We start from the raw sequence: 112,301 nt of genomic DNA on the forward strand, positions 1-112,301 counted from the left end.
TTTTTCTTTTTTTGAGCGGTCTCGTGGTTATGTTGTGGGGGGGGGGGGGGGGGGGGGGGTGGTGTGGGGGGGGGGGGGGGGGGTGGGGGGGGGGGTGGGGGGGGGGGGGGGGGCCCCCCCCCCCCCCCCCACCACGGACTATACGGATGTCCTACACGTCTGTCTATGACGCTTGTATAGATCGAGGCTTGTGCGGATCGAGGCTTGTGCGGACCGAAGCGCCGCCGGTACGGAGGGTGTTCAGCCCCGGCCGAGGACCACCGTTCCCGAGGAGCAGAACCAGCCGCCCGTCCCCGAGGCCACCGCCAGCTCCGGAAGGCTTCCGTCCGCCCGTCGCACCTGCAGCCCCGGCGCCTCCCCGCGCAGTTGCCGCACCGCCTCCACCAGCAGGAACAGCCCGCGCATGCCCGGGTGGCAGGCCGAGAGGCCGCCGCCGTCGGTGTTCACGGGCAGCCTCCCCTTCTCCTCGACGAACGGGCCGCCCTCGCCCTTGGCGCAGAAGCCCAGGTCCTCGAGCGTCACCAGCGTCATGTACGTGAAGGCGTCGTAGATCTCGGCGAGGTCGACCTCCTCCGGCCGGACGCCGGCCCGTTCGAAGGCGAGCCAGCCGCTGACCGCGGCGGGGGAGACCGTGAAGTCCTCCCACTGCGACATCGTGGTGTGCGAGACGTACTCGCCCGTGCCGAGCACCCACACCGGAGCCTTCGCCGTGTCCGGGACGTACTCCTCGGCCGCGAGCAGCACCGCGCAGCCGCCGTCGCTGCGGACGCAGCAGTGCAGCTTCGTGAAGGGATCGGCGATCATCGGGCCGGCGAGCACCTCGTCGACCGTGATCGGCTCGCGGAACATCGCCTCCGGATTGAGCGCGGCGTTCGCCCGCGCCTGCACGGCGACCTCGGCGAGCTGTTCCAGGGTGGTGCCGTACTCGTGCATGTGGCGACGGGCGGCCATCGCGTACTTCGCGATCAGGGTGTGCCCGTAGGGGACCTCGAACTGCAGCGGGCCGCGTGCGCCGAAGGAGAGGTTCGAGGTGCGGCGGCGGGCCCTGATGTCGGCCCGGGCGGTCGATCCGTAGACCAGCAGGACGGCGTCGGCGTGCCCGGCTGCGATGGCGTCGGCCGCGTGTGCGGCCATCACCTCCCAGGTGGCGCCGCCGACGGCGGTGGAGTCCACCCAGCGGGGGCGCAGGCCCAGATACTCGGCGACCTCCACCGGCGCGAGCGTGCCGAGGCCCGCCGAGGCGAGGCCGTCGATCACCGAGCGGTCGAGTCCGCTGTCCGCGAGGGCGCGGCGCGCGGCCTGCGCGTGCAGGGCGTAGGGGGTGGCCTCGTCGACGCGACCGCAGTCGGAGAGGGATATGCCGACGACGGCGACGCGGCGCCCGGCGCGGTTCCGTGAAGTGGTGGGCATGAATCTGACGGTACATCAGATCTGTACGGAGGGGAGGGGGTGAGTCGACAGGCGCGGCTCGCGAGATCCGCCGATCCTGGCTCTGTGCTTCTGTCCCCCGCGCCCCTAGCATGACGGGCCGTCAGATACTGGAGGGGAGCTCCATGGACGCCGCCTTCACCGCGGAGCAGGACGAGATCCGCCGCACCCTGCGCGAACTGCTCGCCAAACGCTCCGGACCCGCCGAGGTCCGCGCCGCCGTCACGACCCCCGAGGGGTACGACACCGACCTGTGGCACCGGATGTCCGGCACCCTCGGACTCGCCGGACTCGCCCTGCCCGAGGAGTACGGAGGCGTGGGCTGCGGCCCCGCCGAGCTCGCCCTCGCCTGCGAGGAGACCGGCCGGGCCCTCGCCCCCTCCCCGCTCCTCGCCACCGCCGTCCTCGCCGCCCCGCTGATCGCCGCCCTCGGCAGCGAACGACAGCGCGCCGATCTCCTGCCCCGCATCGCCGACTCCTCGCTGACCTGCGCCCTCGCCGTCACCGGGGGCTCCCTCGCCCTCGCCCTCGGGCTGACCGGCGACAACACCGACGGCTCCTGGGCCGGTGGCGGCCGGGCGGGCGGCGTACAGGCGCGGTCCGCGGGGGAGAGGTGGCTGCTGTACGGGGAGGCGGCCCAGGTCCTCGACGGGCACAGCGCCGGGCTGCTCGTGGTCGCCGCGCACACCGGTGGCTTCGCGCGCAGTCGGACCCTGCTCTTCCTGGTGCGGGGCGAGGCCACCGGGCTCACCCGCGTACGGCAGCCCACCCTGGACGCCACCCGCTCCCAGGCGTGCGTACAACTGCGGAACACGGAGGCGGAGTTGCTGGGTGAGGAGCCGCTCGACGTGCCAGGCGCGCTCGCCGCGGTGGGGCGGACGGCGGCGGCGGCCCTCGCGGCCGAAGCGGTCGGCACCGCGCAGGCGGCCCTGGACCGCACCGTCGAGTACGTCGGGTCCCGCGAGCAGTTCGGCCGGCCCATCGGCTCCTTCCAGGCGGTCAAGCACCGCCTCGCCGACCTGTACGTCCAGGTGGAGGCGGCACGCTCCCTGGCCTACGGCGCCGCCCGCGAACCGGACACGGGGGCGCTCGCCCTCGCGGCGGCCCTGGAGGCGCTGCGGGCCGTGGCGGGCGAGACGATCCAGCTGCACGGCGGCATCGGCTTCACCTGGGAGCACGAGGCCCATCTGTACTTCAAGCGGGCGGCTGCCGACGAGCTGCTCTTCGGGCCGGCCCGGCGGCTGCGGGCGCGCGTGGCGGAGCGGACCGGACTCTTCGGGGAGGTGACGGCGTCGTGGCTGCCCTCGGAGTGCGCCTGATGCAGAAGGTGTCGTCCACGCGCGCGTTCGCGAAGGTCGCGCCCCACTTCATCCCGGCGATGGACCGGGCCGTGCACCGGCTGACGCGGGGAAAGGTGATGCTGAGCGCCCAGATGCTGCCGGGCCTCGTCCTCACGGTCCGGGGCGCCAAGTCGGGGCTGCCCCGGGTGACGCCCCTGGCCTGCATGCCCGAGCCCGGCGGGACCTGGCTGCTGATCGGCTCCAACTTCGGGCGGGAAGGGCATCCGGCGTGGACCGCGAACCTGCTCAAGCACCCGGACGCGGAGGTGAGTTGGCGCGGCGAGACGATCCCGGTGCGGGCCGAGCTGCTCGGCGGGCAGGAGCGCGCGGCCGCCTGGGAGGCGGCGCTGGGATTCTGGCCGCCGTACGCGACGTACCAGGCCAGGGTGGAGCGGGAGATCCGGCTCTTCCGTCTCACCCGGCGGCAGCCGGGCTCGGGAACCGGCTCCTGACACGGGAACGCCGACGGCAGTCTCTCGATCGGGACCGCCGTCGGCGCGACAGGACGGAAGGGGGGAAGGGGTGGGCTACTTCGTCGGCTTCTTGCCCGTGATCCCGAGGTGCACCAAGAGGGCCAGATTGGGCTTAAGTTCGGCTTGCTTGACGCCCCAGGCCTGGAAGCCTTTCTGGTGACCGGCCACCGAGGCCAGCATCGCCACCAGGGAGCCGGAGATCGCGGCCGGGCTGACGTCCTTGTCGACCTTGCCCTTGCCCTGGAGCTCCTTCACCGTGTCCGTGAGGGAGTTGGTGACGGAGTTCAGGATCTTCATGCGGATCTTGTAGAACCGTTTGTCGCCCTCCGCGGCCCCGAGATCCACGACCCGAAGGATCGCGTCGTGCCGGCGCCAGAAGTCCAGGAAGCCCTCGACCAGTTCCTCGGAGGTCTGCCAGCCGGCCTTGCCGACCCAGGAGCGGCCGGAGACCAGATCGGTCAACGCCGCGCCTTCTTTGGCCATTTCCTCCGCGATCTCGAGGACGGCTCCCTCGACGTCGGGGAAGTACTGATAGAACGTCGCGGGTGAAGTGCCCGCCTTCCGAGCCACGTCGATGACCTTGACGTCCCGGTACGGCGAGGAGCTGAGCATCTCGCTGAGGCAGTCGAGCAGCTTCTGCCGCGTCGCCTGACCGCGTCGTCCGGCCACGCGGCCGTCGACGGTGCGTACTTGTCCTGTCATGCCGTCAGCTTACCGAGGGGTGATCGGCGCGCGATTCGGCCGACTGCAAATGGGGTGCACCCCCTCCCGGGCGGTCGGTGCAGGTCCCCCGGTGGCACGGAAGGCGTCGGCGGGAAGACCCGGGGGGTGCCGGAAAAGGCGGGGGGCGGTGCCCCGACTCGAAAAAGCTTATTAACAGCCTGTGGATAACTTCGGTGGACAACTCAAGGAAATCGAGAAACGCAGGGTCCCTATATGGCGGTATGTTCGATTACGGGGCGTGCGGGGCGGGACGGGCGGACCTAGCGTGGTGCCATGGCCGCATTCACAGAGGGCACCCCGTGCTGGGTGGAAGCGCAGCTCCCCGACCTCGAGGCGGGGAAGCGGTTCTACGGCGAGCTCTTCGGCTGGACCTTCGACCCCGGCCGCGACGAGGCCCTCAGCGACGGCAAGCGCGTCGCCGGTCTCGTTCCGAAGCGGGACGGCCGCATGCCGACCACCTGGACCGTCTATCTCGCCGCCCAGGACGCGGGCACGCTCTCGGCCCGGATCAAGGCCGGCGGCGGCCAGATGATCATGGAGCCCTATCCCGTCGGCCCCTTCGGCGTGCTGGCGCTCGCCGCGGACCCCGGCGGAGCCGTCTTCGGCCTGCGCCAGGCCGGGGACGACGAGGGCTTCGAGAAGACGATGCTGCCCGGTTCCTTCTGCTGGATGGAGGTCTACACCCGGGAACGGGACGCGGTCGACACCTTCTACGCCTCCGTCTTCGGCTACCTCGGCCGCCAGGTGGAACCGGACGAGGAGGGCAGGGACGGCGACTTCGACTACCGGGTCTGGTCCCCGCCCGGCTCCCGTCCCGGCGACGACACGTCCTTCGGCGGCCGCGCGGTCCTCACCGACGCCTTCCCGGCCGAGATGCCGGGGCACATCCTCGTCTACTTCGCCGTGCGGGACTGCGACGCGGCATGTGCGACCACCGTCTCCCTCGGCGGCCGGGTCACGAACCCGCCCTTCGACACCCCGCACGGCCGCATCGCCGTCCTCCGCGACAACCAGGGGGCGCGCTTCGCCGTGCTCGCGGAGCCCGCGACGGAGAACGCGGCGGAGTCCGCGACGGAGAATGCGACGGAGGACGCGGCGGAGAGGTCGCGGACGCCTGGCGCCGCATCGGCCGACGCATCCGACGGGCCGGGCGAACGTGCCGGATCGGCCGGAACCGACGGGCCGGGCGAACGTGACGACCCGCCCCGGCCCGCGGAGCCGGGCGAGCGCGGCCGCACGGCCGGGAAGTCGTCCGCCTCGCCCGACGACGGGCGCTGAGACCCGCGCCACCCCACTCGTACAAACGCGCCGATATCGAACAGGCGCGGCGCTTTGAGTGATGCGTCACCTCCGCGTTCGGCCGCCCCGGTGTCCCGCCCGGGACCCGGCGGCCGAACGGGCGACACCCCGATCCGCCCCCGGGTTCGCAACCATCGCCTCGGACAGGAAGAATCAGGGCCACGGGGCCGTACCTTCATGGCCCGTACGGGGAGGTGGCAGGCAAGTGGAGCAGCTGACGCAGCACGACCCGAGACGGATCGGGCCCTTCGAGGTGCTGGGCCGGCTCGGTGCAGGTGGCATGGGTCTGGTCTATCTCGCGCGCTCGGCGTCCGGCCGGCGCGTGGCGATCAAGACCGTGCGGACCGAGCTCGCCGAGGACCAGCTGTTCCGAGTCCGTTTCACGCGTGAGGTCGAGGCCGCGCGGGCCGTCTCCGGCTTCTACACGGCCGCCGTCGTCGACGCCGATCCGCGGGCCGCCGTGCCCTGGCTGGCCACCGCGTACGTGCCCGCGCCCTCCCTCGAGGAGATAGTGAACGAGTGCGGACCGCTGCCGGCCCAGGCCGTGCGCTGGCTGGCCGCCGGTGTCGCCGAGGCCCTGCAGTCCATCCACGGCGCGGGCCTGGTCCACCGTGACCTCAAGCCGTCCAACGTCCTCGTCGTCGAGGACGGCCCCCGCGTGATCGACTTCGGCATCGCGTCCGGCGTCTCGAACACCCGCCTGACCATGACCAACGTCGCCGTCGGCACGCCCGCGTACATGTCGCCCGAGCAGGCCCGCGACTCGCGCAGCGTCACCGGCGCCAGCGATGTCTTCTCACTCGGCTCGATGCTGGTCTTCGCCGCCACCGGTCACGCCCCCTTCCACGGCGCCAACCCCGTCGAGACCGTCTTCATGCTGCTCAGGGAGGGCCCGGACCTGGAAGGGCTGCCGGACGAGCTGCGCCCGCTCATCGAGTCCTGTATGCAGATGGACGTCTCGCGCCGGCCGACCCCGGCCGATCTCCAGGCCCAGCTCGCCCCGCATCTCTTCGGCTCCGGCAGTGACGACAGCGGTACGGCCTCGGCCTGGCTGCCGCAGTCCGCCACGGCCATGATCGAGACGCGCCGTGGCGGCCGCCCGAGCGCCCCGCAGCCCCCGCCCGCCCCTCCCGTACCGCCGCGTCCGCCCCGGCCCGCGCCGGAGTGGAGCGGTGAACCGCACTCCGGCCAGGGCGGTGGCGGCCGGCACGCGGGACCGGCCGAGGCCGCGGGCCCCGTACGGCTCGCGGGCGTGGCCGTCCCGATCGGCCCCGGCCCCCGGGTCGCCGACGCCCGGGCCGCCGTCGGCGCGGTCGCCGACGCGGGCCCGGCCACCGGCTGGATCCGCCCGCCCGGCGGCGGCCCGAACGGCGCCGAGCCCGGCCCGCCGGCCGGCTCCCGACCGCTGCCGGCTCCCGCCCCCGCGCCGGAGGCCGCGCCGGAGCCGGCGCACTGGCGGCCCTGGCGCTTCCGGATGTCGAACGACGTCTGGGGCACCCCCGTCGTCGCCGGTGACCTCCTCTACGTCACCTCCTTCGAGGTGCACGCCCTCGACGTGGCCAGTGGCCGCCGCCAGTTCAAGACCCGGGACGTGGCCTGGTCCATGGCCGTGGCCCAGGGCCGTATCCACGCCTCCGACGGACCCACGCTGTACGCGCTCGACGCCTCCGACGGCAGCGAGCGGTGGCGGCTCCAGACGGACGCCTGGGTCTACTCCCTCAAGGTCGACCGGGGCACGGTCGTGACCGGCACCCGGGGTGGCGGGGTCCAGGGCTGGGAGGCGTCGAACGGCGCCAAGCTGTGGGAGATCTCCGGCGCGCAGACCGACTTCGAGACCCCGGAGGCGGGGCCCGCCGTCCACGGCGACACCGTGTACGTGTGGCGCGACGCCCGCCTCCAGGCCCTGGACGCCCGTACGGGCGTGGAGCGCTGGTCGTACCCGGTCGGCGACGCGGCCTCCTGCGGCAACGTCCCGGTGCGGGTGTCCCCGGCGGAGGACGGCTGTGTGTACGTCTCGGCCGGTACGCGCGTCCTGTCGATCGACATCGCCGGCGGGCACGTCCGCTGGCACTTCGAGGCGCCCGCGGTCTTCCTCTCCCCGCCGGCGTTCGCGCCCGGCCCCGCCGTCACGGGCGGCGGTGTCTACCTCGCCGACTACCTCGGCACGGTCTACGCCCTCGACGCGACGACCGGCCAGGACCGCTGGCGGATCGCCACCGAGTCCCGCCAGTCGGTCGAGCCGGTCCTCGTCGTCGACGGGAACGTCCATGTGGGCAGCGGCAGCGCGCTGTACACGCTCGACGCGGTGACCGGCACGCCCAAGTGGCGGTTCGCGGCCGGCGGCGAACTGATCGGCGCGCCGGTCGTCGCGGACGGCCGGGTGCACTTCGGTTCGGCGGACCACGTCCTCTACACGCTGGACGCGATGGGCGGCCAGCTGCGGTGGAAGCTCGCGACGGGTGGCGAGATCACCGGCTCGCCGGTGGCGCGGGGCGGGGTCGTGTACGCGTGCAGCAAGGACCGCTGCGTGTACGCGCTGGACGCGGTGAAGGGCACGGCGACGGGGCGCTCGGCACCTCGGGCGTAGGGATTCGCGGCTCGCCGGTCGCGGGCTCGCGGGCCGGGGCTGTCGGCTCCGTGTGCTCAGGCCCGGTGATGCTGGTCCGGATCCTGGTTCGGCGGGGGCTCGCGGCCCGGGTCCCAGGGCGGGACGTCCATGGTCTGTGTGGGCGGCCCGTAGGGGGAGGGCGGATAGGGGGACGGCGGGGTGTCGTCGGGCGCCGCGTGGTGGTCCGGACGGTACGGCTCCCCGTCGAGACGCACCTCGTGCGCGCGGCGGCGGCCGGCCATGACCACCGACGCCACCAGGAGCAGCACCCCGCCGCCGACGGCGTTCGCGACGCCGTCGCCGAGCCCCGCCCCGTCGCCGCCGACCGTCAGAGCGCCCTCGGCCTGGCCCACGCGGACCATCCAGAGCACGGTGAAGCCCAGCACGATCAGCCCGGCGAGGGCCACGAGCAGGCGCGAGCGGAGCACCACGCCGACAAGGGTGACGAGGGCCGCGAAGGCGAAGGGCAGCAGGATCGAGCCGATCACCTCCGCCCTGGCGTCGGTGATTCCGCCGAACAGGTCGTCGATGCGGTAATCGCTGCCGTGACGGCCGTCGTACCAGGCACGGAAGGGGCTCCAGACGGCGGCCGTCGCTCCGGCGAGGGCCAGGATCGAGCCGATGACGTTACGGACCATCGATCGGCCTCCTTACGGTCCGGCTCTCGCTGTCGACGCTACGCCGGGTGCGGGGGGCCCGCCATGCGACGTTAAGGTGGCGCGAACACGACAGAAAGGCCGAGATGGTGACGGGGACGGCCGGCCGGCGGGGCATCAGGCTCGCGGCCACGCTCACGGTGGTGGTGCTCGCCCTGACGGGTTTCCAGACGGGCAGCAGCGGTGGCAAGGGCGGCAGCGGCAAGAGCAAGAGCAAGAGCAGCTCCGGCGGTGGTTGCTCCAGCTCCAAGAAGAAGAACGACGACTACGACGGCGCCGGGTCCGGCGGCGGCAGTGACTACACGGCCGAGCCGACCGTGACGGCCGCGCCCAGTCCCTCGTCGGACTTCGATGTCGTCATCGTGGACTGCGTGAAGCCCGCCCAGAAGAAGCGGAAGGGCAAGCCCGCCCGCAAGGCGGACACCACGGCGACGCTGGAGATCACCTCGCGCGCGGCCGTCGAGGAGACGGTGAAGGTCACGCTGCGGTTCCGGTCCCGGGCGACGGTGGTGGACACGGTGGACAAAGTGGTCACCGTCCAGCCGGGCCAGACCAGGATCTTCGACATCGCCATGGCGAAGCCGAAGTCCGTGGACCAGGTGAAGGAGTGCGAGGTCTGGCGCGTGGGCACGCCCTGACCCCTCGGCCCCGCCCCTTCACCGCGTCCGGAAGCCCGGCGCCCTCCTCGTGAACAGCTCGGCCTGCCGCTCCGACGGAAGGTTCCCGAGCGTCACCAGGTGCGGGGCGTGGGCGAGCGCCTGGGCCCTGGCCGCCTCCTTGGCCGACCACAGCGCCCGGACGGTGCCCTGGACCGCCTCGGTGGGGTACGCGGCGATGACGGCAGCGGCCCGCCGAGCGGCGTCCAGGGCCCCGCCCGGCGCCGTCAGCTCGGAGACGAGCCCCGTCTCGTACGCCCGGCGGGCCGAGATCCGCTCGGCCGTCCCCATCAGGGCCATGCGCGCCACCTCCCCGAACGGCATCTTCTGCGCCATGTGGATCGTCTCGAAGGCGCTGACCATCCCGTAGGTGGTGTGCGGGTCGAAGAAGGACGCTCCCTCGCCGGCGACGAGGAACTCCGCCTCTCCGAGCAGATAGAACGCCCCGCCGCAGGCCATGCCCTCGACGGCGGCGACGACCGGTTTCCACAGGTCGTTGGCCTTGGGGCCGATGGCGATCAGCGGATCGTCGACCGTGTACGGGGACGAGGGCTGCGGGACCTCGGCCGCGCGGTCGATGCCGGTGCAGAAGGCCCGCCGCCCGGCGCCGGTGACGACGATCGCCCGTACGGTGTCGTCGTACCGGAACTCCCGCCAGGTCCTTGCGAGTGCGCGCGCCATGTCCAGAGTGAGGGCGTTGTGCTTCTCGGCCCGGTCCAGGGTGACGACCGCGACGCCCGTCTCCTCGTCGTGCGTGACGGCGATGCCGGGGGTGCTCATCCGCGCTCGAGGAGCCAGCGGGGCACCGTGACGCCGTCGATCTCGGCGAAGGCGACCTTCACGCCCGCCCCGATCCGCAGCCGCGCGGGGTCGACCGAGTCGAGCGGTGCGTCCGGGGCGGCGACGACGTTGCCGACGAGGCGGATGCGGGGCGCGTCGGCGAGTTCGACGACGACGGCGTTGTAGGGCGCCTGGGCCGCGTAGTCGGGCAGGAGCGGCGGGTGGGGGAGCACGTACGACCAGATCCGGCCGCGGCCGGACATCAGCCGCCACTCGGCGGCGAAGGACTGGCAGTGCGGGCAGCAGGGCCGGGGCGGGAAGCGCAGCTCGCCGCAGTCGGCGCACCCCTGGATCCGCAGTTCGCCCTGGGCGGCGTACTCCCAGAAGGGAGCGCCGTCCTCGTCGGGGACCGGTGTGAGCATCTCAACTCCTCAGAAGGATCGCCGATGTGGGGACGCCCTCCCCGGCGGTGACCAGGCAGGTGGCCGCGTCCGGGACCTGGGCGGTGGAGACGCCGCGGAGCTGCTTCACGCCCTCGTTGATGAGGTTGAAGCCGTGGACGTACGCCTCGGACAGACCACCGCCGCCCGTGTTGACCGGCAGGCGTCCGCCGATCTCCAGGGCGCCGCCCTCGGTGAACGCGGCGCCCTCTCCTCTGCCGCAGAATCCGTACCCCTCCAGGGAGAGCGGGATGAGCGGGGTGAACGCGTCGTAGATCTGGGCGACATCGACGTCCTGGGGGCCGAAGTCCGCCTGCTTCCAGAGGTGTCGGGCGGCCGTCCAGGCGGGCCCGGAGAGCGGGTCGTCGTTCCAGTAGTTGACCATGCCGTGGTGCTGGGCGGGCAGGCCCTGGGCGACGGAGTGGACGTAGACGGGCTTCTGCCGGCAGTCGCGGGCGCGTTCGGCGCTCACGACGACGCAGGCGAGCGCGCCGTCGGTCTCCAGGCAGTTGTCGAAGAGGCAGAGGGGTTCGCTGATCCAGCGGGCGGTCATGTACATCTCGCGGGTCAGCGGCCGCTCGTACATGATCGCGTCGGGGTTCTGGTTGGCGCGGTTGCGGCAGGCGAGGGCGACGTTGAAGAGGTGGTCGCGGGTGGCGCCGTACTCGTGCATGTAGCGGCGGGCGAGCATGCCGATCTCGTCGGTGGGGCGGAGGAGGCCGAAGGGGCGGGTCCACTGGCCGGGGGTGGGCAGCTGGACGGCGGTGTTCTTCCAGGGCCGGGGGCCGGAGCCGCGCTTCCTCGACCGCCAGGCGACGCCGACGCTCGCCTGTCCGGTGGCGACGGCCGCGGCGAGATGGCCGACGGTCGCGCACGAGCCTCCGCCGCCGTAGCCGACCTTGGAGAAGAAGGTGACGTCGCCGGCGCCGATGGCCTTGGCGACCTCGACCTCGTCGGTCTCCTCCATCGTGTACGAGGCGAAGGCGTCGACCTCCGAGGGGGCGATGCCGGCGTCGTCGAGGGCGGCCAGGACGGCCCGGCAGGCGAGCGTCTTCTCGGACTCGGGGAGCCGTTTGGCGAAGGGTGTCTGTCCTATCCCGACGATGGCCGTGACGTCCTTGAGCACTGCAACCTCCCCGATCGCGAGCTGCTGACAGCGCGTCAGGCTACAGCTAATCTGACGGATAGTCAGCTACGGGTGCGGTGGGAGGGACGACAATGCGCGGTGACCTGGAATGGGGCTCGATAGCGGGCCTCGTGCGCTCGGCGGCCGAGCGGTACGGGACGGCGGAGGCGGTGGTCGACGGCCGCACCCGGATCTCGTACGAGGAGCTGGGCGAGCGCGTCGAGCGCGCGGCGGCGGCCTGTCTGGCGGCGGGCGTGGAGCCCGGCGACCGGGTCGCGATCTGGGCGCCGAACACCCTGGACTGGATCGTCTCGGCGCTCGGTGCGGTCACGGCGGGAGCCGTGCTCGTCCCGCTGAACACCCGCTTCAAGGGCACGGAGGCGGCGTACGTGCTGGCCAGGTCCCGGGCGAAGCTGCTGTTCATCACGGGGACGTTCCTGGGGACCTCGTACGTCGCCTCCCTGCGTCGCGCGGAGGTCGAACTGCCCGACCTGGAACGGGTGGTGGTGCTCGCCGACGCCGCGCCCGAGGACTACACGACCTGGAAGGACTTCCTCGCGGAGGGCGAGTCCGTCTCCTCGGCGGAGGTCCGCGCACGGGCGGCCGGCCTCTGCCCGGGCGACCCCTCGGACATCATCTACACCTCGGGGACGACGGGCGCCCCGAAGGGAGCGGTGATCACGCACGGCCAGACGCTGCGCTGCTACGGGATCTGGGCGGACCTGGCCGGCCTGCGGGAGGGCGACCGCTATCTGATCGTGAACCCCTTCTTCCACACCTTCGGCTACAAGGCCGGGATCATCGCCTGTCTGATGCGCGGGGCGGTGATGGTCCCGCAGTCCGTCTTCAACGTGGACACCGTCCTCGCGAACATCGCCGCCGAACGCATCTCGGTCCTGCCGGGCCCGCCGACGCTGCACCAGTCGCTCCTCGACCACCCCGCCCGGTCCTCGTACGACCTCTCCGCGCTGCGCCTGGTGGTCACGGGCGCCGCGGTCGTTCCCCTGCGGCTGGTCGAGCGCCTGCGCGGCGAGCTGGGGGTCGGCACGGTCCTCACGGCGTACGGCCTCTCCGAGGCGAGCGGCATCGTCACCATGTGCCGCAGGGGCGACCCCGCCGACGTCGTCGCGACCACCTCGGGCCGTCCCATCCCGGACACGGAGGTCCGCCTCTCGGCCGCGGGCGAGATCCTGGTGCGCGGCCATCACGTGATGAGCGGCTACTTCGAGGACCCGAAGGAGACGGCCCGGGCGATCGACGCGGACGGCTGGCTCCGCACGGGCGACGTGGGCGTCCTGGACGAGGCCGGCAACCTGCGGATCACGGACCGCATCAAGGACATGTTCATCGTCGGCGGCTTCAACGCCTACCCGGCGGAGATCGAGCAACTGCTCGGCCTGCACCCGGACATCGCCGACGTCGCGGTCATCGGCATACCGGACCCGCGCCTCGGCGAGGTGGGCAAGGCCTTCGCGGTGCGGCGGGCGGGCGCCCGGGTGACGGGCGACGACCTCATCGCCTGGGCGCGGCGGGAGATGGCGAACTACAAGGTGCCGCGGGAGGTGGAGTTCGTGGCGGAACTGCCGCGGAACGCGAGCGGGAAGGTGGTGAAGGGAGTGCTGAGGTCACAACCTCGTCCCTGACCGGAGGAACATCGGCTTCCAGCCGGCTGCGCCCGCCACGACCCGCTGGGATCGTCCCCTCCTCCGCCTCCCTCTGGAGCTGCCGGTGTCGTCGCCCGAACTCTTCCTCACCCTGACTCCTCAACAGGCCGCGACGGGCGTGGTCGTCCCCGTCACCCGGGGCGGGGACGGCCGCGCCGGCGGCCATCGGTGCCGACACACGGAGGAGGGGCTGGGCAGAAGCCCAGCCCCTCCGTCGTGCGTCCGGTCGCGGCGCGCCGCGCCCTGTCCGCCGAGTTCCCCCCCCGGGCTCTGCGGACGTCCCCCGAGCGCCGTCGCTTCGGCCCCGGACATGTACGGCTTCGGCGGCTCCCCCGTCGGTGTCGCCGAAGCCGTCCCCCGTGGGGAAGGTTCAGCCCTGGGTCGGCTTGAACGGCTCCGACGTGGCGTGCTGGTCCAGCGTGCGGATGTCTCCGCCGGTCGCGTGCTGGTCGAGCGTGGTGATGCCGCCGCCCGTGGCGTGCTGGTCCTGGGTGGTGACGGGAGCTTCTTCCGTGCCCGTGGCGTGCTGGTCCTGAGGCTTCAGTACGGGCTCGGTCTTGAGCGGCTCGGTCATGATGAGTCCCTCCCTTGTCGTTGCGGAGCAGTTGGGTCTGTCGTGCCCGGCCGGCTGCTCCCCCGTGGGCGGCCGGCCGGGCCTGTCAGGGCCGTTCACCTTAGTGCCTGGGGGTGACGGCCTCACCGTGACCCGCCTGCCCCCCGACGCGACGGATCGATGAGATGAGCATGGCGCCCGGTGATAAACGTTCGATGAACGTGCAGACGGTGGCGCTCCTACGCGGCGGCGGAGGGTGCGAGCAGGGACCGGAGCGTCTCCGCCTCCGGGGAGTCCAAGCTCTCGTGGACGGCGAGCGCGTCACGCCAGCAGACCTGCGCGCGGCCGTTCTGGCCGAGACGGCTGAGCGCCTGACCGAGCACGGTGAGGACGTTCGCACGGCGCCATTCCCCGCCGATGCCGTTCAGCACGGCGAGTGCTTGCTCCGCCATGGCCGCGGCCTGCGCCGGGCGGTGAGCCGACAGTTCGAGCTCCGCGATCCGGTAGAGAGTCATGCCCTCCCAGAGGTGCTGACGACTGTCCTGGAAGACGGCCAGCGCCTCCCGCAGTGCCTCGGAGCCAAGCGCGTACTGCCGGGCTTCGGTCAGGGCGAGCCCCAGCGCGTAGCGCCCGTTCGCACCGCGCAGCGAGTGGCCCATCGAGTCGTAGATCGCGATTCCGCGTTCTGCCAGGGAGATGGCGCTGGTGATCCGCCCCATCGCGAGGTGGATGCGCGAGAGGTTGCACAGCGCGCTCGCTTCGCTCGGGCGATTACCGTCCGCCTGGAATTCGTTGATGGCCTCGGTCAGGTGCTGCTCGCCGTCGAAGTGCCGGTTCTGGTAGATGGCGATGATGCCGCGGGCGTTGGCCGCCCAGGCGACGGTGAGTCTGTCCCCGGTGCGGGCAGCCAGCCGGGCGGCGAGATCCGCGTCGCGGTCGGCGTCGTCGAAGCGTCCCGTGTGCGCGTGGACGTTGCTCAGCGCCATCAGGCCGCGGGCCTCCGCGTACTCGTCGCCGACCGTCCGGATGGCCTCCCACAGTGCGGTGGCCACTGACTCGTACTGCTTGGAATTGGCACCGGACTCACCCAGATCGATGGCCGCCCACAGCAGATCCACCGCCCGACGCAGCGTCCCCTCCGACCCCGCCGACTGCCGCACGCACGCCAGCAGACAGTTCGCCTCGCGGTACAGCCAGTCCTGTGCCGCGTGGCGGTCCGTGAACGTCAGTCCCTCGTACGCCGTGGGCTCCAGGTGGTCGACCAGGCGGTCGCCCGGGCGCTCGATCGCGTAGACCCTCGCCGCCGTCGCCAGGTAGAAGTCCAGCAGCCGCGACAGCGCCCGCTCCCGCTCCCCCGGCGGCTGCCCGTCGCTCCCCCGGCCTTCGTCATGGGTGACCCCCACGCATGCACGCGCGTAGAGGCGCACCAGATCGTGGTAGCGGTAGCGGCCCGGAGCCGCCGATTCGAGCAGGGAGGTGTCGACCAGGGCCTCCAGGAGGTCCTCGGTGTCCTGGACCGGCAGGTCCAGGACGGCCGCCGCCGCCGCGAGGGAGATGTCCGGGCCGTCGGGGAGACCCAGAAGCCGGAAGGCGCGGGCCTGGGCCGGCTCCAGCTGGCCGTAGCCCAGCTCGAAGGTGGCCTTGACCGCGAGGTCGCCCGCCTGGAGCTCGTCCAGGCGGCGGCGCTCGTCGGCGAGCTTCGCCGCCAGGACCGCCACCGTCCAGGTGCGCCGCGCGGCCAGCCGGGAGGCGGCGATACGGATCGCCAGCGGGAGGAAGCCGCACGCGGCGACCACGTCGAGGGCCGCCTCGCGTTCGGCGCAGACGCGTTCGGCGCCGACGATGCGGGTGAAGAGCTGGAGCGCCTCCTCCGGCGACATGACGTCCAGGTCCACCAGATGCGCCCCCGCCAGGTCCACCATGCGGATCCTGCTGGTCACCAGGGCCGCGCAGCCCGCCGTGCCCGGCAGCAGGGGGCGGATCTGGGCAGCGTCCCGGGCGTTGTCGAGCAGCACCAGGATGCGGCGGCCGTCGAGCGTCGAGCGGTACAGCGCCGCGCGCTCCTCCAGCGAGTCCGGGATGGCGGAATCCGGCGTTCCCAGGGCGCGCAGGAAGGCGCCCAGGACCGTCTCCGGCGCCGCCGCGCGGGCCCCCGTGCCCTGGAGGTCGACGTACAGCTGCCCGTCGGGGAAGTGCGGGCGCGCCTCGTGCGCCACGTGCACGGCGAGGGTCGTCTTGCCGACGCCGCCGATGCCCGCGAGCGCCGAGACGGCCATCACGGAACCCTCCGCCGTGGCCAGCCGGCCGCCCAGCTCCCGTACGAAGGAGTTGCGGCCGGTGAAGTCGGGGACCGTGGCCGGGAGCTGTGCGGGCCGGGCCACGACGGACGCCGGCGCGGACTCCTCGACCGGCCGGGCCAGTTCGGCGTCCGCCCGGAGGATCCGCTGCTGGAGCCGGGAGAGCTCGGGACAGGGGTCGACGCCCAGCTCGTCGGCGAGGAGCCGGCGGGTGTCCGCGTACACGGCCAGGGCCTCCGCCTGCCGGCCACCGCGGTAGAGGGCCAGCATCAGCAGTTCCCGCAGGCGCTCCCGCAGCGGGTGCGCGGCCGTCAGCGCGGTGAGCTCGGAGACGGCCTCCGCGTGGGCGCCAGCCTCCAGGTCCATGTCCAGACGCGCTTCCAGAAGCTGGAGGCGCCACTCCTCCAGCCGGGCGCGCTGGGTCTCGGCGTACGGCCCCGGGACGGACGCCAGGGGCTCGCCGTCCCACAGGGCGAGCGCCTGCGCCAGCCGGGCGCGCGCCTCACCGCGGTCCCCGGCCGCCCGCAGCTTCTCCGCCTCGGTGGCCAGTTCCTGGGCGACGTGCACGTCCACCACACCGGCCGGGACGCGGATCGCGTAGCCGCCGGCGTCGCTGACCAGAACCCCGGGGTCGAGGACCTTGCGCAGCCGCGAGGCGTACGTCCGTACCGCGGCCAGGGCCTGCGAGGGCGGGTCGTCGCCCCAGATGGCGTCGATCAGCTCCGAGGCCGTGGCCGTGCGCCCGTCGCGCAGCAGGAGCGCGGCGAGCAGCGCCCGCTGCTGCGGGGAGCCGGACGGCAGGGCCGCGCCGTCGCGCCAGGCGCGGACGGGTCCGAGCACGCCGAAGCGCAGGTCGTTGCCGACAAAGTCAGGACCTGTCAACGGAGCACGCTGCTCCGGAACTCGCGGGCCGTTCTCACGGTCCATAGCTCCCCCTGCCCACCGCTGGTTTCGCCCAAGACAGTCTGCCTTGTCCGGAGGGGACACGTCAGCATCGGGTGACTGTCTGCACAAGTCCTGCCACAGATTCGGCCGACCAGTGAGCTGACGGGTCGTCAGATCAGCGCTACCGTGACAGGCATGGAGACCTTCCCGAAGATCATCTCGGTGGACGACCACACCGTGGAGCCGCCTCACGTCTGGCGGGACCGGCTCCCGTCCAGGTACCGCGACACCGGACCCCGGGTCGTCCGGGCACCCCTGAAGGACATGACCTTCCTCGGCGGAAAGTTCGCCCCGGTGATGGGGGCGAAGGGCGACGACGGACCCATCGGCGACTGGTGGGTGTACGAGGACCTGCACCGGCCGCTCACCCGGCTCGACACCGCCGTCGGCTACGACAGGGACGAGATCAAGCTCGAGGTCATCACCTACGAGCAGATGCGCCCCGGCTCGTACAGCGTCCCCGACCGGCTCGCCGACATGGACGTCAATCACGTCCAGTCCGCCCTCTGCTTCCCCACCTTCCCCCGCTTCTGCGGGCAGACGTTCACGGAGGCGGCCGACCGTGAGCTGGGGCTCCTCGGCGTCCGCGCGTACAACGACTGGATGGTGGAGGAGTGGTGCGGACCGGAGGCGCGCGGACGTCTCATACCGCTCACGCTGATCCCCCTCTGGGACGCCGACCTCGCCGCCGCCGAGGTGCGGCGCAACGCCGCCCGCGGGGTCAGGGCCGTCGCCTTCTCCGAGATCCCGCCGCACCTCGGGCTCCCGTCGATCCACACCGACCACTGGGACCCGTTCCTGCGGGCCTGCGACGAGACGGGCACCGTGGTCGCGATGCACATCGGCTCCTCCAGCCGGATGCCGTCCACCTCCGCCGACGCCCCGCCGGCCGTCGGGTCCACCATCACCTTCGCCAACTGCTGCTTCTCGATGGTCGACTGGCTGATGAGCGGCAAGTTCGAGCGCTTCCCGAACCTGCGGATCATGTACGCGGAGGGCCAGATCGGCTGGATCCCCTACATCCTGGAGCGCGCCGACGTGGTCTGGGAGGAGAACCGCGGCTGGGGCGGGGTGGCGGAGAAGGTGCTGCGCCCGCCGTCGGAGCTGTTCACCGAGCACGTGTACGGCTGCTTCTTCGACGACGCCTTCGGGCTGCGGAACCTCGACGCGATCGGGGTCGGCAACGTCCTGTACGAGACGGACTACCCGCACTCCGACTCCACCTGGCCCAAGTCCCGCGAGGTCGGCGAGGCGCAGATGGGCCACCTGGCGCCGGAGGTCGTCGAGCGGATCGTGCGGGGCAACGCGATCGAGCGGCTGGGGCTGACCCCGGAGGGGCTGTGGCCGGGCCCGTAGCCGCCCGCACCCGCACACCCCTTGTCTGATGGCACGTCAGGTACGAGCATGAGGCCGTCCGCTTATACCTGACGGCTCGTCAGGTCGGTTCGACCGAGCAAAGGGGCCCCTCATGGCCGTCTACGGGATGCAGCTCCCGGTCCAGTCGCAGAGCACCCTCTACGCCGAGCCCTGGGAGGCCGCGGCCGGTCCCGCCGACCTGCTGGAGATCGCCCGCACCGCCGACCGGGCCGGCTTCGACTACATCGCGTGCTGCGACCACGTCGCCATCCCGCGCCGTCTCGCCGGGCCGATGGGCACCGTCTGGTACGACCCCGTCGCCACGCTCTCCTTCCTCGCGGCGGCGACCGAGCGCGTCCGGCTGCTCTCCCATGTCGCCGTCGTCGGTCTGCGGCACCCGCTGGTGACCGCCAAGGCGTACGCGACCCTCGATCACCTCTCCGGCGGCCGGCTGGTCCTCGGGGTCGGGGCAGGACACGTCCGGGAGGAGTTCGAGGCCGTCGGGGCCGACTTCGCGGGCCGGGGGGCGGTCCTCGACGAGACGATCGACGCGCTCAGGGCGGCGTTCGGTCCGGAGGAGTTCCCGGAGTTCAGCGGTGAGCGGTTCTCCTTCAAGGAGCTTGGGCAGCGGCCCCGGCCCGCCCAGGAAAGGGTGCCCGTCTGGGTCGGTGGATCCTCGCCCGCCGCCGTGCGCAGGGCGGCGCTCCGGGGCGACGGCTGGCTCCCGCAGGGCGATCCGCGCGAGAAGTTGCCCGCGCTGATCACCCGGCTGAAGGACCTGCGCGCCGGGGCGGGGATCGAGGAGCCGATCACCGTCGGGGCGATCGTCGAGCCCCTCTACGTCGGCCGGGCCGGCTGGGACGTCGGCCGGCGGACGCTGACCGGCGAGCCGGAGGCCCTCGCCGCGTCGCTGCGCGCGTACGCGGAGATGGGCGTGGACCAGGTCCAGGTGCGGTTCCGCTCCCGGAGCCGTACCGAACTCACCGATCAGATGGCCGCCTTCGCCGCCGGGGTGGCTCCGCACCTCCAGTGAAAGAGGAGTACGGACATGGGCAAGCTGGACGGGCGCGTCGTCGTGATCACGGGCGCGGCGCGCGGGCAGGGCGAGCAGGAGGCGCGGCTCTTCGCCGCCGAGGGGGCGCGGGTCGTCCTCGCCGACGTGCTCGACGATCCCGGCGAGGCGCTGGCCAAGGAGCTGGGGCAGGAGCGGGCCGCGTACGTCCACCTCGACGTGACGAGGGAGGAGGACTGGGCGCGCGCGGTCGCGGCCGCCCGGGACCGGTTCGGGCGGATCGACGGGCTCGTCAACAACGCCGGCATCCTGCGCTTCAACGAGCTGGTGTCCACGCCGCTGGCGGAGTTCCAGGCGATCGTGCAGGTCAACCAGGTCGGCTGCTTCCTGGGCATCCGCGCCGTCGCGCCGGAGATCGAGGCGGCGGGCGGCGGCACGATCGTCAACACCGCCTCGTACACGGGTGTGACGGGCATGGCGGGCGTCGGCGCGTACGCCGCCACCAAGCACGCGGTGCTCGGGCTCACCCGGGTCGCGGCCCTGGAGCTGGCGGCCAAGGGGGTCCGGGTCAACGCGGTCTGTCCGGGCGCGATCGACACCCCGATGAGCAACCCCGAGGGCGTGGACCCGTCGGCCACCGCCGAGCTGTACCGCACGCTCGTGCCGCTCGGGCGGATCGGGCGGCCGGAGGAGGTCGCGGCGCTCGCGCTCTTCCTGACCTCGGACGACTCGGCGTACATCACCGGCCAGCCGTTCGTCATCGACGGGGGCTGGCTGGCCGGGGTGAGCCTCTTCTGACTGATCCTGACGTGCCGTCAGGTATTGACGCCCCCGCCGGGCGGTGCGAAAGTCGGGCACATCGAAAATCTGACGGTACGTCAGAAACGACGAGGACGGTGAACCCCCTTGGAATTCGGGATCTTCGTACAGGGATACGTCGGCAAGCGCGCCGAGACCGATCCCGAGGCCGAGCACAAGGCGCTGATGGAGGAGACCGAGTACGTCATCCAGGCCGACAGGTCCGGGTTCAAGTACGCCTGGGCGTCCGAGCACCACTTCCTGGAGGAGTACTCGCACCTCTCGGCGAACGACGTCTACCTGGGCTACCTCGCCCACGCCACCGACCGGATCCACCTCGGCTCCGGCATCTTCAACCCCCTCGCGCCGGTGAACCACCCGGTCAAGGTCGCCGAGAAGGTCGCCATGCTCGACCATCTCTCCGAGGGCCGATTCGAGTTCGGTTCGGGGCGCGGCGCGGGCTCCCACGAGATCCTCGGGTTCATGCCGGGCATCACCGACATGAACCACACGAAGGAGATCTGGGAGGAGACGATCGCCGAGTTCCCCAAGATGTGGCTCCAGGACGAGTACCCCGGCTTCCAGGGGAAGCACTGGTCCCTGCCCCCGCGCAAGATCCTGCCCAAGCCGTACGGGAAGTCCCACCCGGCCATGTGGTACGCCGCCGGCTCCCCGTCCTCGTACGCCATGGCCGCGAAGAAGGGGCTCGGCGTCCTCGGCTTCAGCGTGCAGAAGGTCGCCGACATGGAGTGGGTCGTCGACTCCTACAAGACGGCGATCAAGGAGGCGGTCGCCGTCGGGGACTTCGTCAACGACAACGTGATGGTCACCTCGACCGCGATCTGCGCCGAGACGCACGACAAGGCCGTCGAGATCGCGGTGAACGGCGGGCTCAACTACCTGCAGTCCCTGCTCTTCCGCTACCACGACACCTTCCCGCGGCCCGAGGGCGTCCCGGAGTGGCCGGAGCTGCTGCCGGAGTACAGCGCCGAGATCATCGAACTCCTCATCGCGGAGGAGCTGATGATCTGCGGCGACCCGGATGAGGTCCTGCGCCAGTGCAAGCGCTGGGAGCAGGCCGGAGCGGACCAGCTCTCCTTCGGGCTGCCGATCGGGGTGTCGTACGAGGACACGATGAACACGATCAAGCTGATCGGTGAACACGTGGTCCCGAAGATCGACACGGACCCGGTCCACCGCACGACCCGCTTCCGGCGGCAGGCCGGGGAGTAGGGCCCCGTACCGAGGCGGTGTCTTCCCGGACCGCCGCCTCGTCCGGCCCCGGTCGGGGACGTCGTAGCCGCGGCCGGCTACCGCGTCCCCGGCCGGGGCATGTCCGGTCCGCTGCGGGCCGGCGCTCCGCCGGGGGCCACGGACGAAGTCCGCGGGGGAGGAGCGGGCCGGGCACCACCCGCAAGGCCGCGCAGCGCTCCGTGGGCCTGACCCCGGTCTCCGCGCTGAGCTCCCGTACGAAGGAAGGGAACCCATGCTCGACCACCTGATCAAGGGCGCCACCGTCGTCGACGGGACCGGCGCCCCCGCTCGCGTCGCCGACATCGGCATACGCGACGGGCGGATCGTCCTCGCCGAGCCCGGCGCGGCCGCCAGGATTACCGAGGACGCCACCGGTCTCGTCCTCACCCCCGGCTTCGTCGACCCCCACACCCACTACGACGCCCAGCTCTTCTGGGACCCCTTCGCCACCCCCTCCATGAACCACGGCGTCACCACCGTCGCCGGCGGGAACTGCGGCTTCACCCTCGCGCCCCTCCACCCGGACCGGCCCGAGGACGCCGACTACACCCGCCGCATGATGTCCAAGGTCGAGGGCATGGCCCTCACGGCCCTGGAGGAGGGCGTCGACTGGAGCTGGTCCTCCTTCGGCGAGTACCTCGACGCCCTCGAAGGACGCATCGCCGTCAACGCCGGCTTCATGGTCGGCCACTGCGCCCTGCGCCGGTACGTGATGGGGACCGACGCCGTCGGCGGGCAGCCCACCGAGAAGCAGCTGTCCCGCATGGTCGCGCTGCTCCACGACGCGATGGACGCGGGCGCCTGGGGCCTGTCCACCACCCAGTCCTCCACCCACTCCGACGGCGACGGCGCCTCCGTCGCCTCCCGGCACGCCACCCCCGCCGAGCTGATCGCCCTCTCCCGGGCCGTCGGCGAACATGAGGGCACCCAGCTCGAAGCGATCCTCGCCGGCTGCCTCGACCAGTTCTCCGACGAGGAGATCGACCTCTTCGTCGACATGACGGCGGTCGCCGGAAGGCCCCTGAACTGGAACGTCCTCACCATCGACGCCACCGTCCCCGAGCGCGTCCCGCGCCAGCTCCTCGCCTCCGAACGCGCCCGCAAGTCCGGCGGCCGGATCGTCGCCCTCACCATGCCGATCCTCACCCCCATGAACATGTCGCTCGGCACCTTCTGCGCCCTCAACCTCATCCCCGGCTGGGGCGAGATCCTGGGCCTTCCCGTCCCCGAGCGGATCGCGCGGCTGCGCGACCCCGCCACCCGCGCCGAGATGCTGCGCCGCGCCGACTCCAAGGAGGCCGGCGTCTTCCGCCGCCTGGCGGACTTCGGCCGGTACGTCATCGGCGACACGTACTCCGAGGAGAACCGGGGGCTCACCGGACGGGTGGTCCGCGACATCGCCGTCCAGCGCGGGCAGGACCCCTTCCAGTGCCTCGTCGAGATCTGCGCCAACGACGAGCTGCGGACCGTGCTGTGGCCCATGCCCACCGACAACGACCCGGCCTCCTGGGCGCTGCGCCGCGAGACCTGGGAGCACGAGGACGTGATGCTGGGCGGCTCGGACGCCGGCGCGCACCTGGACCGCATGTGCGGCGCCCCGTACACCACACGCTTCCTCGGCGACTGTCTGCGCGGCCGGAAGCTCCTCCCCCTCGAGCGGGCGGTACGGATGCTCACCGACGACCCGGCCCGGCTGTTCGGGCTCCGCGAGCGGGGGCGGATCGCGGAGGGCTTCCACGCCGATCTCGTCCTCTTCGACCCCGAGCGGATCGACGCGGGCCCGGCGACCCTGGTGCACGACCTGCCCGGCGACAGCCCCCGGCTCGACTCACGGGCGATCGGAGTCGTGTCGGTCCGCGTCAACGGCGTGGAGACCATCCGCGACGACGAGGTGACCGGGGCGATCCCCGGCCGGGTGCTGCGCTCGGGCCGCGACACGAGGACGGTGGCCACCCGGTGAGCCAGGACCTCTTCATCGGCGGCGAATGGGTCGCGCCCGAGGGCGGCCACTACGAGGTGGTCAATCCGGCCACCGAAGGGGTCGTCGGCCTCGCGCCCGAGGCTTCCCGCCGGCAGGTGTACGACGCGGCGGGCGCCGCCCGGGCGGCCTTCGCGACCTGGTCCCGTACGACACCAGAGGAGCGCGCCGCCGTCCTCGACCGGGCCGCGGACCTGATGGCCCGCGACGCCGACGCGAACACGGCCCTCGCCCAGGCGGAGACCGGGGCGACGACCGGCACCGCGCGCGGGATGCAGGTCGCCGTCGGCGCCGCCCGCTTCCGCCGGTACGCGCGCGGGGCCCTGGAGCCGGTCGAGCAGGCGCTGCCTCCACAGATCAACGAGGCCGGGCCGATGGGCAGGGCGGGGGTCTTCGGCGCGGTGGCGGTACGCCGCCCGGTCGGCGTGGTCACCTGCATCACCTCGTACAACAATCCCTGGGCCAACCCGGCCGGCAAGATCGCCCCGGCGCTGGCGATGGGCAACACGGTGGTGGTGAAGCCCGCGCCGCAGGACCCGCTCTCCGTGTACGCGATGGCCCGCGCCCTGGCGGAGGCGGGGGTGCCGCCGGGAGTCGTCAACGTCGTCACCGGCACGAGCACCGCCGTCGGCGAGGCGGCCGTCGATTCCCCGGACGTCGACATGGTCTCCTTCACCGGCTCGACGGCCGTCGGGCAGCGCATCGGCGAGGTCTGCGGGCGGGAGCTGAAGCGGCAGCTGATGGAGCTGGGCGGCAAGGGCGCCGCGCTGGTCTTCGACGACGCCGACCTGGACTCGGCGGTGGCGGGGATCGCCACCACCTTCGCCTTCTACAGCGGACAGATCTGTACGGCCCCGACCCGGGTGCTCGCCCAGCGCGGGATCTACGAGCGGCTGGTCGAGAAGCTGGCCGGCTGTCTGGCCTTCATGAAGGTGGGGGACCCGACGGCACGGGGCACGGTGGTCGGGCCGGTGATCTCGGCGGCCCACCGCGACCGGGTGGAGTCGTACATCGCCCTCGGGCGGAAGGAGGGCGCCCGGGTCGTCGCGGGCGGCGAGCGGCCGTACGTGGGCGACGGACGCGGCTTCTACGTGGCGCCGACCCTGCTCGCGGACTGCACCAACGACATGCGGGTGGTCCGGGAGGAGATCTTCGGCCCGGTCGTCGTGGTCGTCCCCTTCGACGAGGAGGAGGAGGGGGTCGCGCTGGCGAACGACAGCGACTACGGGCTCCTCGACTACGTCTGGTCCGGCGACGTGGCCCGCGCATTCCGTATCGCGTCCCGGCTGCGGGCCGGTGGCGTCGGGGTGAACACCGTCGGACGGAACATGGAGGCGCCGTTCGGCGGGTTCAAGAAGAGCGGTGTCGGGCGGGACGTGGGCTCCTACGCCCTGCATGCGTACAGCGAGACGCAGGCGGTGGTGTGGCCAGGCTGACCCCCCGCGCACGGCCCGGCGGGCCCCTGCCCGCACGGCTCCGAAAAATGGCACGGGAAAATTTGGAAACGGACATTCAGGGCAGTGCTGCGATTCCCGCATAGCGGACGGCTTCTGAGACGCCTACCAATCGGTCGGTTCCGACCGGTGGTCGATCTTTCAATCAATGCCGAGAGGGGCGTTACGGCCTCTCAATGCAAGGCGAAGATCGGTGAACGTCCCGGAGGCTGATCTTCCGGATGTGGAAACCGCAGCACTTAACGTCCTGTTCATGACTCAGGTGGAAGCACGGCCCCAGGCCGGAGACACGGTAAGGGGCGTCAACGCCCCGGACGGCACGCAGGGTGTACGCAGCAAGGGACTCGGCGGGAACTCCGTCGGGCTGATGGGCAGTGCCGTCATCGGCATCTCGACCGTCGCCCCCGTCTACTGTCTGACCTCCACGCTCGGCTCCACGGCCGGCGAGGTCGGACTCCAGATGCCCGCGATCTTCCTCGCGGGCTTCCTCCCGATGCTGCTCGTCGCCTTCGCGTACCGAGAGCTCAACCGGGCCATGCCCGACTGCGGCACCTCCTTCACCTGGACCGTGAAGGCCTTCGGCCCCAAGATCGGCTGGATGTGCGGCTGGGGCCTCGTCATCGCGACGATCATCGTGCTCTCGAACCTGGCCGGCGTCGCGACGTCCTACTTCTGGCTGCTCGCCGGTGAGGTCACCGGCAGTGAGTCCGTCGCGGCCCTGGACGACAACAAGGCCGTCCACATCCTCACCTGCCTGGTGCTCATCGCCATCGCCACCGCGATCAGCTACCGCGGCATGACCGCCACCAAGGGTGTGCAGTACGCCCTCGTCGGCCTGCAGCTCGTCGTCCTCGCGCTCTTCGTCGCCATGGCCTTCCAGAAGGCCGGCAGCGGTGCCTTCGACACCGGGCTCTCCTTCTCCTGGTCCTGGATGAACCCGTTCGCCGTCCAGTCCTTCGCCGCCTTCACCGCCGGCCTGTCCCTCTCGATCTTCATGTACTGGGGCTGGGACGCCTGCATGGCGACCAACGAGGAGACCACGGGCAGCACCAAGACCCCCGGCCGCGCCGCGCTCATCGCGATGGTCGTCCTGGTCGGCTCCTACCTCGCCACCGGCGTCGCCGCGCAGATGGCCGTCGGCTCCGGCGACACCGGCCTCGGCCTCGCCAACCCGGAGACCTCCGACAACGTCTTCGCCGCCCTCGCCGGACCGGTCATGGGCCCCGCCCTCGGCGTCCTGCTCTTCATCGCCGTCCTCGCCTCGGCCGCGGCCAGCCTCCAGACGACGTTCATCCCGGTCGCCCGCACCGTGCTCGCCATGTCGGCGTACGAGGCGCTCCCCGCCTCCTTCGCCAAGGTCCACCCGCGCTTCAAGGTCCCGGGCAAGGCCACGATCATCGCGGGTGTCGCCACCGGCGTCTTCTACACGGTCATGACGCTGGTCAGCGAGAACGTCCTGGTCGACACGATCTACGCGCTCGGCCTGATGATCTGCTTCTACTACTCGCTGACCGCCTTCGCCTGCGCCTGGTACTTCCGCAAGGAGCTCTTCCGCTCCGGCCGGGACTTCGTCTACAAGGGTCTGTGCCCGGTCCTCGGCGGCCTCATGCTCACCGCCGTCTTCGGCAAGACGCTGTACGACATGTGGGACCCGGCCTACGGCAGCGGCTCGTCCGTCCTCGGCGTCGGCTCGGTCTTCGTGATCGGTGTCGGACTGCTGCTGGTCGGCCTGGTGATCATGTTGGTGATGCAGCGCAGGAGCCCCGCGTTCTTCCGGGGCGAGGTGCTCACCAAGGAGACGCCGTCGCTGGTCGTCGCGGACTGACCGACGACCGTACGACCCCCTGAGTCACAGACGCCGAGGTGGCGGGACCGGAAAGGTCCCGCCACCTCGGCGTTTTCGTGGGCCCCGCCCTCAGTGCCCGGGCAGGAGCCCGGCGGCCGCGTCGGCGGCCGGCACGGCGGCGGCCGCGTCGACCGGCTTCCCCTCGGGGTTCAGGACGCCGCTCAGCGGTACGACGGAGGGGAGGTGGGCGTTGCCGAGGTCGGCGGCGTCCGCGACGGCGGAACCGGCGGCGCCGATGCTCCCGACCACGGCGAGTCCGGTGAGGGCTGCGGTGAGGATCTTCTTCATGCCCGCTCCAACGAGCGAACGTGTCGTGGGTGCCGCGGAGGCCCCTGGCGGGCGGTGCGGGAGGCAGCCGCCGGCGTGCGATCGGGCCCCTGGCGGGCGCTTGGTGACGGGCGGGCGGGCGGTGCGGAAGCCGCACGGCAGAGGTCCGCCGCCTCCGGTGGTCCCGCGGGATCCTCAGGAGGCCGGTTCCGCGATCAGTGCGGTGCCGATCGTGCGGAAGCCGAGCCGCGCGTAGAGGCGGGCCACGGACTCGTCGGTGGCCGACAGGAAGACGGTCTCCACGCCCCGGGCACGGGCGTCGGCGACCAGCGCGGCGGTGACCGCGAGGCCCAGGCCGCGGCGGCGGGCGTCCGGCAGGGTGCCGACGGCCACGACCTCCGTGACGGTCCCGACCGGCTGGTGCTGCCCGGCGGACAGGGCGGTGCCGGAGGCGTCCACGGCGGCGGCGAGGCGGGTGAGGCCCGCCTCGAGCCGGGCCGTGAGCTGCGGGACGGCCTCGGGCGAGGCCGGGACGCCGAAGGCGGCGTACGGAACGGCCGCGGCCGACGGCAGAGCGGGATCGCCCGCGTCCACGATCCGTACGGTGACGTCCTCGGGCACCGTGATGGCCTCGCCCGCGCCGTCGAGGACCATCAGCGGGTGCTCGTGCACCACGAGCCCGCTCTTCTCCACGGCGGCCCGCAGCCCGGGCGTCGTCTCCGCCACCCACTCGAAGGCCTCGGGCACCCCCAGCTCCCGCTGCCGTCCCCGGACGCGGACCACGTCGACGAGGGAGATCTCCCCGGAGTGCCCGAGCGCGGGCCGCGCGTAGTACGGCCAGCCGTCCCCTTCTCGTACGAACAGGGTCAGCGGCCCGAACTCCTCGGCGTGGGCGGCGGATCGGGGCACGGCGTCGTAGTACGTCTCGAGGCGCTTCAGCATGTCCGCCATCCAAGCAGGCGGGCTACGGAAGCACAGGCGGATTTCCCCGCGTCCAGACGATGCGCAGATCGGCCCGGGACAGCCGCCAGCCTCCGGCGGTGCGGACGAGCTCGTTCTCCGTACGCCCGCCGGAGACGAACAGCCCGCCGTCGCCCGCGAGGACGTGCGTGGAGAGCTGGTTGCCGAACAGCGTGGCGCGGTCGCCGTCCACGTCGATCAGGTAGTCCGAGCCGATGTGCAGGGTCCGGTCGAAGAGCCCCATGGCTCCGCGCACGGTGGCCGTCACGGCGTCCCGCCCGTGGACGTCGCCCGCGGGGGTGGAGGCGGAGGCGTCCTCGGTGAAGAAGGAGGCCGCCCAGGCCGCGTCGAGCGGCCCGCCGTCGTCGAGGGAGCGGAGGTAGCGGTCGAAGAGACGGGTGATGGCGGCGGTGTCAGCGGTGTCGGTGTTCATGGGACGAGCCTCGTACCTCAACCTTGGTCGAGGTCAAGGATCTTGAGGGAACACGTCTCCCCGGTGATCGCGTCCCGGGCCCGGAGCGCGGCCGCGAGCAGGGTCTCGTCGATCAGCGTCTCGCCGTACCGAGTGGGGTCGTTGGACGGGATTCGGTCGGGGCGGTCGACGATCCTCAGCACGGCCGGGAGCGCTGGCCGGGCGTGCGGGCCGAGGGCGGCGAGCGCGTCGAGGAAGTCCTCACCGACCGCCTGGTCGTGGAGCCGCCGCGTGAGCAGCGCGAGCAGCCGGGGGAGTGAGGAGGGCCCCGCGTGGCGGAACCAGAGGGGCGCGCACCGGGCCTGGGTGGCGTTCGGCCACCGGAACGTCAGGTTGTAGAGCTGGGCGGCCTGCCGGAAGGTCAGCGGCCCGGCGTCGAGCAGGGCCCCGAAGATCTCGGGGGCGGGTCCCAGCCGGGTGAGGCCGACCGGCCGCGCGGCGAGCAGCGCGGTGGCGGACTCGGGGGAGTGGACCGGCCCGATCCGGCGGCGACGCCCGTACCGCACGGGCCCCGGCGGATGACCTGCCGCCGCGAGCAGCCCGGCGTGCACCCGGCACGCCTCGGCCGACAGCCTCGCCGTCGAAACGGCGTCCAGGACGTCGGCCCGCAGCTCTGGCAGGTCCAGCAGCCGCAGCAGGTCGGGCAGCAGCTCGACGGGCGCGCCCCGCCAGTCGTGCAGCGCCTCGTGCAGGGCGGCGACTCCGGCGCGCGGATCGGTGACCAGCAGGGCACGGCCCCGGCGGTACGTCTCCTGTTCGGTCACCGGCACGGGCTCAGCCTGACATGTGCCTGTCGTCGTGGCGAGCGCCTGGCCGTCCCCCTGACCGGGGGGCGGGCGGACGGGCGTGGTGAGGGACGATGGAGTCATGACCGAGATCCACACCCCCCGCCTTCTCCTCCGCCGCTGGACCGACGACGACCTCGTCCCCATGGCCGAGATCAACGCCGACCCCGAGGTGATGCGCTGGATCGGCGACGGATCCGTGCGGGACCTGGAACAGACCGCCGAGGACATCGAGCGGTGGGAGGAGGAGTGGGACGAGGAGGGTTTCGGGCGCTTCGCCGTCGAGCTGCTCGGGTCCGGTGAGCTGATCGGCTTCGCCGGTCTCTCCGTGCCGGAGCACCTGCCCGAGGCGGCGTCGGAGGTCGAGATCGGCTGGCGGCTCGGGCGGCCCTTCTGGGGTCAGGGGTACGCCTCCGAGGCCGCGCACGCCGCCCTGGAGTTCGCGCTCCAGGACCGGGGCCTCGACCGGGTGATCGCCATCGCCCACATCTCCGACACGGCCTCCGAGAACGTCCTGCGCAAGCTCGGCATGACCCCGGAGCGCGACACGAACCACCCGGTCTTCGGCGTCCCGCTGCGCGTGCACGCCATCGACCTCAGCGAGTACCAGGGCTGAGTCACCCCTCCCCGTCGAGGAACACCGGGTTCGTGAAGGCCGCCGGCGCACCCGGCAGCGGCGGCAGCGGACCCGCGACATAGCCGGGGGTCGCCGCGTCGGCGCGCAGGAAGAACTCCCGGCGCGCCCCGCCCGACCAGCCCCGGAAGCCCTTGCCGCCCAGCTCGGTGCCGCGCTGGTCGAAGATGCCGATGTCCAGGGCGTTGCCCTGTGTGCCGGCGGGCACGGCCGGTCTGTCGTACGCGTAGGAGACATGGATCTCGCGCACGCCGCGGGGTATCTCGACAGGCAGGTACACGAAGTCGGGGGAGCCGGGCGGCAGCGTGCCGCCGACCGTCTCCGTACGGTCGCCGCCGCGGGCGTCCGCCTCGGCGAAGCTCACACCCGCCCAGGTGACGGCGGAGGCGGCCGAGGTCACGAGGAGCGTGCGTCTGGTCGGTTCGCTCATGTCCGGCACCCTCATAGAAAGCCGTGAACTTCCCGACAACGCAAGAAGCCTGACGCGTCGAACCTCTCGGAAATCCCCGTTCCACCGCCTACCGTGCCGCTATGCGGATCTCGACCACGATCTTCCTGACCGACGAGACCATCACGCCCGTGCGGCTCGCCCGCGAGCTGGAGCAGCGCGGCTTCGCCGGCCTCTACCTCCCGGAGCACACCCACATCCCCGTCGAGCGGACGACCCCCTACCCGGCGGCGGGCGCCGAACTGCCCCCGGAGTACGGCCGGACGCTCGATCCCTTCGTCGCCCTCGGCCAGGCCGCCGCCGTCACGGAGCGGCTCGCGCTCGGCACGGGCATCACGCTGGTCACCCAGCACGATCCGATCGCACTCGCCAAGCAGATCGCGACGCTCGACCACCTCTCGGGCGGGCGCTTCACCCTCGGCGTCGGTTTCGGCTGGAACAAGGAGGAGGCCGCCGACCACGGGGTGGAGTGGGCGACGCGGCGGGAGCTGAGCCGCGAGCGGACGGCGTTGATGCGGGCCCTGTGGGCGCCCGAGCCGACGGCGTACGAGGGGAAGTTCGGGGTCTCGGTGCGCGCCTCGTACGCCTGGCCCAAGCCGGCCGGCGGCGCCCCGCGCACGCTGCTCGGCGGGGCGGCGGGCCCGAAGCTCTTCGCGCACATCGCGGAGTACGCGGACGGCTGGATGCCGATCGGAGGACGTGGCCTGTCGCAGTCGATGCCGGTGCTCCAGGAGACCTGGGAGCAGGCCGGCCGCGACCCGAAGACCCTCCAGGTCGTCCCGTACGCGGTCCTCCCGAACCCCGGCAAGCTGGCGCACTACGCCGAGCTGGGCTGCGAGGAGGTCGTGCTGCAGCTGCCGCCGGGGGACGAGGCGGAGGTGCTGGGCGTCCTGGACGACTACGCGCGGTACCTCTGAACCGGCCCCACCCGTCATGTCGCCCCGGCGAGGGGCTCCGCCTCCTCGTCGGGCGGGCCACAAGACGGTGCCGCCGAAGTCCTCGTCCGTGGGGATGCTGCCGCCCTCACCGTGCCCGACGAGCCGGCCGCCGTGACGCACGACGATGTCGTGGAAGCCGCCGCCCATCGCCCGGCGAGACGTCGTTCCGGGAAGCCGCGGATGGCGGGACCGAGTACGCGTACTCAATGCCGCGGGCCGCTCGTATGCTCGGTCCATGACGGATCACCAGGCGGAACGGCCCACCGGACAGCCCACCGGACGGCCCACCGAGAACGCCATGCGCCGCGCCCTCAAGCGGGCCAGGGACGGCGTCGCGCTCGATGTCTCCGAGGCCGCCGTGCTGCTCCAGGCGCGGGGCGCCGACCTGGACGACCTCGCCGCCTCCGCCGGGCGCGTGCGGGACGCGGGCCTGGCGGCCGCCGGGCGGCCCGGCGTCATCACGTACTCGAAGAGCGTGTTCATCCCGCTCACCAGGCTGTGCCGGGACGTCTGCCACTACTGCACCTTCGTCACCGTGCCCGGCAAGCTGCGCCGGGCCGGCCACGGGATGTTCATGTCCCCCGACGAGGTCCTCGACATCGCCCGCCGCGGCGCCGAACTGGGCTGCAAGGAAGCCCTGATCACGCTCGGCGACAAGCCCGAGGACCGCTGGCCCGAGGCGCGCGAGTGGCTCGACGCGCACGGGTACGACGACACCCTCGCGTACGTACGGGCCATGGCGATCCGCATCCTCGAGGAGACCGGGCTCCTGCCCCACCTCAACCCCGGTGTGCTGTCCTGGACCGACTTCCAGCGGCTCAAGCCCGTCGCCCCGTCCATGGGCATGATGCTGGAGACGACCGCGACCCGGCTGTGGTCCGAGCCCGGCGGGCCGCACTACGGCTCCCCGGACAAGGACCCCGCCGTGCGGCTGCGGGTCCTGGAGGACGCAGGGCGCTCCTCCGTCCCCTTCACCTCCGGCCTCCTCATCGGGATCGGCGAGACGTACGAGGAGCGGGCCGAGTCCCTCTTCGCCCTGCGCAAGGTCTCCCGCGCCTACCACTCCATCCAGGAGCTGATCATCCAGAACTTCCGCGCCAAGCCGGACACGGCGATGCGCGGCATGCCGGACACGGAACTCGACGACCTGGTCGCCACCATCGCCGTCGCCCGGCACATCATGGGCCCGAGCGCCTGCCTCCAGGCCCCGCCCAACCTCGTCGACGAGGAGTACGGACGGCTGATCGGCGCCGGCATCGACGACTGGGGCGGGGTATCGCCGCTCACCATCGACCATGTGAACCCCGAGCGGCCCTGGCCGCAGATCGACACCCTCGCCGAGAAGTCCCGCGCCGTCGGCTTCGAGCTGCGCGAACGCCTCTGCGTGTACCCCGAGTTCGTCGGCCGGGGCGAGCCCTGGCTCGACCCGCGCCTGCTGCCGCACGTCCGCGCGCTCGCCGACCCGGAGACGGGCCTGGCGAACCCGGACGCGCCGGTGCGCGGTCTGCCCTGGCAGGAGCCGGACGAGGCGTTCGCCGCGGCCGGCCGCACCGACCTGCACCGCACCATCGACACCACCGGCCGCACCCACGACCGCCGCGACGACTTCGACGAGGTGTACGGCGACTGGGAGTCGCTGCGCGAGGCCGCCGCCCCCGGCATGGTTCCGCAGCGCATCGACACCGATGTCCGCGAAGCGCTCGCCGTCGCCGCCGACGACCCGACGCGGCTCACGGACGACCAGGCCCTGGCCCTGCTCCACGCGGACGGCCCGGCGCTCGACGCGCTCACCCGTATCGCGGACGACGTCCGCCGGGCGGTGTCGGGCGACGACGTCACGTACATCGTCACGCGGAACATCAACTTCACCAACGTCTGCTACACCGGCTGCCGGTTCTGCGCCTTCGCCCAGCGCCGCACCGACGCCGACGCGTACACCCTCTCCCTCGACCAGGTCGCCGACCGCGCCCAGCAGGCGTGGGACGTCGGCGCGGTCGAGGTGTGCATGCAGGGCGGCATCCACCCGGACCTGCCGGGAACCGCGTACTTCGACATCGCGCGGGCCGTGAAGGCGCGCGTCCCGGGCATGCACGTGCACGCCTTCTCCCCGATGGAGGTCGTCAACGGCGCGACCCGCACCGGGCTCTCGATCCGCGAGTGGCTGACGGCGGCGAAGGAGGCCGGGCTCGACTCGATCCCCGGCACCGCGGCCGAGATCCTCGACGACGAGGTCCGCTGGGTGCTCACCAAGGGCAAGCTGCCCACGGCCACCTGGATCGAGGTGATCACCACCGCCCACGAGCTGGGCATCCGCTCCTCGTCCACGATGATGTACGGGCATGTCGACCAGCCCCGCCACTGGCTCGGCCACTTCCGCACGCTGTCCCGGATCCAGCAGGAGACGGGCGGCTTCACCGAGTTCGTGACGCTGCCCTTCATCCACACCAACGCCCCCGTCTACCTCGCGGGCATCGCCCGCCCGGGCCCGACCGTCCGCGACAACCGCGCGGTCACCGCCATGGCCCGGCTCCTCCTCCACCCGCACATCCCCAACATCCAGACCAGCTGGGTGAAGCTGGGCGCGGAGGGCGCCGCCGAGATGCTGCGCTCGGGCGCCAACGACCTCGGCGGCACGCTGATGGAGGAGACCATCTCGCGAATGGCGGGCTCCGGTTACGGCTCGTACCGCTCGATCAAGGACCTCGTCGCCATCGCGGAATCGGCGGGCAGGCCGTCCCGCCCCCGTACGACGCTGTACGGCGAGGTCCCGGAGGAGCGGGTCCGGACCGCGACGGCCTCGGACGGGCACCTGCCGGAGCTGCTGCCGGTGCTGGGCGACTGACGGACGCCGTACGGAACCCCGTCGGCGCCGGCCACCGTGGCCACGGTCCGCGGGGTCGTCCGCACGCGCGGCAGACCCCGGTGAACTGCGGTCAAAACCGGCCTGAGGGGCGTCCGATCACATAACGTTCCGGCTCCCGAACGCGCGTACCCGGTCGATTACAGTGCTGCGGGACCGAGTACGGAGGGCTATCCGGGGGAGGCGCGTCGTGTCCACCATCGCCGCGGCCGTGTGGGGCCGCGCCGAGCAGCAGGACTTCCGGGCGCGCGTCCGGGGCTGCCTCCTCGGCGGGGCGGTCGGCGACGCCTTCGGCGCCGGCGTCGCGCGGCTCTCCCTGGAGGGCATCAGAGCCGCGCACGGGGCCGAGGGGCTCACCGAGCCGGTCCCCGCGCACGGCAGACGCGGCGCCGTCACCGCCGCCACCCAGATGACCCTCTTCACCGTCGACGGGCTCATACGCGCCCAGGTCCGCCGCGACACCGGCGCCTGGCATCCGCCCACCGACGTCCACCGCGCCCATCTGCGCTGGGCGGCCACCCAGCGCGACTGGGGCCCCGACGAGCGGCGCCCCGACATCGGCTGGCTGGCCCGCGAGGAGTGGCTCTACGCCCGCCGCGACCCGGCGCGCGCCTGCCTCATCGGACTGGGCGACGAGATCCTCGGCACCCTCGACAAGCCGAAGAACCCGGAGGCGACCGACTCCGGCGCCCTGGTCCGCTCGGCGCCCTTCGGGCTGCTCGTCGGCTGGGAGCCGCAGTTGGTGTGCCAGCTGGCCGTGGAGTGCGCGGCGCAGACGCACGGCGCCCCCGCCGCGTACCTCGCGGCGGGGGCGCTCGCCGTCGTCGTCCACGGGCTCGCGCGCGGCGAGAGCGTGGACGGCTCGGTCCAGCGGGCGCTGGGCCAGCTCGCCCCCCGCCCCGGCCACGAGCCCGTCACGGACGCGCTCCAGCAGGCCCTGGGAGCCGTACGCCAGGGGATGCCGAACGCCGCCCGGGTCGTCGCGCTGGGCGCGGACGAGGACCGGGCCGAGGGCCAGCTCGCGGCCGCCGTCTACTGCGCCCTGGTCGGCGAGGACATCCGGCACGGGCTGCGCCTCGCGGTCAACCACGACGGCCCGTCCGCCGTGACCGGGGCGATCACCGGGTCGCTGCTCGGCGTCCTGCACGGCGAGACGGCCCTCCCGCCGGCCTGGCTGGCCGAGCTGGAGGGCCGTTCCACGGTGCTCGAGCTCGCGGACGACTTCGCGATGGAGATGACGCAGGGCGCCGCCCTGCACAGCCCCTCGGAGTCGCACCCGGGCTGGCTCGCCCGTTACCCCAGGGGCTGACCGGCGCGGTCGCCCGAGCCCTGCGGGGGCACGGCGGCGGCCCCGCTGTCCGAGTGGAGCTGGTCGAGCACGGCGTCGCGCTCGGGGGTGTCCTCCGGCCGGATGTAGCCGATGAGGACGTACAGGATCAGCGAGGTGGCGAGCGGCGAGACGATCTGGATCTGCAGCTCGATGCCGTCCAGGCCGTAGTTGGTCAGCCAGAAGGCGAACAGGCCGGCCGCCCAGGAGACGAGGGCCGCCGTCGGCCCGGACTTACGGAAGCTCCGCAGCAGACCGAGCATGAACGGGATCGCGATCGGGCCCATCAGTCCGGCCACCCACTTGATGACGACGGTGATGATGTCCTTGAAGGCGGGGGAGTTCACCTGGGTGGCGACCGCCATCGACAGGGCGAGGAACGCGATCGTGGACCAGCGGGCCGCGATCAGTCCGGCGTGCTGCGTCCAGGTGCGCGCCGCCTTGCTCATGGCGGGCGCGATGTCGCGGGTGAAGACGGCCGCGATGGCGTTGGCGTCGGAGGAGCACATGGCCATCGTGTGCGAGAAGAAGCCGACGATGACCAGGCCCAGGAGCCCGTGCGGGAGGAGCTGTTCGGTCATCAGGGCGTACGCGTCGGAGGCGTCGGGCTTCTTCGGGTCGACGAGCAGCGGCGCGACCCACATGGGGAAGAAGAGGACCAGCGGCCACACGAACCACAGCACGGCGGAGAGCCGGCCGGAGCGGGTGGCCTCGCGTGCGCTGGGGGTGGCCATGTAGCGCTGGGCCTGGTTCCACATGCCGCCGCTGTACTCGAAGGTCTTGATGAAGAGGTACGCGAGCAGGAACGTCATCGTGTACGGACCGGCGGTCGGCGCGGTGTGGCCCTGGAGCTCGGGGCGGTCCCAGACCGTCCACAGGGCGCTGAAGCCGCCGAGCTTCGCCATGACGGCGACGAGCATCGCGATGCCGGCGAAGAACTGGATGATGAACTGCCCCAGCTCGGTGAGCGCGTCGGCCCACAGTCCGCCGACCGTGCAGTAGATGCCGGTGATCACGCCGGTGATGAGGATGCCCTGGTTGAGGGAGATCCCGGTGAAGACGGAGAGCAGGGTGGCGATCGCGGCCCACTTGGCGCCCACGTCGACGATCTTCAGCAGGACGCCGGACCAGGCGAGGGCCTGCTGGGTGGGGAGGTTGTAGCGGTTCTTCAGGTACTCCAGCGGGGAGGCCACGTGGAGGCGCGAGCGGAGCCGGTTGAGGCGGGGCGCGAAGAGGTGGGCGCCGATGGCGATGCCGATCGCGATGGGGAAGGACCAGGTGACGTAGGAGGTGACGCCGTAGGTGTACGCGATGCCCGCGTACCCGGTGAACATCACCGCGCTGTAGCCCGACATGTGGTGCGAGATGCCGGAGAGCCACCAGGGCATCTTGCCGCCGGCGGTGAAGAAGTCGGAGACGTTGTCCACGCGCTTGTGGGACCAGACGCCGATCGCGACCATCACGCCGAAATAGCCGATGAGCACGGCCCAGTCGAGACTGTTCATTGAGCCCCCTCCAGGGGATCCGGTCCGCCTTGTGAACGCCGTTCATGGTGTGGTGAGTTGCAGGGCCACGACAACGCGGAGGAGGGTCAAGAGCAGGTAAAATCGTTCTTCGTGATGACCTGTGTTCACGTTTCTGAATCCAAAGGGGCCCAAAAAGGGCCGTACGACGCGCCCTCGCGCACCTTACGGCCCGTGATCCGACCCCGGCCCTCCCTCCGGGCTACCGCATCAGCTCTCCCGCGTTGACGAGCAGCGACTGCCCGGTGATCGCCCGCGCCCGGTCGGAGGCGAGGAAGGCCGCCGCCTCCGCCACGTCCCCGTCCGTCGCCAGTTCCGGCAGCGCCATCCGCTCGGCGAGCCGCGCGAGCACCTCGTCCTCCGCCACCCCGTCGGTGTGCGCCGTGAACCGCACGTACGCCTGGACCGGCGGACCCCACATCCAGCCCGGCAGCACGGTGTTGACCCGGATCCTGTGCGGCCCCAGCTCCCGCGCCATCGAGTACATCGCCGACGTCAGGGCGCCCTTCGAGGCCGCGTACGCCGCCTGGCGCACCTGCGAGGGCGCGGCCACGGCCGACTGCGTGCCGATGAGGACCACCGAACCGCCCCGCTCCTTGAGCGCCGGCAGACAGGCCCGGGTCATCCGCAGCGTGCCGAGCAGGTTGACGTCCAGGACGCCCTGCCAGGTGGCGAAGTCGGCGTCCTCGATGCCGCCGAAGCAACCGTCCCAGGCGGCCACGTGGACCACCGCGTCGATCGCGCCGAACCGTTCCAGCGCGAGCGCGGCCAGGGCCTCGCACTGCGCCTCGTCGGTGATGTCGGTGACCCGGTGGGCGGTGCGCCGTCCGCCGGGGTCGATCTCCGACGCGGACTTGGCGAGATTGGCCTCCGTGCGGGCGCCGAGGACCGCGTTGCCCCCGTCCCGCACGACCGTCTCGGCGACCCGGTGGCCGAGACCGGCGCCGACACCCGACACGACCACGGTCTTTCCCTGGAGCAGCATCCGGGTGCCTCCCGACTCTGGCGATCGATCTGACGACCCGTCAGAGTAGGAGCCTCCGGAGGACAAGGGAAGGGGTACGGGCATGAGCGGCGAGACGTACGCGGAGCTGGCGTCGACGGGGCCGTACGGGGTGCACCCCGGCCACGCGCTGATCACGATGGTCGAACCGCACCCGGGCCACGAACACGCCTACAACCGCTGGTACGAGGACGACCACTACTACGCGGGCGCCATGGCGATGCCCTGGATGTTCGCGGGGCGCCGCTGGGTCGCCACCCGCGAGCTCCAGGAGCTGCGCACCCCCGAGAAGTCCGCCGTCGCCCAGCCCGTCACGGCCGGCTGCTACCTCTCCACCTACTGGGTCACCGACGGCCGCTACGACGAGCACATGAAGTGGACCGTCGCCATCAACAAGCGGCTCAACCGCGACGCCCGCGTCTACCGCGACCGCACGCACGTCTTCACGGCCTTCCAGGACCACGAGGCGACCGTCTACCGGGACGGGGCGGCCGGACCGCGGGACTTCCACGCCCTCGACCACCCCTACCAGGGGCTGATCCTCCAGGTGATCGACACGGAAGGGCCGGAACGGCGGGCCGAGCTGCTCGAACGGCTGCGCTCGAGCGAACTGCCGAGGCGCCTCGCGGGGTCGGCGGCCGCCATGGTCACCGTCTTCCGGCCGACACCGCTACCGGGGGACCGCATGACGTACGTGAAGCAGGTCGAGGGGGTCGACACCCGGCTGACCCTGCTGTGGTTCCTGGAGCGGGACCCGCGCGCCTGCTGGGCGGACCACTTCGCGGACCTGGACACGGTCGGCGGCGAGTGGGGGCGGGTCGAGCTGGTCGCGCCGTTCATCCCGACGGTGCCGGGCACGGACCGGTACGTCGACCAGCTGCGGTGACGGGCGGACGCGGGGAGCGGGGCTGGACGCGCGGGGGAAAAGCCGAGCCCCCTCGGCCAGGACGGCGGACCGGTCGAGAGGGCTCTTTCCGTACACTCCGTGACGCTCTGCACAACCGGGATCAGAGCGCCCCGTTGCTCACTTCACCGACGAAGGCGTTCCACGACGCCGAGCCGAAAGCGAGGGACGGGCCCTCGGGAGCCTTGGAGTCCCGGACCGCGACAGCGGCCACGACAGGGGACTTGACTTCGACGCAGGCCCCGTTCCCGCCGGAATACGAGGACTTCGTCCAGGTGTCCGTAGCGCCCTGAATAATCGCCATGTTCTTCACTCCGGTTCTGCCAGTGGTGTCGCGCCAACGTTCATGCTGGCGTGATCGACGCTACTCGCCGGTCCCGCCGCGTGGGGGCGGCGTTCACCCGACCGGATGGCATATTCCAAGTGAGCTTCCGCTGGAGTGAGTCCGGGGTGTACCGTACCGGCTTCTTCCCCGGCGGCCCCGGTCGAACGGTTGCTTTCACACCCGAACCGGAGAATTCGGAAGGGCCGGCTCTCGACCGGCTCTTTCCGGTCTCACCCGGCGGCGTAGGACTTCGCGATGTCCGAGATGAACTCCCGGGTCTGCTCCACATTCAGGGCCTGCGCCCGCAGGTGCTCGTACATCACGCTGTACTTGGCGACGTCCTGGGCCTTCTCCAGATAGAGGTCGCTCGTCACACCCTCGATGTAGACGACGCTGGAGTCGGACGTGTCCGGGAATTCCAGGATCGCGTAATGCCCGCTGATACCGGGATGGGCGCCCATCTCGAACGGCAGCACCTGCACCGTGACATGCGGCAGATGCGACTGCTCGACGAGATGCTCCAGCTGCTGGATCATCAGCTGCTTGTTGCCCACCACCCGGCGCAGCGCGCCCTCGTCGATGACCGCCCACAGCCGCAGCGGCCGCTCCTCGTCCTTGATCCGGTCCTGGCGCCGGGTGCGGACGGTGACCCGTTTATCGATGTCGGTCGGGCTCGACTCCGGCAGCGCGCCGGTGATCACGGCCTCCGCGTAGCCATGGGTCTGCAGCAGCCCGGGGATGATCTGGGGCTCGTACACCCGCAGGCTCTCCGCGTCCGTCTCCAGACCGATGTAGACGCTGTACGGGATGTCTCCGAAGGCGTGCCACCAGCCCTGCTGGCGGGAGTCCTTGGCCATCTGCATCAGCGACTCGACGACCCGCTCGTCCTCGACCTCGTACACCCCGCAGAGGTCGCGCACATCGCGCTGGCTGATGGAACGGCGGCCGTTCTCGAGACGGCTGATCTTGGACTGCGACACCAGCAGGCGCTCGGCCACCTGCTCGGCCGTCATGTTCTTCTGCTCCCGGAGCCGGCGCAACTCCTGGCCCAATCGGCGTCGCCTGACGGTGGGGTTGACGTTGGACGCCACGGAAACTGCACCTCCGGCTGTCGGCTGCGTAGCTGTGAGTATCTACTGCTTGGCAGACTGCCACCAAAGGTGTGGTGTGCGCTGGGAAATGACGACAACGTGTGCGGGGCGGCCCCTGAGGGCCGCTCCGCACACGTCGTCCGTGCGGCTCCCGGAATGGCTCCGGTGGAACTGGTCCGAACCGGCCCGACCGGTCGAACCGGCCGAGCCGGTCCGGCCGGTCGAACTGATGGAACGGTATGTCTCAGTGCACGGCGGCACGCGCCATGCTGCCGTGGCGCGGCTGCTGCGGGACGCCGCCCGCGGCACTGCGGCGCGGCTGGGCCGCCACGCCGTTCTGGACGTCCATCACGGCGTGCGCCACGAGGCCGCCCATGGGGTCGTGACGGATCAGGTCGCGCAGCCGGGACCGCGACGACCGTCCTTCGTTCCCCGGGTACAGATGCTTGCCGAGACCGACCGCGTGGGCCAGCGCGGCAAGCGCCGCGGTCCGCGGGTCCGGCGGTACGCCGGTGCGGATCGCACTGTCCAGCCGGGTCCTGATGTCCCGGCTGATCGCCGTGTCCGTCGCTTGGTAGCGAGTCGTCGGCAGTACCCCGCACATCTGGCCCTCCACGGCATGAACCATGCCGCAGCGCTCCAGGTGAGCGAGATAGATCTGGCGCAGCCCCAGTCGGGGCCCGCCGATCCAGTGGACCGCCCGTACCGGACTGCCACGCCTGCGCAGCAGTTCCAGTGCGGAGTCCAGAGTCGGATCTCCGGTCGGCCGTGGCATCACCACGGCGATACGATCCCCGTCAGGGGCTATCCGTCCTGCCAGAGCCAGCTCCACTAGCTGTGCTCCGGCCAGGCCGAGGTCGAGCGACTGCGGCTGCGCTGTGGTACCCGTGGCCGGGTCCAGAGCGAGCAGCAGAAGCTCCTCCGGAATTGTTCTGCGGCTCCTGCCCATCCATGCCTCCCCGCGTGGATGAGTCACAGGGTGACCCCTCTCACATTCATCTGTCGAGAGCGCCTGGGTGCTTCGTACGGGAACCAGTAGGTATGTCGTTCTCGTCTAGCACGGGGGCCAAGGGGTTCACACAGGACACTGGTACACGGTTCGGACGTACGCATGACGCATGAAGGAGGCACGGTGGCGGGCGAGTCCCCCGACAAGGCGGAGCAGCAGGAGTCCTCGCAAGAGGCGCCCGCGGGCGGTGGCGGCCGGGATCCGCGGCTTTCCGTGCTCCGCGAGTCCGCGTCCTCGGCGACGGCGTCGCCGGTCCAGGTGGACCAGCCGACGGCCGTCTTCAAGAGCCTCGCCCCGCGTACCCCTGAGGACGACGCGCCGTCGGACGGCGACGCGCCGTCCGAGGGGGCCGCCCCGGAGGAGCCGGTGTCCCAGGGCGAGGCACCGTCCGAGGACGAGGCGCTGCCCGGGGACGGGGTGTCCCAGGACCGCGCGCCGGCCGAGGAGGCCGTCTCCGAGGAGGCCGTGTCCGAGGACGTCGTGCCGGAGGACTCCGGTTCCGAGGAGGCTGGGTCCGGTTCCGAGGGGGCCGTTGCCGAGGGCTCCGCGGAGGGCGACCGTCTGCGGGCGGCGGTGGCGGCGTGGGTCGCCTCCGGCGACGAGGAGCCGACGGCGGACGCGGCGGGCACCACTGAGGCCGCTGAGGCCGACGCCGACGCCCCTGCCCGTGCCGACGCCGCTGCCCATGCCGGTGCCGGTGCCGGTGCCGGTGCCCATGCCGACGCCGATGGCGGCGGCGCGGACGAGGCTGCCGCCGACGACGCTGACGAGCCGGCCTCGGAGGCCGGGAAGGCCGACGCTTCGTGGTTCGCCGCGCGCAAGCCGGCCGCCGAGCCCGAGGCGGAGCCCGCCGCGACGGCCGAGGCCGCCGACGCGCCCGAGGCGAAGCGCGCCGCGACGGCCGAGGCCGCCGACGCGCCCGAGGCGACCCAGAAGCCCCAGCCCGCGGACGCGCCAGAGGCGACCCAGAAGCCCCAGCCCGCGGATGCGCCCGAGGCGGCCGAGCGGCCGAAGGCCGCCCAGCCCCCGGTCGATCAGCCCACCGCCGTGTTCAAGGCCGTCCGGCCGCCCGTGGCGCCCGCCGTGGACCAGCCGACGACCGCCCTGAAGATCCCGACGCCCCCGCCGACGGCGACGCCCCCGGCGTCCCCGGTGACGCCCGCGGCGCCCAAGCCCGCCGCCGAGCGCCCGAGCACGTTCGTGCCGCTCCGCCCGGACGCGTCCGCCTCCAAGGCGCCCGCGGCCGACGCGCCCGCGGCGAAGGCCCCCGAAGCGAAGAGGCCCGCGCCCACGCCGGCCGCGGCCCCCGCCCCCGCGGCTCCGCCGTCGCTCACCGAGGCCGAACGGACCAGACAGCAGCCCATGCCGCCGCTGCCGCCGCTCGACCTGCTCGCGGAGCTGACGAACACCCCGCCCCCGCCCCCGACCCCCCTGCGCAACACCATGCGGCGGGTACGGATCTGGACCCCGCTGGTCGTCCTGCTCCTGATCGTCTTTGCAGTCGTACAGTTTGTTCGACCGCTCCCGACCCCTGCCCTCACCCTCTCCGCCGCTCCCACCTTCACCTTCGAGGGTGGCGAGCTGACCATGCCGTGGCCCACCGAGGGCCAGGGCGCCGTCGAGGTCGAGGGCGTCGGCTCGCTCGGCACGTACGGGGCGCAGAAGCCCGCCCCCCTCGCGAGCGTGGCGAAGACGATGACGGCGTACGTCATCCTCCGCGACCACCCCATCAAGGGGGACGAGACCGGCCCCGAGATCTCGATCGACAAGAAGGCCGCCGACGAGGCCAACTCCACGGACGAGTCGAGGGCCCCCGTCAAGGAGGGGCAGACCTACACGGAGAAGGAGCTGCTCCAGCTCCTCATGATCCCCTCGGCGAACAACGTGGCCCGGCGCCTCGCCCGCTGGGACGCCGGCTCCGAGGCGGCCTTCGTCGAGAAGATGAACGCCGCCGCGAAGGACCTCGGGATGACGGAGTCGACGTACACGGACCCGTCGGGCCTGCTGGCGACCACCGTCTCCACGCCGAAGGACCAGCTGAAGCTGGCGAAGGCGGTCATGCAGTACGACGTGTTCCGCGAGATCGTGAACATGCCGAACCTGACCGTCCCCGGCATCCCCGGCCGGATCGAGAACAACAACAAGATCCTTCTCGAGCCCGGTGTCTCCGGCATCAAGACCGGCTCGTCCACCCCGGCCGGCGGCAATCTCCTCTGGTCCGCGAACACCGTGGTCGACGGCAAGAACCGTCGGATCCTCGGTGTCGTCATGGGCGCCAAGGACGCCAGTCTGCTGGACGACAAGCTGCAGCTGTCGATCGACTACAGCCTCAAGCTGATCCAGCAGGCGCAGAAGGACGTCACGTCCGCCGCCGTCGTCGAGAAGGGCCAGGTCGTCGGCTACGTCGACGACGGTCTCGGCGGGAAGACGCCTGTCATCGCCACCAAGGAGCTCAAGGCGGTCGGGTGGCCGGGACTGAAGGTCGACCTGCGGATCGGTGACGGCGGAAAGGCCGTGCCGCACACCGGCAAGGCGGGCGACATCGTCGGCCAGGTGTCCATCGGCACCGGCTCCGGCAAGGTCAGCGCGCCGCTCGCCCTGAAGACGGACCTGGTGGAGCCGGGCTTCGACAAGAAGCTGACCCGGCTGGGCTGACGCGAAAGGGCGCCCCGGTCCTCCGGGGCGCCCTGCTGTTAGCGTTCCGGAGGATCGGGACCGAGACCCGGGACCGACACCCTGACGAGACCGACACCCACACCGCGACGATGCGCGAGAGGCAGCACGGGAGAGGGCCGCGAGTGACCACCGCCGAGCCGACACGCGCAGCCGAGGGCGAACAGCCGCGGACCTCCGCACCCTCACGCACTGCCGACGGCGAGCAGCCGCGGACCTCCACGCCCTCACGCACTGCCGACGGCGAGCAGCCGCGGACCTCCGCACCCCCGCGTATCACCCTCCCGTCCCCCCGCCCGCACATCGAGACCGCGCCCGCGCACCGCCCCCGGCGGCGCAGGCGCCGCTACCCCGTGATGATCGCGACGGGCCTGGCGGCGCTCACCCACGTCCTCTGGTTCTTCCTGTTCGCGAACAGCGGCGGGGACCTCGCGGCGCAGGACGCGTGGGCCGAGTTCGTGGGCCGTCACCCGGACTCGGCGTACAACCTCGCCTGGTACGGCGGGATGCACCCGGTCTCGTACAGCGTGGTCTCGCCGTACGTGATGTCGCTGCTCGGCGTCCGTACGACGATGATGATCGCCGGCACGGTGTCCGCCGGTCTGACGGCGCTGATCCTGGTGCGGGTGCGTGCGGTCCGCAATCCGCTGGCGTGCTCGCTGGCCGGGGTCTTCGCGTTCCTGTGCAACGCGCTGTCGGGGCGGGTGACGTTCGGGCTCGGCATGATGTTCGCGCTCGGCGCGGTCGCGGCCGTGTTCTGCTGGCCGTACCGCTGGCGCCACCGCCGCTGGGCGAAGGCGGCGGTCGCCGCCCCGCTCGCCGGTCTCGCGACCGCGTGCAGCCCGGTCGCCGGCCTCTTCCTCGGCGTCGCGGCGGCGGCGCTCTTCCTGAACAAGCGGCGCCCGGGCGCGTACGCCCTCGGTCTCGCGCCGGTGGTGGTCGTCGCGCTGTCCTCGTGGCTGTTCCCCTTCTCCGGTACGCAGCCGATGTCCCTGGCGTCCACGGCGCTGCCGTTCCTCTTCGGCGTGCTGTGCTTCCTGCTCGTACCGCGCGCGTGGCGCACGGTCCGCACCGGTGCGGCTGTCTACTCCGCCGGCACGCTGCTGACCTGGCTGATCGACTCGCAGATCGGGTCGAACGTCTCGCGGCTGGTGATGGTCTTCGCGGGTGTCGTCCTCCTGGCGGCCCTGCCGTACGCGGTCCCGCGTTCGCGCCGCTGGTACGCGGTCGTGCTCGCCTTCGCGGGGCTGAACCTCTGGATCGGTTTCAAGAGCGTCGACGACGTCATCCGTACCGCCCCGGACGCGTCCTGGGCGCGCGAGGTGGCCCCGCTGATCAACCAGCTGCAGGTGCGCGGGGCGGAGAAGGCGCGGGTGGAGGTCGTGCCGGCCTCCAGCCACCGCGAGTCCTCCGCCCTCACCCCGTACATCAACCTCGCGCGGGGCTGGAACCGGCAGGCGGACATGGAACGCAACCCGCTCTTCTACGACGACACCCTCAACGCCACGAACTACCAGGACTGGCTGGACCGCTGGGCGGTGCACTACGTCGTCCTGCCGACCGGGGCGCCGGACTCGGGTGCCGAGCGGGAGGCGGAGCTGGTCGGGGGCGGGCTGCCGTATCTGAAGCAGGTCTGGTCCGACGCGAACTGGCGGCTGTACGAGGTCGACGACCCGACCCCGCTGGCCGACCCGCCGGCCGAGGTGCGGCGGGCGCGCGCGAACGAGGTCGTGATCGAGCTGGACAGCCCGGGCCGGGTGCTGATCCGGGTGCCGTACTCGCCGTGGCTCGCGCTGCTGGACGAGAACGGCGCCAAGATCGAGCCGCCGGAGGAGACGGAGGCGTCGAAGGCGGCACGCGAGGCGTCGCCGACCGAGTTGCCGAAGGTCTTCCTGAACGAGTACGGCTGTCTGCTGAAGACGGAAGCGGACGCGGAGGGCGACGAGTGGACGGAGCTGGTGGCGCCGAAGGCGGGCGTGTACCGGCTGGCCGCGCCGTACAAGATCTTTCCGCGGGGCACCGCATGCCCGGAGGAACTCCGCTGAGTCGGTCGTAAGGTGTGCCGCTATGGCATGCGAAGAGTGCGGCGGGGCGGGCCGGGGCCCGTTGCCGGGGATGGCCTGTCGGCACTGCCCAGGGTCCACCAGGCCGCCCGGACGGGGCGGCGCGGGGACGGCGCTCGCCGTGGTCGTGGCGGGGTGCCTGGCGGTCGTGGTGGCACTGACGGTGAGCGGGGCGGAGGACCCGCCACCGGCGGAGGCGAGCGATCCGCCGGTACGGACCGTGCCGACAAGGAACGGCCCGACGGCTTTCCCGGGCGCTCCGGCGCCGGAGGAGCGACCGGAAACGGAACCGGAAACGGAACCCACGCCGACGCCGACGCATACGCTGCCCCGGACGGCCACGAGGGCGACGGCGCCCCCTCCCGCCTACGAGGTGTGGGCGGGTCCGGGGTGCGAGGGCGGCGGGGGATACACGGAGGCGGGCCGGTACGAGGACGGCGACGAGGGCTGGTACACGGTCCGGACGGGCGGCCACCGGGGCGGGGGCTGCGACGGGCGCTTCTCGGCGCTCCCGATGTCGGGCAGCCCGACCGAGGACCACGACAACTCGGCCACCTGGACCTGGCGGGTCGACCCCGCGTACCGCACCTGCGACCTGGCGGTCCACATCCCCCACCCGCCCCGCGCCCGGGACGCGGCGGGCGCCCCCTCGGTCTACCAGCTCCTGGCGAACGGCACCCCGTACGCGACCTTCTCCCTCGACCAGCACGCCCACCAGGGCACGTTGCTCCCCGCCGGCACCCATCCCCTCCGAACCCCCACCTTCACGGTCCGTCTCCTCGACCGCGGCCAGGACTGGGGCACCCCGGCCCGCGAGGGCGCCCATCACGCGGCGGGCCAGATGCGCCTGACGTGCCGGAGGGTGTAGCCGGGTGGCAGCCACCGCCGCCGCGGGTGTCAGCCCTGCTGCCGGAGACGGTCCAACTCGCCGGCGATCGCCTCACGCAGGGGTTCGTGCCGGAACCCGAGCGCGTACCGCTCGTCGCTCCACCGCTCGCGCGGATAGAGCCACACGGGCATCCCCACCAGATCGCTCGGCTCCCACTCGTACCGAGGCCAGACGTGCGCGTGCAGGAAGCCGTCGGTGTTCCCAAGGATTTCCAGATTGACCCGCCGGAACCCGCGATCGGCCCGCCGACAGGCCCGCTCGACCGCCTCCCCGAGCCGGTCCATGTCGGAAAGGAACTCCAGCCGCTTGCCCCGGGGCAGATCGGACAGCCGCTCGATGCCGGGATCGTCCGCCAACAGCACCGAGTAGCCGGGGAGGAACTGCACATCCCCGATCACGGCGAACCCCGCGTCCAAGCGCCGCAGCACGCAGGGGTTCTCGCCGCGCAGGGCGCTGCCGATCCGATCCGCCCGCCAGTCGTCCACCACCACCGCAACCTATCTGCCGCCTGAGCCGGAGGCGATTGCTCCGCCAACCCCGCCCGTACCCCTGCGCCGCCTCGAGCGTCTCGGGCGACGAGGAAGGCGCCATACTTCGTCCCGTGCGCCTCGACGGACGATCCCATCTACCCCTCCGCGGTGGGCTGTGGAGACCAGGCTCGACGCGCTGAAGTCCGCCCCGCTCACGCGGATATCGCCCGAGCCCACCTGAGTGCCCTCCACCAGGTGCCTGCCGGCACCTGGCCCGTGCCCGTGGCTCTGGCCGTATCGGTCAGGGGCGGCCCTGTCGGCCGCGACCGGGCCCCGGAGGGACGCGACCGGACGCGGGCGACTGCGGGGGTTGCGGTGGCTGACTCCCGTACCGCAGGATCCAGACGGGGGTGACCGGTGACCATGGAACGGCATGTGCTGGAAGCGCTGCTGGCGGGTGACGACGAGGCGTCCGTGGCAGCCCTGGCCCTCCTCCGCGGCGGCGCCACCTACCGGGTGACCGACGGGACGCATCCCGCGGGCCGGCACGCCGGAGTCTTCAACCTCCGACTGCGGCGCATGCGGAGGAAGTACGGACGCGAACCTCTCGGACTGGAACGAGCGGTGCGACTCCTCCGCGAACATGACCGACCGGTGCGCGTGGGGACGATCGACTCTGCCGATCGGACATGGACCTCCCTGCTCTTCCTCACCGAGGACGCCGGCGCACTGGTGGCCTGCGCGAGCTGGGAGCGGATTGTCAGGGAACCACCGCCGGAAGCTGAGCGGGCGGTGCCCACGGTCAGGCTGCCTCCCAGTTGAACCGGCCCTCCAGGCGATCAGCACTGAGGTAGGCGTATCCGGCGCCATAGCCGAAGTTGAGGAAGTAGGGCGGCCCGGTGTCGCTGCCGTCCGCCAAGGAGAAGTAGAAGCGCCACGGCGCCTCGACCCCTGCCCGGTTCTTGTAGTAGGGCTTGCCCCCCATGTAGTTGTCGACGTCGAAGCTCCCGTCCTGTTCCAGGTAGCGCTCCTGTTGGTCCGGAACCGGTAGCGTCTCGACCCGGAACTCGACAGGCACCTTCGCGTATGCCTCGTCGAACGCGAACAGTGACCGTCCCTTCGTCCCGGCCGGCCCGATGGTGGCGAACTCGGGTATCCGGCCGTCGGGCTGGACGAGCAGCACGGCTTCTCCGTCCTCCGGGTCAATGCCTCCGGTCTCGTAGTCCTCGTACGACAGGAACAGATACGCCATGCGGAACTCTTCCTCAGGCTCCACCGGCACCGGGAACTGCCCGATGAAGTCGAGCGGCTCGCCTGTGCGGGGGTTCAATGGCCAACAGGGCTCACCCAGCCACACGGGTCGCCGCCGAGCTTGGCGGCGGGCTCGGTGATGGGCTCGTCGACCGGACGCATGCACATCTCCACGCGGGGGACGTACCCCGCGTCGTACGGGCCGACGGCCCCCTCAACCGGCTGCGGAAACATGTCCGGACTGTAGATCCCGGCACCGACAGCTCCGTCTCACGGGCGAGGTCCAGCAGAACGCCGGTCCGCCGCCTTCCGGCACGGCGGTGGCACGAACGTGATCACGACGAGTGCTCATCAGTGCGGGGCTGGGCCGTCCTCGGACTCCGGGTAGTAGCGCAGGGTCGGGCCGGGCCGGTAGCGCCCCAGGAAGGACGGGCGGTGCGGGCCTTCGACGCAGCTCAGGAGGAACGCGGTGAAGGGGCCGGGGGCCTCGTGCCACTCCCCTTCCTCCGTCTCGACCACCACGCGCCAGTCGTCGGGGTCGTCCTCCTCGGCCAGGAAGTAGCACATGGTCCCGTCCCCGGCCCCGCCCCACTGGATCAGGCCGCCGGGGTGAGGATGGAAGGGGAACGGGGTGAGCTCGGGGTCGTCGAGGTGCGGCCGACCTGACATCGGCCAGATCTGCTCCAGTTCGGCCTGCGTCCCCTCGACCGGTCGGACGATCCAGAAGAGATGGTCGAAGGAACCCGGCCCGTACCGGTCGAGGAAGGCCTTGTAGTCCGTCGGCAGGGCCACACCGAGGTGCGTCTCGGCCGCCTCCCACAGCTGCGGCCGCGCCCAGCCTCAGCACGTCGGCTCGCCCAGCAACTCCCTCAGCCGCGCCGCCGCGGGCGTTGGTCGGTCGTTCATGAGGGGCACCCTGTCAGACCTCACTGACAGTTGCTCGCGCCGCCCCCTGGAGGTCGAGCACGAGCAGGACGACGACCACGGGCAGCACGACCGCGGGGCACGCGCTTCCGATCTGTCGCTCTCGCCGGGACTGTGGCGGTGGCCTGCAAGCGATGCCACAGAGTGCATGAAGCATCATGTCCGACATGCTTCTGAGCTTTGGTCCCGACCGCCAGACGCTCGACTTCACGTGCGACTGCTGCAACGCCCCATCGAGCGGGCATGGGACTTCCTTTATGCCGACGGCGCTCCCCACGCCGTGTACTTCGCGAACTGCTACCACCACGCCGATCAAGACCATGACGTGTGGATAGACGTGATTTTCGGTACCTGGGGCGCTGGACCGGACGAGTGGACGGACCACGTCGCCTTCGCGTGCCGTGTCGGCCCTGTAGCTGACCAGACATCTCCGGCCTCCACGCTGGTGACCGCCAGCCTGGCTAACCCTGACGGACCGCTCTTCGGGCTCAAGCTCGATCGTGAAGCTGCCTTGAGGCACCCGCTGCTGAAAGAGTTCTGGCAGGTCTCGGACTTCATCTTGGAGAACGATCCTCTGGTGCGAGCTCACGTCTACGGCCAGTAGAAGAACCGACGTCGACCCACCACTCCCCCAACTTCCATCCCGTCTGCCGTCGACGCACACGTATGTGGAGCGGGCACGGGCCCAGGGCCCGCAGGGCGGTCTGCTGCGGTGCAGCAACTTCCGGGACGACTGGACAGCTGCTCGGGCGAAGGCCGGCATCTCCGGGGACGGGCACTTCCACGACCTCCGCCACACCGGGAACACCCTGGCGTCCAGTGCCGGGGCCAACACGCGGGAACTGATGACCCGGATGGGGCACAGCACGACCATGGCCGCGTTGATCTACCAGCACATGACGAGCGACCGTGATCGGCACATTGCGGGGAAGCTCGGGGAGATGATCCGCCAGGCCCGTGGAGAGGGCGATCCGCCGCCTTCTGGCACGTAGGCGGCATGGCCGCGATCATGAGGAAGGGCCAGCGTCGGGGGAATGTTCCCCTGAGCTGGCCCTTCGGTCTGTGCCCCCGGCAGGATTCGAACCTGCGACACCCGCTTTAGGAGAGCGGTGCTCTATCCCCTGAGCTACGAAGGCCGGGGCTTGCCGAAAACCCCTGCCGGAAACCCCCAGAGGGGGATGCCGGACGGAGCGAGACAAACGCCCTGGTCAGGCTCTCTAGAGGCGGTGCCGGGGATCGGGTCCGGAGGGACACTTTCCCGGGCAGGCGCCCTGGAGGTCGACTGACCGCTGACAGCCTAGCGGATAGGTGTTACGGAGGTCGCCCCCCTTCGCACCCCGCGTGGTCGGATGGCGATGCTATGCGCCCTGACCTGGCATTTTCGTCGGGTGTGGGGTCGCCGCGCGAGTGCGTGATCAAGATGGCACCCTCAGGGGAGCGTGGGCGCGATGTCCGTTTCGCGGCCCTGGGTGAACAGCTCGTGGCGGCGACCTTGCTCTTGACGTTGCTGCGAGCGCCGTCAGCGTCCTCCGGTGAGTTCGCCGCTGAGTTTGTCGTGCAGGTCGGCGCTCGGGGTGATGAGGCCGGTGATCTCGACGGTCTTGCCGCGCTGGGCGTACTTGGTCTCGATGGCGTCGAGGGCGGCGACGGAGGAGGCGTCCCAGATATGGGCGGCGGACAGGTCGATGACGACCCGGTCGGGGTCGGTGGCGTAGTGGAACTGCCCGACGAAGTCGTCCGCCGGATGGAGCCGCTCGGCTTCACTCTGGATCAGATGTGCGACCTGCTGGAGGCCACCGACCGTCTCGATGCCGGCGCCGCTGTGGATGCCGACGAGCGTGAGGCTCTGCTGGAGCGTGTACGGACCTATGAGCGGGCCGCCGTCGAACAGGTGGAGAAGCTGCGTGTCCAGCTGTCCCGCGCGGAAGACTTCGCGGCCACCCTGGGCGCCCGCCTGAAACGGAACGCTCCTGTAAGCCGCTCCTGACCGCGTCATCAGGTCCACTTTCCACGCGGCTGTTCATGCCCAGCTCGACCCGACATGCACCGGCGGACGTTCTTGGTTCCATCTACGTGTGTTCGCCCTTGTGTTCGGGGGGTGTGGTTAGGGTGGCGGGCGGGGCCACTGGCGAAGGGGGGGGCCGATGTCGTTCGACGAGGAAGGGACTCAGCTCCGGGAGGGCGCAGCCGCACGCCAGGACTCCGCGATGAGGTTGAACTCCGCGGCGGCCAAGGAGCAGCCTCGGGTGGTCGGCCGTGAGGTGTCCGGCTTCGATCCCTGGCATGTGGTCGCCGACTGCGCAGGTGTTCCCACGTACTTCTCACTGGAATTCGGCCAGAGGTATCAGGACGCCGTCGGCGCGCCCGGCACCCCGCGCAGGCAGGACCTGTTCGACGACTTCGTCGAAGCCGCCGGCAAGCGGCTCGGCTGCTCCACCCCGACCTCCTGAGGACACGACACGTGACACACGCACGACACCGACTGCTGATAGCGGCCGCCCTGACGGCGGTGACTCTGGTGTCCGGCTGCCAGAGCGACGCCGGAGGCACCGGAGGCGGTGCGGCGCCGCTGAGTCTGAGCGGACTGACCAAGACCGCCGACGGGATGTCCGACGTCGGGGAGAGCACCTGCCCGCTGCCCTACGACGTGGCCGAGGCGGCGAAGGCCGCAGGCCTGAACGGGACGACAGCAGACGGGTCCGTAGAGGACGACACCGCTCCCGTCGCCACGGCCGAGGGCGGCAAGCGGGCCAGGCCATGGGAGCCGTTGGCCAAGAACCCGGGTGCTCTGGTGAGCTGCACCTTCCGCATCGGCGAGGACGACGTGCAGGTGCACACCGTCGCCACCCGCAAGCCTCAGGCGATCGCCCCGCTGGCACCGGTGGTGCAGATGCTGTCCGGATCATCCGTCGACGAGCTGGCCGGCTACATGAAGAAGGCCGGCGACGCCGAGCCCGGAGCCGTCGTCGTCTCCGACAGCGGCAACGTCGCCGCAGTGCGGCTGAAGCTCGACGGCGACGGCGACGCCTATCTCCTGGTCGGCCTCGGAGAGGCGGGGACCGGCTCCCCGGACCGCAGGCTGCAGGTCGGCGACCTCGCCGGAGCACTCGCGGGCCAGGTGCAGTAAGGCGGAGCCGGCATCACACCGCCTTATGGCGTTCCTGCGTCTTGGTGCGGCCCTCAAGGAAGATCTGGTGGCTGGTGGCGTTCTGGGAGAGGGCGAAGCCGAGGACGAAGACCTTCTGGCGCTCGACGCCGTACGCGATCATGCCGCGGTTCCAGAGGCTGAGGTCGAACTGGCTGTGCACCGACTCGGAGTCACTACGGTACGGGTAGACCAGCTGGTGGGAGAGCGTCTCCTGCGGGATCTGCTGGAGATGCTCCGCGCGGTGGAAGCCGCGTTCGTGGTCGCCGGGGATCCGCCGGCCGGTCGTGGCGTCCCGGAGGGAGCGGTCACCGGCCGTGGTGGTGATGCCCGCGGGGACGCGGTACTCGTGGTCCCCGCGCCGGCAGGGGATCCTCAGGACGTGTTACCAGCGGCTCTTGGTCACGCCGATGCGGGGCTCCAGCCGCGTGATCGGGACAGGTTGGAGAACGCGGGTGCCGTCGCCGATGCGGACGCTCTCGGTGATACGGCCTTGGTCGCACCACAGGTCGTGGCCGCTGCGGCACGGCTTGATGCGTTCGTAGAAGACGGGGCTGACCCAACCATGCCGTTTGTTGATCACCAGGAGCCCGCGGCGGGCCAGGGCGTCACGGTGGACGCCGCGCAGGGCCCCGTCGTAGATCGAAGGCCGGTAGGGGCGACAGTGTAGAGGGTGGCCGTCCTTGGGCGGGGTTGACCATCCTGGTGGGGGCGCATAGCGTCCCCGCTGGGCTGAGCGAGCGCTTAGAGAGGTGGACGTGGTCGGAGGAGAGGCGCCCGGGAGCGTCGCGGCTCGGCTGGGTGGGGCCGGAGGGCCCTTCGCCGTCGAGGGTGGGGTGTATGTCGACGGGCCCCGCACCCTGCGGGAGTTCGTCGAGGTCACCTGGGCGTACGGGGACCAGGTGTTCCTGATCTCCGACGGTGGGGAGCTGACCTACCGGGAGTTCTTCGACGCCGCCTGCGGGCTCGCCCGGCGGTTCGTCGGCGAGTACGGGTTGCGGCCGGGGGACCGGGCCGTCGTCGCGATGCGGAATCTGCCCGAGTGGCAGATCGCCTTCTGGGCCGCCCAGCTCGCCGGCCTCGTCGCCGTGCCCCTCAACGCCTGGTGGGCCGAGGCGGAGTTCGCGTACGCCCTCGACGACTGCACGCCCGGGATCCTCCTCGTCGACGGTGAGCGCGTCGAGAGGGTTCAGTGGTGGGCCCGGAAGCACGACGTGCCCGGCATCGTCTTCCAGGGGGAGGCGCGGGAGGGGTTCCAGGAATACGTACGCTACATGGACCCGTTCCTCGGGCCGCCGGCCGTCGACGTCCTGCCCGAGCACGACGCCACCATCATCTACACCTCCGGCACCACCGGCCGGCCCAAGGGCGCCGTCGCCACGCATCTCGCGCAGGCCGGGGCCGCCATGAACCCGCGGTACTACGCCTCCGCCTCCGCCCTCGGGCGCGGCATGATTCCCGGGCAGGGGCCCGCGCCCGTCTCGCTCACCACGTTCCCCTTCTTCCACGTGGCCGCGTTCACGTCGTTCTACTCCGTCATGGCCGCCGGCGGGGCCCTCGTCCTCATGCGGAGGTGGGACGCGGGCCACGCCCTGGAGCTGATCCGGCGCCACCGCGTCACCCACTACGCCGGCGTGCCGACGACCGCCCTGCAACTGCTCGACCGGGCGGAGGAGACCGGCGATCCGCTGGAGAGCCTGGTCATGCTCAACACCGGGGGCGCCGCCGCCCCGCCCGAGATCGTGGCCCGCCTCACCGCCACGTACGGGGAACGCATCGAACCCCGCAACGGCTACGGGCTCACCGAGACCTGCGGCGGCGTGTTCGCGAACTTCGGGGCCGAGTACCGCGCAGATCCCCGCAGCGTCGGCCGGCCCACGCCCGCCACCGAGGTCCGCGTCCACCGGCCCGACGCGGACGGCGTCGGGGAGCTGTGGCTGCGCGGCCAGTCCCTCGTTCGCGGGTACTGGAACGACGAGGAGGCGACGCGGGCCGCCTTCGGCGGCGACGGATGGTTCCGCACCGGCGACCTCGCCCGGCTCCACGACGGTCGCGTCACCCTCGTCGACCGGCTCAAGGACATGGTGATCCGCGGCGGTGAGAACGTGTACTGCGTGGAGGTCGAGAACGTCCTCCACGACCACCCCGCCGTCCTCGACGCCGCCGTCCTCGGCGTGCCGCACCCCACCCTGGGGGAGGAGGTCGCCGCCGTCGTACGGCTGCGGGCGGGCGCGACGGCGACCGTCGAGGAGCTCTGCGGCCACGTCGGTGCCCGTCTCGCCGCCTTCAAGGTGCCCGCCCACGTGCTCGTACGGGAAGCCGAGCTGCCCCGCAACGCCACCGGGAAGGTGCTCAAGCGGGAGCTCCGGGACCAGATCGGGGACCTGGTGGAGGGTGTGGAGGGTGTGGGGGATCTGGGGGACGCAGGGGACGTGGCCGGGCACGGGGGTCAGGAGCGCGTGACGCGGACGCGGTAGCGGCTGTCGGCGTCCTTGGCCATCACGGTGATCCGGATGCCGTTCGCCCGGTCCGTGAACGTCTCTCCCGGGCGGTACGGGGCGTCCGACAGCTCCGCGTGGACGTTCGGGCGGCGCGTGCAGCCGCCACTGTCCTTCTCGCTGTCGGCCACGGTCACCGGGCCGTGCCCCGTGTCGACGTCCGACGCGACCCGGTAGATCAGGACGCCCGGCTCGCAGACGGCCTCGTCGTTGCCGTCGCGGGTGCGGACCTCGACCGCGTACCCCGATGTCTCGGAGAGCGGTACGAAGGCGAGCTTCGGGCCCTTGGAGGTCGCCAGCGGCGTCAGCGTGTACTCGTGCGTCCCGGGCTTGGACGCGCAGCCGACCTGCTCGTCGTCGAGCCAGCCCAGCTTCCACTTGTGCCAGCCGAGCAGGTCGTTGTTGGCCCCCCAGTCCTCGGACATGATGTCCCAGTGCCCGACCGTGCCGCCGCCGTCCACGGTGTAGAGGTCGGGCAGGCCGAAGACATGGCCGTTCTCGTGCGGCAGGACGCGGTAACCGGTCTCGGCGTACGACCCCGAGCCGTCGTCCTGGCGGCTGTAGACGAAGGACGTGTTGGCGAGCGGGACGCCGTCCGCGTACGGGGCCTCGTCGTTGCCTGAGAAGGTGACCGACAGGACGGTGTCCAGGGCCGAGGGCCCGGCGTTCGGGGTGACCAGGACGTTCACCAGGTCGTAGGCGCTGAAGTCCACCTTCGGGTCGGCGGCCTTCACGATGTCCTCGACGAGCCCCCGGTAGCCCGGTTCGTACGGTGAGCCGCGCTCTATCCCGTACGAGGAGAACGGCCGCGGCATCCGCAGCCAGTCGGGTATGGGGACCTCGGGGTGGTACTGCAGGCGCCCGTACGAGCTGGTGCGGAACCAGTCGGCGGTCTTCGGGAAGAACTCGTCGAAGCGGCCGAGTGCCGTGCCGTCCCCGGCCGCGTCCGGGAAGTCGACCATCAGGTTGAGGGCCTTGATCCGGCCCGTGGAGCGGACGTAGCCGGGAGCCGTCGGCAGCCCCTCCGACATCTGCACACCCATCGTCGTCGCGATCCGGCACGGCCCGAGCGGTGCCTCTCCGGGCGCGGCGGCCACGGGGCCCGCCGAGGCCGGGGACGCGCCGGGGAGGCTCGTGCTGGCCGAGGCCAGTGCGGCGAGCGCGAGGGCTGCCGCGGCGGCGAGGACGACGGGTCTGCGTATCCGCCTACGGGTCTGCTGCATCCGGTCGCCTCTCTGGTCAGCTTCGGCCTCGGCTCTGGCTTCGGCTTCAGGTCAGCTGGTCAGCGCTGCTGTCCGATCAGCGTGATTCGAGAGGTGCGAGGGCGCGCGCCGGGTGACCCGATCGTGGGTATTTCGCGCGAGGCCGCATGAGACCGGCATGGACCAGTCTTGAACCGGCGTGGACCGGTCTTGAGACCGGTGAAGAGCCGCGTGGACCCGCGGAGGGTGGTATGGACCGGTGCGGACCGGCGTGGACCGGAGGTCGGGAGGAGTGACTCAGGTCACATGCGAGCTGGGAAATAACCGGGGACTCCATCCCCGTTTACGCCTGTGTTCGAGGAAGTGGGGAGTCAGTCCCCGGATCACCGAACGCCTGCTATCGATCACATCGATCGATCACCCATCAGAGGAGGCAGTGGCGTGACCACCGAAGCCGGCACCGTGCCCGCCCGTCGCGTGCCCCGTCCGCGCGCGGATGCCCTGCGCAACCGCGAGCGGATCGTGACGGCGGCCCGCGAGATGTTCGTCGAGTTCGGCCCGCAGGTGCCCCTCGACGAGATCGCGCGCCGCGCCGGGGTCGGCAACGCCACGCTCTACCGCAACTTCCCGGAGCGCAACGACCTCATCCACGAGGTCGTCCTCTCCGTCACGTCCCGCACCACCGACCTGGCGGACGAGGCGGCCGCGGCCGTGGACGGCGGGGAGTCCGACGCCTTCGACGCGCTGCGCCGGTTCACCCACGGCGCCGCCGACGAACGGATCGGCGCCCTGTGCCCGATGATCGACGGCACCTTCGAGATGGACCAGCCCGAACTGCTCGCCGAGCGCAAGCGGCTGGAGGCCGCCGTACAGGGCCTCGTCGACCGCGCGCACCGGTCGGGCAGGCTCCGCGCCGACGTCGGCGTCGGGGACCTGTTGGTGGCCGTCTCCCAACTGACCCGCCCGCTGCCGGGCACCGCCTGCCTGAACATGGACCGTTTCGTCCACCGCCATCTGCAGCTGTTCCTGGACGGTCTCGAAGCGCCCGCGCGCTCGGTACTTCCCGGCTCCGCCGCCACCTTGGAGGACCTGCGAGGCGATTCCCCCGCCCCCACGGCCGACGCGTCGTGACCCGGGCCGACCAGTCCGCCGGTCGGCGCCGTAAGACAGCTTCGCCACTCAACCCCACGACTCAGCCCCGTCACTCGGTCCCCGTCACTCGGTCCCGCCACTCGACCCCGCGACTCACTGCCGTCACTCGGTTCCGTAGCTCGGTCCCGCACTCCGTCCGTCACTCGATTCCGTGGCCCAGTCCCGTAACGCAGCCCCATGGTCCAGTCCCGTAACGCAGCCCATGGCCCAGGCCCGTAACGCAGCTCCGTAACCCGGCTCCCACACGCTCCGTCCGGCAGTCCCGCGACGCGCCGACTCGCCGACCCCCCCGGTACGTACGTCCCGTTTTTCCTCAACGCACCAAGAGGTGGCTACACCCATGTCCGAAACAGATCCCCGGCGCTGGAAAGCGCTGGTCTTCATCGCCCTCGCCCAGCTGATGGTCGTGCTCGACGCGACGATCGTGAACATCGCGCTGCCCTCCGCCCAGCAGGACCTGGGGATCTCGGACGGCAACCGGCAGTGGGTCATCACCGCCTACGCCCTCGCCTTCGGTGGCCTGCTGCTCTTCGGCGGCCGCATCGCCGACCTGTGGGGCCGTAAGCGCACCTTCGTCGTGGGCCTGATCGGCTTCGCCGCCGCCTCCGCGCTCGGCGGGGCCGCGACCGGCGAGGCGATGATGCTCGGTGCCCGTGCGCTCCAGGGCGCGTTCGGCGCGCTGCTCGCGCCCGCCGCGCTCTCCCTGCTCGCGGTGATGTTCACCGACGCCAAGGAGCGCGCCAAGGCGTTCGGCATCTACGGTGCGATCGCCGGTGGCGGTGGCGCCGTCGGTCTGATCCTCGGTGGCTTCCTCACCGAGTACCTGGACTGGCGCTGGACGTTCTACGTCAACATCCCCTTCGCGATCGTCGCCGCCGCGGGCGCGTACTTCGTGATCCGCGAGCCGGCCGGCGGCCGCAACCGTTCCCCGCTGGACATCCCGGGCGTGGTCCTGTCCACCCTCGGCCTGGTCGCGCTGGTCTACGGCTTCACCCGCGCCGAGTCCGCGGGCTGGTCGGACGCCACGACGGTCGGCATGTTCGTCGCCTCCGCCGTGCTGCTCGCCGCCTTCGTCCTCACCGAGGCCAAGGTGAAGTCCCCGCTGCTGCCGCTGCGCGTCCTGACCGAGCGCAACCGCGGCGGGGTGTATCTGTCGCTGGGTCTGGCCGTCATCGCGATGTTCGGTCTGTTCCTCTTCCTGACGTACTACCTCCAGGTCGTGAAGGGGTACTCGCCGGTCAAGACGGGCTTCGCGTTCCTCCCGATGATCGCGGGCATGATCGTCGGATCCACCCAGATCGGTACGCGGCTGATGATGCGGGTCCCCCCGCGCTGGCTGATGGGCCCCGGCTTCCTGACCGCCGCCGCCGGCATGCTGCTGCTCACGCAGCTGGAGATCGGCACCTCGTACGCCGGTCTGATCCTCCCCGCCCAGCTGCTGCTCGGCCTCGGCATGGGTACGGCCTTCATGCCGGCCATGTCGCTCGCCACGCACGGCGTCGACCCGCAGGACGCCGGTGTGGCCTCCGCGATGGTCAACACCTCCCAGCAGGTCGGCGGCGCCATCGGTACGGCGCTGCTGAACACGATCGCCGCCTCGGCGACGACCGCGTTCATCACCGACCACGCGGCCGGCGCCGCCACCCCCGCCGCCCAGAAGCTGCTCCAGCTCCAGGGCATGGTCGAGGGGTACGCGGCGGCCATCTGGTGGGCCGTCGGCATCCTGGTCGTCTCGGCCGTGATCGCCGCCACCTTCATCACCACCGGGAAGCCGGGGACCGGCGCGGTGGCCGCGTCCGGGTCCGGGTCGGGTTCCGGGGCCAGGTCGGGCGAGGGGTCGGGGGCCGAGGACGAGGTGAAGATCCCCGTGGTCATGCACTGATCCGTCGACGTACGGCTGCCGTTCCTGCCCTGGTTCCGCTCGAGCTCCGGCTCAGCGGAGCCAGGGCAGGTCCGCTTTCGGGTCCGTGGGCTGCAGGCCCTCCGCCATCACCTTCATGATCTCGCCGAGCTGTTCCACCTGGCGCGGGCTGAGCCGGTCGAACATCGCCTGCCGCACGGCGGCGACGTGGCCGGGGGCCGCCTGCTGCAGCACCTCGAAACCCTCGTCCGTGAGGTATGCGAACTGCCCGCGCTTGTCGGAGGGGCAGTCCTCGCGGAGCACCCAGCCGTTCTTCTCCAGGCGCGCGACGGCGTGGGAGAGCCGGGAGCGGGTGATCTTGACGGCCTTGGCGAGTTCGGTCATCCGCAGCCGTCGGCGGGGCGCCTGCGAGAGCTGGACGAGCAGGCCGTAGTAGATGTGTGGCATCCCGGCGTCGCGTTGCAACTGGCGGTCGAGATGGTCCTCGAGGAGGGTGGTGGCGTGGAGGTACGCGCGCCAGACGTGCTGCTCCTCGTCGCTGAGCCAGCGGGGCGCGTCATTGGATGCCGTGGTCATGTATCTATCCTACGGCGCATCCTTGAAAGTTGAACTAGATCGGGTTTAAGCTCGTCATGTCAGGTGAGCTTGAAACTTAAAGGATATCGGGAGGCGGTCGTCATGGACGCCACGCTGGAACGGATGCCCGCCCTCTATCTCTCGCACGGCGCCCCGCCGCTCGCGGACGACCCGGTCTGGCCCGCGGAGCTCGCCGCCTGGTCGGCCGGCCTGCCCCGCCCGAAGGCGATCCTGGTCGTCTCCGCCCACTGGGAGGAGGCCCCCCTCGCGCTCGGCGCGATCGAGACCGTTCCCCTCGTCTACGACTTCTGGGGCTTCCCCGAGCACTACTACCGGGTGCGGTACGCGGCTCCCGGGGCGCCCCAGCTCGCGGCGTCCGTCCGCAAGCTGCTGCACGGACCCGGCACGCCCGTGCAGGACATCCCCGACCGTGGGCTTGATCATGGCGCGTACGTGCCGCTCGTGGAGATGTTCCCGGGTGCCGACATCCCCGTACTGCAGATCTCCATGCCCACGCTCGACCCGCGGAAGCTGATGGACATCGGGCGCAGGCTCGCGCCGCTGCGGGACGAGGGCGTACTGATCGTCGGCAGTGGGTTCTTCACCCACAACCTGGCCGCGCTCCGGCATCCGGGGCCGGGGGTGCCGGGCTGGTCGGCGGAGTTCGACGACTGGGGGCGGCATGCCCTGGAGGCCCAGGACGTCGACGCGCTCCTCGACTTCCCGCACAAGTCCCCGGCGGGCCGGCTCGCCCACCCGCGTACGGAGCACTTCGCGCCGTTGTTCGTCACGCTCGGCGCGGCGGACGCGGCGGGGGATCTGGGGGGCGGGCGGAGCGTGATCGAGGGGTTCTGGATGGGGCTGGCGAAGCGCTCGGTCCAGTTCGGGTAGAGCGCAGGCCCTGTTTTCGGTGCCGGGGGCCGGGTAGGGCGCGTAAGAGCGGCACAAGAGCGCGGGAGAGGCGCGTGAGAGCCGTGGAGGGCCGCGGGAAAGCCGTGGGAGGGCCCCCTGAGAGCCCCTGAGGGCCGCGGGAGAGTCGCGGGAGCAACCAGAGGGTGGTGCGGGGCGTCTTCTGGTACGGAAGGGCTTGCCGCCCTGGGGCGGAGAACGACTCGCCTCCCCGGACGCGGTGACTCGCCGCCATGAGCGCCGTCAGGTCACCCTCCGTGCCCGCCCTGACCTGCGTCTCTGTGGGTTCAGGGGCCACGTATCCCCCTCAGGGGCCGGACAGGGTACTGCATGATCCCGAAAATCGATGAGCCGCGTGGGAATTCTGTCCTGATTCCAGTCGTTGTTTCCGTCGGATGCAGGGCACCCGAAAGGGTGTCGCGACCTACTCAGCAAGGGAGCACGCATGGCAACCCGTGCCGTCGCCCGTCGTTCGTCCGCCACCAGCGGTAGCAGCACGCGGGCAAGCAGCGTTCGCGCCGTGGGCGGGGAGATCGCCGACCGCGACCTGGTCGGCATGTATCTCGACGAGATCGCACGCACGCCCCTGCTCGACGCCGCCAAGGAGGTCGAGCTCTCCCAGACGATCGAGGCGGGCGTGTACGCCCGGCAGATCCTGGAGGGAGAGGTCGAGAGCGAGGGGGCGGGCGCGTCCCGCGAGGAGCTCGAAGCGCTGGTCGCTGCGGGCGAGCGTGCCAAGGACCTCTTCATCAAGTCCAACCTGCGACTCGTCGTCGCGGTCGCGCGGCGCTATCCGCGCAGTGGACTGCCGCTGCTCGACCTGATCCAGGAGGGGAACGCGGGCCTGGTGCGCGCGGTCGAGAAGTTCGACTACGCGAAGGGCTTCAAGTTCTCGACGTACGCCACGTGGTGGATCCGCCAGGCCATCACGCGGTCCATAGCCGACCAGTCGCGCACGATCCGGCTCCCCGTCCACCTGGTGGAGGAGCTCGGGCGGATCCGGCGCGTGCAGCGCGAGTTCAACCGGGAGAACGGCCGGGAGCCGGAGCCGGCCGAGATCGCGGCGGAGCTGGGTTCCACCCCGGAGCGCGTCGTGGACGTCATGGACTGGGCCCGGGACCCGGTCTCGCTGAACATGTCCGTGGACGACGAGGGCGAGACGCAGTTCGGTGACCTGCTGGAGGACACCTCGGCGGTGTCGCCGGAGCAGTCGGTGCTCACGCTGCTGCGCAGCGAGGAGCTCGACGACCTCATCGACAAGCTCGACCACCGCACGGCGTCGATCATCCGGATGCGGTACGGGATCGAGGACGGCCGGGAGCGGACGCTGACGGAGGTCGGCAAGGAGCACGGCCTGACGCGGGAGAGGATCCGCCAGATCGAGAAGCACGCGTTGCTGGAACTGAAGAAGATGGCGCGGGACACGGGCTTCGACGCGGTGGCCTAGGGCGGCCGGCGCACCCGGAGCCCGGCCCCGCGGCCAGGGCGACTGCGCCATACCGCGGCGGCGCGCGGGTTGATGTGGTGCCCCGACTGCCCAGACCCCGCTGCCGCGTCGCTTCGAGAGGCGTCCGTCTGCGCTGCTCCGCAGCGCGAAGGGCCCTCACGGGCCCCGGCCCCCTGCCCCCGCGCGAGGCCGTCTCCGCAGGCGTCCCCCCGCCCCCCGGGGCCCCCCGCGCGAGGCCGTCTCCACAGCCGTGGCGCCCCGCCCCCCGCTCCGCGCCGCCGCCCGGGCCGCCCGTTTCACCCCGTCGCGGCCGTCAGGCGGGTGGCGAGGTCCGTCACGTAGGTGATCAGGGCCGGTGGGGTGTGGATGGTGAAGGGGGCGTCGACCAGGGCCAGGCGGAGGGCGAGCCATTCCGTCGAGTCCGCCGTCGTGGTGCGCAGGCGGCAGGTGGTCGGGCCCGTCGAGGTCGGGGTCAGGTGGGGCGGGAGGCGGGACGCCACGAATTCCGTCGGGGCCTCGAAGGTGACGTCGAGTTCGAGTTCGGGCTGGGCCCGGGACATCGAGCGCGTCATGAACTCGGCCGCGCCGCCCTCCGGCAGCTCGCGCGGCGTGAACCGCGCCCCCGTCGCGAACGGGTCGGACACCCGGTCCACCCGGAACGTACGCCAGTCCTCGCGCTCCAGGTCGTACGCCACCAGGTACCACCGCCGCCCCGTCGACACGAGCCGGTACGGCTCGACCTGCCGTCGGGACTCCGTGCCGTCCCCCGCCCGATAGCCGAAACGCAGCCGCTCGTGCCCCGTCACGGCTCCCGCGAGCGCCGTCAGGGTGGACGGTGCGACGGTCGCCCCGTCCCCCCGCGTCAGCGGGATCGTCGCGTTCTGCAGGGTGGAGACCCGGTGGCGCAGCCGTGACGGCAGCACCTGCTCCAGCTTCGCCAGGGCCCGTACCGACGCCTCCTCCACCCCCTCGATCGCGTGCCCCGCCCCCGCCCGAAGTCCCACCGCGATCGCGACGGCCTCCTCGTCGTCCAGGAGCAGCGGCGGCATCGCCGTACCGGCGACCAGGCGGTACCCGCCCACCGCGCCCTTCGTCGCCTCGACCGGATAGCCGAGTTCCCGCAGGCGGTCGATGTCCCGCCGGATCGTGCGGGCGGAGACATCGAGCCGGTCGGCCAGTTCGCTGCCCGGCCACTCGCGCGGTGTCTGGAGCAGCGACAGCAGATTCAGAAGTCGTGCCGGAGTATCCGTCATGTGTTCCAGGATGCCGCTCATCTAGGACATGACCTGACCTATATGGCCTCTATCTTCATCGTATGAGTTCACACGACGCCGTCCCGGAAACGGTCAAGGAAGAAGCAGCCCCCGAAGCGGCCACGGCCACCGCCACGGCCACCGCCTCGGAAGCGGTCGCCGACCGGCGGCGCTGGGTCGCCCTCGCCATCGTCATGACCGCTGCCTTCATGGATCTGGTCGACGCCACGATCGTCAACATCGCGATCCCGAGCATCGAGCGCGACCTCGGCGCCTCCTTCGGCGCCATCCAGTGGATCACCGCCGGTTACGCCCTCGCGTTCGCCGCCGGCCTGATCACGGGTGGACGGCTCGGCGACATCTACGGCCGCAAGCGGCTGTTCCTCCTCGGCACCGCCGGCTTCACCCTCGCCTCCGCGCTCTGCGGCTTCGCCGCCAGTCCGGAGATGCTGGTCGCCTCCCGCCTGCTCCAGGGCGCCGCGGCGGCGATGATGGTGCCGCAGGTCCTGTCGATCATCCACGTCACCTTCCCCGCCCACGAGCGCGGCAAGGTCTTCGGGATGTTCGGCGCGATCATCGGTCTCGGCGCGGTCTCCGGCCCGCTGCTCGGCGCGCTGCTCACACAGTGGAACATCGCCGGGCTGGAGTGGCGGCCGATCTTCCTCATCAACCTGCCGGTCGGCATCGCGGGCCTGCTGCTGGGACGGAAGTTCATCACCGAGTCGAAGGCGCCCAAGGCGCTGCGTCTCGACATCGTCGGCGTCCTGCTGGTCACGCTCGCGCTGCTGATGCTGATCTACCCGCTGACGCGCGGCCGTGAGCTGGACTGGCCGCTGTGGGGCCACCTGTGCATGGCCGGCAGCCTCGTCGTGTTCGCCGCCCTCATCGCGTACGAGAAGTACAAGGTCAGGAAGGACGGCTCGCCGCTGATCGAGCTGGCGCTGTTCAAGGTGAAGAGCTTCGCGGCGGGCATCGCGGTCCAGCTGACCTTCGGTGTCGTGATGGGCATCTTCTTCCTGGTCTGGACGCTGTACATGCAGATCGGGCTCGGCTGGAGCCCGCTCAAGGCAGGTCTGACGGGCGTGCCGTTCTCCATCGCCGTCTCGACGGCGGCAGGCATGTCGGTGCAGAAGCTGGTGCCCCGCTTCGGCCGCAAGGTGCTCCAGGCGGGCGCGCTGACGATGGCCGCGGGCGTGCTGTTCTACATGGGGATGGCCGGCCGGTACGGAACCTCCATCGACCCCTGGCAGATGATCCCGCCCCTGGTGGTCATGGGCCTGGGCATGGGTCTGATCGTGGCGCCGCTGACGGACGCGGTCCTCTCGGAGGTGCCGCGTGAGCACGCGGGCTCGGCGTCCGGTCTCGTGAACACGACCGGCCAGATGGGCATGGCGCTCGGACTCGGGCTCGTGTCGGTCGTCTTCTACGGGATGATCGACGAGGAGCGTCTGGCGCAGGCTCCGGCCGAGGTGGGCGCGGCGTTCACGGACGCGTTCCAGAACGCGCTCGGGTGGGCGGCTGCGGTGCTCGCCGGGATCTTCCTGGTCATGTTCGCCCTGCCGGCGAAGCCGAAGCAGCACGTCGAAGGCGCGGAGGACGTGGATGACGCCGACGACGTGGCGGGTGCGGCGGCTCTGGAGGCCGTGACGGAGAAGGAGCCGGTGCTGACGCACTGACCCCTCACCTCTCGTGCGAGGAAGGCCCGGACCGGGAACCCTGGTCCGGGCCTTCCGGCATGCGCCGTGCGGTCCGTTCCCCGCGTCCGTCACCCGCGCCGTCACCCGCGTCCGCTACTCCTCACCACGGACGGCGCCCCGATGCCCATTCGTGTCCGTAGCGACGCCCAGGTCCGTTTACTTTCCCGAAACTCAGACGTACCCTGCTGGTGAAACCACAGGTTCGGGCATGGAACGGACGTAAAACCACATGTACGCAGCCGAGCGCCAGCAAGCGATCCTGCGGCTCGCCCGCGAGAGCGGACGCGTCGACGTCCTGTCCCTCGCCGAGGAGTTCCAGGTCACCGCCGAGACCGTGCGCCGCGACCTCAAGGCCCTCGACCGGGCCGGGCTCGTCCGCCGGGTGCACGGCGGCGCGATACCGGCCGGGCGGCTCGACTTCGAGCCCGACCTGGCCGAGCGCGAGGCCACCGCCGCCGACGAGAAGGACCGGATCGTCCGGGCCGCCGTCGCCGAACTCCCCGAGGAGGGAAGCGTCGTCCTCGACGCCGGCACCACCGTCGCCCGGCTCGCGGCCGAGTTCCCCCTCGAATGCGGTCTGACCGTCGTCACCCACGCACTGCCCGTCGCGGCCCGCCTGGCCGACCACCCGGGCATCGACCTCCACCTCGTCGGCGGCCGCGTCCGGCACCGCACCCGCGCCGCCGTCGACGCGTGGGCGCTGCGGGCGTACGGAGAGATCCGCGCCGACGTCGCCTTCCTCGGCGCCAACGGCTTCTCGCCCGACAACGGTCTCACCACCCCCGACCTCGCCGAGGCCGCCGTCAAGCGGGCCGTGATCGCCTCCGCCCGCCGCGTCGTGCTCCTCGCCGACTCGGCCAAGCACGGCCAGGAGCACTTCGCCCGCTTCGGCGACCTCACCGACGTCGATCTGCTCATCACCGACAGCGGGCTCAGCCCCGCGGACGCCGCGGCGATCGAGGCCGCGGGAACGGAAGTCGTACGCACATGATCCTCACCGTCACCCCCAACCCGTCGCTGGACCGGACGTACGAGGTCCCGGGCCTGACCCGCGGCGAGGTGCTGCGCGCCTCCGGGGAGCGCATGGACCCGGGCGGCAAGGGCGTCAACGTCTCCCGGGCCGTCGCCGCTGCCGGCCACCGTACGGTCGCCGTCGTCCCGCTCGGCGGGGCGCCCGGCGCGCTCGTCGCCCAACTCCTCGCCGACCAGGGCATCGAGGTGGCGCCGGTGCCGGTCGCCGGGCACACCCGCTCCAACATCGCGCTGGCGGAGCCGGACGGGACGCTGACGAAGGTCAACGCGCCCGGTCCGGAGCTGACTTCGGAGGAGTCCGAGACGATCCTCACCACCGTGGGCGCGTACTCGCCGGCGGCGGACTGGATCGCCTGCTGCGGCAGCCTGCCGCGGGGCCTCGCGCCCGCGTGGTACGCCGAGCTGGTCACCCGCGCCCACGGCGCGGGCGCGCGGATCGCCCTCGACACCTCGGGTCCTTCGCTCCTCGCGGCTCTCGCGGCCCGGCCGGACGTGGTCAAGCCGAACGTCGACGAGCTGGCGGAGGCGGTGGGGCGTCCGCTGTCCACCGTGGGGGACGTGGTGAAGGCGGCGGAGGAGCTGCGGGAGCGCGGGGCGGCGACGGTCCTGGCGAGCCTGGGGGCGGACGGCCAGCTGCTGGTCTCGGACACCGGCATCTGGTTCGGCACCGCGGAGGTGGAGGCCGTCCGGTCCAACGTGGGCGCGGGCGACGCGTCCCTGGCCGGGTTCCTCGCGGCGGGGGGAGAGGGCCCGGAGGCCCTCGCGGCGGCGATCGCGCACGGCGCGGCGGCCGTCCAGCTGCCGGGGAGCGAGATGCCCACCCCGGCCGATCTGAACCCGTCCGCGGTCACGGTGACCGGCGACGTACCCCTCGACCGAGTACTCAGCGAGCAAGGGAGCCCGCGATGGGCAGGATGATCACCGCGGACCTGGTCGACCTCGACCTGTCCGCCGACAGCAAGGAAGCGGCGTCCCGCTCGCTCGCGGAGCGCATGGTCGCGCTCGGCCGGGTGACCGACCTCAACGGCTTCCTCGCGGACGTGGCGGCCCGCGAGGCCCAGATGCCGACCGGCCTCGACGGCGGCATAGGCATCCCGCACTGCCGCAGCGCGCACGTGGTGGAGCCCACCCTCGCCTTCGGCCGCTCGTCGTCGGGCGTCGACTTCGGCGCCCCGGACGGCCCGGCGGACCTGATCTTCCTGATCGCGGCTCCGGCCGGCGCGGACGACGCCCACCTCACGATCCTCTCCTCCCTGGCCCGCCAGTTGATGAACGAGGAGTTCACGTCGGCGCTGAGGTCGGCGACCTCGGTGACCGGGGCGGCGGCCCTCATCTCGGGCGAGAAGCCCCCCGCGGCCGCGCGGATCGCGGGCGACGCGGCGCCCCCCTCGAACGAGCCGACGGGGCCGGTGGCCGTACCCGCGTCTGCGCCGGTGGGCTCGGAGCACCCGGCCCCGCCGGAGGCCGTACCCGTTTCGGACCAGGCGCCGCCCTCCGTACCCGTGCCCGCGCCCGCGTCCGGGACGGCTGCCGGGACGGCTGTCGGGGTCGGAGTCGGGACGGGGGCCCGAGTCGGGACCGGGGTCGGAGTCGGGACGGGGGCCGGAGTCGGGACCGGGGCCGGAGCCGAGACCGGGGTCGGAGTCGCGCCAACGCCGGTCGGCGCCGACGGACCGTCCGCGCCCGGCGCGCCCGCCTCGCCCGCCGCGCCCGCCGCGCCTGCCGCGCCGGGCGGCGGTGCCGAGGAGTCGCGAGCCGAGGCCCCCGCCGCTGGGGGCAGCCACGAGGGCGACCATGAGGGCGACGGCGGTCGGCCGGGGTTCCGGATCGTCGCCGTCACCTCCTGTCCCACCGGGATCGCCCACACCTACATGGCCGCAGAAGCCCTCGAAAAGGCCGGCGAGGCGGTCGGCGTCGAGGTCGTCGTCGAGACGCAGGGGTCCGCCGGCTTCGCCCGGCTCGATCCGGCGGTCGTCGAGGCCGCCGACGGCGTGATCTTCGCGCACGACGTGCCCGTACGGGACAAGGAGCGCTTCGCCGGGAAGCCGACCGTCGACGTCGGCGTCAAGGCCGGCATCAACCGGCCCGCCGCGCTGATCGCCGAGGTCCGCGGCAAGGCCGAGCGCGGCGAGGTCTCCGCCGGGAGGCCCACCCCCGTCGAGAGTGCGGGGGAGCCGAGCGAGGGCTACGGCACCAGGCTGCGCAAGTGGCTCATGTCCGGGGTCAGTTACATGGTCCCCTTCGTCGCGGCCGGCGGGCTGCTCATCGCCCTCGGCTTCGCTCTCGGTGGCTGGGAGATCGGCAAGGCCCCCTCCGTCGCCGAGCACTTCGCCTGGGGGCAGGTCGACAGCTGGGCCGCCCTGATGTTCCAGATCGGCGGGCTCGCGTTCACCTTCCTCGTCCCCGTCCTGGCCGGTTACATCGCGTACGGCATGGCCGACCGCCCTGGTCTGGTCCCGGGCTTCGTCGGCGGTGCCATCGCCCTCACCATCGACGCGGGCTTCCTCGGCGGCCTCGCCGCCGGTCTGATCTCCGGCGGCACCGTCCTCGCCATCCAGAAGGTGCGGATCCCCACCGTCCTCAGAGGCATCATGCCGGTGGTGGTGATCCCACTGCTCGCGTCGATCGTCGTCGGCTTCCTGATGTTCCTGGTGATCGGCAAGCCGATCGCGAGCCTCCAGAAGGCGATGACCGACTGGCTGTCCGGCCTGTCCGGCGCCAACGCGCTCGTCCTCGGCGTCCTCCTCGGCCTGATGATGTGCTTCGACCTCGGCGGCCCCGTCAACAAGGTCGCGTACGCCTTCGCCGTCGGCGGTCTCGCCACCCCCAACGAGGGCTCGCTCAAGGTCATGGCCGCCGTGATGGCCGCCGGTATGGTGCCGCCGCTCGCCATGGCGCTGGCCACGACCGTGCGCGGCAGGCTGTTCACCAAGACCGAGCGGGAGAACGGCAAGGCGGCCTGGGTCCTCGGGGCCTCGTTCATCACCGAGGGCGCCATCCCGTTCGCCGCGGCCGACCCGCTGCGGGTCATCCCCGCGGCGATGGCCGGCGGCGCGGTCACCGGCGCCCTGTCGATGGCCTTCGAGTGCACTCTGCGGGCCCCGCACGGCGGCGTCTTCGTGATCCCGCTGATCGGCCACCCGCTGCTCTACCTGGTCGCGATCCTGGCGGGCACGCTCGTCAGCACCGCGCTGGTGATCCTCCTCAAGGGCGCGCGGAAGCCGGTTTCGGCGCGGAACGGTGACCCGGAGGACGAGCCCCGGTCCGAGCCGAAGGTGACCGTGGCGGCCTGACCGGGCTCCGCGAGGGACGGTCCCGGGGACGCCCTGAGACATCGGAGGGGCGCCGGTGGTGCCTCGGAGGGGCGATGCGCACGGCCGCGCACCGCCCCTCGGTGTGTCTCCTCCCGCTCCGGTAGGTGCTCACCGGACCCGGGCGCGGTGCTCCATCGCCTCGCGGGCCGTGTGCTCGTTCTCGTACACCTCGCACATGTGACGGCCGTCGGGCGTCGCCGTGTGCTCGACCTCCCACAGGCTCAGCTCCCCGCCGTCGAGCAGCAGGAACGCGTGCTCGTAGAGCGTGAATCCGGCGTCCCGACCGCTCTCCACCGTGCACTGGCGGCCGAACGCCTGTGTGATGTGGTGGGCGAACGCCACCCGCAGTCGGCGCGCCGTCTCCTCGCCCGGCCGGTCCGCGTTCTCCGCGCGGCGCAGCACCCGGCGCGCGTGGTCCGCGGAGTTGTCCGGGACGTACATCCGGGGCTGCGTCGGTATCGGGCAGGACAGCAGGGCGCTCAGCAGCTCCAGGTCGTCGTCGGCGTCCGGGCCGGAGGAGCGGTCGACGCCCCATCCCGGGTCGAGGCCGGTCGGCAGCCGGGAGGCGGCGAGCCGCGCCTCCTCCTCGTCCCCGTACAGCTCGTGGTGCTCGGCGCCGTCCCGGCCGGAGTTGTGCACCAGCTCCCACAGGCTGAGCGCCGTCCCGTCGGCGAGCAGATAGGTGTGGCGGTACGTGGTGCGGTGCAGCGACGCGCTGTGGTGCGAGGAGTGGAGCGCGCTGGAGTGGGCGAGGGCCGTCTCCAGTCGCTCGACCGTGGTGTCGGGCAGATCGAAGGAGTTGAGCGCCCGGCCGAGGAGCCGCTCGACCTGCGCCTCGGTCGTCTCGTACGGATCGCGAGGATTTTGCGGATCGTTCAAGAGGGTCTCCAGGCCGTCGCCGCATGTCACTTGATGCTCGCTTAACGTAGTCCCTGGGTCTGACATCGTGTCCGGGGTTCGGCAAAACGAAGGGCGTGTGCGGGAAGTTCCCGCGGTCCCGGTCGGCCTCTCCTTCAACTCCCCTTGTTGGACGGGGAGTCGACAGGGCGACCTGGCTCCCGGCCGGTGCCCGGTCCGTACAGCTCGCGGTAGGCGGGGAAGTGGCCGCCCGGACCCCTCACCCCCTGGGCGGTCTCCAGGACGGCCCGCACGATCGCCCGGGTCACTGTGTCCGCGCCCGCGGCCAGGACGTCGTTCAGGGCGAGTGGGCCCGCTTCGGCGGGCAGGTCCCGTTCGCCGGTCGCGAGGGCGAACACGGTGTCCCCGTCGTTGAGGAGATGGACGGGCCGGACGGCGCGCGCGATGCCGTCGTGCGCCGTGCCCGCGAGCTTCTGCGCCTGCGGGCGCGTCAGCACGGCGTCGGTGGCGACGACCGCGAGCGTGGTGTTCAGGGGCGGCGGGGTGTTCGTGGCCCGTGCCTCGTCGAGGAGCCGCCGTGCCCTGTCGTGGACGGCCCGGTCGGGGTAGGAGGGGCGGCCCTGGAAGTACTGGCCGTACAGCGCACCCGTCTCCGGGTCGATGGCCGAGCCGACCGCGTTGACGACGACCAGCGCGCCGACCGTGATGCCGGAGTCGAGGACCGTGCTCGCCGTACCGACCCCTCCCTTGAGCCCGCCGACGACGGCGCCGGTGCCGGCGCCGACCGCACCCGTCTCCACGCGCGCGTGGAGCTCCGTCGCCGCGGCGGCCTCCACCGCCGCGCGTCCCGTCGCGGGTCCCGGGCGGGCCGTGAAGTCGCCGCCCCGGCCGAGGTCGAAGACGCAGGCGGCGGGTACGACCGGGACCACGTGCGTGGGGTCGGGCCCGACGCGTACCCCTCGGCCCCGCTCCTCCAGCCAGGCCATCACACCGGCCGCCGACTCGAGCCCGTACGCGCTGCCGCCGGTGAGGACGACGGCCTCGATCCGCTGCACGACGTTACGGGGGTCCAGCGCGTCGGTCTCCCGGGTGCCGGGGCCGCCGCCCCGGACGTCCACGGCCGCCACGGCCCCGCCCTCCGGGGCGAGGACGACCGTGGTCCCGCTGAGCGCGTTCGGCCCGGCCACGCGCGCGTGGCCGACGCGCAGCCCGGCCACGTCCGTGAGTGCGTCGTGCTTCGTCATGGTCCTTGCGTACCACGGTTGTTCGGCCGGGGCCCGGGGCCGGAGCGGACGCGTCCTATCCGCGGGCCCGGGTGGCCGGGTTGCGGGCGGTCAGGGTCACCCCGACCGCCACGGTCGCCGCCGCGACGACACCGGCCGCCAGGACCGCCCAACGGCCGGCGAACGTGCACATCAGGATCGCGAACGAGGAGACGGGCAGGACGGCCTGCTGCGCGATGCCGACCTTGAAGTAGCGGGCGTGGAGCAGCCACACGCAGAGCAGGAACAGCGCGGTGGGGATGGTCACGGCGGCGGACGCGGCGAGGGTGGAGACATGGGCCTTGCCCACGGCCTGTTCGACGGCGATCTCGATGCCGGCGCCGATGGCGGCGGCGGAGGCGAAGATCAGATAGTGGCCGTACCCCCACAAAAATCCCTGCCGGTTGGAGGTCAGACGGTCGTGGGCGGGCACGACGAAGTACACCCACCACGCGGCGTAGACGATCAGCAGGCCGCCGGCGGCGATGGGGAGCAGCTCGTCGAGGGCGTCGTACTCCGCGACGCCCGTCTTCACGGCGACGGTCGCGGCGGCGATCGTCTCGCCGAGCACGATGATCGTGAAGAGGCCGTAGCGCTCGGCGATGTGGTGCGGGTGCCAGTGGGTGGTGACGTCCTTCTCCGCGAACACCGGGACCGCCATCTCCGCGAGGGCCATGACGAGGAAGATCCATGGCCGGGCGGACTCGGGGGCGTACAGCAGCGAGGTCCAGCCGATCTGGCAGAGGACGACCCCGCCCGCGTACCGGCGGCACATCGTGCGCTCGGCGGGGTCGCTCGCGTGGTGGGCGGCGCGCAGCCACTGGAAGGACAGGGCGAGCCGCATGACGGCGTAACCGAGCACCACGACGAGGAAGTCGTCCTCGAACGCGCGGGAGACGCCGGCGGCGAGGACGAGGACGCCGGCGATCTGGACGAGCGTGGCGAGGCGGTAGAGGACGTCGTCGTTGTCGTAGGCGGAGGCGAACCAGGTGAAGTTCATCCAGGCCCACCAGATGGCGAAGAAGACCATCGCGTAGTGGGCGAGGCCGTCGGCGGTGTGGGCCTCGGCCACGGCGTGCACGAGCTCGGCGCCGGCCTGGGCGACGGCGACGACGAAACAGAGGTCGAAGAAGAGCTCGAGCGGTGTGGCGGCGCGATGCGCCTCGGCGCGCGAGCGCGCGGTGAGGGGCAGGAACGGTTGCGTCATGCGGCTCAGCACATCAGAGGCCCCGAGGCCGCGGCCCCCACGGCACGCTGAGCGGGGCGGGCGCGGCGAGCGGGGCCGGCACGCCACGCGGAGAACGGCACTCCGGTGGGCGAGGACTCCGTCTGAGCGGCACCCTCACTCACTCGTACCCCAAAAGAGGCCAATGTCGCACATACAGCCCTACGGTGACCGCGTGACCGAGCCACCGCAGGGCCCCGCGGATCCGTCGCGGGGCCGACCCGCCCCGAAGGCGGCCTCGCCGACGCCCCCGACCACGAACGCGAGCGCCGCCTCGACCGCGCCCCCGAGCGTGCCCGAGACGCCCTCGGGCAGCGACAGCGTCGGCGGCAGTGAGCCGGGGACCGGGTCCGGCACCGGCACCGGCACCGGGTCCGGCATCGGGTCCGGCACCGGCATCGGGTCCGCGTCCGGCCCCGCCGTGCAGACGCCCGCCGTCGTGCGGCGGCGGGCCACGCTCGCCGGTATCGCCGTCTCCGCGCTCCTGGTCGTCGCGATCGTCCTCGGCAGCCGGCTCCTGCGCGACTTCGACTCGGCGCTCCTCCCGTACGCCGTCGCCACCGTCTTCCTCGCCTTCGGCGTCGCCCACCGCTACACGGTCTGGATCTCCGCACCCGGCGCCCGCCGCCTTTTCCGGCAGGGCTGGCGCTCCTTCTTCTCCGCCGCCAACTTCCGCGCCGCCCCCACCGCCCTGCCGAGAATGATCGCCACCTACCTCGGCCTCCAGAAGTTCCTCGGTGCCCGCTCCCACGCCCGCTGGGCGGCCCACCAGCTGATCTTCTGGGGCTGCGTCCTCGCCGCCCTGATCACCTTTCCGCTCACCTGGGGCTGGTTCACCTTCACATCCTCCACCGGCGCCGGGCCGGGCTACGAGATGCGGATCTGGGGCTTCAAGGTCCTCGGCTTCGACTCGCTGAACCTCGTCGGCCGGCTGATGTTCCACGGACTCGACATCGCCGCCCTCCTGGTCATCTCCGGCGCCTCCTACTTCCTGTGGCGCCGCATGAGGGACCGCGGCGCCATCACCGGCCAGCGCTTCGCCTACGACCTGGTGCCGCTGATCGCCCTCATCGTCATCTCCGTGACCGGGCTCCTGCTCACCTTCTCCTCGGTCTTCCTGCACGGCGGCGGCTACGAGTTCCTGGCGATCCTCCACATGGTGTCGGTGGTCTTCACGCTGATCTACATCCCCTTCGGGAAGTTCTTCCACATCGTCCAGCGGCCCGCCGCCGTCGGTATGCAGCTCTTCAAGTACACCTCCCGCAGGAAGGGCGAGAACGCCCTCGCCTGCCGCCGCTGCCAGGAGCCCATCGACACCGCTCCCGCCGTCGAGAACCTCCGGGGCACCATGCGCGACCTGAAGCTCGGCTTCGACGACTGGGCGGAGTACTGCCCCCGCTGCAAGCGCGTCCTGCGCGGCAACGCCTACCTCACCCACGTCAAGAAGGGCTTCAAGTGACGCAGCAGCAGGCGGGGCGGCACCCCCTTCCGCTCGACCCCTCCCTCACCCCGCCCGGCACCCGCGCCTTCCGCGACGCCGCAGGCATCCCGGCCGGGCTCCGGCACGCCGACCAGACCGGCGAGACGCTCGTCCCCACCCACTGCTGCTTCTGCGGCGTCCAGTGCGGCATGTACCTCCGCGTCGACAACAGCGGCAAGGTCTTCGGCGTCGAACCCCGCAACCACGACATCAACCGGATGCGGCTCTGCCCCAAGGGCATCAACGCCTACCAGCAGGTCAACCACCCCGACCGGCTCACCTCCCCGCTCCTGCGCCACAGCCGCGACGAGCCCTTCCGCGAGGCGAGCTGGGAGGAGGCGCTCGACTTCACCGTCTCCGAGATCCGCCGCATCCAGGCCGCGTACGGCAACGACGCCTTCGGCCTGCTCGGCGGAGCCAGCCTCTTCTCGGAGAAGACGTATCTCGTCGGCAAGTTCGCCCGGGTCGCCCTGAAGTCCCGGCACGTCGACTACAACGGCCGCCTGTGCATGGTCTCCGCCGCCGGCGCCAACAAGCTGGCCTTCGGCATCGACCGGGCCGGCAACCCGTTCTCCGACATCCTCCTCACCGACTGCCTGCTCATCGCCGGCTCCAACGTCGGCGAGTGCTTCCCCGTCATGACGCAGTACCTCTGGGGAGCGCGGGACCGCGGCGCCACCCTGATCGTCGTCGACCCGCGCGAGACGGCGGTCGCCCGCACCGCCGACCTCCACGTCGCCCTCAAGCCCGGTACCGACTCCGCCTTCTTCAACGCGGTGCTCCACGTGATCGTCGCCGAGGGCCTCGCCGACGAGGACTTCCTCGCCGAGCGCGCCACCGGCTGGGACGAGGTGAAGGAGACCGTCAAGGACTATCCGCCCTCCCGCTCCGCCGCAATCTGTGGCGTCCCCGAGGAGCAGATCGTGCGGACCGCCCGGATGTTCGCCGGCGCGGACAGGGCCATGGCGTGGCACGCTCGCGGCGTCGAGCACCACTCCCAGGGCGTCGAGAACTGCCTGACGATCATCAACCTGTGCACGGCCACCGGAAACATCGGCAAGCCGGGCGCCGGCTACGGCACCATCACCGGCCAGGGCAACGGTCAGGGCGGCCGCGAACACGGCCAGAAGTCCGACCTGCTCCCCGGCGGCCGTTCCCTCACCGACCCCGAGCACCGCCGCCAGATCTGCGAGATCTGGGGCATCGAGGAGTCGGAGCTCCCACCCGCCGGCACCTCCATGATGGAGATGGTCTGGCAGATGCGGCGCGAGGAGATCCGCGGCCTGATCGGCATCTGCAACAACCCCTTCGTCTCCCTCCCGAACCACGCGACCGTCAAGGACGGTTACGACACCCTCCAGTTCCACGCCCAGTTCGACTTCTTCCTCTCCGAGACCGCCGCCAACGCGCACGTGGTCTTCCCCGTCACCGTCTGGGCCGAGGACGAAGGGGTGATGGCCAACGCCGAGGCCCGGGTCGTCAAGCACAACAAGGCCCAGGAACCGCCCGCCGGGGTCCGTACCGACACCTGGGTGATCTGCGAGCTCGCCCGACGCCTGGGCGCCGGCGACAAGTTCGCCTTCACCGACTCCCGATCCGTCTTCGAGGAGCTTCGCGTCGCCTCCGCCGGAACGGTCAACGACTACTACGGCATCACCTACGAACGCCTGGAGGAGACCGGCGGCATCGCCTGGCCCTGCCCCTCCACGGACCACCCGGGCACCCCCCGCCTCTTCGAGGACGGCAGGACCTACCACCCGGACGGCAGGATCCACCTCCAGGCCGTCGAATGGCACCCGCCCATGGACCCGTACAGCGACGAGTACCCCCTCTCGCTCACCACCGGCCGCACCGTCGCCCACTTCCTCTCCGGCAACCAGACCCGCCGACTGGGCGCCCTCGTCGAACAGACCCCGCGCCCCTGGGTGGAGGTCCACCCCTCCCACGGCTTCCGCAACGGCGACCCCGTCCGCGTCGTCACCCGCCGCGGCAGCGAGGTCTTCCCCGCCCTGGTCACCGAGGCGATCCGCCCCGACACCGTCTTCGTGCCCTACCACTGGCCGGTGCCCACCGCCGCCAACGCCCTCACCATCGACGCGCTCGACCCACGCTCCAAGATCCCCGAGTACAAGGTCTGCGCCGCCCGGATCGAGGCCGCGGAACGGATCGACGAGGTACCGGCGCCCCCGACCGGCCCCGGCCGGCTGGCCCACCCGGAGACCCAGGTCCCGCGCACCGACCCCCTGCCTCCCACGTCCCCGCAGGGCCGTGGCACCGCGGAGAGGAGCTGACGCCGCTCATGATGGGCCGCACGATCTTCATCGACCCCGGTCGCTGCATCGGATGCCAGGCGTGTGTCTCGGCCTGCCGCGAGTGCGACTCGCACCGCGGCACATCGATGATCCACCTCGACTACCCCGACGAGGGCCACTCCGTCGCCTCCCTCCCCACCGTCTGCATGCACTGCGAGGACCCGGTCGCTCCCTGCGCCGAGGTCTGCCCCGCCGACGCGATCCTCGTCACCGCCGACGGCGTGGTGCAGCAGGCGGACACGACCCGCTGCATCGGCTGCGCCAACTGCGTCAACGCCTGCCCCTTCGGCGTACCGAAGATCGACCTCCAGGCGAAGCTGCAGATGAAGTGCAACCTCTGTTACGACCGCACCGCCTACGGTCTCGCCCCGATGTGCGCCACCGTCTGCCCCACCGGCGCCCTCTTCTACGGCACCCTCGAAGAGCTCCAGGCCGAACGCCCCGGTGTCCAGGTCGCCGACTCCTTCGCCTTCGGCTCCACCACCGTCTCCACCGGCGTGGCGATGGTCGTCCCCGCCGACAAGGTCCAGTGGCCGGTACCCGGCGGTCTTCCCGTCGTCGAGATCAACGGAGCGGACGTGAGTGTCCGATGAGCGTCATCGAGCAGCCGCCCACCGGCGGCCCCGGGCCGGCTGGCCCCGGGCCGGCCGGCGCCGACGCCGCCCAGGAGGCGCTGCACGACCGCATCGCCGCCGATTCGCTCACCACCCGGCGCGACTATCTGCGGATCGTCGCCACCGTCTCCGGCGGTCTGGCCGCCGGGGGCATCGGCGTCGCCTCCGGAATGCTGCACCGCCACGGCGACTCGGAGGGCAGGCCCCGACCGATGAAGATCGCCGACCAGCTGCCGCCCGGCGAGTCCCTGGCCTTCCGGTACCCCGGGCAGGAGGACCGGGCGGTCGCCGTCCGGCTGGAGGACGGCACCCTCGCCGGCTACTCCGCGGTCTGCACCCACCTCGCCTGCGCCGTGCTGTGGCGCAAGGACCGGGGCAGCGAGGGCGAGCTGTACTGCCCCTGCCACGAAGGGGTCTTCGACGTCCGTACGGGAGAGGTGACCGCCGGCCCGCCACCGCGCCCGCTGCCCAAGGTGCTGGTGATGGAGGAGGCCGACGGCAGCATCTGGGCCATCGGCACCACACGCTCCGGAGAGAGCGTCCAGGAGGGCCTGTGCCGCCAACTCGGCGAGGAGCGACCCGACCTGGCCGAACGTGTCGGCTGCCCGGGCCTCTCGGCGCGCGGGACGGGAACGAGGAGCGAGCGGACATGACCGACACCTTCCCCCGCGACCCGGAAGCCCCGGCCCGCACCCCCGAGCCCGCCACCCCCTTCCCCCGCGATCCCGAAGCCCCCGCCCGTGTCCCCGACGAGCCAGAACCCGACCGCGCCCCCGGCCCGGCACCAGAACCCGACCCCGCCCCCGGCCCGGCACCCGACCGCGCTCGCGTAGCCGAGGAGCCGGGCCGATCCCGGCGCGACCTGCCGGCCCGCCCCGCGTACACACCGGGCAGTGCGCAGCCCCGACTGAACCGCCCCGTCCATGAGCGCTATCCGCAGATCCGTCCGACCAGTGGCTACGGCGATCCGCGGATCCGCCACACCGGCCCCGGCCCGGGCGCCGGTACCGAGCAGGAGCCCGAGCGCTCGGCGAAACTGAGCGCGCGTCTCGCCCTGGCCCTCACGGTCGTCATCGGCCAGCTGTGGGGGCTGACGATCGTGGTCGACGAATGGATGGCGGGCGACACCGGCACGGCCTGGTGGGGCGCCGGCTTCCTCGTCCTGTCGTTCCTCGTCGTCCTGGGCCTGTGGCTGATCGACCCGAAAGACCGCTGATCGAAGCGGTACGAGGCCGATGACCCGGCGTACCCTGGAGACATGAGCACCGCCCCCGCCCACGGACCGCGAGACGCGAAGCAGCCCGGCGCACAGCCCAGCCCCGAGAACACCACGAAGCCGAAGCTGATCTTCGACGATCCGTTGGACCAGCAGTCCGCGGACGATACGGACCGTGGGTGGGGCGAGCGGCCTCCTGGCGGCAGTGACAGCGCCGCCGATCTTGCGCGCTTCCTCGAAGAGAAGCCGCCGCACCACCTCTGATGCCGGTGCGAGTCGCCGGCTAGGAGGTGGGGTGCGTCCCGGCCCCGGCCTTTTCCCCGGAGCTCGGGCCGCGCTGGGCGACCAGGTGGTCGCGGATCTCCTTGAGCACCTCGAGCTCGCTGACCTCCATGGTCTCCTTGACGCCCTCGCGGGCCTTCTCCGCCTCGGCCCGCCTGGCCAGGTACTTCGCCATCGGCAGGACCATCAGGAAGTAGACGACGGCCGCGGTGATCAGGAAGCTCAGGGTGGCGCTGAGGACCAGTCCCCACTCGATCTGGATGCCCTGCACCTCGCCGTTCACGATCTGGCAGGTGCCCTTCAGGCAGGACTTGTAGCCCTCCAGGTCCTTGGTGCCGAAGGCGCCGACCACGGGGCTGATGACACCCTTCACCAGCGCGTTCACGATGTTGGTGAACGCGGCGCCGATGACGACCGCCACCGCCAGGTCGATCACATTGCCGCGCATGAGGAAGGCTTTGAAGCCCGCCATCACGCTTTCCTTCTTCGCAGTCACCAGGGTGCCTTTCGTTCCGTGTGCAGTGAGCTGAGCCATTAGGCCGTGAAGGACGCAGAGGCGTCCAATCCGTACACACGGAACGGTTACTTGACAGGCAGCCCGTGCGAATCAGCACAGTGTCACCGCCAGCTGGGAGGTGACCCCCGCACCCGCCAGAGCCGTCGCCGTCGGCCGTGGCACGGACAGAACGATCAGCGCCCCGCCGTCCGAACGAGTCTCACCGGTGCGTGGGACTTCGGCCACCCGAGCCCCCGTGGCCACGACCCGAGCCTCACCGGCCCCGCCCATCGGGGAGTTCGGAGCGGCGATCACGTCGACCCGGTCGCCGGGGCGCAGCAGCCGTACGGTCGCCGCGTCCGCGATCCGTACCGGAGCCGAGACCAGGCGCACCGCGACCGGCCGGCGCTGCTCCTTCACCGCCGGGCGCGTCGGCGGGCCCGCGGAGACCTCGCCCCCGCCCGCCACCGCCAGGGCGGCCGCGCTCATCGCGAGGATCGCGGCCGGTGCACGCCGCCGGCGCCGCAGCACCCGTCGCAGCCGCTGCCGTCCGCCACGGACCCGCAGCGGCTCGAACCGCGGAACACCGCAGGTCTCGGGAACGGGAGAGGGGTCGAGGGAAGCGATACCGGTCAGGGAATCGAGGGAGGGAGGAGAGGTCGTCATCGTGTGAACCGCCTGTCGGGAGTCGAGCTGTCAGGAGCCGGGCCAGGAGCCGAGCACGCCACGAGTCGAGTACGTCAGGACTCGCGTACGTCAGGACTCGCGTACGTCAGTCATGGCGTACGTCCCAGGACCGGCCGTCCGGAGAACCGCTCTCACCATCCCGGCTTCGCGAAGATCCCGCTCACGCCTGTGGACCCACGCAGCCCTGTGGACAACTCCCTCACTCCCCAGGGGGATTCACGGCAGCTCGATCCCCAAGTCCCATCCGTCGTGCGCATGCGTGCACAGGCAGTCCCTGTCCGCAGTGTCCGGCAGCGCCTCGACCGCGTCGAACAGGGCCTCCCGCAGCCGCCCGACGTTCGCGCCGAACACCCGCAGGACCTCCGTGTGAGAGACCCCCTCACCCGTCTCCGCACCCGCGTCCAGGTCCGTGACCAGCGCCAGCGAGGTGTAGCAGAGGCCCAGTTCCCGGGCGAGGACGGCCTCCGGGTGCCCGGTCATCCCCACCACCGACCACCCGGCCGCCGCGTGCCAGCGCGACTCCGCGCGGGTCGAGAACCGCGGCCCCTCGACGACGACCATCGTGCCGCCGTCCACCGGCTCCCAGCCCCGCCCCCGGGCCGCCTTCAGAGCCACCCGGCGCCCGTCCGGGCAGTACGGGTCGGCGAAGGTGGTGTGCACGACGTTCGGCACCGCTCCGCCCCAGGCCGCCGGCAGCGGCTCCCCGTCGAAGTAGGTCTGCACCCGCGTCTTCGTCCGGTCCACCAGCTGGTCCGGTACGACGAGCGTCCCGGGCCCGTACTCCTCCCGCAGCCCGCCCACCGCACACGGCCCCAGGACCTGCCGCACGCCGAGCGAGCGCAGTGCCCAGAGATTGGCGCGGTAGTTGATCCGGTGCGGCGGCAGCGTGTGGCCGCGGCCGTGCCGCGGCAGGAACGCGACCTGCCGCCCCGCGATCTCGCCGACGAAGAGCGAGTCGCTCGGGCTGCCGTACGGGGTGTCCACGGACACCTCCGTCACGTCCTCAAGGAAGGAGTAGAACCCCGAGCCGCCGATCACACCGATGTCCGCGTACGCCTTGGTCGCCATGGCGGTCAGATTAGCTGCCCGCACCACGCGAAAGCCCCACCGCGCACAGCGGTGGGGCTTCGGTGGGACAAGCGAACTCGCGCTGCCTCGGACGACCGGGACGACTCGGACGACCGAGACGGCTCGGAGGGCTCAGGCGGCCGAGCTGGAGCTCGAGGAACTCGACGAGGTCGACGTCGTGCTCGACGAAGCCGCGGGCTTCGCATCCGAGGAGGACGTGGACGACGCCGTCGACGAGGTCGTGGACGCCGGCTTCGACGACGAGGACGCGGCAGAGCTGCTGGACGACGAGCCGCGGCTGTCGTTCCGGTAGAAGCCGGATCCCTTGAAGACGATGCCGACCGCCGAGAACACCTTCTTCAGGCGTCCCTTGCAGCTGGGGCACTCGGTCAGCGCGTCATCGGTGAACTTCTGCACCGCCTCGAGGCCCTCGCCGCACTCGGTGCACTGGTACTGGTAGGTCGGCACTTGTCTTCCTCCTGGCACTCACACTCATCGAGTGCTAACGACGATCCATAGTGACGTATTCCGCGGGATCAGTCCACCGTCACCGGCACTCGGTGACCGATACCACGTGCCGCGACCCGGCCCGGCGCCCGGGGCGCCAGCCGCGAGCGCAGCGCGAGCAGCGTGGCCAGCGCGACCGCGGTACCGACCAGCGGCACCAGGAATCCGGTGCTCGCGCCGTGCTCGTCGGCGAGCCGGCCGGCGACGGTCACGGCCGCCGCCTGACCCAGCGCCACCGCGCCCGTGAGCCAGGTGAAGGCCTCGGTACGGGCGGAGGCCGGGACCAGCGTCTCGACGATGGTGTAGCCGGTGATCAGGGCCGGGGCGATGCACAGGCCCACGATCAGGCCGAGGGCGCCGAGCAGCAGCACGGAGTGCGCGGACCAGAGCAGCGAGGCGGCGACGGTCAGCCCGGCGTAGCCCAGGATCAGGCGTCGGCGCGGGCCGATCTTCCATGCGACGGCGCCGCACGCGATGCCCGCGAGCATGTTGCCCGCGGCGAAGATCCCGTAGAGCAGACCGTTGGCGCCGGGGTTGCCGATCTCCTCGGAGAACGCGGTCAGCGAGACCTGCATTCCGCCGAAGACCGAGCCGATGCCCAGGAAGGCGATGGCCAGGACCCGCACGCCGGGGATCGCCAGGGCGGAGACGCGCGGCCCGTCGGAGGCCGCGGCGATGAGCCCGTGGGCGGGCTGGGTGTGCCGCTGAGCGGCGAAGAACAGGCCGCCGAAGAGGGTCAGAGCCGCCTCGGCGATCAGGCCGGCCGCCGGGTGCACGCCGGTGCACAGCGCCGTGGCGAGCACCGGTCCGACGACGAACGTGAACTCGTCCGTGACCGACTCGAAGGCCGCGGCCGTCGACATCAGCGGGGAGTGCTCCAACTTCGCCGCCCAGCGGGCACGGACCATCGGCCCGATCTGCGGGACGGAGGCGCCGGCCGGTACGGCGGCGAGGAAGAGGGCCCACATCGGGGCGCCGGTCAGGGCGAGCGCCACCAGGAGCGAGACCGCGGCGGAGTGGATGAGGACGCCGGGGACCAGGACGGCGCGCTGACCGAAGCGGTCGGCGAGCTTGCCGCTCTGCGGGGCGAACATCGCCATCGAGACGCCGGTGACGGCGGCGACCGCGCCGGCGCTGCCGTACGAGCCGGTGGTGTGCTGAACGAGCAGGACGATGCCGATCGTCAGCATCGCGAACGGCTGCCGGGCGGCGAAGCCGGGCAGCAGGAAGGACAGGGCTCCGGGGGTACGCAGGAGCTGTCCGTAACCGGCGCGGCGGCCGGGCTTGCCCGACGTCGTCTTCGCAGGCGTGTCAGAAGTGACCGTGGACACCACGGTCCTTGCCTTTCTGCTGCCTGGTAGCGCGCCCGTGCACGGTGGTGCGGGTGCCGCCGAGAGCTGTCCTCATGCGCGGAACTGCGGTAGATACCGGGCCTCACTGCGGAGGGCTTCACGGCCGCCATACGGTCGCGCCAGCTCTGCGTCAGGCAGAGTTGGTTCGATCAAGTGTGCCTTCATGGTACAGGGAAGGGCGTCTTCCCGCCTGGGAAAACGCCCTTCTGCTCGAATCGATGCCTGTGATTAACCGGACGTTCGCTTTCCGCCCTTGCCGGTTCCTTCGCTGCCCCTGTCCGTGCCGTCCCTGCCCGTGCCGGTTCCGCCCGGACGGGGACCGTCCTTGCCGGTCCCGCGCGTGCCCGTGCCCGTGCCGCCCCTGCCCGTACCGCTCGTGCCCGGCAGATGCGGCCGGTGCGCGGAGGACCGGTGGCCGGGTGCCCGGCGGTCCGTGACCGCGGTGGCGCCGCCCGTTCCGAGCCAGCCCGCCAGCTTTCCGCCCTGCCCGACGGCGCGCAGCCGCCGCTCCGTGGCGTCCCGCACCGGGTCCGTCGCGACGACCAGCAGCTCGTCCCCCCGCCGCAGCACGGTCGCCGGACCGGGCACGAAGCTCTTGTCCTCCCGTACGACGAGGGTGACCGCGGCCCCGGCCGGCAGGCGCAGCTCGGCGACCTCCACGCCGTGCATCTTCGAGCCCCGGGGGATGGCGACGGACAGCAGGTGCCCGCGCAGCCGCTCCAGCGGTGCGGACTCGACGCCCAGGTCGGCGGCCTCGGAGGAGTCGCCGAGCTTCAGCGCCTTCGCCAGCCAGGGCAGCGTCGGCCCCTGCACCAGCGTGTAGACCACGACGAGGATGAAGACGATGTTGAAGACGCGCTCGCTGCCCTCGATCCCGGAGACCATCGGGATCGTGGCGAGGATGATGGGGACGGCTCCGCGCAGGCCGGCCCAGGACATCAGGGCCTGCTCCTGCCAGGGAATGCGGAACGGCAACAGACTGGCGAAGACCGACAGGGGCCGCGCCACCACCGTCAGGACCAGGCCGATGGCGACCGCCGGCCAGAAGTCGCCGACCAGCTTGCTCGGGGTCACCAGCAGACCCAGCAGCACGAACATGCCGATCTGGGCGATCCAGCCGAGCCCCTCGGCGAAACCGCGGTTGGCCGGGGCGTGCGGGAGCTTGGCGTTGCCGAGCACCATCGCGGCCAGATAGACGGCGAGGAAGCCGGAGCCGTGGGCCAGCGCGCCCGCCGCGTACGCCACCACCGCGATGGCCATGACGGCGATCGGGTAGAGGCCGGAGGCGGGCAGGGCTACGTGCCGCAGCCCGAAGGAGCCGAGGAAGCCGACCGCGAGGCCGATGGCGGCGCCGATGGCCAGTTCCAGGATGATCGTCCCGACCAGGAGGTACCAGCTGTCGACGGGACCGACTGTCGAGAAGGCGATGACGAGGATGACGACCGGGGCGTCGTTGAAGCCGGACTCGGCCTCCAGGACGCCGGTCACCCGCGCGGGCAGGGGGACCTTGCGCAGTACGGAGAAGACGGCCGCGGCGTCCGTCGAGGAGACGACCGCGCCGATGATCAGCGCCTGGCGCCACTCCAGACCGATCAGGTAGTGCGCGGCCGCGGCCGTGACGCCCACGCTCACCGCGACGCCGACGGTCGACAGCACGACCGCCGCGGGCAACGCGGGCTTGATCTCCTTCCACTTCGTGCCCAGGCCGCCCTCGGCGAGGATCACCACGAGCGCGGCGTAGCCGATGACCTGGGTCAGTTCGGCGTTGTCGAAGGCGACGTTGCCGATCCCGTCCTGCCCGATGGCGACCCCGATCCCGAGATACAGCAGCAGGCTGGGGAGCCCGCTCCGGGACGAGATCCGCACCGCCGCGACAGCGATGAGCAGCACGAGCGAGCAGATGAGCAGGAGTTCATTGAGCTGGTGGACAGTCAGTGGCCGATCCTTCCCCTCGCGTGCGGCCGGATCGTTCCTCCAGCAGCCGGTACTTCGTTACCTTACCTAATCTTTAACGCTTCCTTGACGCCCTTCCGGTGTCTTCCCCCACAGCTCCGCGGTCGCGGTGCGGTCCGCTTACCGGCACCGCGTCCGGGCCGCCCGGACGCTGCGCCTAAGGTTGCTCCCGTACTCCAGGACCACCCTGCCCCTCGAAGGACAGAGATGCCCTCCAACACGACCGCGCCTCCCGCCAAGAAGAAGAAGGGGCGGCGCGCCCGCCTGATCGTCCTCGTCCTGGTCCTCGCACTGGTGGCGGGCATCGGTTACGGCGGGTACTGGGGCGTCAGCACCGTCCGCGGCTCGTTCCCCCAGACCACGGGCGAGATCCGCCTCGACGCGCTGTCCGGCCAGGTCGAGGTCAAGCGCGACGCCTACGGGGTGCCGCAGATCTACGCAGACACCGAGGCCGACCTCTTCCGCGCCCAGGGCTTCGTGCAGGCCCAGGACCGCTTCTACGAGATGGACGTCCGGCGCCACATGACGTCGGGCCGGCTGTCCGAGATGTTCGGCAAGGACCAGGTCGACACCGACGCCTTCCTGCGCACCCTGGGTTGGCGTCAGGTGGCTCAGGAGGAGTACGACAAGGTCCTGTCGGAGGAGACGAAGAAGAACCTCCAGGCGTACGCGGAGGGCGTCAACGCCTATCTCAAGGACCGCGACGCCTCGGACATCTCCGTCGAGTACGCGGCGCTGGCCTTCTCCAACGACTACGAGATCGAGCCCTGGACGCCCGTCGACTCGGTGGCCTGGCTGAAGGCGATGGCCTGGGACCTGCGCGGCAACATGCAGGACGAGATCGACCGCTCCCTGATGACGAGCCGGCTGAGCCCCGCGCAGATCAAGCAGCTGTACCCGGAGTACCCGTACGACCTGCACCAGCCGATCGTCGAGGGAACGGGCAAGGGCGGCGCGTCCGGTTCGACGGACGACGACGGCACGGGCACCGGCACCAACGGCTCGACGGACGGCATCGGCACCGACGCCTCCGCCGGCACCGGCAGCACCGACGGCTCCGCCGACGACAGCGCGGGCGACGCCCTGCAGGGGGCGCAGTCCCAGCTCGGCGCGCTCTCCGACGCGCTCGACGAGATCCCCGCGCTGCTCGGCCCCAACGGCAACGGCATCGGCTCCAACTCCTGGGTCGTCTCGGGCCGGTACACGACCTCCGGCAAGCCGCTGCTCGCCAACGACCCGCACCTCGCGCCGATGCTGCCGTCCCTCTGGTACCAGATGGGCCTGCACTGCCGCTCCGTCTCGGCCACCTGCCGTTACGACGTCTCCGGTTACACCTTCTCCGGTACGCCCGGCGTGATCATCGGCCACAACGACACCATCGCCTGGGGCCTCACCAACCTCGGCGCCGACGTCACCGACCTCTACCTGGAGAAGATCGGGGACGCGGGCTACCTCGTCGACGGACGGGTCAAGCCGTTCGAGGTCCGCGACGAGGTCATCAAGATCGCGGGCGGCGGCAGCCGGAAGATCACGGTCCGCGCGACCGACAACGGTCCGCTCGTCTCCGACCGCTCCTCCGAGCTGGAGAAGGTCGGCCAGAAGGCCCCCGTCGGCAACGCCGCCCCGGACCGCGGAACCGGCTACGCCGTCTCCCTCCGGTGGACCGCACTGCAGGCCGGCAAGTCGATGGACGCCATCTTCGAGATCAACCGCGCCAAGAACTTCAAGCAGTTCCGCGCCGCCGCCGAGCACTTCGAGGTCCCGTCCCAGAACCTGATCTACGCCGACGCGCAGAACATCGGCTACCAGGCCCCCGGCAAGATCCCGCTCCGCGCCAAGGGCCACGACGGCACCGTCCCCGCGCCCGGCTGGGACTCCTCGTACCGGTGGAAGGGCTGGATCCCGTACGACGAACTGCCGTACGAGGAGAACCCCGACCGCGGCTACATCGTCACCGCGAACCAGGCCGTCGTCGACGCCGAGAAGTACCCCTACCTCCTGACGAAGGACTGGGGATACGGCTCGCGCAGCCAGCGGATCAACGACCTCATCGAGTCGAAGACCAAGGACGGCGGCAAGATCTCGCCGGACGACATGCGGACCATGCAGATGGACAACCGCAGCGAGATCGCCACCCTCCTCAACCCGCTCCTGCTGAAGATCGACATCTCGGACCCGTACGTCCGCGAGGCGCAGAAGCTGCTCGAGGGCTGGGACTACACCCAGGAGCCCGACTCGGCCGCCGCCGCGTACTTCAACGCGGTCTGGCGCAACGTCCTCAAGCTCGCCTTCGGCGACAAGCTGCCCAAGGAGCTGCGGGCCGAGGGTGATTGCATCAGCGTCCGCCCGGCCGACTCCACCGGACTGCCGGTGGACGAGCAGAACAAGCGCGTACGGGAGTGCGGCGAGCGCGACGGCGACACGGCGCAGCCGGACGGCGGCGACCGCTGGTACGAGGTGGTCCGCCCGCTCCTCAAGCAGGAGAACAGCGAGTGGTGGAAGACCGAGGCCAACCGCAAGGACCAGGCCACCGAGACCCGTGACCAGCTGCTCGCCCGGGCCATGGAGGACGCCCGCTGGGAGCTGACCGCCAAGCTCGGCAAGGACGTCTCCACCTGGAGCTGGGGCCGCCTGCACCAGCTGACCCTGGAGAACCAGACCCTCGGCACCGCGGGTCCGGGCTTCATCCAGTCGATGCTCAACCGCGGCCCCTGGAACCTGGGCGGCGGCGAGGCGGCGGTGAACGCGACCGGCTGGAACGCGGCCGGCGGCTACGAGGTCATCTGGGTCCCGTCGATGCGGATGGTCGTCAACGTCGGCGACTGGGACAGGTCGCGCTGGATCAACCTGTCCGGCGCCTCGGGCCACGCGTACCACCCGCACTACACCGACCAGACGGACGCCTGGGCGAAGGGCGAGCTGCTCGCCTGGCCCTTCGGCAAGGCGGCGGTCGACGCCTCGGCGAAGGAGACCCTGGTGCTCCGGCCCTAGGGGGGTCTTGCCGATCGGCGGATCGGCGGATCGGCAAGACGCCGCCTAGGGCTCGAAGTGCCTGACCCCCTCCGGGGTCACCACCGCGTGCACGGGGTGGTCGTGCGGTTCCTCCGGGACCCGGGCGACCACCTCGTTCGCGTACAGGAGCACCACCAGGGACGGGCGGGCGCCCGCCCGGGCCAGCCGGGCAAGCACCCGGTCGTACGAGCCCCCGCCCCGGCCCAGACGCATCCCGCGCTCGTCGACCGCGAGGCCGGGCAGCAGCACCACGTCGGACGCGCACACGGCCTCCGGGCCGAGGCGCGGGCCCGTCGGCTCCAGCAGCCCCCGGCCGGCCTTCGCCAGGTTCTCCGGACCCTCGTACACCGCCCAGTCGAGATCGTTGTCGGCCAGCAGGACGGGGAGCAGGACGCGGACGCCCCGCGCGCGCAGCGCGTCGAGCAACGCGCGCGTGCCCGGCTCGCGGCCCACCGACACATAGGCGGCCACGGTCGACGCCTCCGCCAGCGCGGGCAGCTCCAGCGCACCCCGGGCGAGCCGCTCCGCGGCGGACTCGGCACCATGGACCGGAAGCTGGGTGCGGGCGGCCAGCAGCCGGCGGCGCAGGGTGGCCTTCTCGGCCCCGTCGGCCGTCAGCGGGGATTCACCGGGACTCACGGGAACTCACGAACCTCTCGTACCTGTCGTAACTGCCGGAAGTCGATGGGAGGCCCATCTTCCTCTCATATCGAACGGCTATCATGCGCGCATGACTCAGTCCCCTCCCAGGATCAGCAAGGCTGTCATCCCGGCCGCCGGTCTCGGCACGCGCTTCCTTCCCGCCACCAAGGCCACCCCGAAGGAAATGCTTCCGGTCGTCGACAAGCCCGCGATCCAGTACGTCGTCGAGGAGGCCGTCTCGGCCGGCCTCTCCGACGTCCTCATGATCACCGGTCGGAACAAGCGTCCCCTGGAGGACCACTTCGACCGGAACTATGAGCTGGAGGAGGCGCTCGTCCGCAAGGGCGACGCCGAGCGCCTTTCGAAGGTGCAGGAGTCCAACGACCTGGCGACCATGCACTACGTGCGCCAGGGTGACCCGCGCGGTCTCGGTCACGCCGTGCTCTGCGCCGCCCCGCACGTCGGCGACCAGCCCTTCGCCGTGCTGCTCGGCGACGACCTGATCGACCCGCGCGACGCGCTGCTCTCCCGGATGGTGGAGGTCCAGGAGCGGGAGGGCGGCAGCGTGATCGCGCTGATGGAGGTCGACCCCTCCCAGATCCACCTCTACGGCTGCGCCGCCGTCGAGGCCACGATCGACTCCGACGTCGTGAAGGTGACGGATCTGGTCGAGAAGCCGTCCGCGGAAGAGGCGCCCAGCAGCTATGCGATCATCGGCCGCTACGTCCTGGACCCCGCCGTGTTCGGGATACTGCGCGAGACCGAGCCGGGCCGCGGCGGCGAGATCCAGCTGACCGACGCCCTGCAGAAGCTCTCCAAGGACGAGAAGGTCGGCGGACCGGTCCACGGCGTCGTCTTCAAGGGCCGGCGCTATGACACCGGTGACCGCAGCGACTATCTGCGTGCCATTGTCAGACTCGCGTGCGAACGTGAAGACCTGGGCCCGGACTTCCGGACCTGGCTCCGCGGTTACGTCAGCGAGGAGATGTAGCACCTTGAGCAGCAGTGCGGCACCGGTGTCCGGCGGTTCGTCCCCCGACGCGTCCGGGGGTCCGTCCGCAGAGGCGACGGGCGGTCCGTCCGGCGGTTCGTCCGCCGATCCCTGCGCCGGCCCGTCCCGCGACCTGTGGTCGGTGGACGAGCACCTGGCCGACATCCTGGCGGCGGTCTCCCCGCTCGAACCCATCGAGCTGCAACTGCCCGAGGCCCAGGGCTGTGTCCTGGTCGAGGACGTCACGGTGCCGGTCGCACTGCCTCCGTTCGACAACAGCTCCATGGACGGATACGCCGTCCGCGTCGCCGATGTCGCGGGTGCCACCGAGGAGTTCCCGGCCGTCCTGACCGTCATCGGTGACGTGGCGGCCGGCGCCGGCGGCCTGCCGACCGTCGGCCCCGGCCAGGCCGCCCGGATCATGACCGGTGCCCCGCTGCCGCCCGGCGCCGAGGCCGTCGTCCCGGTCGAGTGGACCGACGGCGGCACGGGCGGGGGAGCGGCGAGCGGCATGCGCGCCGCCAGCGCCGACCCCGAGGGCGCCGGTGGCGAGGTCCGCGTCCACCGGCCCGCCGAGGCCCGTGCGCACGTCCGCGCGCGGGGCAGCGACGTCCAGGCCGGTGACCTGGCCCTGGAGGCCGGGACGGTCCTCGGGCCGCCCCAGATCGGGCTGCTCGCCGCGATCGGTCGCGCCACGGTGCGGGTGCGTCCCCGCCCGCGGGTCGTGGTGCTCTCCACCGGCAGCGAACTGGTCCAGCCGGGCGAGGAGTTGGGCGAGGGCCAGATCTACGACTCCAACAGCTTCGCGCTGGCCGCCGCCGCGCGCGACGCCGGGGCCATCGCCTACCGGGTCGGCGCCGTCACCGACGAGGCCGAGACGCTCCGGGCCACCATCGAGGACCAGCTGATCCGCGCCGACCTGCTCGTCACCACGGGCGGGGTGAGCGTGGGCGCGTACGACGTGGTCAAGGAGACGCTGACCGCCGACGGGCGGGTGGACTTCCGCAAGCTGGCCATGCAGCCGGGCAAGCCGCAGGGCTTCGGGACGATCGGCCCCGAGCACACCCCGCTGCTCGCCCTGCCGGGCAACCCCGTCTCCTCCTATGTCTCCTTCGAGCTGTTCGTGCGGCCCGCGATCCGCGCCCTGATGGGTCTCGCGGATCTGCACCGCCCCCGGGTCCGCGCCGTGCTGAAGGCCGACAGGGCGCTGACCTCGCCGGCCGGCCGCCGCCAGTTCCTGCGCGGGACGTACGACGCCGAGTCGGGCACCGTCACCCCGGTGGGCGGTGCGGGCTCCCATCTGATCGCGGCGCTCGCGCACGCCAACGCCCTGCTCGTCGTCGCGGAGGAGGCCACGGAAGTGGAGCCGGGCCATGAGCTGGACGTGGTCCTCCTCGGCTGAGGAGGCCCTGGTGGCGGTACCGTGGCGTCCCACACAGCGACCGGGAGTGTCACGGCCATGAGCACGCAGCAAGGACTCACCCACATCGACGAGGCGGGTGCGGCCCGCATGGTCGACGTCTCCGCCAAGGACGTCACGGCGCGGACGGCGCGCGCCAGTGGCCGCGTCCTCGTCTCGCCGCGCGTGATCGAGCTGCTGCGGGGCGAGGGCGTGCCGAAGGGCGACGCGCTCGCGACCGCCCGGATCGCCGGGATCATGGGCGCGAAGAAGACCCCCGACCTCATTCCGCTCTGCCACCCGCTGTCGGTCTCGGGCGTGACGCTCGACCTCACGGTCGCGGACGACGCGGTGGAGATCCTGGCGACCGTGAAGACCACGGACCGCACGGGCGTGGAGATGGAGGCCCTGACGGCGGTCTCGGTGGCCGCGCTGACGGTCGTCGACATGATCAAGGCGGTCGACAAGGGCGCGGTCATCTCCGACGTACGGGTGGAGGAGAAGACGGGCGGCAAGTCGGGCGTCTGGACCCGGGAAGGGGCCGAGTCGTGACGCGCGCGGGCCGGGTGGCGGGGGCTCACGAGCACGAGGACCACGCCCCTGCGGCGCTGGGCACGGACACCGGTGCGGCTCTCACCGCCCCGTACTCCGCCCTGGTCGTCACGGCCTCCAACCGGGCCGCGGCCGGGGTGTACGAGGACAAGGGCGGTCCGCTGCTCGTCGAGGGACTGCGGCGGATGGGTTTCGCGGTCGACGGCCCGCAGGTCGTCCCGGACGGCGCGCCGGTCGAGGCCGCGCTCCGGGCCGGGATCGAGGCCGGGTACGACGTCATCCTCACCACCGGCGGCACCGGCATCTCGCCGACCGACGCCACCCCCGAGGTCACCCGCGAGGTCCTGGACCACGAGATCCCCGGCATTTCCGAGGCGATCCGCGCGTACGGCCGCGAGAAGGTCCCGACCGCCGCCCTCTCCCGGGGCCTCGCGGGTGTCGCGCGCGGGACCGTGATCGTGAACCTGCCGGGCTCCTCGGGCGGTGTCCGTGACGGAATCGCCGTACTGGAACCGCTGCTGCGGCACGCGGTCGACCAGGTCCGCGGCGGTGACCACCCCAGAGCCGACGCGGATCCGGGCCCGGCGTCATGATCCCGTCCTGGCCCGTGGTCCTCTCCGACGGGGACGTCGTGCTCCGTCCCATAAAGCTGCGCGACCAGCGGGCCTGGCGTGAGGTGAACCGGCGCAACCGCGACTGGCTGCGCCCGTGGGAGGCGACGGTCCCGCCGCCCGCGCCCGGCGGTCCGGTCGCGCAGCGGCCGACGTACCGGCAGATGGTCCGTCATCTGCGGACGGAGGCGAACGCCGGCCGGATGCTGCCGTTCGTGATCGAGTACCAGGGGCGGCTCGTGGGCCAGCTCACCGTGGCCGGGATCACCTGGGGTTCGATGTGTTCGGGCCACGTCGGCTACTGGGTGGACAGCGCGGTGGCCGGACGCGGTGTCATGCCGACGGCGGTCGCGCTCGCCGTGGACCACTGCTTCCGTACGGTCGGGCTGCACCGGATGGAAGTCTGCATTCGGCCCGAGAACATCCCCTCGCGACGGGTCGTCGAGAAATTGGGATTCCGGGAGGAAGGGCTCCGGCCGCGCTACCTCCACATCGACGGCGCGTGGCGGGACCATCTCGTCTTCGCGCTGACCGCCGAGGAAGTGCCCGAGGGGCTGCTGCGCCGCTGGCACCGGGCACGTCCCTCCCACCCGGCAAAATAAAATAAGTGTTCGAATTCAATCAGCAGTCGATCCTCAATCGATCTGAACAATCACAAAAAAGTTCAGTGATATCAGCCAGATCGTGCGACACACCGGCCCAATTGGCCGATGCCCCCACGCGAACCCCTCTACGGTGTGAGACGTGAGCAGCAGCGGCCTCATCTACGCAGTCATCGTCGGGGCCTGGGCCGCCTACTTGGTACCGATGTGGCTCCGCAGGCAGGACGAGCTCAACGAGGCCCGTCCGACGGAACGCTTCAGCACCGCCATCCGGCTGCTGTCCGGACGGGCGGGGATGGAGCGCCGGTACGCCAAGGAGCTGAAGGACCGGGACCGTGGGGCGGACGACGCGGAGCCCGACGTGGACCCGGACGCCGAGACCGAGCATCTGAGCTCGGTCGACGTCCGGGCCTTCTCCGCGCCCGCGGCCAGGACGGAAGCCCGCCTGGAGATCCCGGAACCGGCACCCGCCCCGGCACCCGCCTCCGCCCCTGTCGCGGCGCGGAGACCCTCGAAGGCGGCCGCCGAGCGCGCCCGCCGCGGCAAGGTCCTCGCCCGGCGCCGGCGCACCACGGTCGTCCTCTTCCTCGCCTTCACCCTCGGCGCGGTCGTCGCCGCGGTCGGCGGCCTCACGTTCCTGTGGGCGCCGGCCGTTCCGGCCGTGCTGCTGAGCGCGTACATCGTGCACCTGCGGACGACGGAGCGCCGGCGCTTCGTGTACGTGATGGACCGCCGCCGCGCCGAGGCGGCGGCGGCGCGCCTGCGCGAGAGCCGGCCGCAGCGCCGGCAGCCGGTGCCGGACGCCGACGAGGAGCCGGCCCGACCGGAACCCGAACCGTCCCCCGCGGTGTCCCCGCAGGAGGCCGGCCGCCGCGCGCTCGTGGAGCAGACGGACCACGCGGAGTGGGTGGACCAGCAGCGCGAGCGCGGCCCGGCCCGCGGCGACAGCTGGGACCCGGTCCCGGTCCCGCTCCCCACGTACGTCACCGCCCCGGTCGCACCGCGCGCCACGAGCGGCGTCGACATCACGGACCCGGAGACCTGGAGCTCGGCCCGCTCCTCCACGGCCGCGGACCCCACCCCGGCTCCGTCCCCGGCCCCCGCGCCGGCCCCGCGCCAGCGCACCAACCCCCCGCGCCGCCAGCGCGACCACGGCCGCACTCCACTCTTCGACCAGTACGCGGACGAGGACCGCCCGCGCGCGGCCAACGAATGACCCTCGGCCGCGGGCCCTCCGGGGCCCGCGGCTGACCTGCGAGGGAACGGATTTCCTCCGAGCCCGATCGGGATGCTAATGTTTCACACGTCGCAAGGGCCTGTGGCGCAGTCTGGTAGCGCACCTCGTTCGCATCGAGGGGGTCTGGGGTTCAAATCCCCACAGGTCCACAAGCGCAATGACGAGATCCCGCTCGATCGAAAGATCGGGCGGGATCTCGTCGTTTTCCGCTCGGTGATGCCGGGAACGACAGGGCGACTCCAATCGCCCTGGACGCTGGTCTTCGGCCACTCCTCCCAGGACACCCACACCGCATCGAGGACGCCGACGACCGGGACGAGGCCCACACCCACGTCCTACGACAGCAGTGTTCCGACCTCAGCCGCCGTTTCGGTTCCGCCCATTGGTACGGGATGAGCTGCGGAGACGGGTGGATCGCCTGGTGCATCGCGGAAGCGGGGGAGATCGTGCGGCACTACGACGCGTACGGCGCGTACGGCGCCGAGGAGAGCGGTGACGGCGAGCCGGCACACCCGGCCGAGACCGGATACTCCTGCCGCACCGCAGCGGAATCCCCGAAGGCGCCTTCGACGGCGTGGACCTCAGGGACGTCGAGGCAGTCGTCGCCCGGCACCGCCAGGTCAAGGAGGAGCTCGGGATACCCGACGCCTGCCACGCCGGTGACATCGCGGCGCGACTGTCGGTCGACCCGGGAGCCCTGGGCCCGGACACCAGGGTCTCCGGCCGCGGAGTCCTCGCCCTCACCGCGTGCGGCCGAGAGCACGGTCACCCGGCCGGGGCCCTGCCCGTGTGACGTCCGCCGTGCCACCCCAGCGTTCCATCCCCCCGTTCGAGGGCGAGACATCATCGCAGGTCAGAAGGGATGGAACGTCCCAGCGTCCCGCATCGGCGGTGGGTTCTGGCGGTGGTGGCGGACGGGGCCGCAAGGTGGTGACCAGCCGCCGGACGAGGCGGTCGACACCAGCTACGGGGAGTTCCCATGCGTACCATCCGCATCCGCACCACCGTCCTTGCCGCCACCACCGCCGCGCTCGCTCTCGCTCTCACCGCCTGCGGCGGGGCGGACGGCACGGGTACGAAGGACGAGGGGGCGGCCGCGTCCGTCTCGAAGGTCACGCAGGGCGCCGACTCCGGGACGACGGGCAGCGGCACCGGCGGCGCGGGCGGCGCCGGCACGGCGGGTGGCACGGGCGGTACGGGCACCACGGGTGGCACGGGCGGTACGGGCACCACGGGTGGCAGCGGCTCCGCCGGGGAAGCGTCGAACGCGTCGCCGTCGGCCGCGAAGACCGGGGCCAAGAAGAAGAACGGCACGTCTCCGGCCGCCTGCACCGTCAACGACGTGAAGATCTCGGCGGTCAAGCAGGGCGGCGTGCCCACCACGCACATCACCCTTACGGCGACGAACGTCTCGGGCCGCTCCTGCACGCTGCTCCAGTACCCGCTGATCGCGTTCGGCGAGATCCAGACGGCCAAGGACGTTCCGTCGGTCGCCAAGAGCCGGCCGGCCACGCCGGTCGTGCTCTCCGCCGGGGCCCCGGCCTACGCGGCCGTGCGGATCAACGACGGCGGTGTCGACGAGGAGAACCGCGCGGTGACCTCGTTCCACGTGAACCTCTTCGCCGCGGACGGCCCGGCCGAGGGCACCAAGCCGGTCGGCGCGCCCGCGGGCGGCATCGCCGTCGACGACGCGGTCGCGAAGACCGGCTTCTGGACGCACGAGCTGCGCAACGGGGCCGACGAGTTCTGATCCCTCCGCACCGGGACGAGGGCGGCCGCGTCGACGCGGCCGCCCTCGTCCTCGCGCCGGTTCACGGGGTGCGGGCGATCCACCGCTGGAGCGCGATGTGGGTGAAGTCGTCGAGCGTGCACAGCGCCTCGATGGCGTCGAGGTCGCCGGGCAGGGGGGCGATGCCCGCCGTGGTGAGCGCGGCGTGCAGCTCCAGCCGCCGCCGGTCCGCCGGCTCCAGCACCACGGACAGCCGCGTGTCGGGCGCCGGCGCGGGGAGCGGGTAGTCCTCGGGCTCCATGAAGCCGTGGGCGATGTGGGTCGGGGCCTCCGTCCGCGGCTGCTCGTCGAGGTCGTCGATGAACACGGCAGGGAAGCGGTAGGGATCGAGGTCCGCCACTTCGGTCGGGGCCGCGGTGAAAGACTGGAGTGCAGTCATGAGTTCCTCCTCGGTTGTCCTGCCACTGACTGGGAGGACTGCGGACGAGCCGCGTCCAGTTGCGGTTCGCGCGGCTTACCACCCGAACGCCCCCTATCCCATCTCGTCACACAAGCGACGACTCACGGGCCGCGGCCCCCGCCGGAGAGGTTCCGGAGGGGGCCGCGGATGGTGGGGTGCGGGGGTGTGGGTCAGGAGGATTGGGCGCGGTCGTAGAGGGTCTTCGCGTCGTTGCCGAAGTACGGGCCGAACATGCGGTTCGGGAGGAACGTGTAGCCGAAGCTGTTCACCGAGACCTGGAGGCCCGTGCCCGTCGTCTCGTTGAAACCGGTGAACCAGGGGCCTCCGCTCGAGCCGCCCGTCATGTTGCAGGCGAGGCTGTGGTCCTGGGAGAAGAGGAAGTCCTTCGAGGAGTTCCCCGCGCAGTGGATCAGCTTCGAGCCGTCGTACGGAGAGGCGGCCGGGAAGCCGAAGGCGTACATCGGCTTGTGGTAGCCGCCGTTGAACTGGATGCCCTGGGCGCCGGTGACCGAGGTCAGGGTCCGGCCGTTCAGGGGGGCCACGACCGCCGCGCCGACGTCGTAGTTGATGTCCTCGCTCGCCTCCCACTGCGGGGTCGTGAGCGTCTTCGTCGCCGTCCACTGGCCGTACGGCGCGTTGCCGTTGTCGTACGCCGGGACGAAGACCCAGTTCGTGTGCCACGCGCCCTGGTACTTCACGCAGTGGCCGGCCGTGATGACCGTGCTCTGGTTCTGGCTGGTGACCGCGTTGCCCGAGCACGAGGCCGTACGGCCCTGGAAGGTGAAGAACACCCGGCCCGAGGTCTTCACGACCGCGCCGCCGCCCGTCCAGGGGCCGCCCGGCTGCGGGAAGGCCGTCGGGGCGACGGAGGTCGGGGCGATCGTCGTCGGGGCGATCGTCGTCGGGGTGGAGGAGCGGGCGACCTGCTCGAGGGTCTTGAGGGCGCCGGGAGCGACCCCGAGGTCCAGCGGGGCCGCCGAGCGCATCCGCTCCGCGGTCCAGAAGGCGGGCTTCTCCGCCGCGGCCGCCGTGCTCGTGGTCAGGGCTCCCGTCAGCAGGGCTCCGACCGACAACAGGACCGCTGCGACTGTGCGATGGCGTCTCACGCATGTCTCCTTCTGCCGAGGCAGGTGGGGGATGAGAACGGTGCGGATCGACGTGCGTGAGGAAGCGTGCCAGATGGTGAGACGATTGTCAGGGGCGCGTCAGGCAATCGATGCGGCGATTTCAGGTCACCGGATCGGGCCGCCGGACCAGGTCACCGCGTCAGGTCAGCGGCTTCGCGTAGCAGCGGCTGTTCTCGTACTCCCGGTAGTGGCCGAACTTCGCGCACGGCTCGTACCCGCTGCTCGTGTACAGCGCGATCGCCTCCGGCTGCGCCGTGCCCGTCTCCAGGACCATGCGGACCCGGCCCGCCGCGCGGGCGTCCGCCTCCAGGGCCGCGAGGATGCGGCGGGCCAGCCCCAGCCCGCGCGCCTCCGGTACCACGTACATCCGCTTGAGCTCGGCGTCGCCGTCCGCGTAACCCTCGTCGTTCTCGTCCTGGCTGCGCCAGCCGCCCGACGCGACGGGGCGGTCCTCGGAGTCGTACGCGAGGAGGTAGAGGCCGCCCGGCGGCCGGAACATCCCGGCGTCGAGCGGTGTGACATCGCCCTCGTCGCCGTACCGAGCGGCGTACTCCAGCTGGACGGCGTCGTTGAGTTTGACCGCGTCAGGATGGTCGTAGGGCGTCGGACGTATGTTCATGCGAAGCATCGTACATCTATGCAGAGTGAGAGGATCGGTATTCTCCCGGGATGCTCACTGTGACGTCCGTCAATGTCAATGGCCTCCGCGCCGCCGCGAAGAAGGGCTTCGTGGAGTGGCTCGCCGGCACCTCCGCCGACGCCGTCTGTCTGCAGGAGGTACGCGCCGAGGAATCCCAGCTGCCGGCCGAGGTCGCCGCGCCCGAGGGATGGTTCACCGCACACGCCCCCGCGGCCGCGAAGGGGCGCGCGGGCGTCTCGCTCTACACCCGGCGCGAGCCCGACAGCGTACGGGTCGGCTTCGGATCGACCGAGTTCGACGCCAGCGGCCGGTACATCGAGGCCGACCTGCCCGGTGTCACCGTCGCCAGCCTCTACCTGCCCTCCGGCGAGGTCGGCACCGAGCGGCAGGACGAGAAGGTCCGCTTCATGGACGAGTTCCTGCCGTACCTGAAGGAGCTCAAGGAGCGCGCCGCCGCCGACGGCCGCGAGGTCGTCGTCTGCGGCGACTGGAACATCGCCCACCGTGAGGCCGACCTCAAGAACTGGAAGACCAACCAGAAGAACGCCGGCTTCCTGCCGGAGGAGCGCGCCTGGCTGAGCCGCGTCTTCGACGAGGCGGCGTACGTCGACGTGGTCCGCGCCCTGCACCCGGACCAGGAGGGCCCGTACTCCTGGTGGTCGTACCGCGGGCGCGCCTTCGACAACGACAGCGGCTGGCGCATCGACTACCAGGTCGCGACGCCGGGCCTCGCCGCCAAGGCGATCAAGGCGTTCGTCGAGCGGGCCGCCACGCACGGGGAGCGGTGGAGCGACCACGCGCCCGTGACGGCGGTGTACGAGCTGTAGCCGCGCCGCGCGAGGGGAAGGGGGGAGCCGTTGAGCGCGCGCATCCTGGTGGCCGAGGACGACGCGAAACAGTCCCGGCTCATACGGATCTACCTGGAGCGGGAGGGGAACGCGGTCCAGGTCGTCGCCGACGGCATCGCCGCGCTGGAGAAGGCCCGGGCGACCCGGCCGGATCTCATCGTCCTCGATGTGATGCTGCCGCACGTCGACGGTCTCGACGTGTGCCGCATCCTGCGCGCCGAGCCCTCGGAGGTCTCCGACGTACCGATTCTGCTGCTGACCGCCCGCAGCACCGAGGAGGACATGCTCCTCGGCCTCGACCTCGGCGCCGACGACTACCTCACCAAGCCGTACAGCCCCCGCGAACTCACCGCGCGGGTACGGGCGCTGCTGCGACGGTCCAGGAAGGCCGGCACGGCGGCGCCCGTACTGCTGCGGGTCGGTGCGGTGGAGCTGGACACCGCGCGCTTCGAGGTCCGGGTCGCCGGCCGGCCGGTGGCGCTGACCTCGAAGGAGTTCTCCGTCCTCGAGGCGCTGGCCCGCGAACCGGGCCGGGTGTTCACCCGGGCGCAGATCATCGAGCGCGTCTTCGGCTTCGGCAGTGACGTGCTGGAACGGACCGTCGACGCGCATGTGCGCAACCTGCGCCTGAAGCTGGAGGACGATCCGGCCCGGCCCCGGCACCTGGAGACGGTGTACGGGCGGGGGTACCGGCTCGCGGACGGCGGCCCGGCGTGAGTTTCCGGATCCGCGTCTTCGCCCTGATCCTCCTCGTCGCGCTGGCCGCCACCGCCGCCACCGCCTGGCTGACCCTGGCCCAGGTCACCCGCCAGGTCCGCGAATCGGCCGCCGCCGACCGGCAGGACGTCGCCCGGATCACCGAGGAACTGCGCCGGTACGGGGAGACCCGGGGCACCTGGGACGGTGTCGCCGGGACCGTACGCACGCTGGCGCGCGACACCGGACAACGCATCCGGCTCACCGACGCGACGGGCGGGACGGTCGCCGACTCCGACGTCCTCCTCGGCCGGGAACCCCGGCCCGGCGGTACCGCGACGCCGCTGCTGATCGACCCCCGGCCCAGGCTGTCCTTCCAGGGCGACCGGGCGGCGTACTTCCCCTCGATGGCGAAGGTGACGACGAGCGCCATCGGCGACTACACGGCCGGTGTCGCCTACGCCGCGTGCCTGACGCGGGCCGGACACGACGTGACCGTGCGCGAGGGGTCCCTGGGCGTGCCCGAGTTCACGGACGCGGGCAGAGCGGCGCGCGGGGCCGGTGTGGGGACTGGTGCGGGGTCCGGTGCGGGGGTGGGTGTCGGCTCCGGAGCGGGTGCAGGGGCCGGTTCCGGTTCCGGTTCCGGGGCCGGGGTGTGCGTCAGGGGTGGGGGGCCGTCGAGTGCCGTGCTCGCGTCCCACCGCGCCGCGCTCGACGTCTGCGCCCCGACGCGGGGCGACACGCGCGTCGCCTGTCTGCGGCGAGTGTTCGCCGAGCGGACCGCCGCCGTCGCGCCGCAGCCGGTCAGCGTCCACCTCGGCGCGCTGGACGAGGCGGGACAGAGCCTCGCCGTGGGCCCGACCGTGGCCGTGGCCGCCGGAGTCGCCGCGACCGTCCTCGCCTGCGCGCTGCTGCTCGGCCGGGTCGTGCTGCGGCCGGTACGGGCGCTCACCGATGCCTCCCTCGGCCTCGGCGGGGGCGACCTGGGGCGGCGCGTGCCCGCCGCCGGCAAGGGCGAGATCGCGGAACTCGGCCGGTCCTTCAACCGCATGGCCGACTCCCTCCAGGCCAGCGAGGAGCGGCAGCGCCGGCTCGTCGGCGACATCGCACACGAGCTCCGCACGCCGTTGGCCAATCTCCGGGGCTACCTGGAGGCCCTGCGCGACGGGGTCCTGGAGGCCGATGCCGATCTGCTGGACTCGCTGCACGAGGAGGTGCTGCTCCAGCAGCGGATCGTCGACGACCTGCAGGACCTGGCGCTGGCGGAGGCGGGCGCCCTGACGTACCACCGGCGCGCGCTCGACGCGGGCGAGCTGGTCGAGACCTGCCGTACGGCGCACAGCGCGCTGGCCGCGGCGGCGGGGGTGGAACTGACCGCCGCCGTACCGGGGGTGGGGCCCGTACCGCTGTACGGAGATCCCGGGCGGCTGCGGCAGGCGCTGAGCAACCTCGTCGGCAACGCGGTGCGGCACACCGCCCCCGGCGGAAGCGTCCGACTGGAGCTGGCCGAGCGCGACGAGATGGTGCGGATCACGGTCCGGGACACCGGCAGCGGGATTCCGGCCGCCGATCTGCCGCACCTCTTCGACCGCTTCTGGCGCGCGGACGCGGCGCGCGGGCGGGCCACCGGAGGCAGCGGACTCGGCCTCTCGATCGCCCGCCAGATCGTGGCCGACCATCGCGGGGCCATCGAGGTGACGAGCGAGGTGGGCGTGGGGACGGCCTTCACGGTCGTCCTGCCCGTGAGGTAGGGGGAGGGGCGAGCCGGCCCCCGGCGCTCGCCCCGCCCCCGGCGCATGGCGCCCGCCCGCCCCGCCCCGCCCCGCCCCGCCCCCGGCGCCCCCCCGCCCCCGGTCGCGCGGCGGGACCCCGTCACGTGCCCGCCAGTGCCTCCGTCGGGGACAGCCTGCTCGCCCGCACGGCCGGGTACAGCCCGGCGATCGCGCCGATGACCAGGGTCGAGCCGATGCCGGCCGCGCTCGCCCAGGCGGGGACGACCGTCGGCCAGTCGCGGCTGACGGCGTACCCCGCCGTGATCAGGGTCCCGAGCACCGTTCCGCCCAGCCCGCCGATCAGCGACAGCAGCAGCGACTCCGTCACGAACTGCGTGCGGATCTGCCCCCGGGTCGCTCCCAGGGCCCGGCGCAGACCGATCTCCCCGCGCCGTTCGAGGACCGAGATGACCATGGTGTTCCCGACACCGACCCCGCCCACCAGCAGCGCCACGCCGCCGAGCCCGAGCAGGAGACCGGTCAGCGCCGACTCGGTGACCTCGCGGGCGGCGAGCGCGTCGGAGGGGCGGGAGACCTTCACCTCGCCGGGCTTCTCGGGGGACGCCGTGGCCGCGAGCACCGAGCGTACGGCGGCGACCTGGCTGTCCTCGGCGCGGACGTACACCGTCGACGGATGCCCCTCGAAGCGGAGGTAGGTCCGGGCCACCGGCCGGCCGACGAGGGCGGCGCTGTCGAGCTCCGGTGCGAGCGGTACGGGATCGAGGACTCCGATCACGGAGAACCAGCGCCCGCCGATCCAGACCCGGGTTCCCGGGGTGTACACGTCGAGGCGCTGGGCGGCGGTCGCACCGAGCACGACGGTCGGGTGCCTCTCCGTCGTGGAGTCCAGCCAGCGGCCCTTGCGGAGCCGGCCGCCGACGGCCGGCAGCAGGTCGGAGCCGGCCGCGAGGACGGCGAGGGAGCCGGTGCGGCCGGGGGAGATGTGGTCGTTGCGATACACGTGCGCGCCGGTGGCACCCGTGGCGGCGACCTGCCGCACCGGCGGTATGCGGCGGATCATCGCCACCGATTCCGGCGGGAGTTCGGCCTCTCCGCCCGCCAGGCTCTCACCGGGGGAGACCCGCAGCAGGTTGGTCCCGAGCGCGTCGAGCCGGCGATCCACCTCGGCCTGTCCCGAGCCGGAGATACCGACCACGGCGATCATGGCGGCCACGCCGATGGCGATGCCGAGAGCGGAGAGGAAGACGCGGAGGGGACGCGTCCGCAGCCCGGTCCCGCCGAGCCGTACGACATCGGCGGGACGCAGCCGGGCGGGCCGCAGGACTCTCGTGTCACGGCGCTCGCTTCCATGGAGCTGGGTTCCACGGCGCTCGGCTCCGCGGAACTGGGTTCCACGGCGCTCGCTTCCATGGAGCTGGGTTCCACGGCGTTCGCTTCCATGGAGCTGGGTCCCACGGCGCTCGGTTCCGCGGGTGCCTTTACGGCGCCCGCCCCAGCGTCGGCGGCGGTCGGATCCCCGCCCCCGCGCCGGACGGTCGGCCGGTGGGGTGCCGTAGGGGACAGGCGGGTTCGTCGTGTCGTCCGTCACCGAGGCGCCCCGATCGTCGTGCTGTGTGCCGTGTCGGCGACCACGCGGCCGTCGCGCATCTCGATGCGGCGGGGCAACTCGGCCGCGATCTCGCGGTCGTGGGTGATGACGACGACGGTCGTGCCGGCGGCGTGCAGGTCCCGCAGCAGGCCGAGTACGGCAGCGCCCGACGCCGAGTCGAGGTTGCCGGTCGGCTCGTCCGCGAGCAGGACCGCCGGCCGGCCGACCACCGCGCGCGCCACGGCGACCCGTTGCCGCTCGCCGCCGGAGAGCTGGTGCGGCAGGTGGTTCGTACGGTGACCGAGCCCCACCCGGGCCAGCGCGGCGGCCGCCTCGGCGCGACGGCGGCGTAGCGGCAGGCCCGCGTAGAGCAGGCCGTCCGCGACCGAGTCCTGTACCGGAACGCCCACCGCGAGATGGAACTGCTGGAAGACGAAGCCGATCCGGGTGGCCCGCAGCGCGGAGACCTCCCGGTCCGTCAGGCGTGCCACGTCGTGGCCGTCGACCAGGACGCGCCCTGCGGAGGGGCGGTCGAGACTCCCCATCAGGTGCAGCACGCTGGACTTTCCCGAGCCGGACGGGCCGACGATCGCGACCAGTTCGCCGCGCGCGATCCGCAGACTCACGTCCCGTACCGCCGCGACCCCGCCCGGATACGTCTTGGAGACCGCGTCGAACTCCACGACGGCGGCGGGCGCGGCGGCGGTTCGGGTGGCGGTTCCGGGCTCCGATCCGCCGCTCACTCCGGGATCCTCACCTTCATGCCCTCGCGGACCGCCGGACCGCTCACCTCCACCTTGCCGTCGGCGAAGAGCCCGGTCGACACGGCGACGAACCGGCCCTCCTCCGTTTCCAGGCCGTGGCCGCCCTCGGCGAGGGCGACGAGCGCGGAGACCGGCACGGTCAGGACGTTCTTGACCTCCCGGCCCACGTACTCGACGGTCACCGGGCCGCTCTCCAGCTGCCCCACGGCCTTCTGGTCCTGGAGCGTGATGATCACCGGAATCGTCGCCTCGGGGCCGGCCGAGCCGCCTTCGCCCGCTCCCCCTCCTCCCTCCGGTGCGGTCGCCTGCTTCCCCGCCGACGCCACCGTGCCCTTCACGGCGCCGCCGGTGGGCAGGGTGACGGTCACCTCGACCCCGCGTACGGCCCAAGCGGCCTGGCCGGCAGAGGCGTTGACGACGACCTTCCGAGACGTACCGGTGTACGTGAGGGTGTCCTCGCCGACGGCGGAACCCGGCCGCCCGGCCGCTCGACCGATGCGGACCCTGCCGGTGGAGTAGATGACGTCTCCGGCAGCGACGGCACCGGTCTGGCGAAGGCCGAGGGACTTCTGCCAGCGCTTGACCGCCGCGGTGGTGGCGACGGTGAAGCGGTCGTCGACCGTGAACCCCGTGTAGCCCAGTACCGCCAGGTTCGTCTCGAACTGCCGGACGTCCGCGCCCCGGAACTCGAGCGGCACCTCGGGTGACGACGTTCCCGCGCGATCCGCGTCACTCCCGCCCTCGGCGCTTCCCGGCGCCGGTGAGCCCGAGGTCTTCGGGGACGTACTTGCCTCCCCCCGCTCCTCCGGTTCCTTCCCCTCCTCCGGTCCCTTCCCCTCCTCCGGTTCGTCGTCCTCCTGGGCCGTGAGAGCCAGGTCCCGGTACATCGGGAGGCTTCCGTACAGCAGGATCACCGGCCGGTCGTCGACCCGGAGCAGCTCCCCGCCGCGCTCGACGACGGCTCCCGACTCGGGCAACCAGGTCACGGTGCCCTGCGCCCTGACCGGCAGCGGAAGCTCCGCCCCGTACCCCAACTGTCCGTCCACCGCCGTACGTTCGGTCAGCGTCGCCCGCGTCACCGAGACGATCGAACCGGACCGGGGCGGCGCGCTCGGGCCTTCGTCGCCGCCACCGCCGAGCTCCAGGGTGCCGACCGCGGCGACCGCGGCCACCAGGACCACGGCCGAGGCGATCAGTGCCGTACGGCGGCCGCGCCTGCCGGGCGGCGGTATCCGCGGCGCTTCCCGCGCCGCCCCCCGTACAGCCGCAGCCCCACTCGTCTCCCTCTCCCTCTCCCTCTCCGTCTCCCGCTCCGTCATCGTCAGCCCTTGGCCGGCGGCGGGTCGGTGGGCTCGCCGATGATCGGGCCGCAGACGCGGGCGGCCCGCTCGGCCCCGGCCGAGCTCTGGTCCCACGACGGCCCGTCGGCATCGCCGCCCGCGTTGCCGTCCTGGCCGTCAGGGCCCGGGTCGGGGAAGTCGGGGGCGCCGTTCTTCCGCATGCAGTCGGCGTAGTCGTGCCGGGCCTTGATCTCCTCGGGTGTGAGGGGGTTGAGGGAGCTCTCCAGGTCCTCGGGAAGGGGCGGGTCGACGGGCGCGCACGTCTCGCTCGCCGTCAGGAACTTCGGGTCCTTCTTCATGCCGCGCACGGCGTCGCCCCCGCCGAAGTCGATCCGGCCCTTCTCGTCGGGGTCGTTGAGCTGGATCCCGTTCTCCCGCATGCAGGCCACCCAGGCGCGCTTGCCCTCGACGTACGCGGCGAGGGCGTCCTTGCCGCCGCCCCCCGTCCCCGGCGTGCCCGCCGCACCCGTCGCGGTGGAGGTGCCGCCCCCCGCCGCCGTCGGGACCTTCGCGCCGTCGTCTTCGCCGCCGCAGCCGGTCAGCGCGAGCGCCATGACCGTGGCCGCGGCGGCCGTCAGCACCCGGCTCGTCCTCATCCGTTCCTCCCCTGCCCCCGTGTCCGCCGGCCGCGGGCGCGGCCGGCAGGCAGACCGTAGGACGGAGGTGATGAAGAACTGTTGAAGAACCTGTCACCCGGTCATGAGGGTGTCACCGCGTCAGGAGAGGTCCCGCAGCCGGCGGTCCATCGCCATCGACAGCTCCGCCTCCACCACGCTCTTGGCGAGGGGGCGCAGGCGCTGGATGTCCTTCTCCTCGGCGTGCTCGCGCAGCAGGTCGGTGAAGAGGCCCGCCAGCGCGTCCGCGTGTTCGCGGACCGCCCGGCCCGCCTCCAGGACGGCGGAGAGCGGGATGCCCTCCTTCACCAGGGCGGCGGAGACGTCGAGCAGCCGGCGGCTGATGTGGACGATGGTGTCGCCGTCGGTGGCGAGGTAGCCGAGGTCGAGGGCGGCCAGCAGGTTCTCGGGGGTGACCTCGCCCGCGAAGTAGTCGGCGAGCTCCTGCGGGGTGAGCCGGATCGGTTCCTCCTCGGTGGGTTCGCCGAGGCCGAGGACCTCGCTGACGTCCTTGCCGCTCTCGAAGGCGGTGTTGAGGTCGGCGATGCCGTTGAGGGTGTGACCGCGTTCGAGCAGGGCGGCGATCGTCCGCAGCTTCGCCAGGTGGTGGTCGTCGTACCAGGCGATGCGGCCCTCGCGGCGGGGCGGGGCGATCAGCCCGCGCTCGCGGTAGAAGCGCAGGGTGCGCACGGTGATGCCGGCCGCCGCGGCGAGTTCGTCCATGCGGTACTCGCGTACACCTGTCACGTCTTCCGATCGTTCTGCCACGCCCGCCAGCCTATGTTGTACCGCCGGTAACTTTCCCTTGCTCCACCCCTACCGCTCGGTATGCCGCTGCTCTACAGTCCCGACTGTGCCAGTGATTGCTGGCGGAATCTTGGTCGTAAGCACGGGCCGGGCGCACAGGAGGCGGCATGGCGAAGCACGAGCACGTACGAGTGGCGGTGATCGGATCGGGGTTCGGCGGTCTCGGGGCCGCCGTCCGGCTGCGCCGCGAGGGGATCACGGACTTCGTCGTCCTGGAGCGGGCCGACTCCGTGGGCGGCACCTGGCGGGACAACAGCTACCCGGGCTGCGCCTGCGACGTGCCCTCCCACCTCTACTCCTTCTCCTTCGCGCCCAACCCCGACTGGCCCCGCACCTTCTCCGGCCAGCGCCACATCCGCGCCTACCTGGAGCACGTCACCGACACCTTCCGGCTCCGCCCGCACCTGCGGCTGAACCACGAGGTGAAACTGATGCGCTGGGAGGCCGAGGAGCTCCGCTGGCACATCGAGACGAACCAGGGCTCCTTCACCGCCGATGTGATCGTCTCCGCGACCGGCCCGCTCTCCGACCCCAAGATCCCCGACATCCCCGGCCTGGCCGACTTCCCCGGGAAGGTCTTCCACTCCGCGCGCTGGGACCACGACTACGACCTCACCGGCAAGCGCGTCGCCATGGTCGGCACCGGCGCTTCCGCGATCCAGATCGTGCCCGCGATCCAGCCCCATGTCGGGAAGCTGACCCTCTTCCAGCGCACCCCGCCGTGGGTCATGCCGCGCATGGACCGCGCCATCACCGGCGCCGAGCGCTGGCTCCACCGCACGATCCCCTTCACCGGCACCGCACGCCGGGGACTGCTCTGGGGCATCCGTGAGCTGCAGGTCAGCGCGTTCACCAAGCGTCCGGGCGAGCTGGGGCTCGTCGAGTCGCTCGCCAAGGCCAACATGGCCAAGGCGATCAAGGACCCGGCGCTGCGGGCCAAGCTGACCCCCTCGTACCGCATCGGCTGCAAGCGCATCCTGCTGTCGAACGCCTACTATCCGGCGCTCGCCCAGCCCAACGTGGACGTCGTCGCCTCCGGACTGCGCGAGGTCCGGGGCTCCACCGTCGTCGCGGCCGACGGCACGGAGACCGAGGTCGACGCGATCGTCTTCGGTACGGGATTCCATGTGACCGACATGCCGATCGCCGAACGCGTCGTCGGCGCGGACGGCTCCACGCTCGCCGACGCGTGGAAGGACGGGGTGCAGTCGCTGCGCGGCGCGACCGTCGACGGCTTCCCCAACTGGATGACGATCATCGGGCCCAACACGGGGCTCGGGAACTCCTCCATGATCCTGATGATCGAGTCCCAGCTGAACTACATGGCGGACTACCTGCGCCAGCTGAACGTCCTCGGCGGACGCGCGGCCCTCGCCGCCCGGCCGTCCGCCGTCGGCGCCTGGAACCGCGGGGTGCAGGCCCGGATGGAACGGACGGTGTGGAAGGCGGGCGGCTGCGACAGCTGGTACCTCGACGCCAACGGCCGCAACACCACGCTGTGGCCGGGGACGACGTCCGAGTTCCGGCGCGAGACGCGGCGGGTGGACCTGTCGGAGTACGAGGTGCTGCGCCCGGCCGCCGAGAGCGTGCCCGAGCCGTCGACGCGCACGGCGCGCACGAAGGAGACCGTGAAGTGAGCCGCCTCTCCTCCGGGGCCCGGACGCACGCGCGTACGACGGCACTCCCGCACCAGAAGTCGCACCCGCACCCCCCTCGGTCCCAGGAGCCCCTTCCGCATCCGCGTGAGCTGATCGCCGTCTCCGCCGACGGCGCCCGTATCCACATCGAGGTGTACGGGCCCGAGGACGCCCCGCCCGTGGTCCTGGCCCACGGCTGGACCTGCTCCATCGCCTTCTGGGCCGAGCAGATCCGCGACCTCGCCCACGACCACCGGGTCATCGCCTACGACCAGCGCGGCCACGGCCGCACCCCCGCCCCGGCCGGCCCCTCCGGCCACTCCACGCGGGCGCTCGCCGACGACCTCGAAGCGGTCCTCGCCGCCACTCTCGCCCCCGGCGAGAAGGCGGTCCTGGCCGGGCACTCCATGGGCGGGATGACGCTCATGGCCGCGGCCGCGCGGTCCGCCTTCCGGGAGCACGCCGCCGCCGCGCTCCTCTGCTCCACGGGCCCGTCCCGGCTCACGGCCGAATCCCTCGTCGTACCGCTGCGACCGGGCAGCCTGCGGACCCGGCTGACCGGGGTGATCCTGGGGGCGAGGGCGCCGCTCGGACCGGTCACGGCGGTGTCGAAGAAGATCCTCAAGTACGCCACGATGGGCCCGGGTTCGGCGCCCGAGCGGGTCGACGCCTGCGCCCGGATCGTGCACGCCTGCCCGCGCGCCTCGCGGGTGGCCTGGTCGCAAGTGCTCGCGGAGCTCGACCTCGAAGCGGGCGTACGGGAGTTGGACCTGCCCGTGGCCGTGCTCGTCGGCACGGCCGACCGGCTCACCCCGCCCGTGCACTCCCGCGCCCTGGTCGCCGCGCTACCGCGGTGCGTGGGGTTCGACGAACTGGCGGGGATGGGGCACATGACGCCGGTGGAGGCCCCGGAGGCCGTCACCGCGCGCATCCGGGAGCTCGTGACCACCTACGTCCAGCAGCAGACGCAGCAGAAGCAGGAGGAGGACGCATGAGCAGGGTCAGCCTGGAGGGACAGGTCGCGGTCGTCACCGGAGCGGCCCGCGGTGTCGGTGAACTCCTCGCCCGCAAGCTCTCCGCGCGCGGCGCGAAGATCGCGCTGGTCGGTCTGGAGCCGGAGGAGCTGAAGCAGGTCGCCGCCCGGCTGCACACCGAGGCCGACTGGTGGCACGCGGACGTCACCGACCACGAGGCGATGTCCCGGGTGGCGGCCGAGGTCAAGGAGCGCTTCGGCAAGGTCGACATCGTGGTCGCCAACGCGGGTGTCGCGGCGGGCGGTCCGTTCGTGGACTCCGACCCGGTCGCCTGGCGGCGGGTCATCGAGGTCAACCTGATCGGCGGGGCGGTGACCGGACGGGCGTTCCTGCCCGTCCTGATGGAGTCCCGCGGCTACTTCCTCCAGATCGCCTCGCTCGCGGCCATCACGCCGGCGCCGATGATGACGGCGTACTGCGCCTCGAAGTCGGGCGTCGAGGCCTTCGCGCACAGCCTGCGGGCGGAGGTCGGCTACAAGGGGGTGAGGGTCGGCGTCGGCTACCTGTCGTGGACCGACACCGACATGGTCCGGGGCGCGGACCAGGACGACGTGATGAAGGAGCTGCGGCAGCGGCTGCCCTGGCCCTCCAATCGGACGTATCCACTGGGCCCGGCCGTGGACCGGATCGTGGCGGGCATCGAGCGGCGATCGGCCCATGTGTACGCCCAATGGTGGCTGCGCGGGATGCAGTCGATCCGCGGCTACCTGCCGGGGATCATCGCGACCGTCGGCCAGCGGGAGATGAAGCGCTTCGAGCCGCGCCTCGCCAGTGTCGCCAAGGGGCTCGTGGGCGCCGGAGGGGCGGCGGACGAGCGGGCGCGTACGGAGAGTATCTGATCGAAATGCGCGGAATGTTCCGCCGTGCCACGCTGGTCGAGGTCCACGGGGCGAGCCCGCCCCGTTCCCCTCACACCCGTCTAGGAGTGAACCTTCATGGGCATGCAAGACCAGTTCAAGGACAAGGCGAAGCAGGCTGCCGAGCAGGCGAGGCAGAAGGTCGGCAACGCGCGGGACGAAGCCTCCGAGCGCGCCTCCCAGGCCAAGGGCCGCCCCTCCGAGGAGGAGCAGCGCCGGGCCCGCCAGGAGGCCCAGGAGCGTCTCGACCGGGACTACGACGCCTGACGTCTGTCCTCTGAGCAGGCGCACCCGGGACGCCGGGTGCGCCTTCTCGCTGTCCGGGGGCTTGTGCCGGTGAGGGGAAGGGCGTCCCCGAAGATCGAAATCCCTGCGCGCCGGGGTGGTCGATTGCGTACGGTGCGGACCATGCCTGAACTGCAGTCGCTGCGCGCCGAGCACGCCCCCGCCCTCCTCGCCTTCGAGCGGGAGAACCGGGGATACTTCGCCGCCTCCGTCCCCGACCGCGGGGACGCCTACTTCGAAGAGTTCGCGGCGCGGCATCAGGCGCTGCTGGACGAGCAGGAGACCGGGGCCGTCCTGTTCCACGTGCTCGTCGGGGACGGTGGGGAGATACTCGGGCGGTTCAACCTCGTCGACGTGGCGGACGGGGCCGCGGAGCTGGGGTACCGGGTCGCCGAGAAGGCGGCCGGGCGAGGGGTGGCCACGGGTGCGGTGCGGGAGCTGTGCCGGCTGGCCCGGGAGGTGTACGGGCTGAGCCGGCTGACCGCCGCCACGACCCTCGACAACGACGGGTCGAGGGCCGTGCTCGGGCGGGTCGGGTTCGGGGTCGTCGGAAGCGTGACCCTCGACGGCCGGCCCGGGGCGTCCTACGAGTTGGACCTCGGCGGCAGCTTCGGGCGGGAGCGGTCCGGGACGTCGTCGTAGCCGGGCGGGGCCGCCGCCGGGGTCTCCCCCAGCAGGGACAGGGCCACCTCGACCGCGTCGTCGAGCTGGGCGTGCCGGCCCTCCGCCCAGTCCAGCGGCGTGCGCTGGATCGCCAGGTCCGGTTCCACGCCGTGGTTCTCGATCGACCAGCCGTACTCCGGGAACCACGCCGCGTTCATCGGCACCGTGATCTGGGTGCCGTCGCCCAGCCGGTGGCGGCCCGTCATGCCGACGACGCCGCCCCAGGTCCGCTGCCCGACCACCGGCCCGAGGCCCAGCAGCTTGAACGCGGCCGTGATCATGTCGCCGTCGGACGAGGTGGCCTCGTCGGCGAGGGCGACGACCGGACCGCGCGGGGCGTTCGAGGCGTACGACACCGGCTGGGCGTTGCGCGTGAGGTCCCAGCCGAGGATCTTGCGCGTGAGCTTCTCCACCACCAGCTCGCTGATGTGACCGCCCGCGTTGCCACGCACGTCCACGATCAGGGCAGGCCGGGAGACCTCCATCCGCAGGTCCCGGTTGAACTGGGCCCAGCCCGAGCCGCCCATGTCGGGGATGTGCAGGTAGCCGCACTTGCCGCCGCTGACCTCCCGCACCACCGCACGCCGCTTGGCCACCCAGTCCTGGTAGCGCAGCGGCCGCTCGTCGATCAGCGGCACGATCGCGACCCGGCGCGCTCGGCCCTCGCCCTCCGCCGGCCTGAAGGTCAGCTCGACCGTCGTACCGCCGGAGGAGGCCAGCAGCGGGTACGGGCCCGTGACCGGGTCCACCGGGCGGCCGTCCACGTGCGTGAGGATCGCGCCCTCGCGGATGCCGGTGCCCGCGAGCGGAGAGCGCGCCTTGGAGTCGGAGGAGTCGCCGGGCAGGATCCGCTTGACCATCCAGCCGCCGTCCCGCGGGACGAGGTTGGCGCCCAGCAGGCCCATCGGCCGCTGGTAGTGCGGCGGACCCTCGTTGCGGCGGGCGGGTGAGACGTAGGCGTGCGAGGTGCCCAGCTCGCCCATGACCTCGCGCAGCAGATCGGCGAACTCGTCCGGTGAGGCGACCCGGTCGACCAGCGGGCGGTACTGGTCGAGGACGGCCGGCCAGTCCACCCCGCACATGTTCGGGTCCCAGAAGTAGGCGCGGACGATCCGGCCCGCCTCCTCGAAGGCCCCGCGCCACTCCGCCTCCGGGTCGACCTCGTGCAGGATCCGCCGCAGGTCCATGTAGACGGTCGAGTCGCCGTCCCCGGGCTCGGTCGCCGGCACCGCCCGCAGGTCGCCCTCGTCGACCACCACGAGCCGCGACCCGTCGCCGCTGACCGCGAACCAGTCGAGGTGGCCGACGAGTTCGGTCTTACGGGCCTTGGTGATGTTGAAGTGCTCCAGGGTGGGCCGGCCCGTGGTGTCGGCCGGGTTGGCGAAGGTCTCGCCCAGCGCGCCGGAGATCGGCCAGCGCAGCCAGACGAGCCCGCCGCCGCTGACCGGGTGCAGCGCCGAGTACTTGGAGGCGGCGACCGGGAACGGGGTGACCCGGTCCCCGAGCCCTTCCACCTCGACGATCGTGGTGCCC

At 72.0% G+C, this 112,301-nt stretch carries 100 protein-coding genes, 2 tRNA genes and 5 pseudogenes (1 of these 107 cut by a window edge); 60 read left to right on the forward strand and 47 right to left on the reverse strand.

Annotated elements, in window-relative coordinates; translation table 11 throughout:
- Nucleotides 1-240: 240 nt before the first annotated feature.
- Nucleotides 241-1,410, reverse strand: a complete 1,170-nt coding sequence (locus ACZ4VW_RS17930; protein ID WP_467963343.1) for a thiolase C-terminal domain-containing protein — start codon at nt 1,408-1,410, stop codon at nt 241-243.
- A gap of 143 nt (nt 1,411-1,553) precedes the next feature.
- On the opposite strand from ACZ4VW_RS17930, the gene ACZ4VW_RS17935 reads away from it, so the two are divergent.
- Nucleotides 1,554-2,747 carry an acyl-CoA dehydrogenase family protein gene (locus ACZ4VW_RS17935; RefSeq protein ID WP_467963345.1) on the forward strand — a complete coding sequence of 398 codons (1,194 nt, stop codon included), beginning with the start codon at nt 1,554-1,556 and terminating at the stop codon, nt 2,745-2,747.
- Nucleotides 2,747-3,220 carry a nitroreductase family deazaflavin-dependent oxidoreductase gene (locus tag ACZ4VW_RS17940; protein ID WP_467963795.1) on the forward strand — a complete coding sequence of 158 codons (474 nt, stop codon included), beginning with the start codon at nt 2,747-2,749 and terminating at the stop codon, nt 3,218-3,220. The genes ACZ4VW_RS17935 and ACZ4VW_RS17940 overlap by 1 nt, the downstream gene beginning before the upstream one ends.
- Before the next feature lie 75 nt (nt 3,221-3,295).
- Here the strand turns inward: ACZ4VW_RS17940 and ACZ4VW_RS17945 are convergent, their stop codons facing one another.
- The gene (locus ACZ4VW_RS17945) at nt 3,296-3,943 is read right to left on the reverse strand and encodes a TetR family transcriptional regulator (protein WP_467963347.1); all 648 of its coding nucleotides are present in this window, start codon (nt 3,941-3,943) and stop codon (nt 3,296-3,298) included.
- A gap of 294 nt (nt 3,944-4,237) precedes the next feature.
- On the opposite strand from ACZ4VW_RS17945, the gene ACZ4VW_RS17950 reads away from it, so the two are divergent.
- Together ACZ4VW_RS17950 and ACZ4VW_RS17955 are read left to right on the forward strand one after the other, a co-directional pair.
- Nucleotides 4,238-5,242 carry a VOC family protein gene (locus ACZ4VW_RS17950; RefSeq protein WP_467963349.1) on the forward strand — a complete coding sequence of 335 codons (1,005 nt, stop codon included), beginning with the start codon at nt 4,238-4,240 and terminating at the stop codon, nt 5,240-5,242.
- A gap of 226 nt (nt 5,243-5,468) precedes the next feature.
- Nucleotides 5,469-7,850 (forward strand): serine/threonine-protein kinase, encoded by a 2,382-nt coding sequence (locus ACZ4VW_RS17955; RefSeq protein WP_467963351.1) that lies wholly within the window; start codon nt 5,469-5,471, stop codon nt 7,848-7,850.
- Nucleotides 7,851-7,906: 56 nt separating this feature from the next.
- Here ACZ4VW_RS17955 and ACZ4VW_RS17960 read toward each other — a convergent pair whose 3' ends face one another.
- The gene (locus ACZ4VW_RS17960; RefSeq protein ID WP_467963353.1) at nt 7,907-8,509 is read right to left on the reverse strand and encodes a hypothetical protein; all 603 of its coding nucleotides are present in this window, start codon (nt 8,507-8,509) and stop codon (nt 7,907-7,909) included.
- 104 nt (nt 8,510-8,613) lie between these two features.
- Between ACZ4VW_RS17960 and ACZ4VW_RS17965 the strand changes: the two genes are divergently transcribed.
- The gene (locus tag ACZ4VW_RS17965) at nt 8,614-9,165 is read left to right on the forward strand and encodes a hypothetical protein (protein ID WP_467963355.1); all 552 of its coding nucleotides are present in this window, start codon (nt 8,614-8,616) and stop codon (nt 9,163-9,165) included.
- Between the two features lie 18 nt (nt 9,166-9,183).
- On the opposite strand, the gene ACZ4VW_RS17970 is transcribed toward ACZ4VW_RS17965, so the two are convergent.
- Genes ACZ4VW_RS17970 through ACZ4VW_RS17980 form a run of 3 tightly spaced genes read right to left on the reverse strand, consistent with a single transcriptional unit; the run spans nt 9,184 to nt 11,529 of the window.
- Complete coding sequence (locus ACZ4VW_RS17970; RefSeq protein WP_467963357.1) at nt 9,184-9,963, reverse strand: enoyl-CoA hydratase/isomerase family protein; 780 nt, start codon at nt 9,961-9,963, stop codon at nt 9,184-9,186.
- Nucleotides 9,960-10,385 carry a Zn-ribbon domain-containing OB-fold protein gene (locus ACZ4VW_RS17975; protein WP_467963359.1) on the reverse strand — a complete coding sequence of 142 codons (426 nt, stop codon included), beginning with the start codon at nt 10,383-10,385 and terminating at the stop codon, nt 9,960-9,962. Before ACZ4VW_RS17975 ends, ACZ4VW_RS17970 begins: the two co-directional genes overlap by 4 nt.
- A 1-nt stretch (nt 10,386) precedes the next feature.
- Nucleotides 10,387-11,529: a lipid-transfer protein gene (locus tag ACZ4VW_RS17980; RefSeq protein ID WP_467963361.1), complete on the reverse strand. Its 1,143-nt coding sequence runs from the start codon at nt 11,527-11,529 to the stop codon at nt 10,387-10,389.
- Between the two features lie 92 nt (nt 11,530-11,621).
- Between ACZ4VW_RS17980 and ACZ4VW_RS17985 the strand changes: the two genes are divergently transcribed.
- Nucleotides 11,622-13,172: a FadD3 family acyl-CoA ligase gene (locus ACZ4VW_RS17985; RefSeq protein WP_467963363.1), complete on the forward strand. Its 1,551-nt coding sequence runs from the start codon at nt 11,622-11,624 to the stop codon at nt 13,170-13,172.
- Nucleotides 13,173-13,563: 391 nt separating this feature from the next.
- Here the strand turns inward: ACZ4VW_RS17985 and ACZ4VW_RS17990 are convergent, their stop codons facing one another.
- Together ACZ4VW_RS17990 and afsR are read right to left on the reverse strand one after the other, a co-directional pair.
- A complete protein-coding gene (locus tag ACZ4VW_RS17990; protein ID WP_467963365.1) occupies nt 13,564-13,767 on the reverse strand; it encodes a hypothetical protein in 204 nt (67 codons plus the stop codon).
- Between the two features lie 218 nt (nt 13,768-13,985).
- Nucleotides 13,986-16,970 (reverse strand): SARP-family global regulator AfsR, encoded by a 2,985-nt coding sequence (afsR, locus tag ACZ4VW_RS17995; protein ID WP_467963367.1) that lies wholly within the window; start codon nt 16,968-16,970, stop codon nt 13,986-13,988.
- A 153-nt stretch (nt 16,971-17,123) separates the two neighbouring features.
- Between afsR and ACZ4VW_RS18000 the strand changes: the two genes are divergently transcribed.
- The 7 genes from ACZ4VW_RS18000 (at nt 17,124) to ACZ4VW_RS18030 (ending at nt 26,665) form a co-directional block, all read left to right on the forward strand.
- The gene (locus ACZ4VW_RS18000) at nt 17,124-18,344 is read left to right on the forward strand and encodes an amidohydrolase family protein (RefSeq protein ID WP_467963369.1); all 1,221 of its coding nucleotides are present in this window, start codon (nt 17,124-17,126) and stop codon (nt 18,342-18,344) included.
- A 112-nt stretch (nt 18,345-18,456) separates the two neighbouring features.
- Nucleotides 18,457-19,377 carry an LLM class F420-dependent oxidoreductase gene (locus tag ACZ4VW_RS18005; protein WP_467963371.1) on the forward strand — a complete coding sequence of 307 codons (921 nt, stop codon included), beginning with the start codon at nt 18,457-18,459 and terminating at the stop codon, nt 19,375-19,377.
- A 15-nt stretch (nt 19,378-19,392) separates the two neighbouring features.
- Entirely contained in the window at nt 19,393-20,154 is a 762-nt protein-coding gene (locus tag ACZ4VW_RS18010) for an SDR family NAD(P)-dependent oxidoreductase (protein WP_467963373.1), read from the forward strand.
- 108 nt (nt 20,155-20,262) lie between these two features.
- Nucleotides 20,263-21,387: an LLM class flavin-dependent oxidoreductase gene (locus tag ACZ4VW_RS18015; RefSeq protein ID WP_467963375.1), complete on the forward strand. Its 1,125-nt coding sequence runs from the start codon at nt 20,263-20,265 to the stop codon at nt 21,385-21,387.
- 253 nt (nt 21,388-21,640) lie between these two features.
- Nucleotides 21,641-23,368, forward strand: a complete 1,728-nt coding sequence (locus ACZ4VW_RS18020; RefSeq protein WP_467963377.1) for an N-acyl-D-amino-acid deacylase family protein — start codon at nt 21,641-21,643, stop codon at nt 23,366-23,368.
- The gene (locus ACZ4VW_RS18025) at nt 23,365-24,822 is read left to right on the forward strand and encodes an aldehyde dehydrogenase family protein (RefSeq protein ID WP_467963379.1); all 1,458 of its coding nucleotides are present in this window, start codon (nt 23,365-23,367) and stop codon (nt 24,820-24,822) included. Before ACZ4VW_RS18020 ends, ACZ4VW_RS18025 begins: the two co-directional genes overlap by 4 nt.
- Before the next feature lie 271 nt (nt 24,823-25,093).
- Nucleotides 25,094-26,665, forward strand: a complete 1,572-nt coding sequence (locus ACZ4VW_RS18030; RefSeq protein ID WP_467963381.1) for an APC family permease — start codon at nt 25,094-25,096, stop codon at nt 26,663-26,665.
- A 90-nt stretch (nt 26,666-26,755) separates the two neighbouring features.
- On the opposite strand, the gene ACZ4VW_RS18035 is transcribed toward ACZ4VW_RS18030, so the two are convergent.
- From ACZ4VW_RS18035 to ACZ4VW_RS18050, 4 genes are all read right to left on the reverse strand, one after another.
- Nucleotides 26,756-26,974, reverse strand: a complete 219-nt coding sequence (locus ACZ4VW_RS18035; RefSeq protein ID WP_467963383.1) for a hypothetical protein — start codon at nt 26,972-26,974, stop codon at nt 26,756-26,758.
- A 174-nt stretch (nt 26,975-27,148) separates the two neighbouring features.
- A complete protein-coding gene (locus ACZ4VW_RS18040; RefSeq protein ID WP_467963385.1) occupies nt 27,149-27,895 on the reverse strand; it encodes a GNAT family N-acetyltransferase in 747 nt (248 codons plus the stop codon).
- A gap of 22 nt (nt 27,896-27,917) precedes the next feature.
- Entirely contained in the window at nt 27,918-28,346 is a 429-nt protein-coding gene (locus ACZ4VW_RS18045) for a nuclear transport factor 2 family protein (RefSeq protein WP_467963387.1), read from the reverse strand.
- A 17-nt stretch (nt 28,347-28,363) separates the two neighbouring features.
- On the reverse strand, nt 28,364-29,155 hold the full coding sequence (locus tag ACZ4VW_RS18050) for a hypothetical protein (protein WP_467963389.1): 792 nt from the start codon (nt 29,153-29,155) through the stop codon (nt 28,364-28,366).
- Between the two features lie 97 nt (nt 29,156-29,252).
- Here ACZ4VW_RS18050 and ACZ4VW_RS18055 point away from each other — a divergent pair, with 97 nt between their 5' ends.
- On the forward strand, nt 29,253-29,786 hold the full coding sequence (locus tag ACZ4VW_RS18055; protein ID WP_467963391.1) for a GNAT family N-acetyltransferase: 534 nt from the start codon (nt 29,253-29,255) through the stop codon (nt 29,784-29,786).
- Nucleotides 29,787-29,850: 64 nt separating this feature from the next.
- On the opposite strand, the pseudogene ACZ4VW_RS18060 reads toward ACZ4VW_RS18055, so the two are convergent.
- Nucleotides 29,851-30,249: pseudogene (locus ACZ4VW_RS18060) on the reverse strand (CehA/McbA family metallohydrolase); the annotation flags it as partial.
- 86 nt (nt 30,250-30,335) lie between these two features.
- Here ACZ4VW_RS18060 and ACZ4VW_RS18065 point away from each other — a divergent pair.
- From ACZ4VW_RS18065 to ACZ4VW_RS18075, 3 genes are all read left to right on the forward strand, one after another.
- Entirely contained in the window at nt 30,336-31,169 is an 834-nt protein-coding gene (locus tag ACZ4VW_RS18065) for an LLM class F420-dependent oxidoreductase (protein ID WP_467963393.1), read from the forward strand.
- A 256-nt stretch (nt 31,170-31,425) separates the two neighbouring features.
- On the forward strand, nt 31,426-34,032 hold the full coding sequence (locus ACZ4VW_RS18070; protein WP_467963395.1) for a bifunctional FO biosynthesis protein CofGH: 2,607 nt from the start codon (nt 31,426-31,428) through the stop codon (nt 34,030-34,032).
- A 208-nt stretch (nt 34,033-34,240) separates the two neighbouring features.
- The gene (locus ACZ4VW_RS18075; protein ID WP_467963397.1) at nt 34,241-35,359 is read left to right on the forward strand and encodes an ADP-ribosylglycohydrolase family protein; all 1,119 of its coding nucleotides are present in this window, start codon (nt 34,241-34,243) and stop codon (nt 35,357-35,359) included.
- Here ACZ4VW_RS18075 and ACZ4VW_RS18080 read toward each other — a convergent pair.
- Nucleotides 35,344-36,882 carry a sodium:solute symporter family protein gene (locus ACZ4VW_RS18080; RefSeq protein WP_467963399.1) on the reverse strand — a complete coding sequence of 513 codons (1,539 nt, stop codon included), beginning with the start codon at nt 36,880-36,882 and terminating at the stop codon, nt 35,344-35,346. The two genes, ACZ4VW_RS18075 and ACZ4VW_RS18080, sit on opposite strands and share 16 nt — an antisense overlap.
- Before the next feature lie 220 nt (nt 36,883-37,102).
- Nucleotides 37,103-37,885, reverse strand: coding sequence for an SDR family oxidoreductase (locus ACZ4VW_RS18085; protein WP_467963401.1), 783 nt, complete (start codon nt 37,883-37,885; stop codon nt 37,103-37,105).
- 82 nt (nt 37,886-37,967) lie between these two features.
- Here ACZ4VW_RS18085 and ACZ4VW_RS18090 point away from each other — a divergent pair, with 82 nt between their 5' ends.
- Nucleotides 37,968-38,789 carry a hypothetical protein gene (locus ACZ4VW_RS18090; protein ID WP_467963402.1) on the forward strand — a complete coding sequence of 274 codons (822 nt, stop codon included), beginning with the start codon at nt 37,968-37,970 and terminating at the stop codon, nt 38,787-38,789.
- Between the two features lie 121 nt (nt 38,790-38,910).
- Here ACZ4VW_RS18090 and ACZ4VW_RS18095 read toward each other — a convergent pair whose 3' ends face one another.
- The 3 genes from ACZ4VW_RS18095 to ACZ4VW_RS18105 form a co-directional block, all read right to left on the reverse strand.
- Nucleotides 38,911-39,111, reverse strand: a complete 201-nt coding sequence (locus ACZ4VW_RS18095) for a DUF397 domain-containing protein (protein WP_467963404.1) — start codon at nt 39,109-39,111, stop codon at nt 38,911-38,913.
- A gap of 251 nt (nt 39,112-39,362) precedes the next feature.
- Nucleotides 39,363-40,223, reverse strand: coding sequence for a helix-turn-helix domain-containing protein (locus ACZ4VW_RS18100; RefSeq protein WP_467963406.1), 861 nt, complete (start codon nt 40,221-40,223; stop codon nt 39,363-39,365).
- 244 nt (nt 40,224-40,467) lie between these two features.
- Entirely contained in the window at nt 40,468-41,172 is a 705-nt protein-coding gene (locus tag ACZ4VW_RS18105) for a GOLPH3/VPS74 family protein (RefSeq protein WP_467963408.1), read from the reverse strand.
- A 162-nt stretch (nt 41,173-41,334) separates the two neighbouring features.
- Between ACZ4VW_RS18105 and ACZ4VW_RS18110 the strand changes: the two genes are divergently transcribed.
- The 3 genes from ACZ4VW_RS18110 (at nt 41,335) to ACZ4VW_RS18120 (ending at nt 46,836) form a co-directional block, all read left to right on the forward strand.
- Nucleotides 41,335-43,887, forward strand: a complete 2,553-nt coding sequence (locus ACZ4VW_RS18110) for a D-alanyl-D-alanine carboxypeptidase family protein (protein WP_467963410.1) — start codon at nt 41,335-41,337, stop codon at nt 43,885-43,887.
- A gap of 374 nt (nt 43,888-44,261) precedes the next feature.
- Nucleotides 44,262-45,950 (forward strand): MFS transporter, encoded by a 1,689-nt coding sequence (locus tag ACZ4VW_RS18115; protein WP_467963797.1) that lies wholly within the window; start codon nt 44,262-44,264, stop codon nt 45,948-45,950.
- Between the two features lie 166 nt (nt 45,951-46,116).
- Entirely contained in the window at nt 46,117-46,836 is a 720-nt protein-coding gene (locus ACZ4VW_RS18120) for an adhesin (RefSeq protein WP_467963412.1), read from the forward strand.
- A 29-nt stretch (nt 46,837-46,865) separates the two neighbouring features.
- Here ACZ4VW_RS18120 and ACZ4VW_RS18125 read toward each other — a convergent pair whose 3' ends face one another.
- The gene (locus ACZ4VW_RS18125; RefSeq protein ID WP_467963414.1) at nt 46,866-47,345 is read right to left on the reverse strand and encodes an HIT family protein; all 480 of its coding nucleotides are present in this window, start codon (nt 47,343-47,345) and stop codon (nt 46,866-46,868) included.
- A 405-nt stretch (nt 47,346-47,750) separates the two neighbouring features.
- Between ACZ4VW_RS18125 and ACZ4VW_RS18130 the strand changes: the two genes are divergently transcribed.
- Nucleotides 47,751-48,149, forward strand: a complete 399-nt coding sequence (locus tag ACZ4VW_RS18130; RefSeq protein WP_467963416.1) for a hypothetical protein — start codon at nt 47,751-47,753, stop codon at nt 48,147-48,149.
- On the opposite strand, the gene ACZ4VW_RS18135 is transcribed toward ACZ4VW_RS18130, so the two are convergent.
- From ACZ4VW_RS18135 to ACZ4VW_RS18145, 3 genes are all read right to left on the reverse strand, one after another.
- The gene (locus tag ACZ4VW_RS18135; protein ID WP_467963418.1) at nt 48,130-48,579 is read right to left on the reverse strand and encodes a hypothetical protein; all 450 of its coding nucleotides are present in this window, start codon (nt 48,577-48,579) and stop codon (nt 48,130-48,132) included. The genes ACZ4VW_RS18130 and ACZ4VW_RS18135 overlap by 20 nt on opposite strands.
- A 74-nt stretch (nt 48,580-48,653) precedes the next feature.
- Nucleotides 48,654-48,812, reverse strand: a complete 159-nt coding sequence (locus ACZ4VW_RS18140; protein ID WP_467963420.1) for a hypothetical protein — start codon at nt 48,810-48,812, stop codon at nt 48,654-48,656.
- Between the two features lie 117 nt (nt 48,813-48,929).
- Nucleotides 48,930-49,400, reverse strand: a complete 471-nt coding sequence (locus ACZ4VW_RS18145) for an SMI1/KNR4 family protein (protein ID WP_467963799.1) — start codon at nt 49,398-49,400, stop codon at nt 48,930-48,932.
- A gap of 313 nt (nt 49,401-49,713) precedes the next feature.
- Here ACZ4VW_RS18145 and ACZ4VW_RS18150 point away from each other — a divergent pair, with 313 nt between their 5' ends.
- Nucleotides 49,714-50,106: a hypothetical protein gene (locus ACZ4VW_RS18150; RefSeq protein WP_467963422.1), complete on the forward strand. Its 393-nt coding sequence runs from the start codon at nt 49,714-49,716 to the stop codon at nt 50,104-50,106.
- A gap of 85 nt (nt 50,107-50,191) precedes the next feature.
- Nucleotides 50,192-50,494: pseudogene (locus tag ACZ4VW_RS18155) on the forward strand (tyrosine-type recombinase/integrase); the annotation flags it as partial.
- 71 nt (nt 50,495-50,565) lie between these two features.
- Here the strand turns inward: ACZ4VW_RS18155 and ACZ4VW_RS18160 are convergent.
- Nucleotides 50,566-50,638: transfer RNA gene (locus ACZ4VW_RS18160), tRNA-Arg, on the reverse strand.
- Nucleotides 50,639-51,021: 383 nt separating this feature from the next.
- Nucleotides 51,022-51,243 (reverse strand): annotated as a pseudogene (locus tag ACZ4VW_RS18165) (SulP family inorganic anion transporter); the annotation flags it as partial.
- Here ACZ4VW_RS18165 and ACZ4VW_RS18170 point away from each other — a divergent pair.
- The 3 genes and pseudogenes from ACZ4VW_RS18170 to ACZ4VW_RS18180 form a co-directional block, all read left to right on the forward strand.
- A pseudogene (locus ACZ4VW_RS18170) lies at nt 51,235-51,489 on the forward strand (MerR family transcriptional regulator); the annotation flags it as partial. The pseudogenes ACZ4VW_RS18165 and ACZ4VW_RS18170 overlap by 9 nt on opposite strands.
- A 220-nt stretch (nt 51,490-51,709) precedes the next feature.
- Complete coding sequence (locus ACZ4VW_RS18175; protein ID WP_467963424.1) at nt 51,710-51,952, forward strand: hypothetical protein; 243 nt, start codon at nt 51,710-51,712, stop codon at nt 51,950-51,952.
- An 11-nt stretch (nt 51,953-51,963) separates the two neighbouring features.
- Entirely contained in the window at nt 51,964-52,629 is a 666-nt protein-coding gene (locus ACZ4VW_RS18180) for a hypothetical protein (protein WP_467963426.1), read from the forward strand.
- Nucleotides 52,630-52,642: 13 nt separating this feature from the next.
- Here ACZ4VW_RS18180 and ACZ4VW_RS18185 read toward each other — a convergent pair whose 3' ends face one another.
- Nucleotides 52,643-52,810 carry a hypothetical protein gene (locus ACZ4VW_RS18185; protein ID WP_467963428.1) on the reverse strand — a complete coding sequence of 56 codons (168 nt, stop codon included), beginning with the start codon at nt 52,808-52,810 and terminating at the stop codon, nt 52,643-52,645.
- A gap of 595 nt (nt 52,811-53,405) precedes the next feature.
- Here ACZ4VW_RS18185 and ACZ4VW_RS18190 point away from each other — a divergent pair.
- On the forward strand, nt 53,406-55,124 hold the full coding sequence (locus ACZ4VW_RS18190) for a class I adenylate-forming enzyme family protein (RefSeq protein WP_467963430.1): 1,719 nt from the start codon (nt 53,406-53,408) through the stop codon (nt 55,122-55,124).
- Here the strand turns inward: ACZ4VW_RS18190 and ACZ4VW_RS18195 are convergent.
- Nucleotides 55,097-56,368: a M6 family metalloprotease domain-containing protein gene (locus ACZ4VW_RS18195; protein ID WP_467963432.1), complete on the reverse strand. Its 1,272-nt coding sequence runs from the start codon at nt 56,366-56,368 to the stop codon at nt 55,097-55,099. The two genes, ACZ4VW_RS18190 and ACZ4VW_RS18195, sit on opposite strands and share 28 nt — an antisense overlap.
- Nucleotides 56,369-56,788: 420 nt before the next feature.
- On the opposite strand from ACZ4VW_RS18195, the gene ACZ4VW_RS18200 reads away from it, so the two are divergent.
- Both ACZ4VW_RS18200 and ACZ4VW_RS18205 read left to right on the forward strand, forming a co-directional pair.
- Entirely contained in the window at nt 56,789-57,478 is a 690-nt protein-coding gene (locus tag ACZ4VW_RS18200; RefSeq protein WP_467963434.1) for a TetR/AcrR family transcriptional regulator, read from the forward strand.
- Nucleotides 57,479-57,839: 361 nt separating this feature from the next.
- A complete protein-coding gene (locus ACZ4VW_RS18205) occupies nt 57,840-59,381 on the forward strand; it encodes an MFS transporter (RefSeq protein ID WP_467963436.1) in 1,542 nt (513 codons plus the stop codon).
- A gap of 51 nt (nt 59,382-59,432) precedes the next feature.
- Here ACZ4VW_RS18205 and ACZ4VW_RS18210 read toward each other — a convergent pair whose 3' ends face one another.
- A complete protein-coding gene (locus ACZ4VW_RS18210; protein ID WP_467963438.1) occupies nt 59,433-59,936 on the reverse strand; it encodes a MarR family winged helix-turn-helix transcriptional regulator in 504 nt (167 codons plus the stop codon).
- A 102-nt stretch (nt 59,937-60,038) separates the two neighbouring features.
- Here ACZ4VW_RS18210 and ACZ4VW_RS18215 point away from each other — a divergent pair, with 102 nt between their 5' ends.
- Nucleotides 60,039-60,827: a dioxygenase family protein gene (locus tag ACZ4VW_RS18215; RefSeq protein ID WP_467963440.1), complete on the forward strand. Its 789-nt coding sequence runs from the start codon at nt 60,039-60,041 to the stop codon at nt 60,825-60,827.
- Nucleotides 60,828-61,290: 463 nt separating this feature from the next.
- Complete coding sequence (locus tag ACZ4VW_RS18220) at nt 61,291-62,292, forward strand: sigma-70 family RNA polymerase sigma factor (protein ID WP_467963442.1); 1,002 nt, start codon at nt 61,291-61,293, stop codon at nt 62,290-62,292.
- Nucleotides 62,293-62,588: 296 nt separating this feature from the next.
- Here ACZ4VW_RS18220 and ACZ4VW_RS18225 read toward each other — a convergent pair whose 3' ends face one another.
- On the reverse strand, nt 62,589-63,545 hold the full coding sequence (locus tag ACZ4VW_RS18225; RefSeq protein ID WP_467963444.1) for a helix-turn-helix transcriptional regulator: 957 nt from the start codon (nt 63,543-63,545) through the stop codon (nt 62,589-62,591).
- A gap of 62 nt (nt 63,546-63,607) precedes the next feature.
- Between ACZ4VW_RS18225 and ACZ4VW_RS18230 the strand changes: the two genes are divergently transcribed.
- The 4 genes from ACZ4VW_RS18230 (at nt 63,608) to ACZ4VW_RS18245 (ending at nt 69,567) form a co-directional block, all read left to right on the forward strand.
- Nucleotides 63,608-65,221: an MFS transporter gene (locus ACZ4VW_RS18230; protein WP_467963446.1), complete on the forward strand. Its 1,614-nt coding sequence runs from the start codon at nt 63,608-63,610 to the stop codon at nt 65,219-65,221.
- A 250-nt stretch (nt 65,222-65,471) separates the two neighbouring features.
- The gene (locus ACZ4VW_RS18235) at nt 65,472-66,233 is read left to right on the forward strand and encodes a DeoR/GlpR family DNA-binding transcription regulator (RefSeq protein WP_467963448.1); all 762 of its coding nucleotides are present in this window, start codon (nt 65,472-65,474) and stop codon (nt 66,231-66,233) included.
- On the forward strand, nt 66,230-67,192 hold the full coding sequence (gene pfkB / locus ACZ4VW_RS18240) for a 1-phosphofructokinase (RefSeq protein ID WP_467963450.1): 963 nt from the start codon (nt 66,230-66,232) through the stop codon (nt 67,190-67,192). Before ACZ4VW_RS18235 ends, pfkB begins: the two co-directional genes overlap by 4 nt.
- The gene (locus ACZ4VW_RS18245) at nt 67,180-69,567 is read left to right on the forward strand and encodes a PTS fructose transporter subunit IIABC (RefSeq protein WP_467963452.1); all 2,388 of its coding nucleotides are present in this window, start codon (nt 67,180-67,182) and stop codon (nt 69,565-69,567) included. The genes pfkB and ACZ4VW_RS18245 overlap by 13 nt, the downstream gene beginning before the upstream one ends.
- A gap of 129 nt (nt 69,568-69,696) precedes the next feature.
- On the opposite strand, the gene ACZ4VW_RS18250 is transcribed toward ACZ4VW_RS18245, so the two are convergent.
- The 3 genes from ACZ4VW_RS18250 to ACZ4VW_RS18260 form a co-directional block, all read right to left on the reverse strand.
- Nucleotides 69,697-70,533: a DUF6227 family protein gene (locus ACZ4VW_RS18250; RefSeq protein ID WP_467963454.1), complete on the reverse strand. Its 837-nt coding sequence runs from the start codon at nt 70,531-70,533 to the stop codon at nt 69,697-69,699.
- A 68-nt stretch (nt 70,534-70,601) separates the two neighbouring features.
- Nucleotides 70,602-71,690: a P1 family peptidase gene (locus ACZ4VW_RS18255; protein WP_467963456.1), complete on the reverse strand. Its 1,089-nt coding sequence runs from the start codon at nt 71,688-71,690 to the stop codon at nt 70,602-70,604.
- A 55-nt stretch (nt 71,691-71,745) separates the two neighbouring features.
- Entirely contained in the window at nt 71,746-72,915 is a 1,170-nt protein-coding gene (locus tag ACZ4VW_RS18260; RefSeq protein WP_467963458.1) for a low temperature requirement protein A, read from the reverse strand.
- Between the two features lie 350 nt (nt 72,916-73,265).
- On the opposite strand from ACZ4VW_RS18260, the pseudogene ACZ4VW_RS18265 reads away from it, so the two are divergent.
- The 6 genes and pseudogenes from ACZ4VW_RS18265 (at nt 73,266) to ACZ4VW_RS18290 (ending at nt 78,819) form a co-directional block, all read left to right on the forward strand.
- Nucleotides 73,266-74,392, forward strand: a pseudogene (locus tag ACZ4VW_RS18265) (MFS transporter).
- The gene (locus ACZ4VW_RS18270; RefSeq protein WP_467963460.1) at nt 74,389-76,704 is read left to right on the forward strand and encodes a molybdopterin oxidoreductase family protein; all 2,316 of its coding nucleotides are present in this window, start codon (nt 74,389-74,391) and stop codon (nt 76,702-76,704) included. Before ACZ4VW_RS18265 ends, ACZ4VW_RS18270 begins: the two are co-directional and overlap by 4 nt.
- Before the next feature lie 8 nt (nt 76,705-76,712).
- Entirely contained in the window at nt 76,713-77,318 is a 606-nt protein-coding gene (locus ACZ4VW_RS18275) for a 4Fe-4S dicluster domain-containing protein (protein ID WP_467963462.1), read from the forward strand.
- The gene (locus tag ACZ4VW_RS18280; RefSeq protein WP_467963464.1) at nt 77,315-77,992 is read left to right on the forward strand and encodes a Rieske (2Fe-2S) protein; all 678 of its coding nucleotides are present in this window, start codon (nt 77,315-77,317) and stop codon (nt 77,990-77,992) included. Before ACZ4VW_RS18275 ends, ACZ4VW_RS18280 begins: the two co-directional genes overlap by 4 nt.
- Nucleotides 77,993-78,201: 209 nt before the next feature.
- Nucleotides 78,202-78,555 carry a hypothetical protein gene (locus tag ACZ4VW_RS18285; protein WP_467963800.1) on the forward strand — a complete coding sequence of 118 codons (354 nt, stop codon included), beginning with the start codon at nt 78,202-78,204 and terminating at the stop codon, nt 78,553-78,555.
- 42 nt (nt 78,556-78,597) lie between these two features.
- Nucleotides 78,598-78,819 (forward strand): hypothetical protein, encoded by a 222-nt coding sequence (locus ACZ4VW_RS18290; protein ID WP_467963466.1) that lies wholly within the window; start codon nt 78,598-78,600, stop codon nt 78,817-78,819.
- Nucleotides 78,820-78,838: 19 nt separating this feature from the next.
- Here the strand turns inward: ACZ4VW_RS18290 and mscL are convergent, their stop codons facing one another.
- The 6 genes from mscL to ACZ4VW_RS18320 all read right to left on the reverse strand — a co-directional run bounded on the left by mscL (nt 78,839) and on the right by ACZ4VW_RS18320 (nt 84,837).
- A complete protein-coding gene (mscL, locus tag ACZ4VW_RS18295) occupies nt 78,839-79,333 on the reverse strand; it encodes a large conductance mechanosensitive channel protein MscL (RefSeq protein ID WP_467963469.1) in 495 nt (164 codons plus the stop codon).
- Nucleotides 79,334-79,444: 111 nt separating this feature from the next.
- On the reverse strand, nt 79,445-79,999 hold the full coding sequence (locus ACZ4VW_RS18300) for a hypothetical protein (RefSeq protein WP_467963471.1): 555 nt from the start codon (nt 79,997-79,999) through the stop codon (nt 79,445-79,447).
- 237 nt (nt 80,000-80,236) lie between these two features.
- Nucleotides 80,237-81,088, reverse strand: a complete 852-nt coding sequence (locus tag ACZ4VW_RS18305) for an S-methyl-5'-thioadenosine phosphorylase (protein ID WP_467963473.1) — start codon at nt 81,086-81,088, stop codon at nt 80,237-80,239.
- A gap of 132 nt (nt 81,089-81,220) precedes the next feature.
- Nucleotides 81,221-81,556, reverse strand: coding sequence for an FmdB family zinc ribbon protein (locus tag ACZ4VW_RS18310; RefSeq protein WP_467963475.1), 336 nt, complete (start codon nt 81,554-81,556; stop codon nt 81,221-81,223).
- Nucleotides 81,557-81,624: 68 nt separating this feature from the next.
- On the reverse strand, nt 81,625-82,929 hold the full coding sequence (locus ACZ4VW_RS18315) for an MFS transporter (protein ID WP_467963477.1): 1,305 nt from the start codon (nt 82,927-82,929) through the stop codon (nt 81,625-81,627).
- 246 nt (nt 82,930-83,175) lie between these two features.
- Nucleotides 83,176-84,837: a potassium/proton antiporter gene (locus ACZ4VW_RS18320; RefSeq protein WP_467963479.1), complete on the reverse strand. Its 1,662-nt coding sequence runs from the start codon at nt 84,835-84,837 to the stop codon at nt 83,176-83,178.
- Nucleotides 84,838-85,107: 270 nt separating this feature from the next.
- Here ACZ4VW_RS18320 and ACZ4VW_RS18325 point away from each other — a divergent pair, with 270 nt between their 5' ends.
- Entirely contained in the window at nt 85,108-87,891 is a 2,784-nt protein-coding gene (locus ACZ4VW_RS18325; RefSeq protein ID WP_467963481.1) for a penicillin acylase family protein, read from the forward strand.
- 45 nt (nt 87,892-87,936) lie between these two features.
- On the opposite strand, the gene ACZ4VW_RS18330 is transcribed toward ACZ4VW_RS18325, so the two are convergent.
- The gene (locus ACZ4VW_RS18330; RefSeq protein WP_467963483.1) at nt 87,937-88,551 is read right to left on the reverse strand and encodes a 5-formyltetrahydrofolate cyclo-ligase; all 615 of its coding nucleotides are present in this window, start codon (nt 88,549-88,551) and stop codon (nt 87,937-87,939) included.
- Nucleotides 88,552-88,642: 91 nt separating this feature from the next.
- Between ACZ4VW_RS18330 and galU the strand changes: the two genes are divergently transcribed.
- The 9 genes from galU (at nt 88,643) to ACZ4VW_RS18375 (ending at nt 95,696) form a co-directional block, all read left to right on the forward strand.
- Nucleotides 88,643-89,545 carry a UTP--glucose-1-phosphate uridylyltransferase GalU gene (gene galU / locus ACZ4VW_RS18335; RefSeq protein WP_467963485.1) on the forward strand — a complete coding sequence of 301 codons (903 nt, stop codon included), beginning with the start codon at nt 88,643-88,645 and terminating at the stop codon, nt 89,543-89,545.
- A 142-nt stretch (nt 89,546-89,687) separates the two neighbouring features.
- Complete coding sequence (glp, locus tag ACZ4VW_RS18340; protein WP_467963802.1) at nt 89,688-90,947, forward strand: molybdotransferase-like divisome protein Glp; 1,260 nt, start codon at nt 89,688-89,690, stop codon at nt 90,945-90,947.
- 57 nt (nt 90,948-91,004) lie between these two features.
- Entirely contained in the window at nt 91,005-91,496 is a 492-nt protein-coding gene (gene moaC / locus ACZ4VW_RS18345; RefSeq protein ID WP_467963488.1) for a cyclic pyranopterin monophosphate synthase MoaC, read from the forward strand.
- 56 nt (nt 91,497-91,552) lie between these two features.
- Nucleotides 91,553-92,089, forward strand: a complete 537-nt coding sequence (locus ACZ4VW_RS18350; protein ID WP_467963803.1) for a MogA/MoaB family molybdenum cofactor biosynthesis protein — start codon at nt 91,553-91,555, stop codon at nt 92,087-92,089.
- Complete coding sequence (locus tag ACZ4VW_RS18355; protein WP_467963490.1) at nt 92,086-92,709, forward strand: GNAT family N-acetyltransferase; 624 nt, start codon at nt 92,086-92,088, stop codon at nt 92,707-92,709. The genes ACZ4VW_RS18350 and ACZ4VW_RS18355 overlap by 4 nt, the downstream gene beginning before the upstream one ends.
- A 142-nt stretch (nt 92,710-92,851) precedes the next feature.
- On the forward strand, nt 92,852-93,925 hold the full coding sequence (gene sepX / locus ACZ4VW_RS18360) for a divisome protein SepX/GlpR (protein WP_467963492.1): 1,074 nt from the start codon (nt 92,852-92,854) through the stop codon (nt 93,923-93,925).
- Nucleotides 93,926-94,021: 96 nt separating this feature from the next.
- A tRNA-Ala gene (locus ACZ4VW_RS18365) sits at nt 94,022-94,095 on the forward strand.
- A 425-nt stretch (nt 94,096-94,520) separates the two neighbouring features.
- The gene (locus ACZ4VW_RS18370; RefSeq protein WP_467963494.1) at nt 94,521-94,739 is read left to right on the forward strand and encodes a hypothetical protein; all 219 of its coding nucleotides are present in this window, start codon (nt 94,521-94,523) and stop codon (nt 94,737-94,739) included.
- 186 nt (nt 94,740-94,925) lie between these two features.
- Nucleotides 94,926-95,696, forward strand: coding sequence for a DUF4232 domain-containing protein (locus ACZ4VW_RS18375; protein WP_467963496.1), 771 nt, complete (start codon nt 94,926-94,928; stop codon nt 95,694-95,696).
- Nucleotides 95,697-95,757: 61 nt separating this feature from the next.
- Here the strand turns inward: ACZ4VW_RS18375 and ACZ4VW_RS18380 are convergent, their stop codons facing one another.
- From ACZ4VW_RS18380 to ACZ4VW_RS18390, 3 genes are all read right to left on the reverse strand, one after another.
- Complete coding sequence (locus ACZ4VW_RS18380) at nt 95,758-96,114, reverse strand: hypothetical protein (protein ID WP_467963498.1); 357 nt, start codon at nt 96,112-96,114, stop codon at nt 95,758-95,760.
- Nucleotides 96,115-96,305: 191 nt separating this feature from the next.
- On the reverse strand, nt 96,306-97,241 hold the full coding sequence (locus ACZ4VW_RS18385; RefSeq protein WP_467963500.1) for a trypsin-like serine peptidase: 936 nt from the start codon (nt 97,239-97,241) through the stop codon (nt 96,306-96,308).
- 160 nt (nt 97,242-97,401) lie between these two features.
- The gene (locus ACZ4VW_RS18390; protein ID WP_467963502.1) at nt 97,402-97,881 is read right to left on the reverse strand and encodes a GNAT family N-acetyltransferase; all 480 of its coding nucleotides are present in this window, start codon (nt 97,879-97,881) and stop codon (nt 97,402-97,404) included.
- Between the two features lie 50 nt (nt 97,882-97,931).
- On the opposite strand from ACZ4VW_RS18390, the gene ACZ4VW_RS18395 reads away from it, so the two are divergent.
- The 3 genes from ACZ4VW_RS18395 to ACZ4VW_RS18405 are packed head-to-tail and all read left to right on the forward strand — an operon-like array spanning nt 97,932 to nt 101,197.
- The gene (locus ACZ4VW_RS18395) at nt 97,932-98,729 is read left to right on the forward strand and encodes an exodeoxyribonuclease III (RefSeq protein ID WP_467963504.1); all 798 of its coding nucleotides are present in this window, start codon (nt 97,932-97,934) and stop codon (nt 98,727-98,729) included.
- Nucleotides 98,730-98,759: 30 nt separating this feature from the next.
- The gene (locus tag ACZ4VW_RS18400; RefSeq protein WP_467963506.1) at nt 98,760-99,467 is read left to right on the forward strand and encodes a response regulator transcription factor; all 708 of its coding nucleotides are present in this window, start codon (nt 98,760-98,762) and stop codon (nt 99,465-99,467) included.
- Complete coding sequence (locus ACZ4VW_RS18405) at nt 99,464-101,197, forward strand: sensor histidine kinase (RefSeq protein ID WP_467963508.1); 1,734 nt, start codon at nt 99,464-99,466, stop codon at nt 101,195-101,197. Before ACZ4VW_RS18400 ends, ACZ4VW_RS18405 begins: the two co-directional genes overlap by 4 nt.
- A 121-nt stretch (nt 101,198-101,318) precedes the next feature.
- Here ACZ4VW_RS18405 and ACZ4VW_RS18410 read toward each other — a convergent pair whose 3' ends face one another.
- The 5 genes from ACZ4VW_RS18410 to ACZ4VW_RS18430 form a co-directional block, all read right to left on the reverse strand.
- Nucleotides 101,319-102,500, reverse strand: coding sequence for an ABC transporter permease (locus ACZ4VW_RS18410; RefSeq protein WP_467963804.1), 1,182 nt, complete (start codon nt 102,498-102,500; stop codon nt 101,319-101,321).
- Nucleotides 102,501-102,763: 263 nt separating this feature from the next.
- Nucleotides 102,764-103,510 (reverse strand): ABC transporter ATP-binding protein, encoded by a 747-nt coding sequence (locus tag ACZ4VW_RS18415; RefSeq protein ID WP_467963510.1) that lies wholly within the window; start codon nt 103,508-103,510, stop codon nt 102,764-102,766.
- On the reverse strand, nt 103,507-104,850 hold the full coding sequence (locus ACZ4VW_RS18420; RefSeq protein WP_467963512.1) for a peptidoglycan-binding protein: 1,344 nt from the start codon (nt 104,848-104,850) through the stop codon (nt 103,507-103,509). Before ACZ4VW_RS18420 ends, ACZ4VW_RS18415 begins: the two co-directional genes overlap by 4 nt.
- A gap of 2 nt (nt 104,851-104,852) precedes the next feature.
- Nucleotides 104,853-105,467 carry a hypothetical protein gene (locus ACZ4VW_RS18425; protein ID WP_467963514.1) on the reverse strand — a complete coding sequence of 205 codons (615 nt, stop codon included), beginning with the start codon at nt 105,465-105,467 and terminating at the stop codon, nt 104,853-104,855.
- A gap of 120 nt (nt 105,468-105,587) precedes the next feature.
- Entirely contained in the window at nt 105,588-106,208 is a 621-nt protein-coding gene (locus tag ACZ4VW_RS18430; protein WP_467963806.1) for a MerR family transcriptional regulator, read from the reverse strand.
- 191 nt (nt 106,209-106,399) lie between these two features.
- Here ACZ4VW_RS18430 and ACZ4VW_RS18435 point away from each other — a divergent pair, with 191 nt between their 5' ends.
- The 5 genes from ACZ4VW_RS18435 (at nt 106,400) to ACZ4VW_RS18455 (ending at nt 110,747) form a co-directional block, all read left to right on the forward strand.
- On the forward strand, nt 106,400-107,929 hold the full coding sequence (locus tag ACZ4VW_RS18435) for a flavin-containing monooxygenase (protein ID WP_467963516.1): 1,530 nt from the start codon (nt 106,400-106,402) through the stop codon (nt 107,927-107,929).
- A 110-nt stretch (nt 107,930-108,039) separates the two neighbouring features.
- Complete coding sequence (locus tag ACZ4VW_RS18440; RefSeq protein ID WP_467963808.1) at nt 108,040-108,924, forward strand: alpha/beta fold hydrolase; 885 nt, start codon at nt 108,040-108,042, stop codon at nt 108,922-108,924.
- Complete coding sequence (locus ACZ4VW_RS18445) at nt 108,921-109,802, forward strand: SDR family oxidoreductase (protein ID WP_467963518.1); 882 nt, start codon at nt 108,921-108,923, stop codon at nt 109,800-109,802. The genes ACZ4VW_RS18440 and ACZ4VW_RS18445 overlap by 4 nt, the downstream gene beginning before the upstream one ends.
- A gap of 96 nt (nt 109,803-109,898) precedes the next feature.
- Entirely contained in the window at nt 109,899-110,087 is a 189-nt protein-coding gene (locus tag ACZ4VW_RS18450) for a hypothetical protein (protein ID WP_467963520.1), read from the forward strand.
- 141 nt (nt 110,088-110,228) lie between these two features.
- On the forward strand, nt 110,229-110,747 hold the full coding sequence (locus ACZ4VW_RS18455) for a GNAT family N-acetyltransferase (RefSeq protein WP_467963522.1): 519 nt from the start codon (nt 110,229-110,231) through the stop codon (nt 110,745-110,747).
- Here ACZ4VW_RS18455 and ACZ4VW_RS18460 read toward each other — a convergent pair.
- A protein-coding gene (locus tag ACZ4VW_RS18460; RefSeq protein WP_467963524.1) for a S41 family peptidase crosses the window boundary here: on the reverse strand, nt 110,690-112,301 show its end. The gene runs 1,712 nt beyond the window's last position; only the last 1,612 of its 3,324 coding nucleotides appear in the window; its start codon lies off the right edge, out of view; its stop codon occupies nt 110,690-110,692. The two genes, ACZ4VW_RS18455 and ACZ4VW_RS18460, sit on opposite strands and share 58 nt — an antisense overlap.

This window comes from Streptomyces sp. NPDC029139, assembly GCF_055564335.1.

Bases quoted from the DNA above. Each gene is read 5' to 3' on its own strand.
- ACZ4VW_RS17930 (WP_467963343.1), bottom strand. From the start codon at position 1,410: ATGCCCACCACTTCACGGAACCGCGCCGGGCGCCGCGTCGCCGTCGTC.
- ACZ4VW_RS17935 (WP_467963345.1), top strand. From the start codon at position 1,554: ATGGACGCCGCCTTCACCGCGGAGCAGGACGAGATCCGCCGCACCCTG.
- ACZ4VW_RS17940 (WP_467963795.1), top strand. From the start codon at position 2,747: ATGCAGAAGGTGTCGTCCACGCGCGCGTTCGCGAAGGTCGCGCCCCAC.
- ACZ4VW_RS17945 (WP_467963347.1), bottom strand. From the start codon at position 3,943: ATGACAGGACAAGTACGCACCGTCGACGGCCGCGTGGCCGGACGACGC.
- ACZ4VW_RS17950 (WP_467963349.1), top strand. From the start codon at position 4,238: ATGGCCGCATTCACAGAGGGCACCCCGTGCTGGGTGGAAGCGCAGCTC.
- ACZ4VW_RS17960 (WP_467963353.1), bottom strand. From the start codon at position 8,509: ATGGTCCGTAACGTCATCGGCTCGATCCTGGCCCTCGCCGGAGCGACG.
- ACZ4VW_RS17965 (WP_467963355.1), top strand. From the start codon at position 8,614: ATGGTGACGGGGACGGCCGGCCGGCGGGGCATCAGGCTCGCGGCCACG.
- ACZ4VW_RS17970 (WP_467963357.1), bottom strand. From the start codon at position 9,963: ATGAGCACCCCCGGCATCGCCGTCACGCACGACGAGGAGACGGGCGTC.
- ACZ4VW_RS17975 (WP_467963359.1), bottom strand. From the start codon at position 10,385: ATGCTCACACCGGTCCCCGACGAGGACGGCGCTCCCTTCTGGGAGTAC.
- ACZ4VW_RS17985 (WP_467963363.1), top strand. From the start codon at position 11,622: ATGCGCGGTGACCTGGAATGGGGCTCGATAGCGGGCCTCGTGCGCTCG.
- ACZ4VW_RS17990 (WP_467963365.1), bottom strand. From the start codon at position 13,767: ATGACCGAGCCGCTCAAGACCGAGCCCGTACTGAAGCCTCAGGACCAG.
- afsR (WP_467963367.1), bottom strand. From the start codon at position 16,970: ATGGACCGTGAGAACGGCCCGCGAGTTCCGGAGCAGCGTGCTCCGTTG.
- ACZ4VW_RS18000 (WP_467963369.1), top strand. From the start codon at position 17,124: ATGGAGACCTTCCCGAAGATCATCTCGGTGGACGACCACACCGTGGAG.
- ACZ4VW_RS18005 (WP_467963371.1), top strand. From the start codon at position 18,457: ATGGCCGTCTACGGGATGCAGCTCCCGGTCCAGTCGCAGAGCACCCTC.
- ACZ4VW_RS18010 (WP_467963373.1), top strand. From the start codon at position 19,393: ATGGGCAAGCTGGACGGGCGCGTCGTCGTGATCACGGGCGCGGCGCGC.
- ACZ4VW_RS18020 (WP_467963377.1), top strand. From the start codon at position 21,641: ATGCTCGACCACCTGATCAAGGGCGCCACCGTCGTCGACGGGACCGGC.
- ACZ4VW_RS18030 (WP_467963381.1), top strand. From the start codon at position 25,094: ATGACTCAGGTGGAAGCACGGCCCCAGGCCGGAGACACGGTAAGGGGC.
- ACZ4VW_RS18035 (WP_467963383.1), bottom strand. From the start codon at position 26,974: ATGAAGAAGATCCTCACCGCAGCCCTCACCGGACTCGCCGTGGTCGGG.
- ACZ4VW_RS18040 (WP_467963385.1), bottom strand. From the start codon at position 27,895: ATGCTGAAGCGCCTCGAGACGTACTACGACGCCGTGCCCCGATCCGCC.
- ACZ4VW_RS18045 (WP_467963387.1), bottom strand. From the start codon at position 28,346: ATGAACACCGACACCGCTGACACCGCCGCCATCACCCGTCTCTTCGAC.
- ACZ4VW_RS18055 (WP_467963391.1), top strand. From the start codon at position 29,253: ATGACCGAGATCCACACCCCCCGCCTTCTCCTCCGCCGCTGGACCGAC.
- ACZ4VW_RS18065 (WP_467963393.1), top strand. From the start codon at position 30,336: ATGCGGATCTCGACCACGATCTTCCTGACCGACGAGACCATCACGCCC.
- ACZ4VW_RS18070 (WP_467963395.1), top strand. From the start codon at position 31,426: ATGACGGATCACCAGGCGGAACGGCCCACCGGACAGCCCACCGGACGG.
- ACZ4VW_RS18080 (WP_467963399.1), bottom strand. From the start codon at position 36,882: ATGAACAGTCTCGACTGGGCCGTGCTCATCGGCTATTTCGGCGTGATG.
- ACZ4VW_RS18085 (WP_467963401.1), bottom strand. From the start codon at position 37,885: ATGCTGCTCCAGGGAAAGACCGTGGTCGTGTCGGGTGTCGGCGCCGGT.
- ACZ4VW_RS18090 (WP_467963402.1), top strand. From the start codon at position 37,968: ATGAGCGGCGAGACGTACGCGGAGCTGGCGTCGACGGGGCCGTACGGG.
- ACZ4VW_RS18095 (WP_467963404.1), bottom strand. From the start codon at position 39,111: ATGGCGATTATTCAGGGCGCTACGGACACCTGGACGAAGTCCTCGTAT.
- ACZ4VW_RS18105 (WP_467963408.1), bottom strand. From the start codon at position 41,172: ATGGGCAGGAGCCGCAGAACAATTCCGGAGGAGCTTCTGCTGCTCGCT.
- ACZ4VW_RS18110 (WP_467963410.1), top strand. From the start codon at position 41,335: ATGACGCATGAAGGAGGCACGGTGGCGGGCGAGTCCCCCGACAAGGCG.
- ACZ4VW_RS18115 (WP_467963797.1), top strand. From the start codon at position 44,262: ATGATCGCGACGGGCCTGGCGGCGCTCACCCACGTCCTCTGGTTCTTC.
- ACZ4VW_RS18130 (WP_467963416.1), top strand. From the start codon at position 47,751: ATGGAACGGCATGTGCTGGAAGCGCTGCTGGCGGGTGACGACGAGGCG.
- ACZ4VW_RS18135 (WP_467963418.1), bottom strand. From the start codon at position 48,579: ATGGCGTATCTGTTCCTGTCGTACGAGGACTACGAGACCGGAGGCATT.
- ACZ4VW_RS18140 (WP_467963420.1), bottom strand. From the start codon at position 48,812: ATGTTTCCGCAGCCGGTTGAGGGGGCCGTCGGCCCGTACGACGCGGGG.
- ACZ4VW_RS18175 (WP_467963424.1), top strand. From the start codon at position 51,710: ATGAGGTTGAACTCCGCGGCGGCCAAGGAGCAGCCTCGGGTGGTCGGC.
- ACZ4VW_RS18195 (WP_467963432.1), bottom strand. From the start codon at position 56,368: ATGCAGCAGACCCGTAGGCGGATACGCAGACCCGTCGTCCTCGCCGCC.
- ACZ4VW_RS18205 (WP_467963436.1), top strand. From the start codon at position 57,840: ATGTCCGAAACAGATCCCCGGCGCTGGAAAGCGCTGGTCTTCATCGCC.
- ACZ4VW_RS18210 (WP_467963438.1), bottom strand. From the start codon at position 59,936: ATGACCACGGCATCCAATGACGCGCCCCGCTGGCTCAGCGACGAGGAG.
- ACZ4VW_RS18215 (WP_467963440.1), top strand. From the start codon at position 60,039: ATGGACGCCACGCTGGAACGGATGCCCGCCCTCTATCTCTCGCACGGC.
- ACZ4VW_RS18220 (WP_467963442.1), top strand. From the start codon at position 61,291: ATGGCAACCCGTGCCGTCGCCCGTCGTTCGTCCGCCACCAGCGGTAGC.
- ACZ4VW_RS18225 (WP_467963444.1), bottom strand. From the start codon at position 63,545: ATGACGGATACTCCGGCACGACTTCTGAATCTGCTGTCGCTGCTCCAG.
- ACZ4VW_RS18230 (WP_467963446.1), top strand. From the start codon at position 63,608: ATGAGTTCACACGACGCCGTCCCGGAAACGGTCAAGGAAGAAGCAGCC.
- ACZ4VW_RS18235 (WP_467963448.1), top strand. From the start codon at position 65,472: ATGTACGCAGCCGAGCGCCAGCAAGCGATCCTGCGGCTCGCCCGCGAG.
- pfkB (WP_467963450.1), top strand. From the start codon at position 66,230: ATGATCCTCACCGTCACCCCCAACCCGTCGCTGGACCGGACGTACGAG.
- ACZ4VW_RS18245 (WP_467963452.1), top strand. From the start codon at position 67,180: ATGGGCAGGATGATCACCGCGGACCTGGTCGACCTCGACCTGTCCGCC.
- ACZ4VW_RS18250 (WP_467963454.1), bottom strand. From the start codon at position 70,533: ATGTCAGACCCAGGGACTACGTTAAGCGAGCATCAAGTGACATGCGGC.
- ACZ4VW_RS18255 (WP_467963456.1), bottom strand. From the start codon at position 71,690: ATGACGAAGCACGACGCACTCACGGACGTGGCCGGGCTGCGCGTCGGC.
- ACZ4VW_RS18260 (WP_467963458.1), bottom strand. From the start codon at position 72,915: ATGACGCAACCGTTCCTGCCCCTCACCGCGCGCTCGCGCGCCGAGGCG.
- ACZ4VW_RS18275 (WP_467963462.1), top strand. From the start codon at position 76,713: ATGATGGGCCGCACGATCTTCATCGACCCCGGTCGCTGCATCGGATGC.
- ACZ4VW_RS18280 (WP_467963464.1), top strand. From the start codon at position 77,315: ATGAGCGTCATCGAGCAGCCGCCCACCGGCGGCCCCGGGCCGGCTGGC.
- ACZ4VW_RS18290 (WP_467963466.1), top strand. From the start codon at position 78,598: ATGAGCACCGCCCCCGCCCACGGACCGCGAGACGCGAAGCAGCCCGGC.
- ACZ4VW_RS18300 (WP_467963471.1), bottom strand. From the start codon at position 79,999: ATGACGACCTCTCCTCCCTCCCTCGATTCCCTGACCGGTATCGCTTCC.
- ACZ4VW_RS18305 (WP_467963473.1), bottom strand. From the start codon at position 81,088: ATGGCGACCAAGGCGTACGCGGACATCGGTGTGATCGGCGGCTCGGGG.
- ACZ4VW_RS18325 (WP_467963481.1), top strand. From the start codon at position 85,108: ATGCCCTCCAACACGACCGCGCCTCCCGCCAAGAAGAAGAAGGGGCGG.
- galU (WP_467963485.1), top strand. From the start codon at position 88,643: ATGACTCAGTCCCCTCCCAGGATCAGCAAGGCTGTCATCCCGGCCGCC.
- moaC (WP_467963488.1), top strand. From the start codon at position 91,005: ATGAGCACGCAGCAAGGACTCACCCACATCGACGAGGCGGGTGCGGCC.
- ACZ4VW_RS18355 (WP_467963490.1), top strand. From the start codon at position 92,086: ATGATCCCGTCCTGGCCCGTGGTCCTCTCCGACGGGGACGTCGTGCTC.
- ACZ4VW_RS18375 (WP_467963496.1), top strand. From the start codon at position 94,926: ATGCGTACCATCCGCATCCGCACCACCGTCCTTGCCGCCACCACCGCC.
- ACZ4VW_RS18380 (WP_467963498.1), bottom strand. From the start codon at position 96,114: ATGACTGCACTCCAGTCTTTCACCGCGGCCCCGACCGAAGTGGCGGAC.
- ACZ4VW_RS18390 (WP_467963502.1), bottom strand. From the start codon at position 97,881: ATGAACATACGTCCGACGCCCTACGACCATCCTGACGCGGTCAAACTC.
- ACZ4VW_RS18395 (WP_467963504.1), top strand. From the start codon at position 97,932: ATGCTCACTGTGACGTCCGTCAATGTCAATGGCCTCCGCGCCGCCGCG.
- ACZ4VW_RS18420 (WP_467963512.1), bottom strand. From the start codon at position 104,850: ATGACGGAGCGGGAGACGGAGAGGGAGAGGGAGAGGGAGACGAGTGGG.
- ACZ4VW_RS18425 (WP_467963514.1), bottom strand. From the start codon at position 105,467: ATGAGGACGAGCCGGGTGCTGACGGCCGCCGCGGCCACGGTCATGGCG.
- ACZ4VW_RS18430 (WP_467963806.1), bottom strand. From the start codon at position 106,208: ATGGACGAACTCGCCGCGGCGGCCGGCATCACCGTGCGCACCCTGCGC.
- ACZ4VW_RS18435 (WP_467963516.1), top strand. From the start codon at position 106,400: ATGGCGAAGCACGAGCACGTACGAGTGGCGGTGATCGGATCGGGGTTC.
- ACZ4VW_RS18445 (WP_467963518.1), top strand. From the start codon at position 108,921: ATGAGCAGGGTCAGCCTGGAGGGACAGGTCGCGGTCGTCACCGGAGCG.
- ACZ4VW_RS18450 (WP_467963520.1), top strand. From the start codon at position 109,899: ATGGGCATGCAAGACCAGTTCAAGGACAAGGCGAAGCAGGCTGCCGAG.
- ACZ4VW_RS18455 (WP_467963522.1), top strand. From the start codon at position 110,229: ATGCCTGAACTGCAGTCGCTGCGCGCCGAGCACGCCCCCGCCCTCCTC.